Source organism: Mesorhizobium sp. M0998, assembly GCF_040318885.1.
Taxonomy (GTDB): domain Bacteria; phylum Pseudomonadota; class Alphaproteobacteria; order Rhizobiales; family Rhizobiaceae; genus Mesorhizobium.
In genome coordinates this window covers 115344-207482 of record NZ_JAMYND010000008.1, presented here as the reverse complement: position 1 = coordinate 207482, position 92139 = coordinate 115344, and the positions used below count along the sequence as shown (strand labels likewise).

At 63.2% G+C, this 92139-nt stretch carries 82 protein-coding genes and 2 pseudogenes (1 of these 84 cut by a window edge); 40 read left to right on the top strand and 44 right to left on the bottom strand.

Annotation, left to right across the window (positions count from 1 at the left end; genetic code table 11):
- Window positions 1–715, bottom strand: a 715-nt coding sequence (locus tag NKH59_RS10665; RefSeq protein ID WP_353021742.1) for an adenosine kinase, incomplete at its 3' end; no start/stop codon positions are given.
- A gap of 212 nt (window positions 716–927) precedes the next feature.
- On the opposite strand from NKH59_RS10665, the gene NKH59_RS10660 reads away from it, so the two are divergent.
- On the top strand, window positions 928–1623 hold the full coding sequence (locus NKH59_RS10660) for a sulfate transporter family protein (RefSeq protein WP_353021740.1): 696 nt from the start codon (window positions 928–930) through the stop codon (window positions 1621–1623).
- On the opposite strand, the gene NKH59_RS10655 is transcribed toward NKH59_RS10660, so the two are convergent.
- The 4 genes from NKH59_RS10655 to NKH59_RS10640 form a co-directional block, all read right to left on the bottom strand.
- Entirely contained in the window at window positions 1620–2618 is a 999-nt protein-coding gene (locus tag NKH59_RS10655; protein ID WP_352898966.1) for a proline racemase family protein, read from the bottom strand. The two genes, NKH59_RS10660 and NKH59_RS10655, sit on opposite strands and share 4 nt — an antisense overlap.
- Window positions 2619–2632: 14 nt before the next feature.
- On the bottom strand, window positions 2633–3436 hold the full coding sequence (locus NKH59_RS10650; protein WP_353021738.1) for an isocitrate lyase/PEP mutase family protein: 804 nt from the start codon (window positions 3434–3436) through the stop codon (window positions 2633–2635).
- 77 nt (window positions 3437–3513) lie between these two features.
- Window positions 3514–4371 (bottom strand): hypothetical protein, encoded by an 858-nt coding sequence (locus tag NKH59_RS10645; protein WP_353021736.1) that lies wholly within the window; start codon window positions 4369–4371, stop codon window positions 3514–3516.
- A 75-nt stretch (window positions 4372–4446) separates the two neighbouring features.
- Entirely contained in the window at window positions 4447–4857 is a 411-nt protein-coding gene (locus tag NKH59_RS10640; protein ID WP_352458654.1) for an SRPBCC family protein, read from the bottom strand.
- Between the two features lie 82 nt (window positions 4858–4939).
- Between NKH59_RS10640 and NKH59_RS10635 the strand changes: the two genes are divergently transcribed.
- Complete coding sequence (locus tag NKH59_RS10635; protein WP_353021734.1) at window positions 4940–5524, top strand: TetR/AcrR family transcriptional regulator; 585 nt, start codon at window positions 4940–4942, stop codon at window positions 5522–5524.
- A gap of 33 nt (window positions 5525–5557) precedes the next feature.
- On the opposite strand, the gene NKH59_RS10630 is transcribed toward NKH59_RS10635, so the two are convergent.
- The 3 genes from NKH59_RS10630 to NKH59_RS10620 all read right to left on the bottom strand — a co-directional run bounded on the left by NKH59_RS10630 (window position 5558) and on the right by NKH59_RS10620 (window position 7254).
- Complete coding sequence (locus NKH59_RS10630; RefSeq protein WP_353021732.1) at window positions 5558–6214, bottom strand: HAD family hydrolase; 657 nt, start codon at window positions 6212–6214, stop codon at window positions 5558–5560.
- The gene (gene dut / locus NKH59_RS10625) at window positions 6214–6699 is read right to left on the bottom strand and encodes a dUTP diphosphatase (protein WP_352464297.1); all 486 of its coding nucleotides are present in this window, start codon (window positions 6697–6699) and stop codon (window positions 6214–6216) included. The genes NKH59_RS10630 and dut overlap by 1 nt, the downstream gene beginning before the upstream one ends.
- An 84-nt stretch (window positions 6700–6783) precedes the next feature.
- Entirely contained in the window at window positions 6784–7254 is a 471-nt protein-coding gene (locus NKH59_RS10620; protein ID WP_023676368.1) for an Lrp/AsnC family transcriptional regulator, read from the bottom strand.
- Window positions 7255–7369: 115 nt separating this feature from the next.
- Between NKH59_RS10620 and NKH59_RS10615 the strand changes: the two genes are divergently transcribed.
- Window positions 7370–7585 carry a DUF6356 family protein gene (locus NKH59_RS10615; protein WP_352469961.1) on the top strand — a complete coding sequence of 72 codons (216 nt, stop codon included), beginning with the start codon at window positions 7370–7372 and terminating at the stop codon, window positions 7583–7585.
- Between the two features lie 170 nt (window positions 7586–7755).
- The gene (locus NKH59_RS10610; protein WP_352995432.1) at window positions 7756–9129 is read left to right on the top strand and encodes an amidase; all 1374 of its coding nucleotides are present in this window, start codon (window positions 7756–7758) and stop codon (window positions 9127–9129) included.
- On the opposite strand, the gene NKH59_RS10605 is transcribed toward NKH59_RS10610, so the two are convergent.
- Window positions 9123–10199 carry an NAD(P)/FAD-dependent oxidoreductase gene (locus tag NKH59_RS10605; protein ID WP_352540433.1) on the bottom strand — a complete coding sequence of 359 codons (1077 nt, stop codon included), beginning with the start codon at window positions 10197–10199 and terminating at the stop codon, window positions 9123–9125. The genes NKH59_RS10610 and NKH59_RS10605 overlap by 7 nt on opposite strands.
- A 118-nt stretch (window positions 10200–10317) precedes the next feature.
- On the opposite strand from NKH59_RS10605, the gene NKH59_RS10600 reads away from it, so the two are divergent.
- The 4 genes from NKH59_RS10600 to NKH59_RS10585 all read left to right on the top strand — a co-directional run bounded on the left by NKH59_RS10600 (window position 10318) and on the right by NKH59_RS10585 (window position 14145).
- Window positions 10318–10917 (top strand): TetR/AcrR family transcriptional regulator, encoded by a 600-nt coding sequence (locus NKH59_RS10600; protein ID WP_352614617.1) that lies wholly within the window; start codon window positions 10318–10320, stop codon window positions 10915–10917.
- Window positions 10914–11840 (top strand): haloalkane dehalogenase, encoded by a 927-nt coding sequence (locus NKH59_RS10595; RefSeq protein WP_352681389.1) that lies wholly within the window; start codon window positions 10914–10916, stop codon window positions 11838–11840. The genes NKH59_RS10600 and NKH59_RS10595 overlap by 4 nt, the downstream gene beginning before the upstream one ends.
- A 260-nt stretch (window positions 11841–12100) precedes the next feature.
- Window positions 12101–12463, top strand: a complete 363-nt coding sequence (locus NKH59_RS10590; RefSeq protein WP_352540430.1) for a hypothetical protein — start codon at window positions 12101–12103, stop codon at window positions 12461–12463.
- An 89-nt stretch (window positions 12464–12552) separates the two neighbouring features.
- A complete protein-coding gene (locus NKH59_RS10585) occupies window positions 12553–14145 on the top strand; it encodes a peptide chain release factor 3 (protein ID WP_023676361.1) in 1593 nt (530 codons plus the stop codon).
- A gap of 172 nt (window positions 14146–14317) precedes the next feature.
- On the opposite strand, the gene NKH59_RS10580 is transcribed toward NKH59_RS10585, so the two are convergent.
- Entirely contained in the window at window positions 14318–14791 is a 474-nt protein-coding gene (locus tag NKH59_RS10580) for a VOC family protein (protein WP_352743080.1), read from the bottom strand.
- A gap of 286 nt (window positions 14792–15077) precedes the next feature.
- Between NKH59_RS10580 and ilvD the strand changes: the two genes are divergently transcribed.
- From ilvD to NKH59_RS10565, 3 genes are all read left to right on the top strand, one after another.
- Window positions 15078–16922, top strand: a complete 1845-nt coding sequence (gene ilvD / locus NKH59_RS10575; protein WP_352614564.1) for a dihydroxy-acid dehydratase — start codon at window positions 15078–15080, stop codon at window positions 16920–16922.
- 230 nt (window positions 16923–17152) lie between these two features.
- Complete coding sequence (locus tag NKH59_RS10570) at window positions 17153–18427, top strand: amidohydrolase family protein (protein WP_352898960.1); 1275 nt, start codon at window positions 17153–17155, stop codon at window positions 18425–18427.
- 218 nt (window positions 18428–18645) lie between these two features.
- Window positions 18646–19566 (top strand): DMT family transporter, encoded by a 921-nt coding sequence (locus NKH59_RS10565; RefSeq protein WP_353021729.1) that lies wholly within the window; start codon window positions 18646–18648, stop codon window positions 19564–19566.
- Here NKH59_RS10565 and NKH59_RS10560 read toward each other — a convergent pair.
- On the bottom strand, window positions 19563–20465 hold the full coding sequence (locus tag NKH59_RS10560) for a phosphotransferase (protein WP_353021727.1): 903 nt from the start codon (window positions 20463–20465) through the stop codon (window positions 19563–19565). The two genes, NKH59_RS10565 and NKH59_RS10560, sit on opposite strands and share 4 nt — an antisense overlap.
- Window positions 20466–20568: 103 nt before the next feature.
- On the opposite strand from NKH59_RS10560, the gene NKH59_RS10555 reads away from it, so the two are divergent.
- A complete protein-coding gene (locus tag NKH59_RS10555; protein ID WP_352540424.1) occupies window positions 20569–21201 on the top strand; it encodes a class I SAM-dependent DNA methyltransferase in 633 nt (210 codons plus the stop codon).
- A gap of 18 nt (window positions 21202–21219) precedes the next feature.
- Here the strand turns inward: NKH59_RS10555 and NKH59_RS10550 are convergent, their stop codons facing one another.
- Both NKH59_RS10550 and NKH59_RS10545 read right to left on the bottom strand, forming a co-directional pair.
- On the bottom strand, window positions 21220–23673 hold the full coding sequence (locus tag NKH59_RS10550; RefSeq protein WP_353021725.1) for a GcvT family protein: 2454 nt from the start codon (window positions 23671–23673) through the stop codon (window positions 21220–21222).
- Window positions 23670–24554, bottom strand: a complete 885-nt coding sequence (locus NKH59_RS10545; protein ID WP_023676353.1) for a phosphotransferase family protein — start codon at window positions 24552–24554, stop codon at window positions 23670–23672. The genes NKH59_RS10550 and NKH59_RS10545 overlap by 4 nt, the downstream gene beginning before the upstream one ends.
- 435 nt (window positions 24555–24989) lie before the next feature.
- Between NKH59_RS10545 and NKH59_RS10540 the strand changes: the two genes are divergently transcribed.
- The 7 genes from NKH59_RS10540 to NKH59_RS10510 all read left to right on the top strand — a co-directional run bounded on the left by NKH59_RS10540 (window position 24990) and on the right by NKH59_RS10510 (window position 32642).
- A complete protein-coding gene (locus tag NKH59_RS10540; protein WP_353021722.1) occupies window positions 24990–25766 on the top strand; it encodes a DeoR/GlpR family DNA-binding transcription regulator in 777 nt (258 codons plus the stop codon).
- A gap of 78 nt (window positions 25767–25844) precedes the next feature.
- Entirely contained in the window at window positions 25845–26771 is a 927-nt protein-coding gene (locus NKH59_RS10535) for a LysR family transcriptional regulator (protein WP_023676350.1), read from the top strand.
- A 307-nt stretch (window positions 26772–27078) separates the two neighbouring features.
- The gene (locus NKH59_RS10530) at window positions 27079–28233 is read left to right on the top strand and encodes an ABC transporter substrate-binding protein (protein WP_352540421.1); all 1155 of its coding nucleotides are present in this window, start codon (window positions 27079–27081) and stop codon (window positions 28231–28233) included.
- Between the two features lie 190 nt (window positions 28234–28423).
- Window positions 28424–29419: an ABC transporter ATP-binding protein gene (locus tag NKH59_RS10525; protein WP_352995448.1), complete on the top strand. Its 996-nt coding sequence runs from the start codon at window positions 28424–28426 to the stop codon at window positions 29417–29419.
- Between the two features lie 14 nt (window positions 29420–29433).
- Window positions 29434–30384 carry an ABC transporter permease gene (locus NKH59_RS10520; protein ID WP_353021757.1) on the top strand — a complete coding sequence of 317 codons (951 nt, stop codon included), beginning with the start codon at window positions 29434–29436 and terminating at the stop codon, window positions 30382–30384.
- Window positions 30374–31189, top strand: a complete 816-nt coding sequence (locus tag NKH59_RS10515) for an ABC transporter permease (RefSeq protein ID WP_352469946.1) — start codon at window positions 30374–30376, stop codon at window positions 31187–31189. Before NKH59_RS10520 ends, NKH59_RS10515 begins: the two co-directional genes overlap by 11 nt.
- A gap of 25 nt (window positions 31190–31214) precedes the next feature.
- A complete protein-coding gene (locus NKH59_RS10510; RefSeq protein ID WP_352969941.1) occupies window positions 31215–32642 on the top strand; it encodes a gamma-aminobutyraldehyde dehydrogenase in 1428 nt (475 codons plus the stop codon).
- 40 nt (window positions 32643–32682) lie between these two features.
- Here NKH59_RS10510 and nhaA read toward each other — a convergent pair whose 3' ends face one another.
- The 5 genes from nhaA to NKH59_RS10485 form a co-directional block, all read right to left on the bottom strand.
- Window positions 32683–33876 carry a Na+/H+ antiporter NhaA gene (gene nhaA / locus NKH59_RS10505; RefSeq protein ID WP_353021720.1) on the bottom strand — a complete coding sequence of 398 codons (1194 nt, stop codon included), beginning with the start codon at window positions 33874–33876 and terminating at the stop codon, window positions 32683–32685.
- Between the two features lie 91 nt (window positions 33877–33967).
- On the bottom strand, window positions 33968–34531 hold the full coding sequence (locus tag NKH59_RS10500) for an ActR/PrrA/RegA family redox response regulator transcription factor (protein ID WP_023676342.1): 564 nt from the start codon (window positions 34529–34531) through the stop codon (window positions 33968–33970).
- Between the two features lie 63 nt (window positions 34532–34594).
- The gene (locus NKH59_RS10495; protein ID WP_352681411.1) at window positions 34595–35920 is read right to left on the bottom strand and encodes an ActS/PrrB/RegB family redox-sensitive histidine kinase; all 1326 of its coding nucleotides are present in this window, start codon (window positions 35918–35920) and stop codon (window positions 34595–34597) included.
- 89 nt (window positions 35921–36009) lie between these two features.
- Window positions 36010–38628, bottom strand: coding sequence for an ATP-dependent helicase HrpB (gene hrpB / locus NKH59_RS10490; RefSeq protein ID WP_352969943.1), 2619 nt, complete (start codon window positions 38626–38628; stop codon window positions 36010–36012).
- A 75-nt stretch (window positions 38629–38703) separates the two neighbouring features.
- Window positions 38704–39594, bottom strand: coding sequence for a DMT family transporter (locus tag NKH59_RS10485; RefSeq protein WP_353021718.1), 891 nt, complete (start codon window positions 39592–39594; stop codon window positions 38704–38706).
- A 27-nt stretch (window positions 39595–39621) separates the two neighbouring features.
- Between NKH59_RS10485 and NKH59_RS10480 the strand changes: the two are divergent.
- From NKH59_RS10480 to dhaK, 14 genes and pseudogenes are all read left to right on the top strand, one after another.
- A pseudogene (locus NKH59_RS10480) lies at window positions 39622–40181 on the top strand (PIG-L deacetylase family protein).
- Between the two features lie 212 nt (window positions 40182–40393).
- On the top strand, window positions 40394–41725 hold the full coding sequence (locus NKH59_RS10475; RefSeq protein ID WP_352469942.1) for an ABC transporter substrate-binding protein: 1332 nt from the start codon (window positions 40394–40396) through the stop codon (window positions 41723–41725).
- Between the two features lie 110 nt (window positions 41726–41835).
- Window positions 41836–42783, top strand: a complete 948-nt coding sequence (locus NKH59_RS10470; protein WP_031211681.1) for a carbohydrate ABC transporter permease — start codon at window positions 41836–41838, stop codon at window positions 42781–42783.
- Window positions 42780–43730, top strand: coding sequence for a carbohydrate ABC transporter permease (locus tag NKH59_RS10465; RefSeq protein ID WP_352448471.1), 951 nt, complete (start codon window positions 42780–42782; stop codon window positions 43728–43730). Before NKH59_RS10470 ends, NKH59_RS10465 begins: the two co-directional genes overlap by 4 nt.
- Complete coding sequence (locus NKH59_RS10460; RefSeq protein WP_353021716.1) at window positions 43727–43927, top strand: hypothetical protein; 201 nt, start codon at window positions 43727–43729, stop codon at window positions 43925–43927. Before NKH59_RS10465 ends, NKH59_RS10460 begins: the two co-directional genes overlap by 4 nt.
- Before the next feature lie 3 nt (window positions 43928–43930).
- Window positions 43931–45043 (top strand): ABC transporter ATP-binding protein, encoded by a 1113-nt coding sequence (locus NKH59_RS10455; protein WP_352448470.1) that lies wholly within the window; start codon window positions 43931–43933, stop codon window positions 45041–45043.
- The gene (locus tag NKH59_RS10450) at window positions 45036–46049 is read left to right on the top strand and encodes an ABC transporter ATP-binding protein (RefSeq protein ID WP_352448469.1); all 1014 of its coding nucleotides are present in this window, start codon (window positions 45036–45038) and stop codon (window positions 46047–46049) included. Before NKH59_RS10455 ends, NKH59_RS10450 begins: the two co-directional genes overlap by 8 nt.
- A 67-nt stretch (window positions 46050–46116) precedes the next feature.
- Window positions 46117–47760 carry a dihydroxyacetone kinase subunit DhaK gene (locus NKH59_RS10445; RefSeq protein ID WP_352469939.1) on the top strand — a complete coding sequence of 548 codons (1644 nt, stop codon included), beginning with the start codon at window positions 46117–46119 and terminating at the stop codon, window positions 47758–47760.
- An 81-nt stretch (window positions 47761–47841) separates the two neighbouring features.
- Entirely contained in the window at window positions 47842–48444 is a 603-nt protein-coding gene (gene dhaL, locus NKH59_RS10440; RefSeq protein ID WP_352469938.1) for a dihydroxyacetone kinase subunit DhaL, read from the top strand.
- Window positions 48441–48830, top strand: a complete 390-nt coding sequence (dhaM, locus tag NKH59_RS10435; RefSeq protein WP_352469937.1) for a dihydroxyacetone kinase phosphoryl donor subunit DhaM — start codon at window positions 48441–48443, stop codon at window positions 48828–48830. The genes dhaL and dhaM overlap by 4 nt, the downstream gene beginning before the upstream one ends.
- Window positions 48831–48852: 22 nt before the next feature.
- The gene (locus NKH59_RS10430; RefSeq protein WP_023676329.1) at window positions 48853–49155 is read left to right on the top strand and encodes an HPr family phosphocarrier protein; all 303 of its coding nucleotides are present in this window, start codon (window positions 48853–48855) and stop codon (window positions 49153–49155) included.
- On the top strand, window positions 49139–50755 hold the full coding sequence (ptsP, locus tag NKH59_RS10425) for a phosphoenolpyruvate--protein phosphotransferase (RefSeq protein ID WP_352469936.1): 1617 nt from the start codon (window positions 49139–49141) through the stop codon (window positions 50753–50755). Before NKH59_RS10430 ends, ptsP begins: the two co-directional genes overlap by 17 nt.
- Before the next feature lie 8 nt (window positions 50756–50763).
- Window positions 50764–51186 carry a hypothetical protein gene (locus tag NKH59_RS10420; RefSeq protein ID WP_023676327.1) on the top strand — a complete coding sequence of 141 codons (423 nt, stop codon included), beginning with the start codon at window positions 50764–50766 and terminating at the stop codon, window positions 51184–51186.
- A gap of 26 nt (window positions 51187–51212) precedes the next feature.
- Window positions 51213–52199 carry a dihydroxyacetone kinase subunit DhaK gene (dhaK, locus tag NKH59_RS10415; RefSeq protein WP_352454687.1) on the top strand — a complete coding sequence of 329 codons (987 nt, stop codon included), beginning with the start codon at window positions 51213–51215 and terminating at the stop codon, window positions 52197–52199.
- Between the two features lie 285 nt (window positions 52200–52484).
- On the opposite strand, the gene NKH59_RS10410 is transcribed toward dhaK, so the two are convergent.
- A complete protein-coding gene (locus NKH59_RS10410) occupies window positions 52485–53276 on the bottom strand; it encodes a DUF2259 domain-containing protein (protein WP_352995460.1) in 792 nt (263 codons plus the stop codon).
- A gap of 170 nt (window positions 53277–53446) precedes the next feature.
- On the opposite strand from NKH59_RS10410, the gene NKH59_RS10405 reads away from it, so the two are divergent.
- On the top strand, window positions 53447–55354 hold the full coding sequence (locus tag NKH59_RS10405; protein WP_353021714.1) for a propionyl-CoA synthetase: 1908 nt from the start codon (window positions 53447–53449) through the stop codon (window positions 55352–55354).
- A gap of 121 nt (window positions 55355–55475) precedes the next feature.
- A complete protein-coding gene (locus tag NKH59_RS10400; protein ID WP_353021712.1) occupies window positions 55476–56249 on the top strand; it encodes a metallophosphoesterase family protein in 774 nt (257 codons plus the stop codon).
- A 15-nt stretch (window positions 56250–56264) separates the two neighbouring features.
- Here NKH59_RS10400 and NKH59_RS10395 read toward each other — a convergent pair whose 3' ends face one another.
- From NKH59_RS10395 to NKH59_RS10370, 6 genes are all read right to left on the bottom strand, one after another.
- The gene (locus tag NKH59_RS10395; RefSeq protein WP_352969962.1) at window positions 56265–58685 is read right to left on the bottom strand and encodes a polysaccharide biosynthesis tyrosine autokinase; all 2421 of its coding nucleotides are present in this window, start codon (window positions 58683–58685) and stop codon (window positions 56265–56267) included.
- A gap of 149 nt (window positions 58686–58834) precedes the next feature.
- Window positions 58835–59731 (bottom strand): UTP--glucose-1-phosphate uridylyltransferase, encoded by an 897-nt coding sequence (locus NKH59_RS10390; RefSeq protein WP_352540412.1) that lies wholly within the window; start codon window positions 59729–59731, stop codon window positions 58835–58837.
- Between the two features lie 75 nt (window positions 59732–59806).
- Complete coding sequence (locus NKH59_RS10385) at window positions 59807–60757, bottom strand: glycosyltransferase family 2 protein (protein WP_352925161.1); 951 nt, start codon at window positions 60755–60757, stop codon at window positions 59807–59809.
- A complete protein-coding gene (locus NKH59_RS10380) occupies window positions 60747–61697 on the bottom strand; it encodes a glycosyltransferase family 2 protein (RefSeq protein ID WP_353021711.1) in 951 nt (316 codons plus the stop codon). Before NKH59_RS10380 ends, NKH59_RS10385 begins: the two co-directional genes overlap by 11 nt.
- On the bottom strand, window positions 61697–62689 hold the full coding sequence (locus NKH59_RS10375) for a glycosyltransferase family 2 protein (protein ID WP_353021709.1): 993 nt from the start codon (window positions 62687–62689) through the stop codon (window positions 61697–61699). The genes NKH59_RS10380 and NKH59_RS10375 overlap by 1 nt, the downstream gene beginning before the upstream one ends.
- An 11-nt stretch (window positions 62690–62700) precedes the next feature.
- The gene (locus NKH59_RS10370; RefSeq protein ID WP_352540408.1) at window positions 62701–63873 is read right to left on the bottom strand and encodes a glycosyltransferase family protein; all 1173 of its coding nucleotides are present in this window, start codon (window positions 63871–63873) and stop codon (window positions 62701–62703) included.
- Between the two features lie 301 nt (window positions 63874–64174).
- Between NKH59_RS10370 and NKH59_RS10365 the strand changes: the two are divergent.
- Window positions 64175–65227 (top strand): annotated as a pseudogene (locus NKH59_RS10365) (polysaccharide pyruvyl transferase family protein); the annotation flags it as partial.
- 222 nt (window positions 65228–65449) lie between these two features.
- On the opposite strand, the gene NKH59_RS10360 reads toward NKH59_RS10365, so the two are convergent.
- From NKH59_RS10360 to NKH59_RS10325, 8 genes are all read right to left on the bottom strand, one after another.
- A complete protein-coding gene (locus tag NKH59_RS10360) occupies window positions 65450–66913 on the bottom strand; it encodes a lipopolysaccharide biosynthesis protein (RefSeq protein ID WP_353021707.1) in 1464 nt (487 codons plus the stop codon).
- Complete coding sequence (locus NKH59_RS10355; protein WP_353021705.1) at window positions 66910–68196, bottom strand: glycosyltransferase; 1287 nt, start codon at window positions 68194–68196, stop codon at window positions 66910–66912. Before NKH59_RS10355 ends, NKH59_RS10360 begins: the two co-directional genes overlap by 4 nt.
- Before the next feature lie 70 nt (window positions 68197–68266).
- Window positions 68267–69346 carry a glycosyltransferase gene (locus NKH59_RS10350; RefSeq protein ID WP_352487965.1) on the bottom strand — a complete coding sequence of 360 codons (1080 nt, stop codon included), beginning with the start codon at window positions 69344–69346 and terminating at the stop codon, window positions 68267–68269.
- A gap of 31 nt (window positions 69347–69377) precedes the next feature.
- Complete coding sequence (locus tag NKH59_RS10345) at window positions 69378–70709, bottom strand: UDP-glucose dehydrogenase family protein (RefSeq protein ID WP_352469923.1); 1332 nt, start codon at window positions 70707–70709, stop codon at window positions 69378–69380.
- Window positions 70710–70794: 85 nt separating this feature from the next.
- Entirely contained in the window at window positions 70795–71661 is an 867-nt protein-coding gene (gene exoK, locus NKH59_RS10340) for an endo-1,3-1,4-beta-glycanase ExoK (protein WP_352681439.1), read from the bottom strand.
- Window positions 71662–71818: 157 nt separating this feature from the next.
- Window positions 71819–72193 (bottom strand): hypothetical protein, encoded by a 375-nt coding sequence (locus NKH59_RS10335; RefSeq protein WP_352540404.1) that lies wholly within the window; start codon window positions 72191–72193, stop codon window positions 71819–71821.
- A 269-nt stretch (window positions 72194–72462) separates the two neighbouring features.
- Window positions 72463–73485 (bottom strand): glycosyltransferase family 2 protein, encoded by a 1023-nt coding sequence (locus tag NKH59_RS10330; protein ID WP_353021703.1) that lies wholly within the window; start codon window positions 73483–73485, stop codon window positions 72463–72465.
- Between the two features lie 455 nt (window positions 73486–73940).
- A complete protein-coding gene (locus NKH59_RS10325; RefSeq protein ID WP_352469919.1) occupies window positions 73941–74261 on the bottom strand; it encodes an exopolysaccharide production repressor protein in 321 nt (106 codons plus the stop codon).
- A 558-nt stretch (window positions 74262–74819) separates the two neighbouring features.
- Between NKH59_RS10325 and NKH59_RS10320 the strand changes: the two genes are divergently transcribed.
- On the top strand, window positions 74820–75497 hold the full coding sequence (locus NKH59_RS10320; protein ID WP_023676307.1) for a sugar transferase: 678 nt from the start codon (window positions 74820–74822) through the stop codon (window positions 75495–75497).
- A gap of 204 nt (window positions 75498–75701) precedes the next feature.
- Window positions 75702–76913: a polysaccharide biosynthesis/export family protein gene (locus NKH59_RS10315; protein ID WP_352540403.1), complete on the top strand. Its 1212-nt coding sequence runs from the start codon at window positions 75702–75704 to the stop codon at window positions 76911–76913.
- A gap of 125 nt (window positions 76914–77038) precedes the next feature.
- Here NKH59_RS10315 and NKH59_RS10310 read toward each other — a convergent pair whose 3' ends face one another.
- Window positions 77039–78310, bottom strand: a complete 1272-nt coding sequence (locus NKH59_RS10310) for an O-antigen ligase family protein (protein WP_352454701.1) — start codon at window positions 78308–78310, stop codon at window positions 77039–77041.
- Window positions 78311–78650: 340 nt separating this feature from the next.
- On the opposite strand from NKH59_RS10310, the gene NKH59_RS10305 reads away from it, so the two are divergent.
- Window positions 78651–79403 (top strand): SDR family NAD(P)-dependent oxidoreductase, encoded by a 753-nt coding sequence (locus tag NKH59_RS10305; RefSeq protein WP_352872246.1) that lies wholly within the window; start codon window positions 78651–78653, stop codon window positions 79401–79403.
- A 40-nt stretch (window positions 79404–79443) separates the two neighbouring features.
- On the opposite strand, the gene NKH59_RS10300 is transcribed toward NKH59_RS10305, so the two are convergent.
- Both NKH59_RS10300 and NKH59_RS10295 read right to left on the bottom strand, forming a co-directional pair.
- Window positions 79444–80025: a DUF1349 domain-containing protein gene (locus tag NKH59_RS10300; RefSeq protein WP_352767256.1), complete on the bottom strand. Its 582-nt coding sequence runs from the start codon at window positions 80023–80025 to the stop codon at window positions 79444–79446.
- 37 nt (window positions 80026–80062) lie between these two features.
- Entirely contained in the window at window positions 80063–81499 is a 1437-nt protein-coding gene (locus NKH59_RS10295) for an aldehyde dehydrogenase family protein (protein WP_353021755.1), read from the bottom strand.
- A gap of 175 nt (window positions 81500–81674) precedes the next feature.
- Between NKH59_RS10295 and NKH59_RS10290 the strand changes: the two genes are divergently transcribed.
- On the top strand, window positions 81675–82706 hold the full coding sequence (locus NKH59_RS10290) for a hydroxyacid dehydrogenase (RefSeq protein WP_353021701.1): 1032 nt from the start codon (window positions 81675–81677) through the stop codon (window positions 82704–82706).
- Window positions 82707–82733: 27 nt separating this feature from the next.
- On the opposite strand, the gene NKH59_RS10285 is transcribed toward NKH59_RS10290, so the two are convergent.
- The 8 genes from NKH59_RS10285 to ntrB all read right to left on the bottom strand — a co-directional run.
- A complete protein-coding gene (locus NKH59_RS10285; RefSeq protein ID WP_352454703.1) occupies window positions 82734–83219 on the bottom strand; it encodes a hypothetical protein in 486 nt (161 codons plus the stop codon).
- A gap of 104 nt (window positions 83220–83323) precedes the next feature.
- A complete protein-coding gene (locus tag NKH59_RS10280) occupies window positions 83324–86155 on the bottom strand; it encodes a nitrate reductase (protein ID WP_353021699.1) in 2832 nt (943 codons plus the stop codon).
- A gap of 3 nt (window positions 86156–86158) precedes the next feature.
- Window positions 86159–86488 (bottom strand): nitrite reductase small subunit NirD, encoded by a 330-nt coding sequence (nirD, locus tag NKH59_RS10275; protein ID WP_353021696.1) that lies wholly within the window; start codon window positions 86486–86488, stop codon window positions 86159–86161.
- A gap of 66 nt (window positions 86489–86554) precedes the next feature.
- Complete coding sequence (nirB, locus tag NKH59_RS10270) at window positions 86555–89005, bottom strand: nitrite reductase large subunit NirB (protein ID WP_023676296.1); 2451 nt, start codon at window positions 89003–89005, stop codon at window positions 86555–86557.
- 19 nt (window positions 89006–89024) lie between these two features.
- Window positions 89025–90326 (bottom strand): MFS transporter, encoded by a 1302-nt coding sequence (locus tag NKH59_RS10265; protein ID WP_352448438.1) that lies wholly within the window; start codon window positions 90324–90326, stop codon window positions 89025–89027.
- A 58-nt stretch (window positions 90327–90384) separates the two neighbouring features.
- Window positions 90385–90582 carry a twin-arginine translocation signal domain-containing protein gene (locus NKH59_RS10260; protein ID WP_352469909.1) on the bottom strand — a complete coding sequence of 66 codons (198 nt, stop codon included), beginning with the start codon at window positions 90580–90582 and terminating at the stop codon, window positions 90385–90387.
- A 391-nt stretch (window positions 90583–90973) separates the two neighbouring features.
- The gene (locus NKH59_RS10255; protein ID WP_352681456.1) at window positions 90974–91771 is read right to left on the bottom strand and encodes an ABC transporter ATP-binding protein; all 798 of its coding nucleotides are present in this window, start codon (window positions 91769–91771) and stop codon (window positions 90974–90976) included.
- Between the two features lie 11 nt (window positions 91772–91782).
- On the bottom strand, window positions 91783–92139 hold the 3' portion of the coding sequence (gene ntrB, locus NKH59_RS10250) for a nitrate ABC transporter permease (protein ID WP_352681457.1). 540 nt of this gene lie beyond the right edge of the window; 357 of the gene's 897 nt are visible here — the last part of the coding sequence; its start codon lies off the right edge, out of view — the gene reads right to left on this strand; its stop codon occupies window positions 91783–91785.

Below are 92139 nucleotides of genomic sequence, written 5' to 3'. Positions count from 1 at the left end.
AGTCCTTGCGGATCCGCGCCAGCGCCTCGTCGAATGAAGCGGTCTGGTAGAGCGACTTGATCTCGTGGCTGTTGGCAAAGACGATATCGACGGTGCCGGAGCGCATCAGATCGAGGAATTCGTCGCGGTAGCGATCGACGCAGAACGAGTCCGACAATGTCATCGACACTTCGCGCCCGGCGGCGTGGGCGAGCTTAGCCGTCTGCCGGATCGCCTCCTTGGCGCGCGGCGGGTCCCACAGATAGCCCTCGAAATAGGTGACCGCGGCGCCCGAGGCCTTGTCGGCCTCGACGTCCTCCGGGCCGAGCTCGACGCAGGCGCCGAGATAGGTGTTCATCGAGCGCTCGCCGTCCGGCGTGACGAAGATCATCGAGCGCGCTGTCGGCGGTTCGCCGTTAAGCGGCCTGGTGTCGAAGGCGACACCCTGGGCATGGATGTCATGCGCGTAGATTTCGCCGAGCGCGTCGTTGGAGACCTTGCCGAAGAAAGCGGCGCGACCGCCGAAGGAGGCCACGCCCGCCGCCGTGTTGCCGGCGCTGCCGCCCGAGGCTTCAATGGCCGGGCCCATGCGGCTGTAGAGCAGTTCGGCGCGCCTCGTGTCGATCAAATTCATTGCGCCCTTGATGATGCCGTTGGTCTCCAGGAACGCCTCGTCGCACTGGGCGATGATGTCGACGATGGCATTTCCGATACAAAGCACGTCATAGTCCGGCATCAATTCATGTCTCCGCCAAAAGCCCACCGGCTTTCTGCCACGCCGGGCGCGGGCGGGTCTAGCGGTTTGATGCGGCTTTGCCTAGGCCGCGAGTTATAAATCCGGGCAGAGCGCATGCTTCGTATCGCGCGGTTTGCGCTTGTCTCGCGACCTGTCTCCGCCTATCCCGAAATATCGCCCATGGCCTCGTTTGACATGGAATTGGAAACGCCGTGATCCTCGACGCCGCCCGTGCCGCCTTGAGCCGGCAGTTCTCGCCCGCATTCCGTTCCGTGTTCCTGAAGACGCTGGGGCTGACCTTGCTGGCGCTGGCGGCGCTTTGGTTCGGGATCAAGAGCCTGTTCGAATGGCTGGCCTGGCCGTGGATCGATGCATGGCTGCCCGCCCTACCCTCCTGGGCCGGGTGGCTGGGCGCCGTCGTCGCCGGCGTCGGCCTTGCGCTGGGCTTGGCGCTGCTCATCGCGCCGGTGACGGCGATCATCGCCGGCCTGTTCCTCGACGACGTCGCCGAAGTGGTCGAGCGCACCGACTATCCAAACGATCCGCCCGGCCGCGCCGTGCCGGCGTTGCGCTCGCTGGTGCTAGCGATCCGGTTTTTCGGCGTCGTCATCCTCGGCAATATCGTCGCCCTGCTGCTTCTGCTGGTGCCAGGCATCAACATCGCCGCCTTTTTCGTCGTCAACGGCTATCTGCTCGGGCGCGAGTTCTTCGAGTTCGCCGCCATGCGCTTTCGCCCGGAGGCCGAGGCACGGGCGTTGCGCAGAAAGCACTCCATCACCGTGTTCCTGGCCGGGTTGGTGGTCGCCGCTTTCCTCGCCGTGCCGCTGCTCAACCTTCTGACGCCACTGTTCGCCGCCGCCATGATGGTGCACCTGCACAAGGCGATCTCGGCACGGGAAGGGAGCTAGCGCAGCAGAAAGCCGCGCCCCAGTTCATCATCGTCCTCGACGATGAATTCGGCCCGCCCTGAGTAATAGGCGCGGCCGCCGACGCGGGCGATGATGGCGTCATGCGGCCCGGCCGTGGCCGTGCGTACGACGGCGCCGGAAAAGCGCGAGCCGGCAATGCTCTCGAACAGCCGCGTCCGGCCAATTTCGATCTGACCCTTGGCGTGCATGGTCGCCAGCCGCGCGGTGACGCCGGAGCCGGTCGGCGAACGGTCGACCTCGGCTTCGGCGAAAACGCAGATGTTTTTGGTCGGCGTATCGGAGAACGCATCCTGTCCGTCGGTCAGGATGGTGCCGTAGAGAAAGGCGAGATCGGCATGGTCGGGATGCGACAGCGGCAATTCGGCCTTGAGCTTATTGGTCAGCGCGGTCGCCGCATCGACGAAATCGCGCACCCGATTCCTGCCGAATTCCAGCCCGAACTGGCGGCAGTCGGCGAGTGCATAGAAGGCGCCGCCATAGGCGATGTCAAAGCCGACCGGACCATAGCCCGGCAGCTCGATCCGCCGGTCGCGGGCAAACAGAAACGCCGGCACGCTTTCGAAGGACACCGCGCCGGCCTTGCCATCCCTTACCTCGACTGCAGCCGAAATCAGCCCGCATGGCGCCTCGATATTGACGGTCGTCAGCGGCTCGCGTGGCGCCACCAGCCGCTCGTCGACGGCGTAGCGGCCGAGCGCGACGATGGCGTGGCCGCACATCGTCGAATAGCCCTCATTGTGCATGAACAGCACCGCGAGGTCGGCGCCCGGCAGGTCGGGCTCCACCAGCAGCGCGCCATACATGTCGTAATGGCCGCGCGGCTCGAACATCAGGATCTTTCTGAGATGATCGAGATAGTCGCGCACGTAGGCACGCTTTTCGAGGATCGTGCCCTTGGGAATGTCGGGGTAGCCGCCGGTGACGATCCGCAGCGGCTCGCCGCCGGTGTGCATGTCGACGACGGTGAGCGTCATTCGCCGGGCCCGACCTAGGCTGAAGATTTGGCAAACAGCGCCTGCAGCTTGCCGAACGGCATGGCGGCGCGGGTGAAGCCGAAGGTGCCATCCTGCTGGATCTCGCGCGCCGCGGTCTCCAGCATGCCGAAAGCAAAATTGGTCAGCCATGGGCCGAGCGAGATGCGCTTTACCCCCGCCATGGCAAGATCGGCGATGGTGAAGCCGGGCCTGGCCATGACGTTCACGGGCTTGGTCAGCGCCGAGCAGACGGTTCGCACCATCTCGATGTCGCCCAGGCCCGGTGCATAGAGCACGTCGGCACCGGCTTTCTCGAAGGCCTGCAGCCGCTTGATCGTGTCGTCGAGATCGGGCTTGCCCCACAGGAAATTCTCGGCCCGCGCGGTGAAGACGAAATCGCGTTTCAGTGCCCGTGCCGCTTCCGCCGCCGCCGCGACGCGATCGACGGCATGCGAAAAATCATAGATCGGCTTGGCGGGCTCGCCGGTATGGTCCTCGATCGAGCAGCCGGCGAGGCCAGCCGCCTCGGCGGCGAAGATGGTCTCGCCGGCACTTGTCGCGCTGTCGCCCTTGCCCTTTTCGAGGTCGGCCGAAACCGGCAGCCCGGTCGCCGCTGACACTTCACGGCAATGATGGATCATCGCCTCGAACGTCACCGCGCCGTCGGGCAGGCCGCGCGAAAAGGCAAAGCCGGCGCTGGTCGTGGCCAGCGCCTTGAAGCCGAATGAGGCCAAGAGCTTGGTCGTGCCAACGTCCCAGGAATTGGCCATGACGAAGATCGAGTCATGCAGGTCGCGAAAAATCTTGCCCTTGTCCATGGATGCTCCCCTCCAGTGCAGAATGTGAGGCAAATTCTAGCCCGGCGGAAGGCGCCGGGCAAACAAATGCGGTTGGCTCAGAAGCGTTTGGCGTTCTCTCCTGCCAATCGGTCCAGCGCATCGGAATCCTTGACGTAACGCGAAGCGTTTTTGTCCCAATGATAGGTGACGGAAATGTCGCGCGAAGACGCCTCTGGCGGCGGCTGGCCGTCGCAGCTTTCATCGCCCGGCAGCGTCGCGTCGGTCACCGTAACCTTGATGGCTGCATAGGGCTGGCCGTCGGCAATCGCCTGGAAGGCCGCATTCTGCGTCCTTCGGTTGGTGCAGAGGTTTTCGTCGAACGTATAGATCATGTCGATCAGCTCGAACCTGTCGTTGCGGACCATGACCAGCGGCGCGATCACATAGCCCTGGCTCGAATTGAAATGCGTGCTCGTGGTGATGATGACGTCATCGCCGGGCCCGATCGACAGCTTGCCCGGATCGCGAAAGTAGGTGCTGCGGTCGACGGCAACATTGACCGCGTCGAGCAAGGCCGGCTTGCCGGTGATGTCGTAGAGTGCCAGCACGGCATAACCCTCAGCGCTGTCAGGCGAGTCGCCGAGGTCGAGCAGCATCGCCAGCCGGTCCTTGCCGCCGGCCTTGATGTCGAGCACGTCGCCGCTGGAAAGACCCGACGTCGCCGGCGGCGAGCCGTCGTAGTCCGGTCCAGCGATGTGGCGCATCTCGATCGGAATCGAACCCCGGAAAAAGCCGTCCTTGTCCGCGGCCAGATCGGGAATGACCATCCTGGCGAGATCGAGATAGGTGACATCGCCGTGGCCGGGGACGGCGCTGCCGAGCTCCGGGAAGCTGACGGCCTCCGCGCTGGCCGTCGTCCAAAGACAGGGCAGCAGCAGGCAGGCAAAGATGAAACGAAGCAGGGAGAAGGTCATGCGCGCGCTCGTTATGTCGGGCGCGCGCAAGCTAGAGCATTTTGCGACCAAGAGGAAACCCCTGGCGTTGCCTCACTATGTTGGCTTGGCTTGGCTCGCCAGGGTCTGCTGGAAAACCGGCACCAGCTGATCCATGGCGGCTGCGAGCCACGCGCCGAGTTCGTCGGGCAGAGTGTCGTGGATCCAGACCAGGCGGCTCCGGCCCTCGCCCTCGGCAAAGACCTGCATGGAGGTGTTATCGTGGGTGACCTCATCGCCGAGCCATCCCCACACGATCCGCCGGCTCTGCTCGTCGCGGGCGATGAGCCGCTCTCGCACGATCTTGCCGTCGGCGAAAGTAAGGGCCCGCACGTCGCCCTCATCCACCCGGCAGTCGACGAAAACGCCTGGGGCTATCCGTTGGGCGCCGCCGGCGAAGTCGCCCACCGTCGCCCATACGCTTTCCGGTGAAGCATCTACGATGATTTCCCTGACTATCGAAGCCATGTTCGCTGGTCCCTCTGTTAATAGGTAGACCTGTCTGTCTACATGTGGATGTATACAGACCTGTCTGCTATACGGTCAAGGCATGTCCGCAGCCCGAATCAACGATCGTCCCGAAAGTCTTGCGCGCCGTCGCATCGTCGATACGGCGACCGCGCTGTTTTCTCTGGAGGGGGTCCGTGCCGTAGGCATCGACCGCATCATCGCCGAGGCCGGCGTTGCCAAGGCGACGTTCTATCATCACTTCGCGGCCAAGGACGATCTCGTCCGCGCCTACATCGAGGAGCTCAGCAAGGGAGGACGGGCGGCAATCGCGAGCCTTGGCCGGCGGCCACCTCGCCAGATGATCCTTGCCGTATTCGATCTCATCGCCGACGCGGCGGATCAGCCGGGCTACCGCGGCTGCCCGTTCCAGAACGCCGCGGCCGAATACCCCGACCCGAGGAGCCCGGTTCGCCAGGCAATCGATAAGCATCGTCACTGGAAATGGGGCATCCTAAGGGATCTGCTGATCGCGGACGCAAATCCCGATCCGGACCGCACAGCGGACGCGCTAACAGTGGCGGCCGACGGCCTGCTTGTCGTCAGTCATCTCGACAGGCCGGCCAATCTGCGCAGTCTCATACGCGACACGGTCGACCGAGTACTTGGAGCGCCGCGCCCGGTCTGAGATCGGGCGCGCATGCAGCTTGCGCATAGGCGATCAGTGGATCGGCACCAGCCCGGCCAGTTCACGCATGTCGTCGAACAGGATGCCGCCGGCTTCGATCAGCCCGTCGCGGTCGGAAAGCGGGTCGCCATGGTAGGAATAGACGCGCATGCCGGCGGCGATGCCGGCTGTCGTGCCGGCGACGCTGTCCTCGATGACGATACAGTCGGCGGGCGCGAAGCCCATCGTCGCTGCCGCATGCAGGAAGAGGTCGGGGAACGGCTTGCCGCGCGAGACCATGGTCGAGCTGAACAGCGCATGGTCGAACAGCGGCAGCAGTCCGGTCTGGCCGAGCGTGATGTGCATTTTGGACACCCGTGCCGACGAGGCGACACAGGTGGCGATGCCGGCGGCGTGCACGGTTTCGATGAACTCGCGAACAAAGGGGATGGCCTCGACGCCATGCGCGAACAGGTCCGGCAGGCCGGCGTTCCAGCGCTCGACGAAATCGGCGCCGAGGCTGACGCCGGTCGCCTCGACTTCCTTCTGCACCGAGACCATGCTGCGGCCGGAGAAATTCTTGCGGCAATATTCGAAGCTGGCCGGAAAGCCGGCCGCGGTCAGCCATTCGGCGAGGCGCCGATTGGCCAGGTTCTCGGTGTCGACCAGAACCCCGTCGCAATCGAAGATGACGAGCTTGGGTATTTTCATCAGGCCGTGCCGGTCGATCCGAAGCCGCCCGAGCCGCGCGCCGTACCGCCAGCCAATGTGCGCTCCTCGACGGTCGCCTGCGTCACCGGGGCGAAGACGATCTGGGCGATCCGCATGCCGCGCGTCACCGCGAAATCCTCGTCACCGAGATTGATCAGCAGCACCTTGACCTCGCCGCGATAGTCGCTGTCGATGGTGCCCGGCGTGTTGAGGCAGGTGAGCCCGTGCTTGAAGGCGAGGCCGGAACGCGGCCGGACCTGGCCCTCGACGCCCTCCGGAATTTCCAGGATCAGCCCGGTCGGCACCAGCGCGCGCTTTCCCGGCAGGATCAAGAGCGGCCTGTCGTCCGGGACGGCTGCGCGCAGGTCCATGCCGGCGGCGCCCGAGCTTTCATAGGCGGGAAGCGGCAAGCCCTCGCCATGCGGCAGCCTGACGAAGCCGACAGCCGGACCGATGACGGAGGTAGGATAAAGTGCTGCGCGCATGAGGCTGATCCTATCGTCGCGAACGCCGGTCCAGTCAACTCGGCGGCAATGCTATCAACGGCTTTCTTTCAGCACAGTTCCGCTTCAGCGCAGTTCCATCGGAACGACCGTGGTCTCCTTGATCTCCTCCATGACGAAGGAGGCCGAAACGTCCGATAGTGCCACCTTGGCGATCAGCCGCTGGTAGAGCCGGTCATAGGCCTTCACATCGGCAACGCGGGCGCGCAAGACATAGTCGAGATCGCCGGACATGCGGTAGGCGCCGGTGATCTCGGCAAAGCCGGTCACCGCCGCTCGGAATCTTTGCAGCCAGTCCGGATCGTGGTTGGAGGTGCGGATCAGGATGAACACCGAAAGGCCGAGCCCAAGCTTGTCGGCATCGACCAGCGCCACCCGGCCGGTGATGACGCCGTCCTCCTCCAGCCGCTTCACCCGGCGCCAGCAGGCATTGCGCGACAGCGATATTCTTGCCGAGAGCTGGTCGACGGACAGCGTGCCGTCGCGTTGCAGCTCGGCCAGCAATCTCCGGTCTATTTCGTCGATTTCCGGCGCCATGTGGGATGTTTGTCCCAAAATTCAGCCTTTCACAAGGACAATTTGAGACCGATGAACCGAACACCCATGCCAGTATACTCATCGCCGGCTCTTCATGCCGGCAGGAGGGATCGACATGACCGCACGGCTCGCAAGACTTTTCACCTCTCACCCGGCCGCGGTCGGCGAGAGTTATTTCGGCCATATGGCTTTCGCCGCATGGTTCTCGTCGCGATTGTTCATGGCGGCCTTTGCCGCGCTCGTTCATGCTTTCTTGCCGTTTCTGTTCGAGACCACGGCAAGCGGCATCATCCGTGAGCTCTATGAGCGGACGCACAACAGAGGACGGTAAGCCGCAGAGGTACCGAGCGCAGCGAGGCCGCTGGACAGCGCCGACCCTCAACAGGCCCCGCAGCGCAATCCCGATCAAGCGCCGCCATCGTCGAATGCCGAGCCAGGCTTGTATCCACGCGCCAATCCGCCATTTTGAGGATCGCGGCGCGATAGCCCGGAGCATTCACCATGGATATCGTCTTTTCCTCGACCACCAAACTGGCCGCGGCCATCCGCGACCGTACGGTTTCCGCAATAGAGGTGCTGGACGAGCATCTGGCGCAGATCGACAGGCACAATAAGGCGGTCAATGCCGTCGTAACCCTCGATCGGGACGGTGCGCGGCAACGCGCCGTCAAAGCCGACGACGCGCAGGCGCGCGGCGAGGCCCTTGGGCCGCTGCATGGCGTGCCGTTCACACTGAAAGACACGCATGAAACCGCCGGCATGAGAACCGCCGTCGGCTTCCCGGCCTTCGCCGACTATGCTCCGAGGGCAGACAGTCCGGTCGTTGCCCGGCTGAAGGCGGCAGGCGGCGTGCTGGTGGGCAAGACGAACGTGGCGACGATGCTCGGTGACTGGCAGTCTGACAATCCACTGTTCGGCCGCACCGGCAACCCCTGGAACCTCCAGCGCACCGCCGGCGGCTCCAGCGGCGGTGCGGCGGCGGCGCTCGGCACTGGTATGACGCCGTTCGAGGTCGGCACCGACATGCAGGATTCGATCCGGCTGCCGGCCGCCTTTTGTGGCGTCTACGGCCTCAAGCCGACCGAGCACCGCGTCTCGCTCGCCGGCGCCTTCCCCGACCCGGGCGGGGCGCCGCGCAGCGTGCGGCTGATGTCCTGCCTCGGACCGCTGGCGCGCAGCGTCGAGGACCTGGCACTGATCTACGGCCTCATTGCCGGGCCGGATGGAAGCGATACCGACCTTGCGCCGGTACCGGTCGAAACCATGCCGGAGCTGGATCTCAGAAATTTGCGCATTGCCGTCGCGCCGTCCTTTCCGGGCTTTCCGGTGGCCGGCGAGATCAGCGCGGCGGTCGAAAGTCTGGCAAAGGAGCTTCAGTCGGCAGGCGCCATCGTCGAGGATGCCAAATTGCCGGAGCTCGACCTGCACGACGACCTAGCACAAGGCGGTGCGCTGATCGGCATGATGCTGGAGGCGGCGCAGCCCAAACCACCGGAGAAGCCGACGCCGGTCTCGCGCTGGTTCGAGGCGCTCGCCCGCCGCGACCGCTCCATCCTGGCGTGGGAACGGTTCTTCGACGGCTGCGACGCCTTGCTGTGCCCGGTCGCCATGGCCACTGCCTTCCCGCATTGCGAGCCGGGAACGCCGATCGAGGTCGACGGCAAGACGCAAAGCTACTGGATGCTGCCGGCCTATGGCGCGGTGTTCAACTACAGCGGCCATCCGGCACTGTCGCTGCCCTGCGGACAGGACAGCAATGGCCTGCCCATCGGACTACAGCTTGTTGGCAAACGCTGGTCGGAGCGGCGCCTGCTCGGGATCGCCAGGGCAATCGAGCCGCTGGCCGGCGGCTTTCGCCGTCCGCCCGGCTATTGAGTAAACCGCGCCAGTCCGTAGGGATCAAGCAGCGGATCGCGCTCGCCGTCGAGGATTTCGCGGGCGGCGAACAGGGCGACGGCCGGCGCCAGCGTGATGCCGGAATGCATGACCGCAACATAGACGCCGCTCGTGCCTTCGGCGCGGCCTATGATCGGAAAGCCATCGACCGGCGTCGGCCGATAGCCAACGGTGTGGAAATCGAGTTCCAGCCCATCCGCGCCGCGCAGCATCGCCTTCATCGCCGCAAACAGGTCGCGGGCGGTGGCCGGGGCATCCATGCCGGGATCGGCGCCACCGAAATCCGAGCCGGCGATGACGCGGCCTTCCGCCGTCTGGCGCATATGCAGGCGGTCGCCGATCACCAGGCCGTTGAGCAGCTTTTCGTAGGGGCGCGAATGCACGATCAGGCCGGGCGGCGTTTCGATCGGCAGTTCTATCCCGGCTGTGGCAGCGATTGCCGGAGAGCCGGCTCCGGCCGCGATCACCACCTCGTCGGCAGCAATCCGCCCGCCGGATGTATCGACGCCGGCAATCCTGCCGTTGGCTTGCACCAGAGCGGTGACGGTCGTCCCGGCTACAATTCGCGCGCCGCGCCGTTCGGCGTCGGCCAGCAGTGCTTGCGTGGCGGCGACCGGCTCGGCAACGCCTTCCTCGGCGACATAAAGGGCGAAATCGGGAAGCTCGGTCAGATTGGGCTCGATGCGGGCCGCTCCGGCACGGTCGACACGCTCGATGCCGTAGCCCCATGCGGAGTGCTCGGCCGCATAGGCTTCGAGTTCGGGACGTGGCAGGTCCCAGCACAGGCCGCCGCACCATTGCAACGGGATGCCGGGCACCTCGTTCGCCAGTCGCGTCCATTCGGCCATCGATCGAGTCCGTAGTCGGAAGTAAGGCTGCGGATTACCCCAGCTGGCATTGATCCAGGCAAAGGAATTCGGTGTCGCGACGCCGCCGGCGCCGCTGCCGGCAACGACCGTCACCTTTGCTCCAGCCCTGGTCAGGTGCCAGGCGATGGAGGCGCCGATGATACCGGCGCCGATGACGATCACTTCTTTCGCAGCTGTCATGCTTCACTCCTCGTTCCAACGCCACCACTGCGATGCCATTGCCCGTGGGTTCTGCCAAGAGCGAGCCGTATCAAATGTGCCTCTTGACTTTAATACGTACGTACGTATTTTACCTGGCATGGCTAGACATTCACTTCGCGAAAAACTTCTCGACGCCGGTTTCAAAACCATCTGGAGCTCCGGCTATTCGGCCGCCGGCGTACGCGACATCGTCGCCGCGGCCGATGCCCGTCCGGGGTCCTTCACCAATCATTTTGCCTCCAAGGAGGCGTTCACCGGCGAGGTGCTGGACCGCTATTTCGCCTATGTGAGCGGTTTGGCGGAGCAGGCCCTTGCCCGGGACGGCACACCCCCGGTCGGGCGCTTGCGCCGCTATCTCGAAATCATCACGTCGAAGCTGGAGGCGCATGATTGGGCACGGGGCTGCATGATCGGCAATCTCAGCCTCGAGACGGCTGCTCACAGTGAGGCGCTGAGGCTGCAACTCGTCGCCATCTTCGAACGCTGGCGCAAGCCCTTTGCCGAATGCATCGCCGAGGGCCAGGCGGCTGGCGACATCACCGACGCGTTCGATGCCGAGGACCTCGCCGATTTCCTGTTGAGTTCCTGGCAAGGCGCGATGCTGCGCATGAAGGTGGAGCGCAGTCCCGAACCGCTCGAGCGTTTCAAGAATATCGTCTTCAAAACAGTCTTCGTAAAAAAGGAGCTGATCCGATGAACCCGAAACTCGAAAAGCAGCAATCCCGCACAACGGTGCCGCGCTCGGAAGTCGCGGTACTCGATTCCACCATCTCCTATGTCGAGGCAGGTACTGCCGGTCCGACGGTGCTATTCCTGCACGGCAACCCGACGTCGTCCTACATCTGGCGCGACATCATCCCGCATGTGGCGCCGTTCGGCCGCTGCATTGCGCCCGACCTGATCGGCTATGGCCAATCCGGCAAGCCGGACATCGACTATCGCTTCTTCGACCACGTCCGCTATCTCGACGCCTTCATCGAGACGCTTGGCATCAGTGACGTGGTGGTCGTCGCGCAGGACTGGGGCACCGCGCTCGCCTTCCATCTCGCGGCCCGGCGGCCGCAGCGGATCCTCGGCCTCGCCTTCATGGAATTCATCCGCCCCTTCGAGAGTTGGGACGATTTTCACCAGCGTCCGCAGGCGCGCGAATTGTTCAAGGCAATGCGCACGCCTGGCGTCGGTGAGAAGCTTGTCCTGGAAGACAACGTCTTCGTCGAAAAGGTGCTTCCGGCTGCGGTGCTGCGCACGATGAGCGATGAGGAAATGGCCTCCTACCGGGCACCGTTCCCGACGCCCCAATCGCGCAAGCCGATCCTGCGGCTGCCGCGCGACCTGCCGATTGAAGGCCAGCCCGCCGATGTCGCTGCCATCAGCGAGTACGACCATCGGGCGCTCCGGCTCTCCTCCTACCCGAAGCTGCTTTTCTCAGGCGATCCGGGGGCCCTCGTCTCGCCGCATGCGGCACGGGAATTCGCGGCCGGCCTGAAGAACTGCCGGTTGATCGATCTCGGACCCGGCGCGCATTATCTACAGGAGGACCATGCCGACAGGATCGGCGCCACAATTGCCGAGTGGATTCCGGAGGTGGCCTTCGAGAGCCGAGCGACCGAATCGGCCTGACGTCGGGACGTGAACCGGCGGCAGCCGGAGAGGTCGACAGCTTAGCTCTGCCGGTGCCAAGCGATGGAGGCGCCAATGATGCCGGATCCAATGACGATGATGTTCTTGCTCACGGCCGTGTACCTTCAAACGCCCAGGACTTCTTGCCCTCATTGCCACCATGCTACAGACTTACCAAGGGCGTTGCCGGGACCGCTCTCGAAGCGGGTCGATGACGATCGCCTCACTGGAAACGTTCAGCTCAATCACATGAGGGTCATTTGCGCCGCTGGATAAAAGGGTTGGTTTTTGCTGCAGCCGGAGCCGCCATTGTCTATGCCGTCTTCTTTGGCCCGCTGCCGTTCGTTCGATCTTGGTGGCAGGACGACAACTGGCTGGATCCTTTGCATAAACGCCATCGCATCGCTGACGGTTTGGTGCTGACCGGGGCGTTGGTTGGGAAATCGCGGGCAGAAGTTGTTGCCATGCTCGGCGAGCCGCCGAAGACGGACTATTTCGAGGACTGGAGTCTGGTTTATATTCTTGGTTCGGAAAGAGGATTTTTTTCGATCGACTCTGAATGGCTGGTTATGCGCCTGGATGACGTTGGCTCGGTCACGCAGGCGGCTATCGTCAGAGACTGAACCTGCTGCCGGGGTATCAGCGGTGTTTCCGTTCGACACGCTGGAAAAGCGCTGCTAGAAGCCCGCGCCACAGACAGGATTCCATGAAATTGGCTGAAGACATCGAACAAGCGGTATCGCGCCGCCGCACTTTCGCGATCATTGCCCACCCCGACGCCGGCAAGACGACGCTCACCGAAAAACTGCTTTTGTTCGGCGGCGCCATCCAGCTTGCCGGCGAGGTCAAGGCCAAGAAGGACCGCATCCAGACCCGCTCGGACTGGATGAAGATCGAACGCGAGCGCGGCATTTCGGTGGTCACCTCGGTGATGACCTTCGAATACGAGGACACCGTCTTCAACCTGCTCGACACGCCCGGCCACGAGGATTTCGCCGACGACACCTATCGCACGCTGTCGGCGGTCGACAGCGCGGTCATGGTCATCGACGCCGCCAAGGGCATCGAGCCGCGCACGCTGAAACTGTTCGAGGTCTGCCGGCTGCGCGACATCCCGATCATCACCTTCGTCAACAAAATGGACCGCGAAAGCCGAGACCCATTCGACATCCTCGACGAGATCGAGCAGAAGCTGGCACTGGATACAGCGCCGATCACCTGGCCGATCGGCCGCGGCAAGACCTTTTCCGGGACCTACCATCTGGCGCTGAACGCGGTGCGCAAGGGCGACGCCGAAAAGGAGCGCACGCCGGTCAATGGACCCGATTCCAACCGCGTCGCCGGCCTGTTGCCGGAGAACGAGCGCGAGGCCTTCATCGAGGAGCTGGAGCTGGCGCGCGCGGCCTGTCGCCCGCTCGACCTCGATGCCTTCCGCGAGGGCCATCTGACCCCGGTCTATTTCGGCTCGGCGCTGCGCAATTACGGCGTGCGCGACCTGATCGAGGCGCTCGGCGCCTACGGGCCGCCGCCGCGCGCGCAGGAGGCCGACAGCCGCAAGGTCGAGGCGACCGAGGACAAGATGACCTCCTTCGTCTTCAAGATCCAGGCCAATATGGACCCCAATCACCGCGACCGCATCGCTTTCGTGCGCGTCTGCTCCGGCAAGCTCGAGCGCGGCATGAAGGCCAAGCTGGTGCGCACGGGGAAACCGATGAGCCTGTCGGCACCGCAATTCTTCTTCGCCCGCACCCGCGTCACGGCCGACGAGGCGTTCGCCGGCGATGTCGTCGGCATCCCCAACCACGGCACGCTGCGCATCGGCGACACGCTGACCGAGGGCGAGGAGATCCTGTTTCGCGGCGTGCCGAATTTCGCGCCTGAAATCCTGCGCCGCGTTCGCCTCGGCGATGCCATGAAAGCCAAGAAGCTCAAGGAAGCGCTGCACCAGATGGCCGAGGAAGGCGTCGTGCAATTGTTCTCGCCGGAGGACGGCTCGCCAGCCATCGTCGGCGTCGTCGGCGCCCTGCAGCTCGACGTCTTGAAGGAGCGGCTAAACTTCGAATACACACTGCCGGTCGATTTCGAAATGTCGCGCTTTTCCGTCTGCCGCTGGATATCGGCCGACGACAGGGCCGAGCTCCAGCGCTTCATCGAGGCGCATCGCGGCGACATTGCCCGCGACCTCGACAACGATCCGGTGTTCCTCGCCCAGCACGCCTTCTCGCTCAACTACGAGGCCGAGCGCTGGAAGGCGATCCGCTTCACCGCGGTCAAGGATTATCAGGTCCGCGACAGGGCGGCTTGAGCTGTTGGTTTTCCCTTCTCCCCTTGTGGGAGAAGGTGTCGCCGAAGGCGACGGATGAGGGGTGTTCCAGAAAACACCAACGTCTCATTCCGTCCCACACCCCTCAACCGTCTCGGCGCTTCGCGCCGATCCACCTTCTCCCACAGGGGGAGAAGGCAAGATCGCGTTCCATTCACCCCTTGGCTGCCTCTTCGATCTTGGCGATGTCGATCTTGCTCATCTGCATCATCGCCTGCATCACGCGGCCAGCCTTTTCCGTGTCGGGGTCCAGCAGCAGCCTGGGCAGCTGTTCGGGAACGACCTGCCAGGAGAGGCCGAATCTGTCCTTCAGCCAGCTGCACTGGCTGGGCTGGCCACCGCCCGCGATGAGCCTGTCCCAGAAATAGTCGACCTCTTCCTGCGTCTTGCAGTCGATGGAGAGCGAGACTGCCTGGGTGAACTTGAATTGCGGGCCGCCGTTGAGCGCCTGGAACTGAACGCCGTCGAGCTCGAATGAGACCATCAGCACCTTGCCCTCATTATCGCCGCTGCCCTTGGGCCAGCGCATCACGCTCAGCACCTTCGAATTCTTGAAGATGGAGATGTAATGGTTCATGGCCTCCTCGGCCTGGTCGTCGAACCACAGGCAGGGGGTGATCTTTTGCATTCGCTTGCTCCTCGGGCTGGTTTTGGCTTGTTTCGCTCGCAAACGGCCGGCTGGCAATTGATGCCCGGTCCGCCGTCTGCTCAAGGACGCTCGAGCAAACCACGATCCGACAGCGCTTCTGACTTTTTTACGGCCTGGACCGGCTGCGTCTTTGGCTGGCCGCTCGTTCCGCACCCTGGCGCAGCGCAAAATTGTGGCCAGACCAGAGTGTGCCGTCTATAAGGCCTGCGGCTCAATTCCGGTTTTCCGCACCTTTGGGCGCGACGCAGACAGCAAGGACAGTTCAATGCCCGCCTACCGTTCCCGCACCACCACCCATGGCCGCAACATGGCCGGCGCCCGCGGCCTGTGGCGCGCTACCGGCATGAAGGATTCGGATTTCGGCAAGCCGATCATTGCCGTGGTCAATTCCTTCACCCAATTCGTGCCGGGCCATGTCCATTTGAAGGATCTCGGCCAGCTGGTTGCCCGCGAGATCGAAAAAGCCGGCGGCGTCGCCAAGGAGTTCAACACCATTGCCGTCGATGACGGCATCGCCATGGGCCATGACGGCATGCTCTATTCGCTGCCGTCGCGCGAATTGATCGCCGACTCGGTCGAATACATGGTCAACGCGCACTGCGCCGACGCGATGGTCTGCATCTCGAATTGCGACAAGATCACGCCCGGCATGCTGATGGCGTCGCTGCGCCTCAACATCCCGACCGTCTTCGTCTCCGGCGGGCCGATGGAGGCCGGCAAGGTGGTGCTCGCCGGCAAGACCCAGGCGCTTGACCTGGTCGACGCCATGGTCGCAGCCGCCGACGACAAGGTGTCCGACGAGGACGTCAGGATCATCGAGCGCTCGGCCTGTCCGACCTGTGGCTCCTGCTCCGGCATGTTCACCGCCAATTCGATGAACTGCCTGACCGAGGCGCTCGGCCTCTCGCTGCCCGGCAACGGCTCGACGTTGGCCACGCACGCCGACCGCAAGCGGCTGTTTGTCGAGGCCGGTCATCTGATCGTCGATCTCGCCCAGCGCTATTACGAGCAGGACGATGACACCGCGCTGCCGCGCAGCATCGCCTCGAAGGGCGCCTTCGAGAATGCCATGACGCTCGACATCGCCATGGGCGGCTCGACCAACACGGTCCTGCACATCCTCGCCGCGGCACATGAGGGCGAGGTCGACTTCACCATGGAGGACATCGACCGGCTGTCGCGGCGGGTGCCGGTGCTGTGCAAGGTGGCTCCGGCCAAGGCTGACGTCCACATGGAGGATGTCCATCGCGCCGGCGGCATCATGGCCATCCTCGGCCAGTTGGATAGCGCCGGGCTGATCAACCGCGACCTGCCGACGGTGCACACCGCAAGCCTCGGCGAAGCGCTCGATCATTGGGACATTTCGCGCACCACCAGCCAGAATGTCCGGGATTTCTTCCTGGCGGCACCCGGCGGCGTGCCGACGCAAGTCGCGTTCAGCCAGGACCGCCGCTGGGACGATCTCGATCTCGACCGCGAGAAGGGCGTCATCCGCTCGGCCGAACATCCTTTCTCCAGGGATGGCGGCCTTGCCGTGCTGAAAGGCAATCTGGCAATCGATGGCTGCATCGTGAAGACGGCGGGCGTCGATGAATCGATCCTGAAATTCACCGGTCCGGCAAGAGTGTTCGAAAGCCAGGACGCCAGCGTCAAGGCGATCCTGTCGAACGAGATCAAGGCCGGCGATGTCGTCGTCATCCGCTATGAAGGGCCACGCGGCGGACCCGGCATGCAGGAAATGCTCTACCCGACCAGCTATTTGAAGTCGAAAGGTCTCGGCAAAGCCTGCGCACTGATCACCGACGGTCGTTTTTCCGGCGGCACCTCCGGCCTGTCGATCGGCCATGTCTCGCCGGAAGCCGCGGAAGGCGGTCTGATCGGGCTGGTCAGGGAAGGCGACACGATCGAGATCGATATCCCCAACCGCACCATCAGGCTTGCTGTCGACGACGCCGAACTCATCGCCCGTCGCGCCGCGATGGAGGCCAGGGGAACGGCTGCCTGGAAGCCCGAAGAAAAGCGCAAGCGCAAGGTGACGACAGCCTTGCGCGCCTATGCGGCGATGGCGACAAGTGCCGCCAAGGGGGCGGTGCGGTACGTGCCGGAATAGAGGCTTTCCTTCTCCCTTTGTGGGAGAAGGTGGATTGGCGCGCAACGCCAAGACGGTTGAGGGGTGCTGGACGGAGTGCCGCCGGCGCCAAGCTGGAACACCCCTCATCTGGCCGCTTCGCGGCCACCTTCTTCCACAAGGGAAGAAGGGAAGGGCCGCGCCTGAAGGTTCCGCCTTGCGGCAGCACGCTGCATGGAAAGAAACGGCTTTTTTGAACGAGGTGGCGCTAGATGGATTTTGACCTTGTGGTGCGCGGCGGGATGCTGCCCGACGGCAGGATCGCGGATATCGGCATCGTCGGCGAAACGATCGCAGCGATAGAGCCCGAGCTGAACGTCAGCGCCGGCACGGCGATCGATGCCCATGGCAATCTGGTCTCGCCGCCCTTCGTCGATCCGCATTTCCATATGGACGCCACGCTTTCGCTCGGCATTCCGCGCATCAATGTCTCGGGCACGCTGCTCGAAGGCATCTCGCTTTGGGGCGAGTTGAAGCCGCTTCTGACCCATGAAGCGGTGCGCGACCGTGCGCTCGCCTATTGCGACTGGGCGGTGTCGATGGGCCTGCTCGCCATCCGCACCCATGTCGATGTTTGCGACGACCGCCTGCTGGCGGTCGAAGCGCTGCTCGACGTGAAGAAGACGGTTGGCCCCTATATCGACCTGCAGCTGGTCGCCTTCCCGCAGGACGGGTTTTACCGCTCGCCGACGGCGCGCGACAACACCATCCGGGCGCTCGACATAGGCGTCGATGTCGTCGGCGGCATTCCGCATTTCGAGCGCACAATGGCCGACGGCACGCGCTCCGTCACCGAGCTCTGCGAAATCGCGGCGAAGCGCGGCCTGATGGTCGACTTGCATTGCGACGAGACCGACGATCCGCTGTCGCGCCACGTCGAGCAGCTTGCCTATGAGACGCAGCGGCTCGGGTTGCAGGGCAGAGTGGCCGGCTCGCACCTGACATCGATGCATTCGATGGATAATTACTACGTTTCGAAGCTATTGCCGCTGATTGCCGAGGCCGGCGTTTCGGCGATCCCCAATCCGCTGATCAACATCATGCTGCAGGGCCGCCACGACACCTTTCCCCAGCGCCGCGGACTGACGCGGGTCAAGGAGATGCTGGCGCAAGGCATCCGCGTCGGCTGGGGCCAGGATTGCGTGCTCGACCCCTGGTATTCGCTGGGCACCGCAGACATGCTCGACGTCGCCTTCATGGGCCTGCATGTCGCGCAGATGTCGAGCCCGGCCGAGATGGCGCGCTGCTTCGATATGGTCACCAACGTCAATGCCGCCATCATGGGCCTCGACCACCTTGGCCTGGCGGTCGGCAAGCGCGCCAGCCTGGTCGTTCTCGATGCCGGCAACCCAGTCGAGGCGCTGCGGCTGCGCCCAGAGCGTCTCTGCGTCATCGCCAGGGGCAAGGTGGTGGCCGAGCGCAGCCGGCAGGACACGCGGCTTTCGATCGCTGGAAGGCCGGGCACGGTGAACCGGCGCCACGCTTAAAGCGCGTCGCGTTTGAACGGACCCACGCGACGCGCTTTAAGGTCTTGTTTTTAAGCGTGTCGTTATCGCAAAACCGCTGCACACTTTTGCGCGACATGCATTAGTCCAGCCGATTTCCGGCGCTGGTCTTACCGAATTCTCGATTTTCGCCTCGTCATGGCCGCAGCTTGCGACTACGACGCGGGTCACCGTACCCCACGGCGAGGAACCGGTAACGGATGGTGCAGCCCGCAGCCCAGTACTCAACGATCATGAACGTGCTGCTGGCCGGCGTCCTGCTGATGCTCGCCGGCGACTTCCTGTTTGCGCTGAACGACGCGATGGGCAAGTGGCTGGTCGCCAGTTTTTCCGTCGGCCAGGTCGTGCTGATCCGCTCGATCGGCGCGTTTTTCATACTCGGGCCGATGATTGCACATCAGGGTGCGGCCAAGCTGTTTCGCATGGAGCGGCCGGAGCTGCAGCTGCTTCGCGTGGTGATGACGACGCTCGACACGGCGCTGTTCTACGCGGCGGTCGTCTATCTGCCGCTCGCCGATGTGATGAGTTTTTACATGGCCGGGCCGATCTATGTCGCGGCGCTGTCGCACTTCCTGCTCGGCGAAAGGGTCGGCTGGCGCCGCTGGGCGGCTATCCTGGTCGGTTTCTGCGGCGTGCTGATCATGCTGAAGCCGTCCTCGGCCGCGTTCTCGCTGTCGTCGATGTTCGCGCTCGCCGGCAGCATTTCCTTTGCCTTCGCCATCATCCTCAATCGGCGGCTGCGCGGCACCAGCGACACCTCGCTGGTCACCTGGCAAACCATCGGCACGCTGCTGGTCGGCGCTGCGTTGACCCTCGGCAGCTGGAAGACGCCGTCCTCGCTCGATTTCGGCGCCATGCTGCTTCTCGGCATCGTCTCCTGCGGCGCGCATCTGATGATAACCAGGGCGTTGAAGCTGGCGCCGGCCTCGACCTTGGCGCCGCTGCATTACAGCCTGCTGTTGTGGGCAGTGGTCTTCGGCCTCGCCTTCTTCGGCGATGTGCCTGGGCCGCGCATCCTGATCGGCTCGGCCATCGTCGTGCTGGCCGGCCTGTTCATCTTCCACCGCCAGAAGGTGGTCGACACGGTACCGCCCGAAAACGTGCCAAAGGGCGTGAATTAACCCCGGCGCGCTGCCGCGAGATGCCGCGAAAATTCCGGCATCTCCATCAGTGCCTTGCAGCGCGCAAACCGGCCGTCGGCATAGGCGCGAAAGTCGTCGGCCGGATTTTTGTTGGCAAGCTGGATCAAGCCCCAGAGCGTCCACAACAGGTCGCACATCGCCTTGTAGATGACGATGCGGCCGCGCTCCGCCGGTCTCGGCTCGCCGCCGAAATAGGCGCGCATCATTTCTTCATCCTGGGCCTCGTCGAATTGCCCTTCGACCGAGAGGTCGCCGAGATCCCAGAGCGGATCGTTCATGCCGGAATATTCCCAGTCGACGATCCACATCCTGTCGCCCGTATCGAGAAAGTTTTCGCAGAGCGGGTCGCAGTGGCAGGCGACGATCGGCAGAGGTTGAGCCGCAAGTGCTGAGCGCACTGCCTCCGCCTCGCGGACCACATCGTGGTAGCCGGCAGGCAGGGCGACGTCCTTGGTTGACAGCACTTTCAGATAATCGTCGATCATCGCAAACAGCTCGAAGCGGGAGGGGAACACCGCGCCGGATGTGTGCAGTTTGCGAAAGGCCTTGCCGGCGCGTGCCGGGCTGCCCGGCCGAGTCTTGAACTTTCCCGGTGACATCGTCTCGGCACCGGCAACGAAGCGGGTCACCAACACGCCGGTCTCGGCATCGACATGCAGCACATCGGGACTGACGCCGGCCTTCGCCGCTTCCCGCGCCGCCACTGCCTCGTTGGCACGGTTGATGTATTCCTCGGTACCCTTGCCGGGGATACGCAGGCAGAAATCCTTACCGCTGAAGACGAGGTTGGTGAGACCGCCGAGCCGTTCCAGAGGGCCGTCATAGCCGGCCAGCATCGGAATGGCCGCAAGTGCGGCGCGCGCCCGGTCGTCCGCCATGGATTTCGCTCCTTTCCCCGTATTATTGGGACGACGACGGTTCCACAGTTTTCGCCGTTTGGCTATGATCGCGTTGCGGATCGATACCAGGCGACGGAAAGCGATGACGGACAGCAAACATCAGAGCGCGCTCGCCGCAGCCTATGCGGCGAAGCGGCCGGAAGACGTCGCGGCTCTTTACGACAGGTGGGCAGGCACCTATGACGCCGACATGTCGGCGGCTGGCTATCGCCATCCCACCATCTGCCTTGCCTTGCTGGCCCGCCATCTGGCGCGCGGCGCCGCTCCTCTGCTCGATGCCGGCGCCGGCACCGGGCTCATCGGCGAATGGCTTGCCATTACCGGTTATCCGCAGGTCGAGGCGCTCGACATCTCGGAAGGCATGCTGGCGCAAGCCGCGCGCAAGGGCGTCTATTCAGCGCTGCACTGCCTGGCGCTTGGCGGACCGCTGCCCTTCGTGGACGACGCCTATGCCGGGATCATCTCAGCCGGCGTCTTCACGTCCGGCCATGTCGGGGCCGAGGGTCTGGACGAGTTGATCCGCATCTGCCGGCCGGGCGGGGTGATCGTGCTGACAGTGAAGAACACGCTGTGGGATGCCGGGTTTGCCGCGCGGATCGCCGAGCTCGAGGCGCAAGGCACCGTCACGCGCGCCGAAGAGACGCCGCCCTATGTTTCGATGCCAGGCGAGGCCGATACCGTGCCGAGCCGGGGGCTGGTGCTCATCGTGAACTGAGGCTGAAACCGGAAGGCTCTACGCCTTCACCTTTGCTCCTGCCGGATCGTAAAGCGGCTCGAGGTGTATCTTAGCCGGCGTCCGTTCCATTGCCACCACCAGCTCGTAGTTGCCGGAAGTGAGGAAATCATCGTTGACGCCATCGGCATTGCGCACATAGCCGTAGCCGATGTTCTTGCCGATGGTGTAGCCATAGCCGCCGCTGGTGAGATAACCGACCGCCTCGCCGTTGCGCAGGATGGTCTCGCGCCCGAGCAGCACGACGTCCGGATCATCGACAGTGAAGCCGGCAAAGCGTTTCCCGAGCGTCGAGCCATCGAGCTTTTCAAGCGCCCGCCGGCCGAGGAAATCGGTATTCTTCCTGAGCTTCACCGCCCAGCCGAGGCCGGCCTCCTGCGGCGTGTCGTTGGGTGTAATGTCGGCGCCCCAGGCGCGGTAGCCCTTTTCCAGCCGCAGCGATTCCAGCGCCCGATAGCCGACCGGGCGAATGTCGTGGACAGCGCCCGCCGTCATCAGCGCGTCGAAAACCTCGCCCGTCGCCGCGATCGGCGCATGCAGTTCCCAGCCGAGTTCGCCGACATAGGTGACGCGCAGTGACCGGACGGCGTGACCGGCAATGGCGATCTCGCGAACATGGCCGAATGGAAAGGCGGCATTCGAGACGTCGGCATCGGTCACCGCTGACAGCACGTCACGGGCGCGCGGCCCCATCAGCGACAATGTGCCGAAATCCTCCGTGACGTCGGTCAGCGTCACGTCGAACTCCCTGCCGATATGATCGGCAATCCAGGAGAAATCATGCGTGCGGAAACCGGTGCCGGTGACGATGTAGAATTTTTCCTCACCGAGCCTCGCCACGGTCAAATCGGCCTCGATGCCGCCGCGCGTGTTGAGAAGCTGCGTGTAGGTCAGCCGGCCGACCGGCTTGGCGACGTCGTTGGCGCAGATCCAGTCCAGCGCCTTCAGCGCGTCGGCTCCGGTCATTTCGTATTTGGCGAAAGACGACTGGTCGAAAATTCCGATCTTTTCGCGCACGTGGCGGTGCTCGTCGCCAACCGCCGGGAACCAGTTCTGCCGGCCCATCGAATAGACGTCCTTCGGCTCGATGCCTTCCGGCGCGAACCAGTTCGGCCGCTCCCAGCCAAGTTTCGAGCCGAACACGGCGCGATGTTTTTGCAGCCGCTCGTACAAAGGCGAGACGATGCGCGGCCGGCCGCTGACATATTCCTCATGCGGGAAGCCGATCGTGTAGTGCTTGCCATAGGCTTCCAGCGTGCGGTCGCGGACCCATTGCCGGTCGCGGTGGAGATCGGAGAAGCGGCGGATGTCGACCACCCACAGATCGAGCGGCGCCTCGCCGTCGACGACCCATTGCGCCAGCACCCAGCCGGCGCCGCCGCCGGACGCGATGCCGAAGGCATTGAAGCCGGCGCCGACGAACATATTGGCGCATTCCGGCGCCACACCGAGGATGAAATTGCCATCCGGCGTAAAGCTCTCCGGCCCGTTGATCATCTGCTTGACGCCGGCATTGGCGAGCGCCGGGACACGCTCGATCGCCTGGCTCATATGCTGCTCGAAATGATCGTAATCATCGTCGAACAGCCGGAACTCCCAATCGTCCGGCACATCGCCGCCCGGCAGACCGGTCGTCCACGCCTGCGGGTTCGGCTCGTAGCCGCCCATCACCAACCCGCCGACCTCCTCCTTGAAATAGGTGCGGCGATCGGGGTCGCGAATTGTCGGCGCGTCGGTCGGCAGGCCATCAATCTTTTCGGTGATGATGTACTGGTGCTTCACCGGCTGCAGCGGCACGTTTATCCCGGCGAGCGCACCCACCTGCCGCGCCCATTGCCCGGCGCAGTTCACCACCTTGTCGCAGGCGATATCGCCTTTGCTGGTCTTTACCGCGGTGATGCGGCCGTCTCTCATTTCGAAGCCGGTGACTCGCACCTCCTCGAACAATTTTGCGCCATGCATGCGCGCACCCTTGGCCAGCGACTGGGTGATGTCGGAAGGGCTTGCCTGACCGTCGGTCGGCAGCCAGGACGCGCCGACGAGGTCGCCGGTTTCCAGCAGCGGCCACATTTCCTTGACCTCGGCCGGCGACAGCAGATGCATGTCCATGCCGAAGCTCTTAGCCGTCGTTGCCAGCCGCTTATACTCGATCCAGCGGTCGCCATTGGTGGCGAGGCGCAGGCAGCCAGTCATCTTCCAGCCGGTGGCGAGGCCGGTTTCGGCTTCCAGCCCCTTGTAGAGATCGACCGAATATTTGAGCACGCGCGTGATCGACGCCGACGAGCGTAGCTGCCCGACCAGCCCGGCAGCATGCCAGGTCGAACCCGAGGTCAGTTTGCCCTGTTCGAGCAGCACGATTTCGGCCTTGTGGTCGCGCGCCAGATGATAGGCCGTCGAACAGCCGATGATGCCACCGCCGATGACGACGATCGCGGCCTGGGCGGGCAAGGTCATGTCCGCGTCCCGTATTTTGTCCTGTAGTTTTCCAGGGCGGCTTCGAGCCGCGCCAGGTTTTCGTCGGCGTAGGCGGCGTAGTCGACACCGGGCGCGTCGAGGTAAAGCTCGGAAACCATGCCCCACATCGCCTCACGCAGCAGCGACGCGCATTGCATGGCGGCGTGCGAGCGCCGTATCGCCGGGTCCGGCTCCTTCATGAAATAGGCGGTGAGGAAGGCGAAGGACTCCTCGTCGCTCATGCCTGCATTCGACGCCGCGCCGGCAAGGTCGAACATCGCGGTGTTGAAGCCTGCATATTCGAAATCGATGAGCCACAGCCTGTGACCGTCGTCGATTATGTTAGCCGGCAAGAGGTCATTATGGCCGAAGACGATCGGCAGCAGCTTTTGCGCGCGCTCGAGCTCGTCCGCCAGCGTCAGCAGGCGCGGCAGTTCGCCCAGCTTGCGGCTGCGGCCTTCCTCCAGCGTGCGCGCATAGTCGCGAATGACATGGAATACCCAGAACATGAAGCCGGCGCCGGAGACATGACCGGGCATCTCCCGGTGGAAACCGCGCAGCAACGCGGCAACGCGGCCGAGATCGGCGCGCACGTCCTGCGCGACATAGGCCTTGGCGCCGAGATACTCCGTCACCATGACGCCGGGTCCAGTGTAGTGGACGGCCGGAGCGAAGCCTGCCGCGTGCGCTGCCCGCGCCGTCATCATCTCGCGCTCGCGAAAGACATGGTGGAACGGATAGTCCTGGCCGAGCCGCACGACGTGCCGCCCGGCCGCGTCCTTGACCAGATAATTGGCATTGCTCAGCCCGCCCGGAAGCGGCGCGATGTCGATGCTGCCGGTCCAGCAAGGCAGCGCACGGATGCGGTCTTCGACAGTCACGATCTCGTCCAACATTGGGTCAATTTTCCACGCATGTCACGGCTGGCCAGCGATGACAATCGGACGGAGGAATGGAGGCATCGCGAAGATCTCGTCGGTGCAGATCTAGGGATCGGTATCCCGCACCGCACCGACGAGCCCCTTTGTGCCGGGTTCTTCGACGCCGGCATCCGCCCCCGCGGATCCTGAATTTCGGTACCCTTGCACCCGACGATCTCCCGGGCGTTCGGGCAAGCGATTTTTCGTGCGGCTCAGCCGTCGTCCTCCGTTCCGAGCCTGTCACAGCGATAATGTCGCGCCACGCTGGAGGCGTTGTCAACGCGAATTTGTGGCATTTTCTGGTTTTTTGCCCGAATTTTGCTAAATTCCTTGGAGTTAGTGGCATTTATGTCGTAGAAGCGGTCAGCGGTGCAACAATCCGACCGGATGGAACCGATGGTCCACTCGAAGCGGCATGGCGAAATCCTGCGCCTCCTCAAGGAGGAAGGCACGGTGACCATTGCGAGCCTGGCCGACCGGCTGGGCGTCTCGCTGGAGACAGTACGCCGCGACGTCAAGCCACTGACCAGCGACGGTTCCATCCTCAAGATGCACGGCGCCGTCGGCCTGCCGTCGATTGCCGGCGAAGCGCCGTTCGAGCGGCGCATGCGCGAGAACGCCGATGCCAAGCGGGCAATAGCGCGCATGGTCGCCGCCACCATCCGCGACGGCGAATCGATCATGCTCGACACCGGCACCACCACCTCTTTCCTGGCCCGGGAACTGCTCGGCCACCGGCGGCTGACGGTCGTCACCAACTCCTCCGACATCGCCCGCACACTGGCCACCGTCAACGGCAATAAGGTCTACATGGCCGGCGGCGAGCTGCGCAGCGATTCCGGTGCTGCCTTCGGCGTCTCGGCCATCGAATTCGTCAGCCGCTTTTCCGTCAGCCATGCAGTGATATCGACCGGTGCGGTCGATGCCATAACCGGCGTCATGGACTATGATCTGGAAGAGGCCGAATTCGCCCGCATGGTGCTGTCGCGCGGCCAGCGTTCGCTTATCGTCACCGACCATAGCAAATTCGGCCGCCAGGGCCTTGTTCAGGTCTGCGGCTTCGGCGGCTTTTCCGAACTCGCGACCGACCGTCCGCCGCCGCACGACATCGGCGCCGCCCTCGCCCAGGCCGGCGCACGGCTCAGCATTGCCGATGGCGGAAGCGAGGGCTGAGCTCTATCGTGAGCTCTGTCGGGAGATCTGCTCCAGCACCCACTTCCCAGCGCCGCGTCTGCCGTGTTTAGTCCGGCCATGGCTTTCACCATCCGCCAATTGCAGTTCTTCATCGCCGTCGCCGAGCAGGGCACGGTGTCGGGCGCCGCCCAGAACCTGTCGATCTCGCAATCGTCGGTCACCGAGGCGATCAAGGAGCTGGAGCACGATCTCGGCGTCGAGCTGTTCGAGCGCCACCCGCGCGGCTTGAACATCACCCACAAAGGCCACCAGTTCCTGCGCCATGCGAGAAAGATCCTGGCCGACGTTTCCGATGCGCGCCGCGCCTTCTTCGGCGAACAGGCCGCGGCAAGCGGGCGGCTGCAACTTGGCGTCACCTCGCTGGTCGCCGGCTATGTGCTTTCCGATCTTCTTGCCCGCTACCGCCGCGCCTATCCGGGTGTCGAGGTCTCGGCGATCGAGGACAATGGCGACTATCTCGAGCATCTGTTAATTGGCGGCAAGCTCGACATTGCCGTCATGGTCACCTCGAACCTGCGCGACCGCACGGCACTGCAGTCCGAAATCCTCGAAGTCTCGGCCTACCGGCTGTGGCTGCCGCTCGGCCACCCCTTGGCCGGTGCCGACATCATCGGCATCGGCGACATCGCCTCGGAACCGCTGATCATGCTGACCGTCGACGAGATCGAGGAGAATACCGGAAAGCTGCTGACGGCAATCGGCGCCAAGCCGCATGTCGCCTTCCGCACCCGCTCGGTCGAAGCGGTGCGCAGCCTCGTCGCTACCGGCGCCGGCGTGGCGCTGCTGCCCGACCTCGTCTACCGGCCATGGTCGCTGGAAGGCGACCGCATCGAATCGCGCGATATTTCGGGATCGTTGCCGGTCGTCCAGGTCGGCATGGTCTGGCGGCGCGGCTCCGGTCTGCCGCAGGCGGCGCGCGACTTCATCGGACTTGCCCAGTCGCAGCGCATGGTGCGCCAACGGCCCGAGAAGATTGGCCGCTGACGTATCGGAAAAATCGATATCGGCTTTCTGATAAATGAATTTGCGAAACCGGAAATTTCGCAGCACTTTTCGGTCAGGGAACAAAGCTGCCGTTAGAGCGCGACGTGCGTCCAATTGGACGCACATAGTACGCTCTAAGACTTTTAGTTTTCGCATCGGGCCTTCCGAAAATCGATTTCCGATTTTCGGGCCGATGCGAGGAGCACGGCCCTTCAGGGCCGCGCATCCAACGTTTTTGAACGGGCGCATGACCTTCTTCCGAAACCCGAAACCGGTTTCGAGGTCATGCAAAAATGGGAGATCGACGATGAATTCATTGCTGAAATCATGCACTGCCTTGACGGTCGCGCTGAGCTTCTCCGGCCAGGCCATCGCCCAGGTCAAGGAGCTCGGCAAAGGCGAAGGCGAGGTCAATATCGTCGCCTGGCCGGGCTATATCGAGCGCGGCGAAACCGACAAGGCCTATGATTGGGTCACTTCGTTCGAGAAGGAAACCGGCTGCAAGGTCAACGTCAAGACCGCCAACACCTCCGATGAGATGGTCTCGCTGATGAACGAGGGCGGCTTCGATCTCGTCACCGCCTCGGGCGACGCTTCGCTGCGCCTTGTCGCCGGCAAGCGCGTCCAGCCGATCAACACCGACCTCATACCGAGCTGGAAGACGGTCGACAACCGGCTGAAGGATGCGCCCTGGTTCACCGTCGGCGGAGTCCATTACGGCGTCCCCTATCAGTGGGGGCCGAACGTGCTGATGTACAACACCGAAGTGTTCAAGGAGGCGCCGAAGAGCTGGAACGTGGTCTTCGAGGAAATGAAGCTTCCCGACGGCAAGTCGAACAAGGGCCGCGTCCAGGCCTATGACGGGCCGATCCACATCGCCGACGCCGCCAATTACCTGATGGCTCACAAGCCGGAGCTCGGCATCAAGGATCCGTACGAACTGACCGAGGATCAGTACAAGGCGGCGCTCGACCTGCTGCGGGTCCAGCGTACGCTGGTCGGACGCTATTGGCACGACGCCGCCATCCAGGTCGACGATTTCCAGAACGAAGGCGTCGTCGCCTCCGGTTCCTGGCCCTATCAGGTCAACACGCTGATCGCGGCCAAGAAGCCGGTCGCCTCGACTATCCCCGAGGAGGGCGTCACCGGCTGGGCCGATACCACGATGATGGAGGCCGATGCTGCCCACCCGAACTGCGCCTACATGTGGATGGAGCATTCGCTGTCGCCAAAAGTGCAGGGCGACGTCTCCGCCTGGTTCGGCTCGCTGCCGGTGGTGCCCGCCGCCTGCAAGGGCAACGAACTGCTCGGGGAGGAAGGCTGCAAGACCAACGGCTACGACAATTTCGACAAGATCAAGTTCTGGAAGACACCGGTCTCGAAATGCGCCACCCAGAACGACCAGTGCGTGCCCTATTACCGCTGGGTGTCGGACTATATCGGCGTCATCGGCGGGCGGTGAGTTCGCCTCACCTACGAAGCTCGGCGCTGCCCCTCACCCTTACCCTCTCCCGGTGAAGAACCGGGGGGTCGCCAGCGTTGCAGCGCCTCCCTTCTCCCCGTCCACTATACGAGGAGAAGGTGCCGACAGGCGGATAAGAGGCAGCGCTATCGCCTGAAATTTGATGAGCCTGACAGATCAGGACAGCCCCATGACCTCCGCCGTTTCCTTCCAAAACGTCTCTCGCCATTTCGGCAGCGTGCGTGCCGTTGACGCGGTCGATCTCGACATCGTGCCGGGCGAGTTCTTTGCCATGCTCGGGCCTTCCGGCTCGGGCAAGACGACGTGCCTGCGCCTCATCGCCGGTTTCGAGCAGCCGACGGCGGGCTCGATCTCGATCTTCGGCGAACGCGCCGAGGGCGTGCCGCCCTATCGCCGCAACGTCAACACAGTGTTCCAGGATTATGCGCTGTTCCCGCATTTCAACGTGCTCGACAACGTCGCCTATGGGCTGATGGTCAAGGGCGTCGGCAGACCGGAGCGGCAACAGGCGGCGGAAGAAGCGCTGGCGCTGGTGCGGCTTCCCGGCTACGGCGCCCGTCGCCCTGGCCAGCTTTCCGGCGGCCAGCGCCAGCGCGTCGCGCTCGCCCGTGCGCTGGTCAACCAGCCCAAGGTGCTGTTGCTCGACGAGCCGCTCGGCGCCCTCGACCTCAAGCTTCGCGAAAACATGCAGGAGGAGTTGAAATCGCTGCAGAAGGCGCTCGGCATCACCTTCGTGTTCGTCACCCACGACCAGGGCGAAGCGCTGTCGATGGCCGACCGCGTGGCCGTCTTCAATGACGGCAAGATCATGCAGGTCGGCACGCCGGAAGACATCTACCAGCGCCCCAAGACCCGCTTCGTCGCCGATTTCGTCGGCTCGTCCAACGTGCTGCCGCCGGATTTCGTCCAGCGCTATGCCGGCCAGTATCGCTGGGGCAGCCTGCGGCCCGAATCCATCCGTATTGGCCGGGCCAACGGCGAAGGGGTTGCCGCCCGCCTGGTCTCGACCAACTATCTCGGCGCCACGACAAGACTGGCGCTCGATGCAGAGGGCTTGCGACTGCATGCCATCGTGCCGGCGGGTGCTGTGCTGCCGGGGGAAGGCGAGGCGGTGGTGCTCACCTTCAAGCGCGAGCATTTGCATTTGATGGACGAGCTCGGATGAGCCTCGACACCGTCATGCCGCGCGCCACGCCGCCCGCCTGCCGGCCGCGACGCGGCGGCCTGCGTGGCGCGGTGTCGGATATTTTTTGGCGACAGCCGAAGCTGCTGTTGCTCCTCATGCTGCTGCCGCCGGTTTTGTGGCTCGGCATCGTCTATATCGGCTCGCTCTTCGCATTGCTTTTGCAGAGCTTCTTTTCGATCGACGAGTTCTCCGGCCTGATCAACCGGCAATTCACGCTGAAGACCTATGGCGACCTGCTGCAGGCCGCCAATCTCGACATTATCCTGCGCACGGTGACAATGGCGGCGCTGGTGACGCTGGCGGCGGCGGTCATCGCCTTTCCCATCGCCTATTATGCGGCACGCTATGCGCGCGGCCGTTGGAAGGCGCTGTTTTATCTCGGCGTCATGCTGCCGCTGTGGTCGAGCTACCTGGTCAAGATCTATGCCTGGAAGCTGATTCTCGCCAAGGAAGGCATCCTGACCTGGCTGCTGGCCAAATTGCATCTTCTGTGGCTGCTTGATGCCTGGCTGTCGCTGCCGGTCGTCGGCGGCAACTCGCTGTCGGTCTCCTCAACCGGTACCTTCATCGTCTTCGTCTATGTCTGGCTGCCGTTCATGATCCTGCCGGTGCAGGCCGCACTCGAGCGCGTGCCGGGCAATTTGGTCGAGGCTTCGTCCGATCTCGGCGCCTCGCCCGGGCAGACCTTCGGCAACGTGCTGTTCCCGCTGGCGCTGCCCGGCATCGTCGCCGGCTCGATCTTCACCTTCTCGCTGACGCTCGGCGACTACATCATCCCACAGATCATCGGCACCTCGCGGCTGTTCATCGGCCAGGCCGTCTATTCGCAGCAAGGCACCGCCGGCAATATCCCGCTCGCCGCCGCCTTCACCGTGGTGCCCATCGTCATCATGGGCTTCTACCTCTGGGGCGCCAAGCGCATGGGGGCTTTCGATGCGCTCTGACCGTGGCCCATCCGCGCCGATCGGCCTGAAGCTCGCTGCCACCGGCGGCCTGCTTTTCCTGCATTTGCCGATCCTGCTGATCTTCGTCTATGCCTTCACCACCGAGGAGAAGAGCTTCGTCTGGCCGCCGCCGGGCCTGACCACGCAATGGTTCGCCGTCACCTGGAACCGCCCCGACGTCTGGCAGGCGCTGTCATTGTCTGTGCGGGTCGCGGCGATCTCGACTACCATCGCGCTGGTCCTGGGCACGCTGTGCGCCGCTGCCGTGTCCCGCACAAAATTCTTCGGCCGCGAAACCATCTCGCTGCTGGTCATCCTGCCGATCGCGCTGCCCGGCATCATCACCGGCATCGCGCTGCGCTCGGCCTTCGCGCTGGCCGAAATCCCGTTCTCGTTCTGGACGATCGTGCTCGGCCACGCCACTTTCTGCGTGGTCGTCGTCTACAACAATGCGGTCGCCCGCTTCCGCCGCACGTCCGGCTCGATGATCGAGGCGTCGATGGATCTCGGCGCCGATGGTTTCCAGACCTTTCGGCATGTCGTGCTGCCCAACATCGCAACCGCGCTGCTGGCCGGCGGCATGCTTGCCTTTGCGCTGTCCTTCGACGAGGTCATCGTCACCACCTTCACCGCCGGCCAGCAGCAGACGGTGCCGATCTGGATGCTCGAAGAATTGATCCGTCCGCGCCAGCGTCCGGTCACCAATGTCGTGGCGATGGTGGTAGTGCTGGTGACGCTGCTCCCCATCCTCGCTGCCTATTACCTGACCCGCGACGGCGACCAGATCGCCGGTTCGGGCAAATGATCTCGTTCACAAGGGAGAGACTTCCATGGACACGCAGATGCTGATCGGCTCGAAATTCGAAAAAGGCACCGAGACCGAGGAGCCGATCCTCAACCCGAAGACCGGGGCGACCATCCTCAATCTGCCGGAGGCCAGCCCAGCGCAGATCGAGGCGGCCGTGCTTGCTGCCGAAAAAGCCTTCGTCACCTGGTCCCGCACAACACCGGCGCAGCGCGCCGGCTATCTCCTGAAGATCGCCGATCGCATCGAGGCTGCTGCACAGGATTTCGCGGCGCTCGAGGCGCTGAACTGCGGCAAGCCGATCAATGCCGTGCTCAATGACGAAATCCCGGCGATCGTCGACTGCTACCGTTTCTTTGCCGGCGCGGTCCGCTCGATGCCCGGCCAGGTCGCCGGCGAATACATTCCCGGCCACACCTCGATGGTCCGCCGCGACGCCATCGGCGTTGTCGCGTCGATCGCGCCGTGGAACTATCCGCTGATGATGATGGCCTGGAAGCTGGCGCCGGCGATTGCCGGCGGCAACACCGTCGTCTTCAAGCCGTCGGAACAGACGCCGCTGACCGCGCTGAAGCTGGCGAAAATCCTTGCCGAGATCCTGCCGGAAGGCGTCGTCAACGTCGTGCTCGGTCGCGGCGACAGCGTCGGCAACACGCTGATCAACCACCCGAAGGTCAACATGATCTCGATCACCGGCGACGTCGCCACCGGCAAGAAGGTGCTGCAGGCTGCCGCCAAATCGGTCAAGCGCACGCATCTCGAGCTCGGCGGCAAGGCGCCGGTCATCGTCTTCGACGACGCCGATCTCGGCGCGGTGGTCAACGGCCTGCGCGCCTTCGGCTATTACAATGCCGGCCAGGACTGCACCGCGGCCTGCCGCATCTACGCCGGCAAGAAGATCTACGACAAGCTCGTCGCCGACCTCTCCACTGCGGTCTCGACCATCAAGTATGATCGCCCCGACGATACCGAGAACGAGATCGGCCCGCTGATCTCGCGTCGCCAGCGTGACCGCGTCTCGAGCTTCGTCGAGCGCGCCTCTGAGCTCAAGCACATCGAGATCACCACGGGCGGCAAGCCGGGCGAGGGCTCCGGCTTCTTCTACCAGCCGACCGTCGTCGCCGGCGCGCTGCAGGAGGACGAGATCGTGCGCCGCGAAGTGTTCGGTCCGGTGGTCTCGGTCACCCGCTTTTCCGAAGTTGACGAAGCGGTGAACTGGGCCAATGATTCTGACTACGGCCTGGCGTCGTCGGTGTGGACCAAGGATGTTTCGCGGGCCATGGCGACGGCCGCCCGGCTGCAATATGGCTGCACCTGGATCAACACCCATTTCATGCTGACCAATGAGATGCCGCATGGCGGGTTGAAACAATCCGGCTACGGCAAGGACATGTCGCTCTACGCGCTGGAGGACTATACCGCCGTCCGCCACGTCATGGTCGCGCACGGGTAGCGCGACACGGTGGCCTGAAAGGCCGAAAGAGACGGCGCGACTATTCTTCCGCCTCCTGCGCCCCGTCCGCAGCCGGCGCCACCAGCAGCACGGCGGCGCCTAGGAGCGCGGCGATGAAAGAGCCGGCGAGGATGCCGACCTTGACCGCGTCCTGCAGGGCGGCGTCGCCGGCGAAGGCGAGCAAGCCGATGAACAGGCTCATGGTGAAACCGATGCCGCAGAGCAGCGAAATGCCGACCATGTGCAGCCAGCCGGCATTGACCGGCAGATCGGCGAAGCCAAGCCGGATGGCAAGCGCGGAAGACCCGAACACCCCGACCAGCTTGCCGGCGACGAGGCCGGCGGCGACGCCGAGCGTCAGCGGCTCGGCCAGGGCGGCAGCGCTGAGACCGGCGAGCGAGACGCCGGCGTTGGCAAAGCCGAAAATCGGGATGACGAAAAAGGCGACGACTTTGTGCAGGCCGTGTTCGAGCCGGTGCAGCGGCGAATGGTCGAGATCATGGCCGCTGCCCGGCGATATCTTCAGCGGTATGGTGAGGGCCAGCGCGACGCCGGCGAGCGTCGCATGGACGCCCGATTTGAGCACCAAAACCCACAGAACGATGCCGAGCAAGATGTACGGCAGCAGCGTCAGCACCCGCATGCGGTTGAGCACCACCAGCAGCGCGATCACGGCGAAGGCGGCGCCGAGATAGGCGAGCGAGAGGCCGCTGGTATAGAACACCGCGATGATGAGCACCGCGCCGAGATCGTCGATGATGGCAAGCGCCGTGAGGAATATCTTCAGCGAACCCGGGACGCGGCTGCCGAGCAGCGACAGCACGCCGAGCGCAAAGGCGATATCGGTGGCGGTTGGGATCGCCCAGCCGGACAGAGCGGCTGGATTGTTGCGGTTGATGGCGACGTAGACCAGTGCCGGCGCTGCCATGCCGCCGGCGGCGGCGATGCCGGGCAGCACGCGGCGCGGCCAGGTCGACAGCTGGCCGTCAAGCATTTCGCGCTTGATCTCGAGACCGACCAGCAGGAAGAACACCGCCATCAGGCCGTCATTGATCCAGTGCGAGACGCTGAGCGGTCCGAGATAGGCATGGAGGGCGGAGAAATAAGCCTCGCCCAGCGGCGAATTGGCGACGATCAGGGCCAAGGCCGCCGCAGCCATCAGGATGAGGCCGCCGGCCGCCTCGCTGTCGAGGAATTCGCGCAGCATGGAGACCAGCCGCTTTTCGTCCTGCATGTCGCCTCCGTCGTATCAGCGGCAAGGTCCGACACCGCCAAGCGATGATGCGCAAACAGCGCTGGCCGGGCAAGCCTGTAATGAGAGCCCTTTAGCGCGGCGCGCGCTTGGCGAGGATGCGTTGCAGCGTGCGGCGATGCATGTTCAGGCGGCGTGCGGTTTCCGAGACGTTGCGGTCGCACATTTCGTAGACGCGCTGAATGTGTTCCCAGCGCACGCGATCGGCCGACATTGGATTTTCTGGCGGCGCTGCGCGTTCGCCCGCGGTGCGGGTCAGGGCGGCAAAAATATCGTCGGCATCGGCCGGCTTCGACAGATAGTCGATGGCGCCGAGCTTTACCGCTGTCACCGCAGTGGCGATGTTGCCGTAGCCGGTGAGGATGATGGCGCGGGCATCGTCGCGCTTCTCGCGAATCGCGGCGACGACGTCGAGGCCGTTGCCGTCGGCCAGCCGCATGTCGACCACCGCATAGGCCGGCGGATTGGCGCGCGCCTTGGCAACCGCCTCCTCGACGCTCTCCGCCGTCTCGACCACGAAACCCCTGGTTTCCATGGCGCGGGCAAGCCGCGTCAGGAACGGCTTGTCGTCGTCCACGATCAGCAGCGAGGTATCCTCGCCTTCGACCATTGCGCCAATCGTTTCGTCAGTACTCATCGTGCTGAAAATCCTGCTGCCTGATTTTTACGCAAATATAGTTTCGCAACGCTATTGTCCAATTTAGGCCGTGTCGAACATGGTGGCCGAAGCCTGCTCGGGATTGAGGAAGACGCTGCGCGGCCACGATATCTGCACGATAGCGCCCTCGCCGGGCTCGCTTGAATTGCGGAAATCGAGCGTCGCGCCGGAGCGTTCGAGCAAGGTCTTGGCGATGAATAGGCCGAGGCCGAGGCCGCCGCCGGCTTCGGTGCCTTGTCGCGTCGACATATAGGGTTCTCCGATACGGTCGATGATCTCCGGTGGAAAGCCCGGCCCGTCGTCGATGATCGAGAAGCTGACGGCGGCCTCATTCCAGTTCCAGCGCACTGTCACGCTGTTGCGGGCGAAGTCGACCGCGTTCTCGACCAGATTGCCGAGGCCGTAAATGACGCCGGGATTGCGCCGGCCCACCGGCTCCGGGCCGATGCGCTCGCCCGGCCGAAGCTTGATCGAAATGCCGAAATCGCGGTGCGGCGCCGTCACCTCCTCGACCAGCGAGGTCAGCGGCAGGCGCGAGAGGTGCACCTCGCTCTCGGAGGACAGGCTGGTCAGGCGCTTCAGGATTTCGCGGCAGCGCTCGCTCTGCGAACGCAGCAGCTTCACGTCCTCGCCGTATTTCGGATCTTCGCCAAGCGCCTTCTCCATCTCCTTGGCGACAAGCGTGATGGTGGCGAGCGGCGTGCCGAGTTCGTGCGCGGCGGCCGCGGCGAGGCCGTCGAGGGCCGAGAGATGCTGTTCTCGCTGCAGCACCAATTCCGTGGCGGCAAGCGCGTTGGCAAGCAGCCGCGCCTCCTCGGCCACCCGGAAGGCATAGATCGCGGTAAAGGCGATGGAGCAGAACACGGCCATCCACATGCCGGCGACATAGATGAACGGCATCGCCAATGGCGCCCCCTCATGCCAGGGCAGCGGCAGGTGGTAAAAGACCAGCAGCGTCGCCGCCACGATCACCAGCGCGCCGAGCATGGCGGTCAGCCGCAGCGGCAGCGACGTCGCCGAGACGACGACGGGTACCGTCATCAGCAGCGAAAACGGATTGGTAAGGCCGCCGGTCATGTAGAGCAGGCCGGCAAGCTGCAGGCTGTCGAAGGTCAGGATGGCGAAGGCCGAGAACGGGGTAAGCCGATGCGCCGCCGGATAGCGGAAGGTCAGCAAAAGGTTCATCCAGGCCGAACAGGCGATCAGCGCAAAACACATGCCGACCGGTAGCGGAAATTTCAGCCCGTAAGCGACCACAAGCACGGTCAGGCTCTGGCCGACGATGGCAAGCCAGCGCAACCTGATCAGCGTGTTGAGGCGCAGCCGCTGGCTTTGCTGGAAGTCGGGTGCGTGCAGGATGTTTATCATGGCCAGTGATTATAGAGGGGAAACAGCCGGAGGTCTTTTCCGAAAACCGTCGAAGCTGGGCCTCGGTTCGGGATGACAGTCTGGAAGCATCAGGTACCGCGCGGCTTGGCGCGGCTGGTGGCGGCGGCGAGAAGCGGGTTCTCCGGCCAGACATGCCTGGGATAGCGGCCGCGCATCTCTGCCCGCACATCGGCCCAGGAGCCGCGCCAGAAGCCGGGCAGGTCGCGCGTCGTCTGGATCGGCCGGTGCGCCGGCGACAGCAATTCGAGCGTCAGCGGCACAGTGCCGTTGGCGATCGCCGGATGCCGGTCGAGGCCGAACAGTTCCTGCACGCGGATCGCCAGCACCGGCCATTCGCCGTCATAGCGGATCGGCAGCCGGCTGCCCGACGGCGCGTCGAAATGGGTCGGCGCCAATGTGGCGATCTTGCGCTGCAATTCGTGCGGCACCAGCGTCATCAGGCCTTGCGAAAGCACGCTGGGATCGATTGCCGCAAAGGATGCCGCGCCGGAAAGGAACGGCAGCAGCCAGTCGTCGAGGCGCTCGAGGAGCGCGGCATCGGAGACATCGGGCCATGGCACGCCGAGGCCGCGATGCAGCCAGCCGAGCCGCTGCCGCAACGTCTCCGCCTCCCTGTTCCACGGCAACAGGGACAGGCCGTGTTCGCGCAAGGCGTCGAGGATGGCGCGATCCGCGTCGGCACCGGTCGGCGCCGGCAGCATGCGTTCGGACAGCGTGATGGCGCCGAGGCGAACCGTTTCGCGCACCCGCGCCGCGCGCCTGTCGCGGTCGAAGCTCACCTCGCGGCGGGCCTCGATCTTTTCCGCCAGCGCAGTGCGGATGTCGGCCTCATCGATGGCTGCCGCTGCGGTGATGCGGGCGTTCTGCGCCTTGCCCTGCAGGTCGGCGACGACGAGCCAGGTCTCGCCGGCCAGCGGATCGGAGGCGTCGAGCATGGCGCCCGAGCCGTTGGCAAGCACGAAGCGGCCACGCTCGCCGCGCGCTTTGGCGACCCGATCCGGCCAGGCATGGATGAGGAGAGCGCCGGCTGTGCTGCCCTCCCCCTTGAGGGGGTCGGAAGGACGGGCGAGACCCGTGGCTCGCCCCGGCGCGTCGATCCGCGTAGCGGATAGGGGTGGGGCCGCTTCGGGCACGCCATCGACGACCCCGCCCCGTCTCGCTCGTCTCGCTGCGCTCGGCTCGCTCGCCGACCCTCCCCTGGAGGGGAAGGGTGAAGCCTGCTTTGCCAGCCTCTCAGCCAGCTGCCGGGCGGCGGTGGCGCGCGGCGATCTTTCGGCGCGAAAGCGCAGCAGCCGCCGTTCGAGATCGGCACCATCGCCGCCAAGGCCACGCTCGGTCAATAATACGGCGAGCATCGCCGCCTCGAGCGCCTCTCCGGTCCTTGCCGCCTCGGCGACCATATGGGCGAGCCGCACCGGTAGCGCCAGCCTACGCATCGCGGCACCGGCATCCGTCAGGCGTCCTGCCGCATCGACAGCATCGAGCGCACGTAGCAGTACCCTCGCCTCGGTGAGCGCCGGAGCCGGCGGGGGGTCGAGGAAGGATAGACTGGTCGGATCGGCGACGCCGAACGCTGCGCTATCGAGCAACAGGCCGGAAAGATCGGCCTCGAGGATTTCCGGCGGCGTGAAGGCCGGCAGGGCCGCTGTCTGCTCGGCCCGCCACAACCGGATGGCGACGCCCGGCTGCGTGCGTCCGGCACGGCCGGCGCGCTGGTCGGCGGAAGCGCGGGAAGCACGCACCGTCTCCAGCCGCGTCAGGCCGCTCGCCGGTTCATAGCGCGGCAGCCGCGACAGGCCGGAATCGATGACGACGCGGACGCCGTCGATGGTGATGGAGGTTTCGGCGATCGACGTCGCCAGCACGACCTTGCGGCGGCCGAGCGGCGCCGGCTTGATCGCCGCGTCCTGCGCCTTGTTGTCGAGCATACCATAGAGCGGCACGATGTCGGTATCGGCGCCGACCTTGCCCGCCAGCCGCTCGGCGGTGCGCTCGATCTCGCGCTGGCCGGGCAGGAAAGCGAGCACGCTGCCCTCCTCCCCGGCAAGCGCCGAGCGGATCGCCTTGGCCATGGCGTCCTCGATCGTGACGCCGGCCGGCCGCTCGTCATAGCGGATGTCGACCGGGAAGGCGCGGCCTGCGCTCTCGATCACCGGCGCGCCGGACAGCAATTTTGCGACACGCGCGCCGTCGAGCGTTGCCGACATCACCAGCAATCTGAGTTCGGGCCTCAGCGCACCCTGCACGTCAAGCGCCAGCGCCAACCCGAAATCGCCGTCGAGCGAGCGTTCGTGGAACTCGTCGAATAGCACCGCCGCGACACCAGGCAGTTCCGGGTCGTCGAGGATCATGCGGGACAGCACGCCTTCGGTGACGACGAGAACCCTGGTCTTTGCGGAACTGCGGTTTTCCATGCGCATGGCATAGCCGACGGTTTCGCCGGGCTCTTGGCCGAGCAATTCGGCCATGCGGCGGGCGGCAGCGCGGGCGGCGAGGCGGCGCGGCTCGAGCAGGATGATCTTTCCGGCGCCGAGCCATTCAGCGTCGAGCAGCGCCAGTGGAACCAGCGTCGTCTTGCCGGCACCGGGTGGCGCCACCAGCACGGCGCTGTTACCATGGCTCAGCGTTTCATTGAGCGCCGGCAAGACAACGGAGACCGGCAGGTCCGGCAAGGGTTTTGTCGTCATTGTGCTATGCTGTGCAGCCAGTTGGCAGCAACCGCATATCAGCGGTGGCGGTCGCGGCGCAACCTCGGCGCCGACTCAAAGCCTGGTCCGCGAAAACGGGTTCCAGCGCACCGTGCCGAGCCGCACCTCCTCGCGCACCATGGTCAGCAGGCCGGAACCGCCGACCACGGCCAAGCCGACCAGCGACAGAAAATCCGGATATTCCCTGAAGAACAGCGCACCCAGAACCACCGCCCAGACGATCTGCGAGTAATGCGTCGGCGCGATGCGGTTGGCCGGTGCGTATTTGACCGCCAGCAGATGCAGCAGCTGGCCGCCGGCGGTAAAGCCGCCGGCCAGTACCAGCCAGGCCCATTGCCTGCCATCCGGCAGCGAGAACGAGGTAGCCGCCCCACCGGCGCCGTTGAAGAGCAGGCCGTAGCCGATCAGCACGCCGAGCATCGTCGTGCGCTTTTCCTGCGCGGCGAGCGAACGCATCAGGATCACATTGGTGGCGGCCAGGAAGGCGATGATGAACGCCGCCAGATGACCAAGATGCAATTCGCGAAACCCCGGCCTGACGACCAGCATGACCCCGGCAAAGCCGGCGACCACCGCCAGCCACCGCCACGGGCCGACCTTCTCCTTGAGGACCAGCGTGGCCAGGATAGTGACGAACAGCGGCGCCAGAAAGATGAGCGCATAGACTTCCGCCAGCGGAATGGTGGTGAAGGCATAGACGCTGAGCACGCCCGAGGCGATGCCGGCCCAGGCCCGGGCCTGTACCGCCCAGGGCCGGTTGGTGCGCCAGAAATCGAGCCAGCGCTCGCCTGCCGGCCTGGCAAAGAGCAGAAAGCAGCCGGCAAACAATGTCGAGAAGAAGCCGATCTCGAAGACGTTGAACTGCCCGCCCAGGCTTTTGACAACGGCGTCGCTGCACGAATAGCTTGCATAGGCGATGAGCGCGAGCAGAATTCCGTTGGGCACGTTTTTCCATTTCCGGGAGAGATGAGAGTGAAGATATTGGCGCTTGGCGCGCATCCGGACGACATCGAGATCTTCATGTTCGGTACGATGGCCGCCTATGCCGCGCAAGGCGCAGAACTCTTTTTTGCCATAGCCACGGATGGCGCCAGGGGCGGCTATGGCGATCCGGCCGCACTTGCCCGCACGCGCCGCAAGGAGGCGACGGCGGCGGCCGGCCTGCTTGGCGTGACGCCGCGCTTCCTCGACTTTCCCGATGGCGGGCTGGTCGCGGATGCCGCGCTGATCGGGGCGCTCAAAGCACTGATCGGCGAGATAGGGCCGGATCTGGTGATAACGCATGCGCCGAACGACTATCATGGCGACCACCGCGCGCTGTCAGGGCGCACCAGTCGCAGGATCCCGAGCGTTTCGTCGACGCGGCGCGCACGCAGAACGCCTTTCGCGCCGGCCAGTGCAACGGCCCGGCCGGATCGTTTGCCGAGGCCTTCCGCTTCGAGCCAGTCTTCCCCTTCGCCGATATCCGCGCGCTGCTGCCGCCGGCCCCAGTGATCCGTCCGGTGGCTGTCAGCAACAAGACGGTGACCTAGACAGGTCGCCGCAACTTCTCACGTTGCTTTCCTGTCCAGCATGCTGCGGTGCAGCAACGAATTCGCTTGCTTTGTTTAGTAAAAATTGCATCACTAAACAAATTACTAAACATCCGGTGCGCCGCCGCGTCGTTGTGTTTGGGCCCCGGAGGAGGGGTTTAGCGGGCTCTTGAAACCGTCATCCGGACGTGTTTCGCAAATGGGAGGAAGGCATGAAATCGACCTTGAAATTGGCGTTGGGACTGGCATCGACACTCTTTGCGTCGACAGCCGTTTCGAATGTCGCGCGGGCAGAAGATCTGACGCTTTGCTGGGCAGCCTGGGACCCGGCCAACGCGCTTGTGGAATTGTCCAAGGACTTCACCAAGGAAACCGGCATCGGCATGAAATTCGAATTCGTGCCGTGGACCAACTATGCCGATCGCTTTCTCAACGAGCTGAATTCGCACGGCAAGCTGTGCGACCTCATCATCGGCGACAGCCAGTGGATCGGCGGTGCCGCCGAGAACGGCCATTACGTCAAGCTGAACGACTTCTTCGACAAGGAGAAGATTAGCATGGATGATTTCGTGCCGGCGACCGTCGTCGGCTATTCGGAATGGCCGAAGAACTCGCCGAATTACTGGGCGCTGCCGGCCATGGGTGACGTCGTCGGTTGGACTTACCGCAAGGACTGGTTCTCCAAGCCGGAGCTGCGGAAGGAATTCAAGGAAAAGTACGGCTGGGATCTCGGCCCGCCGACGACCTTCGACCAATTGAAGCAGATCGCCGAATTCTTCCAGAAGCGCGACATCGACGGCAAGACCGTCTATGGCGCGTCGATCTACACCGAGCGCGGCTCGGAAGGCATCACCATGGGCGCCATGGACGTGCTCTACAGCTTTGGCTTCCAGTACGAAAACCCGAAAAAACCCTACGAGATGGAAGGCTTCGTCAACTCCGATAAATCGGTGAAGGGCCTGGAGTTCTACAAAGCCCTCTACGATTGCTGCACCCCTCCCGGCGCCTCGAACAGCTACATGGGCGAAGGCGTTGATGCCTTCAAATCCGGCCAGGTGGCGATGCACATGAACTTCGCCTTCACCTGGCCAGGCCTGCAGAAGGACGAGAATGTCGGCGGCGACAAGATCGGCTATTTCGTCAATCCCAAAGGTCCGGACGGGGACCAGTTCGCCCAGCTCGGCGGCCAGGGCATCTCGGTGGTCTCCTATTCCGACAAGCAGGAAGCCGCGCTCAAATACATCAAATGGTTCGCCAACAAGGACGTGCAGTCCAAATGGTGGTCGCTCGGCGGCTATTCCTGCCTCAACGCGGTCGTCAAGGACCCCGCCTTCCCGGCCAGCCAGCCCTATGCGCAGACCTTCCTCGACTCGATGGCCATCGTGAAGGACTTCTGGGCCGAGCCGAGCTATGCCCCGCTGTTGCAGGCATCGCAGAAGCGCTTCCACGACTATGTCGTTGCCGGGCAAGGCTCGGCCAAGGATGCGCTCGACGGCCTCGTCAAGGACTGGACCGAGGTCTTCCAGGACGATGGCAAGATGTAAACGGCTCCTCCCGAGCCCATGACCGAACCGTCCCGTGCCACTTGGCACGGGACACAGTTCAGATAAATTCCATTGTCGAGACGAGCCAAGTGACCGAAGCAGGACTGACCATGCTCAATCGGACGGCGGACAGCGTTGCCCGGGCTACGCCCGAGCCGTTGGCCCGCAAGGTCCGGGGCATCAGCGACAAGGGCCTCGCCTGGCTGTTCATCTCGCCGACGATCCTGTTGCTGTTAGCTATCAACATCTTTCCGCTGTTCTGGGCAATCTATCTGTCCTTCACCAATTTTCGCGCCAATCGGCCCAACGAGGTTGTGAAGAACCTCGGGCTGGCCAACTACAAGCGCATCCTCGCCGACCAGGACATCTGGATCGCCATGCAGACGACGGCGCATTTCGTGTTCTGGACCATCCTGCTGCAGACGCTGATCGGCTTCACTCTGGCCTGGCTGATCGACCGCAAGTTCCGCGGCCACGCCTTCTGGACGACCATCATCCTGGTGCCGATGATGCTATCGCCGGCGGTGGTCGGCAATTTCTGGCGCTTTCTCTACGAGCCGCAGATCGGGCTGTTCGCCTACGCCGTTTCGTTCGTCACCGGCATTCCGGCAACCGAGATCAGCATGCTCTCCAACGTGTCACTGGCGCCATGGTCGATCATCATCGTCGACACCTGGATGTGGACGCCTTACGTAATGCTGATCTGCCTCGCCGGCCTGCGCTCGATCCCCGAATACATCTACGAAGCGGCCGAGGTCGACCGCGCCTCCAACTGGCGGCAGTTCTGGTCGATCACGCTGCCGATGGCGCTGCCCTTCATCATGCTGGCGGTGCTGTTTCGCGGCATCGAGAACTTCAAGATGTTCGACATGGTCAATTTGCTCACCGGCGGCGGGCCGGGATCGACCACCGAAGTGGCCTCGATCACGCTGAAGCGGCAGGCCTTCGAAAGCTGGCGGACGGGCTATTCCTCGGCTTTCGCCATCATCCTGTTCGTCGCAGTGTTTGGCCTCGCAAACATCTACGTCAAGGCGCTCAACAAGGTGAAGCAGAGATGAGCCTGACGTCAGCCCATTCCGTTGTCGCGCCGTCGGCCACGTCGAAGCGCGTCGCCGGCGCCATCATCGTCGCCTACGCGCTGATCTCGATCGTGCCGCTGCTGTGGATCTTCGCCACCAGCTTCAAGACGCCGCCGGATTCGATCGCCTATCCGCCGAAGATCCTGTTCCAGCCCAGCCTCGAGGGCTACTGCAATTTGTTCTCGACCCGGACTCGGCAAACACCGGAATACATCAACTCGCTGGGACCGGCGACGGGCCTGTGCGACGAGACGGTGCGCAAGCGCAATATGGTGATCGCCGGCCCGTCCAACTTCATGCCGCGCTTCGTCAATTCGCTGATTATCGCGTTCGGCTCGACGTTTTGCGCGGTTTTCCTCGGCACGCTGTCGGCCTATGGTTTTTCGCGCTTCAAGGTGCCGCTCGCCGACGACCTTCTGTTCTTCATCCTGTCGACGCGGATGATGCCGCCGATCGCGGTCGCCATCCCGATCTACCTGATGTACCGGGAGCTTGGCCTGTCGGACACGGCTCTCGGCATGATCCTGCTTTATACGGCGGTCAACGTGTCCTTGGCGGTGTGGCTGCTGAAAGGCTTCATCGACGAGATCCCGCGCGAATATGAAGAAGCGGCGATGATCGACGGCTACACCAGGCTGCAGGCGTTCTGGCGCACGGTGCTGCCGCAGGCGACCACCGGTATTGCCGCAACCGCCATCTTCTGCCTGATCTTTGCCTGGAACGAATATGCCTTCGCTGCGCTGCTGACCTCGGGCACGGCGCAGACCGCGCCGCCCTTCATTCCGACCATCATCGGCGAAGGCGGTCAGGACTGGCCGGCGGTCGCGGCCGGCACGACGATCTTTCTGGTGCCGATCCTGGTCTTCACCATCCTGCTTCGCAAGCAATTGCTGCGCGGCATCACCTTTGGCGCGGTGCGTAAATGAGCATGACCGCAAAACGCAAATCGCGCTGGCCCGTCTGGGCCAGGCGCGGGCTGATGGAAAACGTCGCCACCGCGATCATCGCCATCGGCTTCCTGATGCTGCTCCAGCCCTTCGCACTGGTGCTCTACACCTATTCCTTCATCACCATGCTTGCGGGCACGGCGATGTTCATCATCGTCTCGAAATTTCCGGAGTAGACGATGGCCGAGATCAGGGTCGAACATCTGAGGAAGGCATTCGGCGATTTCGTCGCCGTGCAGGATTCCAACTTCGTCGTCGAGGACGGCGAATTCTTCGTCATGCTGGGGCCGTCCGGCTGCGGCAAGACGACGACGTTGCGCATGATCGCCGGGCTCGAACTGCCAACCGGCGGCAAGATCCTGCTTGGCGGCGAGGACGTCACCATGCGGCGTGCCCGCGAGCGCGACATCGCCTTCGTCTTCCAGCTGTTCGCGCTCTATCCGCACATGAATGTGCGGAAGAACATCGGCTTTCCACTGCTGGCGCAAGGCGTGCCAGGCGCTGAAATCCGGAGCCGAGTGGAGGAGACGGCGAAGCTTTTGCGGATCGACCATCTGCTCAACAAATCGGTCTCCGGGCTTGCCGGCGGCGATCGCCAGCGCGTGGCGCTCGGCCGCGCCATCGTACGGCGGCCAAAATGCTTCCTGATGGATGAGCCGCTCGGCACGCTCGACACCGAATTCCGCGACCTGATGGTCCATGAATTGCGAGAACTGCACAACCGCATTCACGCCACCACCGTCTATGTCACGCATGACCAGATGGAAGCGATGTCGATGGCCGACAAGATCGCGGTGATGAACCACGGCGTCATCGAGCAGTTCGGCACGCCGCGCGAGATCTACGACCGGCCGGCGACGATGTTCGTCGCCGACTTCATCGGCTCGCCGCCGATGAATTTCCTCGGCTTCGGCGGCGGGCTTTCAAAGGGCGCCAGGGAAATTGTTGTGCAAGGCGCGAAGGTGGCCGTGCCGGAGATCCGCGAGGACGTCGCGCCGGCCGAGATGGCGCTTGGCATCCGACCGGAGCACATCCGCTTCGATGACGCTTCGAAGCTGCGCGGTGCTATTTACGGCACGGAATATCTCGGCACCACTCAGATCGTCGCGGTGGAGACAGCGGACGGCATCATCAAGGCCAGGGTGCCGGCCGAAATCCGGCTCAATCCGGGCGATCATGTGGGCCTGGCGCTGAGCAGCGCGCGGCTGTCGCTGTTCGCAAAAGGATCCGGGCGTGCGGTGCGCACCGAAATCCATGACTCGGCCTCCCAGGGGAGAGCACATCATGGCTGACGTTCACATCAAAAGCGTGACCAAGGCTTTTGGCGAGCATGTCGCCGTCGACAATCTCGACCTGCATATCGCCGACGGGGAATTCGTCGTGCTGCTCGGGCCGACCGGCGCCGGCAAGACGACGACGCTCAGGCTGATCGCCGGGTTGGAGCGTCCGGAAGCGGGCTCGATCCATATTGCCGGCCACGACACGACGACGCTGTCGCCGGCCGAGCGCGACACCGCTTTCGTATTCCAGCAATATTCGCTCTATCCGCATCTGTCGGTTTACGACAACCTCGCCTTTCCGCTGCGCTCGCCAGCACGGAAAATGCCGGAGGATCAGATCCGCCGCCGCGTCGAGGACGTGGCCAAGATGGTGCGCATCCACCACAAGCTGAATAATCGCTCGACCAAACTCTCTGGCGGCGAGATGCAGCGCGTCGCCATCGGCCGCGCCTTGGTGCGCAAGCCGTCGATCTACCTGATGGACGAGCCGCTGTCGTCGCTCGACGCCAAGCTGCGCGCCGATCTCAGGCTAGAGCTGAAGCGCATCCAGGCGGAACTCGGCGCCACAATGCTCTACGTCACGCACGACCAGATCGAAGCGATGACCATGGCCGACCGCATCGGCATTCTCGCCGACGGCGTGCTGGTGCAGATCGGTTCCCCGCGCGCGATCTATTCTGAGCCGGCAAACCTACACGTCGCCGCACGGCTCGGCCAACCGGCAATCAATTTGTTGCCGGTCGGACTGCTGCCGGATGGCGGCGCGCCGGCGGGAACAAAGACGATCGGTGCTCGCACCGAACATCTTTCGATCGAGAAGGCGGCGAACGGCCATGCCGACGGCGTCGTCGATTGGGTCGAGCATCTCGGCGACCAGAACCATCTGCATGTGACGGTGGGGACCAGGAAGCTGGTGACGCTAACCGACCCCGACACCGACCTGGCTCAGGGCGACAAGATCATGATCCGCTATCGCTCGCCGCTGTATTTCGGCCCCGATGGGCGACGGCTGATGTGAGCGCTGCGCGAGTGTTTTCCTGGCACCTTTCAACCGGCAATTTCGGGCACCGGACTGGACCAATTCGATGAAGCATTTTTTCAATCGCAGGGATACGATCGTAACTGAGGCCCTGGACGGCTTCCTCGATACTACCGGCGCCGGCGATCTCGCTCGCCTCGACGGCTATCCCGAGATCAAGGTCATTCTCCGCGCGGACTGGGATAAGACCAAGGTTGCGGTCATTTCCGGCGGCGGGGCCGGGCACGAACCTGCCCATGCCGGCTTTGTTGGCATTGGCATGCTGACGGCGGCGGTTTCGGGCGAGATCTTTGCTTCGCCGAGCGTGGAAGCGGTATTGGCCGCCATCCGCGCGGTGACCGGTCCCGCCGGGTGTCTGCTGATCGTCAAGAACTATACCGGCGATCGCCTCAACTTCGGCCTGGCAGCCGAGAAGGCGCGCGCCGAAGGCTTCCGGGTCGAGATGGTGATTGTCGCCGACGATATCGCCCTGCCGGACATTGCCCAGCCGCGTGGCCTGGCCGGCACCTTGTTCGTGCACAAGATCGCCGGCCACCAGTCGGAAGCCGGCATTGACCTGGCGGCGATTGCCGGGGCGGCGCGGGCAGTGGCGGCGGATATCGTTTCGCTCGGCATATCGCTGTCATCCTGCTCGATCCCCGGCCAGAGCCATGAAGAAAGATTCGGGGCGGACGATGCCGAACTCGGCCTCGGCATCCATGGCGAACCGGGCGTTGAGCGGATTGCGGTGCAAAGTGCCGAAAGGCTGGTTGCGATCATGTCGGAGCGCCTTGCCGCGCGGCTTGATCCGGTCAGCCACTACGCCTTGCTGATCAATAATCTCGGTTCGGTGCCACCGCTGGAAATGTTGCTTGTCGCCAATGCGGTACTGGCTTCACCGCTGGCGCAAAAGGTGACGCTGACAATCGGGCCCGGGCAGCTTATGACCGCGCTCAACATGAACGGCTTTTCCCTGTCGCTGATCCGGCTCGATGCGTCGCGCGAAGCGGCGTTGCGGGCGCCGGTAGGCCCCCACGCCTGGCTGCCGGCAAGAGCCGTTCGCCAAGCCAGCGTCGTGCCGATGGCCAAAGCCGCCGGCCCGAACAACGCGTCGAAAGCCAGCCAGGACGCACGCACCGACCGGTTGGTTGTCGCGGTCTGCGAACGGCTGATCTCGCTTGAAGGCTCGTTGAACGGACTGGATGCCAAGGCGGGAGACGGTGACACCGGATCGACAGTGGCGGCCGGTGCGCGCAGTGTGCTTGGCCGCATTGCAACACTGCCGCTCGCTGACCCTGCCGCAACGCTCGCCGTCGTCGGCGACATCCTGAGCGCCAGCATGGGCGGCTCTAGCGGCGTGCTGTTGTCGATCTTCTTCACCGCCGCCGCGCAGGCGCTGGAGTCTGGCGAAACGCTTCCCAAGGCGCTTCTCGCCGGCCTCGATCGGATGTCCTTCTATGGTGGAGCGAGGGTCGGCGATCGCACGATGATCGATGCCCTGGAACCCGCCTTGAGGGCGCTGGATAGGGGGAGTCTGGAAGATGCGGCGGTCGCGGCGCAACGCGGCGCCGAGGCCACCGCTGCCATGCGCAAGGCCAAGGCCGGGCGGTCCGCTTATATTGGCAGCCAGCTCGACGGCGTGGTCGACCCCGGCGCCTTTGCCGTCGCCGAGGTCTTCACTGCCCTCGCTGCGTTGCTCGAACCCGCTTGACTGGGGAAAAGAATGCTTCAATTGCCGGATATGCAATTTTCTCGTACTGCCGGCAGCGCAGGGGCCAGGAGCATGGGTGATATGGCGGCAGCGGATATTTCCAGGCTGATCGAGGCGGCGGCAAACACGATCGCCGCACATGCCGACGAGCTGACCAGTCTCGACCAGGCCATCGGCGACGGCGACCATGGGCTCAACATGAGACGCGGCTTCGAGGCAGTGCGGGCCGAGGCCGGCGCGTTTGCGACAAAGCCGTTGCCCGAGGCGCTGAAGGCGATCGGCACCAAACTGGTGATGACCGTCGGCGGAGCCTCCGGTCCGTTGTTCGGCACGCTGTTCATGGCGCTCGGCAAGGAGATTTCCGCCGCGCCGGGTCGCGCCGACCTGGCGGCGGCCTTCGGCAAGGCGATCGAAGCGGTTGCCGCCAGAGGCAAGTCGCAGGCCGGGCAAAAAACCATGTTAGATGTGCTGCAGCCGGTGCATGAGGCCCTGCTGCAGGGAAAGACGGCAGCGGACATCGTCGAGATCGCCGACAACGCGGCCGACGCGACCGTGCCGATGAAGGCGCTGCGTGGGCGCGCCTCGTTCCTTGGCGACCGTTCGATCGGTCATATGGATGCCGGCGCACGCTCGACTGCGCTTCTGGTGCGGGCCGTAGCCGAGGCAATCGAGAGGCGCGCATGAGCAATGTCGGCATCGTCATCGTATCGCATTCGCCGCTGGTCGCCGAAGGCACCGCCGACATGGTGCGGCAGATGGTCGGCAACGAAGTGCCGCTTGCATGGTGCGGGGGAAACGGCCATGGCGGGCTGGGAACCAATGTCGAGGCGATCATGGACGCCATCGACAAGGCCTGGTCGGAGGCGGGGGTCGCGATCCTCGTCGATCTCGGCGGTGCCGAGACCAATAGCGAGATGGCGGTCGAGATGATCGGCGAACCACGCGCCCAGAAGATCATTGTCTGCAATGCGCCGATCGTCGAAGGCGCGGTGATGGCGGCGACCGAGGCTTCCGGCGGCGCCTCGCTCAGGGAAGTGGTGGCGACGGCGCACGAATTGTCGCCGTCGTGAACGAACGGGAATTTTGACAAGCATGTCCGCAGCAGCCGAAGCCAGCGTCCTGATCACCCATGAGGTGGGACTGCATGCGCGTCCTTCGGTGAAGTTCACCAAGCTTGCCAAGACGTTTTCGGCCGACGTCGAGATTGCGCTCGCCGCCAACGGGCCATGGTTCGACGCCAAGAGCATCGTCAAGGTGATGGCGGCGAAAGCGCCGAAAGGCACTGTCCTGCATATCAGAGCCAAAGGGGACGGCGCCGGCGAGGCGGTCGGCGCACTGGTCGAGCTGGTGCGGCGCGATTTCGACGAAGGCAAGGACCATGCCCGAACCGCTTAGGCTGCAGGGCATTTCGGCATCGGCCGGCTATGCCGAGGGGCCGCTGTTCAATCTGGACCAGGCTGCTGTGCGTTATGTCCGCAAGGCGACTGCCGCGGACGAGAAGGCGGCGCTTGAGGCCGCCATCTCCATTGCCGCAGGCCGGCTCGCGACATTGATGGAAACCAGCGACAGCGAGGCGGCCGGTATCCTCGAATTCCAGCTCGCCATGCTGGAGGACGACGCGCTGACCGGCCCGGCCTTTGAGCGAATTGCCGAGGGCATGGCTGCTGATGTGGCTTGGCGAAAAGCGCTCGACGCCGAGATAGCCGGCTATGAAACATCCGAGCAGGACTATTTCCGGGCGCGCGCGGCCGACATGCGCGACATACGCGACCAGGTGCTACGCGCGCTTGCCGGGGGCGGCGACATTGCCGCGCCGGCAGGTGCGATCTTCTACGGCGAGGATATCGCACCGACGCGCTTCCTCGAAACCGACTGGAGTGCCGGCGGCGGCATAGCACTTACGGCCGGAAGTGCCGCAAGTCATGTCGCAATGCTGGCACGCTCACGCGGCGTGCCAATGGTGGTGGGGTTGGGGCTCGTAGCGCGTGGGGTAGCCGGGCCCGGTGCTTCGCCGGCTCACCTTGCCGGAATCGCACTGCTCGATGCCGAACATGGCGGCATCGTGTTGGCGCCTTCGAAAGTGGAGATCGACGCATTCCGGCGATCGTCGTCGTCTTTCGCGGCGCATCGCGACAAAGCGGCAGCCTATTTGACAAGGCCGGCAGCAACGAAGACCGGCATAGCGGTCCACGTGCAGGTGAATATTGCCGATCCGTCCGATGTCGACCGCATCGATGCTGCGGCGTGCGACGGTGTCGGGCTGATGCGGACCGAATTCCTGTTCGGCAAGACGCTGCCGGACGAGGAGACGCAATATCGCGCCTACCGTAGAGTGCTGGAATGGGCAGGCGACAGGCCGGTGACGATCCGTACTGTCGATGCGGGCGGCGATAAACCTGTGCCGGGCCTGACCGTCGAGGAAGGTAATCCATTCCTTGGCCTGCGCGGGATCAGGCTGTCGCTGATGCGTCCGGAGGTCTTTGGTGTGCAGATCCGCGCCTTGCTACGTGCCGCCATGCACGGCAATCTGAAGGTGATGTTCCCGATGATCGCCGTTCCGGAAGAGTATGAACACGCCACCGCGCTGTTCGCTGAGGAGCAGGCTGACCTTTTGGCGCGCGGCATCGCGCACAAAATGCCGCCGCTTGGCATCATGGTCGAGGTGCCGTCGGTGGCCATCGCACCGGAGGCATTCGCCAAGGCCGCTTTCTTCTCGATCGGTTCGAATGATTTGACCCAATACGTGATGGCCGCCGCGCGCGACAATGCGTCGGTCGCACATTTGAATTCCGTCAGGCATCCGGCCGTGCTCCGGCTGATCGCCTCGGTTGCCGCCTTCGGCCGCGAGCATAATATCCCGGTCAGCCTGTGTGGCGATGCCGGCGGCGACCCCGCCTCGATCCCGGCGCTGCTCGAAACCGGCCTGCGTGACCTCTCCGTCGCTCCCGCCCAACTCGCGATGGCCAAGGCGGCCATCGCGGACGTTTCGATCTAGGCCCCGGTATGGCAGACAAGGCGTCGCAATCCGGCCCCGAAGAGGCGATCCGCGCCTACAAGACGATCCTGTCGCAGGTGATCGACCAGCGCCCGTCCGGCATGCGCCAGCGCCTCGCTGATGCGCTGGGCAAGCATCGCAGCTTCGTCACGCAGATTTCCAGCCCGGCCTATTCGACGCCGATCCCGTCGAAGCATTTGCCGGCTATCTTCTCCGTCTGCCATTTCAGCCCGGCCGAACGCGATCATTTCCTTGAGGCCTACCATCGGGCGCATCCGGGAAAGATGTCGCTGGCCGCAGGCTTGCGCAAGACACGCCATGTCTCGCTGATCGTTCCCGATTTCGGCGACGACAAGCAGAACGCGGCGCTCGACCGGGCGGTCAACGATTTCATCCAGAAGATCACCAGCATCGCCGGCAAGGGCAGCTGACGCTGGGCTATTTCGGGAGGACGGCCATGAAGAAATTTTTGAATTCGGTCGATACGGTGCTGACCGAGAGCCTCGACGGCTTCGTTGCCGCGCATGCCGATATCCTGGCGCTTGGCGAGGAACACAAATTTGTCCGCCGCAAGCTGCTCACACCGGGCAAGGTGGCGCTGATCTCCGGCGGTGGCTCGGGTCACGAGCCGCTACATGGCGGGTTCGTCGGGCACGGCATGCTGGATGCGGCCTGCCCCGGCCAGGTATTCACCTCGCCAACGCCTGACCAGATGATGGCGGCGGCCGAAGTCGTCAATACGGGCGCCGGCTGCCTGTTCATCGTCAAGAACTACGAGGGCGACGTGATGAATTTCGACATGGCCGCTGAAATGTCGGAAGGCGTGATGCAAATCGTGACCAATGACGACGTTGCGGTCGAAAACTCGTCCTACACCACCGGCCGGCGCGGCGTCGCCGGCACGCTGGTGGTCGAGAAAATCGTCGGCGCGGCGGCCGAACAAGGCATGGCACTGGAGCCGTTGAAGGCGCTCGGCGAGCGCGTCAACGGCGCGACGCGCTCGATGGGCGTGGCGCTGACCAGTTGCACCGTGCCGGCGGCGGGCAAGCCGACCTTCGATATCGGCGACGGCGAGATGGAGTTCGGGGTCGGCATCCACGGCGAGCCTGGGAGGCGGCGCGACACATTGAAAAGCGCCGATGCTATCGCCGAGGAGATCTGTACCGCAATCCTGGGTGACCTGGGCGACGGTGCCAGAGGCCAGGCGCTACTCTTCGTCAACGGCTTTGGCGGCACACCGTTGATGGAGCTTTATCTGATGTACAACAGCGCCCGCAAAATCTTCGAGAAGCACGGCGTGACGGTGATCCGGTCGCTGGTCGGGTCCTATGTGACCTCGCTCGATATGGCCGGCTGTTCGATCACGCTGAGCATGCTCGACGACGAGGCGGCTGTTTGGTGGGATGCACCGGTACATACGGCCGCGCTGCGCTGGGGCATGTAGCGGCGGAGAATGCCCCAGAAATAGTCGGTGACAAGACCGGTATCGGCAACGCCGCGCATCGCCAGACAGGTTGCCCTCCTCACCCTGCGTAAGATAAAGAATCTGCGGGTTTGGGGAGTTCGAGCATGCGTTACAATTGGGATCGGGCGCCGACGGGTTTCGAGCGCCATGGAAAGGTGCTGGCAGCCGCCTTGCTGATCGTCGGCGGGGTCGGACTTATGCTCGCTGCCCTCCCGCTTTAGGGACAACAAACTCGGGTAGCGGACTACGTCTCAGCGCGTTGCCTCAGTGCGCCTGGCCAGTCACGGCGATGAAACGGCGGTCGCGCCCTTCAAATCCCTGGCTGAAGCGCTGCACGAGCACCGCAAGCACGCCCGGTTTTCCATCCGGGGTGAATGCGTAAGATTCCGACAGGCTGTAGGAAGTCGGGCAATTCCTCGAACCGGGCACCGCCTTGTCCTCATGCAGCAACTTGATCGGCTTGCCGTCCTGACCCTGCAGCGTCAGGCGAAAGCCGAGCGCCTTGCCGGTCGTTTCGCCTTGCAGCGTCGCGTCGAAACTCGCTGAACAATCCGCCGTGCTGTCGGCACGGATCTGCTCGAGCTGGATGGTGCCAAGCTCGTCATAGGCCGGCGAAAGCCATTTTTGCGAAACCTGCTCGAGGCGCGCAATGTCATTGTAGGCGACCATGTCGTCGGGAAAGGTGAACCTGTCCAAGGCAGTCCGCTCGCCGCGCGGCGCGATGGCATATTTGGCCAGCAAGGGCGCCGCCAGTTCGGCGGCCTGTGCCCTCGCCTGCGCAAGCGTCAATGTCGAATCCTCCGTCTCGTCGGCGATGACGATCGGCTTGCCGCCGACGAACTCATCGGTCCGCGTGTCGATGATGTCGATCTCCGACCAGCCCGAATCCGAAGCACCGGCATCGAGCGTGCCGTACTGTTCGAAGGCGAAGTAGTTGCCGTCTGGCGAAAAGCCGATGATGCGCCTTGCCGCCGCATCGCCGGCCTGCGCAGCTGAAGCGAGCACCACCGCCAGCGTCGCAACCGCGGCAAACCCAAGCTCATATCGCAATTTCATCGCGCCCTGCCCCTAATGCCGAAAATTCGAACGATACCGGCCCCCAGACCACCATGACCCGCACTTGCGGCCAAGTTAGAACGACAGCAAACGAAACGCACAAATACATGGTTACACAAACCAGCATACGCTATTTCAAGGACAGCAAACATTCCTGGGGAGGAAGCTGGATGGCGTCACGCTACCACGAGGTCTATGACGACTGGAAACGCGACCCGGAAAAATTCTGGGCCGATGCCGCCGGCGCAATCGACTGGTTCTCGCCCTTCAAGACGGTGTTCGACGCCAATGCCGGCGTCTATGGCAGGTGGTTCATTGGCGCCTCGTGCAACACCTGCTTCAATGCCGTCGATCGTCATGTGGCGGGCGGCCGTGCCGACCAGATCGCGTTGATCCATGACAGCGCGATTTCGGGCACAATCAGGAAATTCACGTATGCCGAGTTGAAGCGCGAGGTGGTCGCGCTGACCTCGGTGCTCAAGAATCGTGGCATCCAAAAAGGCGATCGCGTCATCATCTACATGCCGATGGTACCGGAAGCAGCCTTCGCCATGCTTGCCTGTGCGCGGATCGGCGCCGTGCATTCGGTGGTCTTCGGCGGCTTTGCCTCGCATGAGCTCGCCACCCGTATCGACGACGCCAAGCCGAAGCTGATCATCTCCGCTTCCTGCGGCCTGGAGCCAGGGCGCGTCGTTGCCTATAAGCCGCTGCTCGACAAGGCGATCGAGATGTCGCGGCACAAGCCGGAAAGCTGCCTTATCCTGCAGCGCGACCAACTGCGCTGCGAACTCAGGGAAAACCACGATATCGACTATGCCGACGCCGTGGCGCGGGAGCGGGCCGCGGGTGCCAACGTCGACTGTGTTCCGGTGCTTGCCACCGATCCGCTCTACATCATCTACACGTCGGGCACGACCGGCCAGCCGAAGGGAATCGTGCGTGACAATGGCGGCCATATGGTCGCGCTGAAATGGTCGATGGAAAACGAGTTCGGCGTCAAACCGGGCGAAGTGTTCTGGGCGGCTTCCGATGTCGGCTGGGTGGTCGGCCATTCCTATATCGTCTACGGCCCGCTGCTGCATGGCTGCACAACGATCCTGTTCGAGGGCAAGCCGGTCGGCACGCCCGATGCCGGCACCTATTGGCGTGTGATCGCCGAGCATGGCGTCGTCGCGCTGTTCACCGCGCCAACCGCCTTTCGCGCCATCAAGGGACAGGACCCGAAGGGCGAATTCGTCCCGAAATACGACCTGTCCAAATTCCGGACGCTGTTCCTCGCCGGCGAGCGCGCCGATCCGGAAACCATCAAATGGGCGGAGCAGAAATTGACCGTGCCGGTGATCGACCATTGGTGGCAGACCGAGACCGGCTCGCCGATGACCATCAACCCCGCCGGACTGGGCCTGCTGCCGGTCAAATACGGCTCGCCCGGCGTGCCGATGCCCGGTTATGACATCCGCGTGCTCGACGATGCCGGGCATGAGGTCAAGCGTGGTACGCTTGGCAATGTCGTGGTGAGATTGCCGTTGCCCCCCGGCTGCCTGCCGACGCTGTGGAATGCCGACGAGCGGTTTCGCCAAGCCTATCTCGACCAGTTCCCCGGCTTCTACAAAACCGCGGATGCCGGCATGATGGACGAGGATGGCTATCTCTATGTCATGGCTCGCACCGACGACATCATCAATGTCGCCGGTCACCGGCTATCGACCGGCGCCATGGAGGAGGTTCTGGCCGCGCATCCCGACGTCGCCGAATGCGCCGTCGTCGGTATTGCCGATGCTATGAAAGGCCAGGTTCCACTCGGCTTCGTCGTGCTGAATGCCGGCGTCGACCGCGACGCCGGCATCATCGAAAATGAGGTTGTCACCCTGGTGCGCGAACGGATCGGCCCGGTCGCTGCCTTCAAGACGGTGGTGACGATCAAGCGCCTGCCGAAGACGCGCTCCGGCAAGATCCTGCGCGGCACCATGCAGAAGATCGCCGACAAGGAGGAATGGGCCATGCCGGCAACGATCGACGACCCGGCCATCCTCGACGAGATCACCGCCGCGCTGAACCGGCGCGGCATCGGCCTGTAAGGGGCGCCGAAGCCGAGTTGCGTCCGAAGCTCCGGTATGGAACGACCGGCGCCGGACGTGGTATCCACGCGCGGTGTCGTCATGTTGTTTCGGAATCGAGACGCACCCACAGCCATGCGAGATGCCATACGTGACCCTGTTCCAGCGATCGAGAAAGCCCCAGGCCGCGGCACGCCAGCGGCTGGAGATCGATACGCGGGGCGCAGTCGTCTATGCGATCGGCGACGTGCATGGCTGCTACAAGGAACTCCGCGCCCTGGAGCAGAAGATCCTGCTCGATTCGGCGCCCTTCGAAGGGCGCAAGCTCATCATCATGCTTGGCGACTACGTCGATCGTGGCCCCCAGTCGGCGCGCGTGCTCGATCATCTGCTGGCGCCGCCACTCCAAGGCTTCCAGCGCATCTGCCTTGCCGGTAACCACGAAGTCGTGATGCTGAACTATCTCGACGGGATCATTTCGAGAGAGTCGTGGCTGGCAATAGGCGGCCTGCAAACGCTGTTTTCCTACGGCGTCGACCCGTCGCGCATGGCCGATCTCTATGGGTCAAGCGAGGAGGTCGACAAGCGCATTCGGGAAGTCATTCCAGCCGACCACATTAGCTTCATGCGCGCGCTGCCGGTCATGGTCTGTTCGGCGAAATTCGTGTTCGTCCATGCCGGCATCAGGCCCGGCATCGAGCTGGCCGCGCAGGACGAGGACGACCTGCTGAATATCCGTTCGGACTTCTTCGACGCTGCGCATCTTCTCGACCGCTATGTCGTGCACGGACATACGCCGGTCGACACTCCGAAGCTCGAGGGACGCCGGCTTGGCATAGACACCGGCGCCTTCCAAACCGGCCAGCTGACCGCCCTCAGGATCGTCGACAACCGCGCCAGGTTGATATTTTCCTGAACGCGATGTCGTCGCTCAGGCGGCTGCCTTGGTGCGCGCTTCCGATTTTTCCAGATAGTAGCTCGAATATTTGTCGAAGAATTTTTCCGAGCCGCCGATCGCGCCATATTTGGCCAGCTTCTTCAGTTCGACCTTGTTCAGCACCGCGCCAATGATCTTCTTGGCGATGTAGGGCTCCGAGCTGAGCATGGATTGCACCATCGCACGCGGCGTGCGTCCCCACTCGGTGACCAGCACGAAGCCGTCGACAAGCGGAGCGAAGGCCTTGGCGTCGACGACAGGCCCGAGCGGCGGCAGATCGACGATGATGTATTCGAAGGTTTCCTTGGCGTTATCGATGAAACGCCGCATGCCGACTGAAGACAGAAGCTCGCTGGTATGCGAAAACTGGCCACGCAGGACGGCCGGAATGATAGCCAGCTTGGTCTGCCGGTCGATCTTGCCGACCGATTGCCATGTCTGCCCGCTCACCACAGCTTCCATCAGGCCCTGCTCGGCCTCCATACCGAGGCTGCGGCTGAGGCCGGGATTGCGCAGGTCGCCATCGATCAGCAGCGTTTTCGATCCGTTGACGGCAAGCAGCCCGGCAAGATTGGCCGCCACCGTCGACTTGCCCTCGCCGGGAAGCACCGAGACCACGCCGATGACCCGGCTGCCCTGGCCCTCCAGCACGACGTCGAAGGCGATCTTGGCGTTGCGCAGCGTCTCGGAGAACATCGATGCCGGGGCATCGACGGTTACCCGCATCCGCGCACGTTTTTCGGCTGCCGACAATGTTTTGGAGGGCTGGGATTTGGAGGACTTGGCGGTCTTGGATTCAACGACTTTGACGTCAGGCTGACCGCCATTGCGCTGGTCATCCTTGCCAGCCTTGCCGATGACCGGCAAGTAGCCGAGGAATTTGAGGCCGACACGGTCGCGGACATCCTCGCCGGTCCTGAAGAAGCGTTCCCTGAATTCATTCAGGCCACCAACCCCTGCCCCCAGCATCATGCCAAGCGCCAGCGAAAGCCCCAGCACGATGGCTGTGCGGGGGGTTGCGGCCGACTGCGGCATCGTCGCGTCCGAGATGACCCGGATCTTGCCGACCGGGAAGGATTGCTGCTGGGCGGCCTCCTCATAGCGGTTCAGGAACGTCTGGTAGAGCGTCGACAGCGCCGTCGCCTTTTGGTCCAGCTCACGCAGCTTGACCTGCGACTGGTTGTCGATGGAGCTCTTGCCAGCCGCCAAGGCGACATTTGCGCGGAGCGCGGTTTCGCGCGCCAGAGCGACCTCGTATTCGTTGCGGTAGCTTTCGGTCAGTTGCTTCAGCTCGCCGAAAATCTGCGCCGATATGTCGGCCTTCTCCTTGGCGAGCGCGACGGCCTGCGGATGTTGCGGGCCGAAATTGGCTTCGACATCCTGCTGTCGCTTGGATACGGTGAGATAGCGGTTCTTCAGCGTCGTGATGACCGAGCTGCTCGGCTGATCGTTCGATATCGCAGCGTCCTTGAACGCGTTGTCCGAGCCGCTTTCGACGATCGACTTGTACTGCTGATAGCGGGCGCCGGCACGTGCTGTATCGGCCTGCGCGACGATCAGCTGGGTGTTGAGATCGGACAATTGCTTGTCGCTGATCAGCTGGCCGTCATTGACGGCCAATCCGTGTTCGGCCCTGAACTTTTCGACCGCCAGTGCAGCCGCCTGGGAGCTCTCACGAAGCTCGGTCAGCCGGCCTTGCAGCCAGACCGCCGCCCGCTCGGTCGCGTCGAAGCTGGCATCGAGTTGATCGGCTAGATAGGCATCGGCATAGGCCTTGGTGATGGCGGTCGCAAGCGCCGGATCCGTCGCCTGGAAGGAGATGCTGATGACAAAGCTCCGGCCGATCCGCTCGGCATCGAGTTGGGTCTGCAGTTTGAAGATTGCGTAGTCACGGGGCGATGAGGATGCGGTGATCGCGTCACGCGTCGCAGCATCAAGCTGAGTGACATCGGTTGTGCTAGCGGCGCGCTTGGGGCGGACAGACTGGACGATACCGCGCACAAAGCCAGCAACCTTCGACAGGGCCGACGTCGGAGGGTTCATGAAAGCGTCGTTCTGATCGAGCTTCAGCTTGTCGACGACCACCCCAGCCAGCCTGGCCGACTGTAGTATTTCGATCTGGCTCAGAACGGCGGAGTCGGTCTGCATGCTGACCGACGCCGCCGAAATGTCGTCGACGACCTTGTTCAATCCTTCGTCGATCAGCACGCTGCTCGTCGCCACATAGGTAGGAGGCGTCGTCTGCAAATAGAGCACGCCGAGAAAGAGACCGATGACGGCGCAGGCGGCAACCACTTTCGCCTGCCGCGCGGCCATGCCAAGCAGGCGCTCGATGTCGATGAAGTCTTCGGCGTTTGCCGCATTAGAAGCCGGCAATGGCGTCCTCTTGTCGACAGGAAAATTGGCATAGTTCATCTTCGGTCCAATTCTAGTTTGCAGGCGCTACCGCCTCGAAGGTCGGGACATAGGGTGCAAACCTTGCGCCGGACAGTGCGCGTTACGCGCGGCGCAACGGCCTGTCCTGCGTCATCAGCCGCACCCACAATGCCTCGAAAAAATGGACATTATGCGGCTTCTTCCCGACGCTGATGCGACCGGACGAATTCCTGCAGCATCTCGAAGATCGGGCCCTTCATGTCCTCCCGCGCCAGCGCGAAAGCGATATTGGCCTGGATGAACCCCTCCTTCGAACCGCAGTCGAACATGCGGCCGTCGAAAGGCTGGGCGAAGAAGGCCTGGGTCTGTGCGAGACGCACCATTGCGTCGGTCAGCTGGATCTCGTTTCCGGCGCCGCGTTGCTGGCTGGCAAGCAACGAGAATATCTCGGGCTGCAGGATGTAGCGGCCGTTGATGTAGAAGTTCGACGGCGCGTTGGCAGGAGCCGGCTTTTCGACCATGGCCGTTACCTCGAAGCCCGTGCCGACATCAGCGCCGCGCCCGACAATGCCGTATTTGCTGGTCTCGGTCGGATCGCAACGCTCGACGGCGATGACGTTTGCGCCAGTCCGTGCGTAAAGATCAGCGACTTCGGCGAGACAGCCACGCCCGCCGAAGGACACCATGTCCGGCAAAAGCAATGCGAAGGGCTCGTCACCGATGACTTCGCGCGCGCACCAGACGGCATGGCCGAGGCCTTGCGGCGACTGCTGGCGGATGAAGCTCGTCGCGCCGGCGACGGGAAGCAGGCTTTCAAGCGATTCGAGTTGCGCCTTCTTGCCGCTCTGCTCCAGGGTTCCGATCAGTTCAGGATGCAGGTCGAAATAGTCCTCGATCACCGCCTTGTTGCGGCCGGTGACGAAGACGATGTGCTCGATGCCGGCCTCGAACGCCTCGTCAACCGCATATTGCACGACAGGCCTGTCGACCACCGGCAGCATTTCCTTCGGCATGGACTTGGTCGCCGGCAGGAACCGCGTTCCGAGCCCCGCCACCGGTATGACTGCCTTCCTGACTTTTTTCATTGCATGTTCCTTCTGAGGAGATCGATTTCAACCCTGTCGCAGGCGGCGAAACTGTCTTCATTCACCTGCAGCCCTTCACCTCCCCGCCACTACGGCAAACTGTGCCGCTACCCTTCGCAGCCGGACGGCGATCGGCATGCTCATATGCCGAACCGCCGCCGGATCGCTGAGCGCCGTCCATATCGCCTTGAGCGGCGACCGCGCCTTGATGTGCTGAACCAGCGACAGGAATGATGCCGCCCGCCGCAGGCTGCGAGCGCGCCTGGCGAACGCCGCCTCGGCCGCAGCATCCATGGAATGGGTCGCGGCGAAGGTGGCATCGGCCCTGCGCATCGCCTCGACGTGATGAAGTTCGAGCACCCGGGAGATGGAACCGGTGCGAATGTGGTAGATATAGCCCGTCGTCGGCTCGACCATGCATTTGCCGCCTTTAGCCAGAGCACTGGCCAGGAGGATATAGTCTTCGCCAATGATCAGGCTTTCATCGTAACGAAGCCCGTTCTCGTTCAGGAACCGGCGCTGGAAGATCGGCTTGAGGTAGCCGAGATTGAACCTCGATTCGAAGAGGACATTGCCGCTGATGAAATCTACCAGCGAGATTTCACCGAGGCCTTCCAGATAGTCAGCCGGGAACATCGTCTCTTCGGCAACGCCATCCTCGCGAACGACCTGCAGATTGTCGACCGCGATCTCGGCGCCCGCTTTCTCCGCGCGCTCGATCATGGTGCAGAGTCGCCCGGGATAGACCGCGTCGTCGGAATCGAGGACCGCGACCCACCTGCCGCGTGCAAGCTCAAGGCCGGCATTCCTGGCGCCGCCGGGGCCACGGTTTTGCTCAAGCGCGACAACGCGTACGATGTCTTCGGGGTAGGATCTTGCCAGGTCGAGCGTCCGGTCGCGCGACTTGTCGTCGACGACGATGACCTCGACGCTGATATTGCGCTGGGCGACGGCGCTGGCAATCGCCCGATCGATGGTCGCCTCGGCATTGTAGGCGGCAATCACGAAGCTCACGTCAGGCTGCACGCTTGCCCCCTTGCTGCGGCGAAGACAGGCCGTATTGGCGGATTTCACGAACCCCGACGAGGCCGCTGACGACGCCGACATGCATAATGCCGCGAAGCACGCTGCGGTTCCGACGTACGGGGTCGATGGCGACCGGAATTGCCGACAGGAAACTGTAGGCGGCCTTTGCCGCGGCAATGCCGACCTGCTTGAGCCGGGCAAGGCCGTGTGCGTTGCGCCCCAGAAGATGACCATGCGTCTGCCCAACGCGGAACCGGCGGCGGCCGAGCCAGTCGAATGCCGCCCTGGCAGGTGGCACCGCTTCGTCGACCCAAGCCTCCGGCGAAAAGGCGATGCGGCCGCCGGCCTTGATCATCTGGTCGAAGAATTCCGTATCTTCGCCGCCGGTCTGGCCACGCGCCAGGCTGAAGCGCCGGCCGCGCAGGCTCTCAGCGCCAATCCTGAGCAGGACGTTGCAGGTGTAGCCGGTGCGGATTTCGCCGCTCACCCAGACCGGCAAGGTCGAGTGGAAATCGCCTTTGCGCATCCAGGCGGGCGCATCCGGCAGGTAACGGGCTTGCACCGGCCCAAGCACCGTCGCAGCACCTGTTGCTTCCGCCGTCGCCACCAGTTCGGCAAGCCAGCCAGCGGTGGCCGTCTCGTCATCGTCGATAAAGGCGACGAAATCCGCCGCACTGGTATCGAGGCAAGCGTTGCGCGCGATCGAGATGTTTCGGGCCGGGGCGTGCCGGTAGGTCATTGGCAGCTTCAACTCCGCAGCCAGCGTCGTCACCATCTGTTCGGCCGTCGGCGTATCGTCGTTGTCCGCGATGATAACACCGACGTCGAATCCCGCGGGCATATCCATGGCCGCTATGGAGCGAAGCGTGTCGGCAAGCTCCGGCCGGCGGAATGTGCAGACGCAGATATCGATGCTTCGATTTTTCCTGACCGGGTCCATCACGCTACCCCGCGCTGCGGTCGCGGTGCGAGCAGTTGCAGCCAGAAACCGACCGACCAGCCGAAATGCATGACCATTGCCGAGACCCCGGCAAGCGCAATGTCGGCTTTGCGCTGGCTGACGGCGGTCCAAAAGCCGTAGCCGAGGCAGACCGACGCCCATAGCAAAAGCGGCACGGCCGCCAGCCAGTGGACGAAGGAAAAGGCGGCGAGAAGAACCACGGGGAACACCAGAAGCGGCACCATCTGCCGGATCTTCGGGATCATGCGGTGCTTGAGAACGTTCTTCGCCCGGCCACGGCCATAGCCGAGATATTGAAAATAGAGGCCCTTCAGCGAGGAACGCGGATAGTAGACCATTTGCGTCTTGCCGGTCATCCAGATGCGGTAACCGGCCTGGCGGAGCCGATAGTCGAGTTCGGCATCCTCATTGTGGCTGAACGTTTCGTCATAGCCGCCGACCGCGGTGAAGGCCGATATCCGTATCAGTGCGTGGTGGCCATGATCGACCCATTCTCCCGCCGAAAGATGCCGGTGCTTGGAGCCGCCGGTGCCGAGCCTGGAGTTCTGCGCCGCTGCCGCTGCTTTCTGAACCATGCCGCTGCCACTGGTCAGCATCGAGACGACGACCGAATCCGCACCGGTGGCCTGCGCTTCTTCGACCAGCCGGTCGCAATAATCCGCAGGATAGCCGCCATGCGCGTCGATGCGAATGAGATAGTCGACGCCTTCCCCGAACCTGGCGACGGCGAGATTGATTGCCGCGCTCTGCAAGCGCTTTTCATTGTGCAGCAGGGTCACCCGCTGATCTTTTGCGGCGATGTCCGCGACGATCGTCCTGGTGCCGTCCGTGCTGCCGCCATCGGCAACGATGATCACGGCGCCCAGCCTCTCGGCCGCAGGGCGGAGCTCTCGAAGCAACGCGCCGATATGGGCCGCCTCGTTCAGGCACGGAACCACGATCGTGCAGGATGGAATTTCGGTTTGCGTCATCGGCAGTCCTTCTATGCCAATGCTTCGGCAGCATATGGACCGGGAGCCGCAGTCAGCCCGCGGAGCTTTTCGACGAGCGCCCGACAATCGGCGCGGTCGTAGCTCCAGGTGCGCGGATTGCGGGCGAGAACACGCGCCCTCAATGTCCCGAACCGATGCTGCTCCATCGTGCCGACGGCGACTTCGAGCGCCTCGGGCGTGGCTTCTGGCAAAAGAACCCCTATGCCTTGCCGGTCGAGGAACCGGCCGGTTTCGGTGGCTCCCATCGAAATCGGCACGGCTCCGAAGCGGCAGCCCTCATAGAGCCGGTTGGGCAGCAGCCATTCGGAGTTCAGGCCCTGCTCAAAAAAGTCGATGGCCCAGGAAAAGTGGACCTCGCGATAGATCGCCGCCATATCCTCGGGATTGCGGTAGGGCCCGCCAAACGAGAGCCAGGGTTCCGATTCGACGAAACCGTGGAAATCGGGAAATTCGGACAGCGCCGGGCGGCCCCTGAGGACGATTTCAAAGCGGCCGTCGAGGCGGCGCGAAAATTCGGCCAGAAGCTCCAGGGAACGGCGGCAGCGGAGCGCCCCGAACCAGCCGATCCGCCAAGGCGGCGCTACGGGGTTCTCCGGCGCCGCGCGGTCATCCAGCGAGGCCGCGGCTGGCTCGAAATACTTGTTTTCGAGCAGTTCGACTGGGGCGGCAATCTGCCCGAACGGCTTGAAATAGTTGGCGATGAAGGCCGGAGAGCTGGTCACCAGAAGCTTCACATCCCTAGCCAGGAAGCGTTCTGCGCCGCGCATCGCCCATCCCAGCGGATCGTCGCGAAGCAGCAGGCGATGGATATCCAGGCACTCGTAGACGATCGGCACCGTTGCCTGGAAAGCCGATCTGGCGCGGCGGGCAAGCGCCAGCATTTCCAGATTGCGCGCGACAATGAGGTCGGGCCGTGGCATTGAGCCCAGCTTCGAGCCGGTCGAGACAACTGCCTTCATGATCGCGGCCAGACGTTGGGCGAATCGGCCATCACGAGTCGGGCCGAGATCGATCGGCTGCAAGCCCTCGACATCAGCAACTGCGCTTGCCGTACGACGAAAGCCCGCCAGCGTAACCTGGGCGCCGCCTGCCTTGAGCATTATGATCCGCCGGCGCACTGCCGGGTCGGAGACGTCGTGTACCAAGTACAAGACATGCAGCATGAAAACTCGACCGCTGTTGGCCCGCCCGCGACAATGCTAGTACAGCTCTTGCTGCATCGCAACATTTTTGGTTGCAGCGTAGCAAAGATCCCCGTTTTTTGTTGCGCTGCAAAATCGATGGGTTAATCTCGCTCTGCTTGGGCCACATGGACCGCGCGTTGGCCTGCCATCGGGCTGCGCGCCAATAATCACGACGCGAGGACCATCCTTGGCGTGCAGCATTTTCGGCCAACCCGCCTGCAATCCGCCCTTCGCACCCGTCGATGGAAGCACGGGACTACTCACGAAATGAGGTCATTCCATGAAGATCGCGGTTGAAAACACCGTCTGCCTGAATACCGGGGATGCAGCGATTCTCCTGGCGATCCGCCATGTTTTCAAGACGATCGTGCAAGACGATATCCAGTTCTACGTCTTCGACAGCCAGCCGGAGGTGGCGGCGAGGCTCTACACGAAGAAAGAGTATCCTGATCTCGAATTTCACAAGCTGCTGTCGGAATCTCTGTTCCGCTACAAATACGGCAGCGGGCTGAAGAACCTGTTCAAGCCGATCTACAATCGGCTCGTCCTCAATGCCCTGCGGCGGTTCGGCACCCGCGGCGTTCTCGGGCGTTTGTTCAGCTCAAGCAATCGCCGTGGTCTCGATATCTACAAAGACGCCGACCTCGTGGTCACGACAGGCGGAACCTATCTTGTCGAGACTTACAATCTGGAACGGCGACTTAATCAATTCCGGATCGACGCGATTCTGGGCAAGGACCCCGTCTTCTTCACGCAATCGCTCGGCCCGTTCAACAAAAGTTACAATCGCCAGGAGTTGAGCCCGATCTTCGACCGGAGCCCGCTCATCCTGCTGCGCGACGAACGTTCGCGAGGCCACATTGTGGACATGGTGAAAGACCCCGGCAAATGCCACGTCGTGGCCGACGCCGTCTTTGCCCTGGCCGATACTGACAGGATCGGAAAAATTCTGGCCTCCTGCCAGTCGGCGACCGTCACCGGCCGCGTCGCCATTTCCGTCCGTCACTGGAACTATGTCAGCGACGGCGAGGGCGGCATGCGCCGCTACATCGACTCGATCCGCGCGATCGCGACCATCCTGGTCAGGGACCACGCCAAGGAGGTCACCTTCGTCTCCACCTGCCAGGGCGTGCCGGAATACGCCCATGATGATTCCAAGACGGCGCGGGCTATCGTTGCCGAACTAGATCCGGAGATCGCCAAGCATGTCAGCGTGGACGCTTCGTTCCACACGCCGGAGCAACTGATGGCACTGGTGAAAGGCTTCGACTTCGTCGTCGCAACGCGCATGCACATGATGATCATGTCGCTCTGCGTCGGCACGCCGGTGCTGCCGATTGCCTATGAATTCAAGACCAAGGAACTTGCCAAGCGGATCGGCGTCGCCGACCTGCTGCTCGACATCGACACGGTGACGCCCGAGGAAGCGAGCGCGAAGCTCGGCAGACTTACCGCCAATCTCGACCTCTATCGCAGGACGAGCCTTCAGGCAGTGCTTGAGGAGCATGCGTCGGCGATGTCGGCAGGTGAGCTTTTGAGGCCGGTGATTGCCGGCCTAGCGGGCGTTGCGCATGGCGCTGGAAAGCGTGGTGAACAGGGCGCTGCGCGACTGGCGAAGGGCGAGCATGAGGACCAGGCCGATCGAATAATTGAGGGCACCCGCCAGGACCACCGCGAGCAGGTCTGACTGGCTGGTCAGCGATGCCGGCAACTCGCGGTACACGGACCAGGCAAGCAGCGACGACGCGATGAATAGTCCCTGCATGACCAGGAAGTCGGCTGCGGTCACCGGGCCGACCCGGTGGACAAGAACGGCAAGTACCGGGACGCGCAGCACATAACCGCTGATCGCGTAGGCCGCCGCGACACCGACGGCGCCCCAGTGCAGGCCGATGATGAAGGCGGCGACCGTCGTCAGCGACGAGTAGATGCCCCAGTGGAACATGGTCTTGGTCTTGCCCTGGCAGATGAAGATCCAGCCGGTGGTGCTCGAGACGGACTGGATCAGGCTGGCGATGCCCAGCCAGGCGAAGATCGGCGCCACCGCCGTCCAGCGCTCGCCGAAGAGAAGCCCGACGACCTGGTCCGACGTCAGCGTCAGCGCCGCGATGCCGGGCATAGTGATGGCCGCCAGCATCCAATTGGTTCGCACATAGATGTCGCGAAACCGCGCCTTGTCCTCATGGATGCGACTCAGCAGCGGCACCATCACGCGTGTCAGCGGCTGGTTGATGTTCTGCAGCGGAAACAGCAGGAGCTTGTAGGCGCGGTCATAATAGCCGAGCTCGATCGCGCCCGAATATTTTCCGATCAGGATGTTGTCGAGATTGCGCGAGAAGAAGTTGGCCAGATTGAAGCCGGTCAGATTGGCGCCGAAAGACAATATGTCGGTATCGACCTTCAGGTCCGGCCGTGACGGCGTCCAGCGCGCCACCTGCCATGCCGCGGCCAGCGCGACAACAGCCGAAACCGCCGGGCCGATGACCAGCGACCAGTAGCCCAGTCCCGCATAGGCGGTGATTGCGGTAGTCGCAAGTCCGGCAGCAGCGGTTATCACGTCGTTCAGCGCGAGTTGGCCAAAGCGCAAGTGACGGTTCATCAGCGCCAGCGGCACCGCGGCGAGGCTGCCAAGCAGCAGCGGCAAGGCAGAGCCGATGGTGATCCCGACCATGCGTTGATCGCCATAGAAGGCAGCGATGGCGGGCGCCAGGCATGCAACCACCACGGCACTGCCCATCCCCACCAGCGCACTGATCCAGAATACCTGGTTGAGCTGCTCGGTGCTGATATCCTTGCGCTGGACCACAGCCTGTTGCAGGCCAAGATTTTGAAGCAGCCCGACAAAGGCCACGATCGGCCCGACGGAAGCCACCAGGCCGAAATCCTCGGGCACGAGCAGACGGGCAAGCACGATGACCGAGAGAAACTGGATCGCCATCTTGAAGCCTTGCGCGCCGATCGTCACCATGCCGCCGCGCAGGGCGACGCGACCGAACTGGGGGGGCGGGTTGGCGTTCATGCCGGCTGCCTGGCTTCGGCCAGTTGAGCAACGATCTGCGCAAAACGTTCGTTGAGTACGTCCGCGTTGAAATCCTGCTCGATCTTGCGGCGCGCCGCATATGCGATGCGCTCGCATTTGTCCGGGTTCTCTGCCACCCAGACAAGCTTGCGGGCCAACGCCGCAACGTCTCGCTCCGGTGCGAGGAAGCCTGTCTCCTGATCCTCGATCAGTTCGGGGATGCCCGAGTGATAGGTGCTGACGACGATCAGCCCGGCGGCCATAGCTTCCATCAGCGCCACCGGAATACCCTCGAGATCGCCGTCTCGCGCGGCTACGCTAGGCAGCAGGAATACGTGGGCATTGCGCAGGCGCTGCTTGACCTCGGCATGCGGACGCGGCCCGAGGAAAGTCACCCGGTCGGCAATGCCGAGATTTGCGGCGAGCTTCTTCAACTCTTCTAGCAATTCGCCGCCGCCAATCACCGAATAGACCCAGTCGCGCCGCGGCAGGCTGGCGAGCGCCCGAAGGGCGAATTCGATGCCCTTCTTTTCGGTCAGCCGGCAGACCGAGATGAAGGACAGCGTGTCCCGGTCCCAGGAACGCCAATGGTAGCCGATCTCACCGGGCCGCACGCCCATATGGTGAACCATGACTTGCGCCGGGGGTGCGCCGACGCCGATCAGGGCATCGCGGAAAAACGCGTTCACCGGGAGCTGGAGAACGCCCTTGTCGAAGACAACCTTGTAGCGCGTGAGCGTGTTGTCATGCAGCGGTTCGCCGACATCGCGGCCGTGGAATATGGTCACCAGCGGAGCGGAAATCCGGCCTCGTTTCATGGCGCGGGCGACGCGCATGCCGTTATTGCCGAAATGCGCGACGATCACATCGGCGTTCTGCAACTTGCGCGCAAAAGCGATGTCGACAGCGGTCGAGAGCTTATCCCAGAACCTGCCCGACCATCTCCTGAGCGTCGGGCGAAAGCGCCCCAGCCCGCCCCACCAGCAAACGACCTTGCCAGGGAGACCCTGCCAGCGGCGATCGTCGATGTTGCTGTCCTTGCCGAAGGACGTCTCGTTGCAGACGACGCCGACTTGCATGCCGCGCTCGAGGCACCCTTCTATCTGGTCGAGGACGAAGGTCTCCGACAAAGAGGGGAACTTATCAACTACGAAGCAAATCTTCATCGAATGGACGATCTTTCGAGGCCGGTCGGCGATCTGCTCGCGCGGATGAGGGATGACGCCCATCGCCGCCGTGCGAGGCGCCTCAAGCGTCTGGTGTTGTGCGTGTCGTTGTCCCAAAGCAGCTCCCACCCTGGTCAGGCGCGAGAGCCGGCTTTTAGGCGACATGCATGGCTTTGGACGAAATACATCAGGCGGCACGCTCCAGCGCGCCTTGCCTGGCGCGGTCGAGAACGCCGAGAAAAGTCGCGAACTGGCTGTCGGGGTTCATTTGCGGCCGCTCCGAAAACAGCTGCGCCGCCGCCGACAGACGGTCGTACTCGGCCTTGTCGCTCCATAGTCGCCTGACCGCGGCGACCCAGTCGTCGAGCGGTGCGTCATAGTCGAGCACCACGCCGCCGGCGCCAATCGCTTCCGGCAGGCCGCCGCGACGGGACCCGACGACTGGAATGCCGCTGCAATGGGCCTCGGATGCCACCCGCCCCCAGGCCTCTTCCCATTTGCTGGGCGCCAGCAGAATCTTGGTGCGGCCATAGACGGTCTTCATGTCGCTGGTGCGGCTTTCCAGCCTGACGTTGCGCAGCGGGGCGATGATCTGTTCGATCTGCGCCCGATGGTCGTCGTCGAGCTTCCAGCTTTCGACGAACAGGAACGGAATTTCGGGGCATTGGCCGGCGATGCGCACGGCGAGTTCGAACCCTTTTTCATTGTAAGGATTGATCAGCGTGACGAATTCACCGGTGGTCGGCGTGCTGTAGAGCCCGGGATTGATGGTCGGCGGGATTACCGTCGAGTCGATGCCGAACTTTTCCTTATAGGTGCGCGCGGTGAATTCGGAGTTGGCGATATAAAGCGCCGAATGCAATTCGCGCAGGTCGCCGGCCAATTCGTGGAACTCGACGTTCCGCAGATAGACCACCAGCGGCACGCCGAGCGCCTGCAGCGCCTTTCCGATCGGCACCGATTTATGGCACTGCACGACGGCGACATCGGGATCGAGCCGTTCGACCGCGAAGCGCGCCGCCTCCCAGGGAAACCATGCCCGCACGACCGGATAGCCGGGATAGCTGTCGATGACCGCTCGTTGGCGAAGCAGCTTCATCTTGGCGCGCGCCTTGAAGCCGAACATGCCGTCACCGAACAGCGCCGCCAGAACCGAGGCGTCATGACCGTGCTCGCGCAGCTGCTCGACCAGATGATGCGTGCTCGACTGAACGCCACCGCTGAACTGCGGCGTGTAGCCGTTGCCGCCCGCAAACAGAACTTTCATGGACCTGGCTCCTTGCTGGACCGCCCTAGCGTCACGCCGCCATTCTGCCGATGCTGTGGTATTCGATGCCGTGGCGGGCGATGACCTTGGGGTCGTAGAGATTGCGTCCGTCGAAGATAACGGGCGTGGTCAGCGCGTTCTTCAGCGCATCGAAAGACGGCGCGCTGAAACTTTTCCACTCGGTCACGATCAAGAGCGCATCAGCGCCTCGCAGCGCGGCCTCCTTGGTGCCGCACAGTTGCAGGTCGTCGCGCAGCCCGTAGATCGCCTGGCATTCCTGCATCGCCTCGGGATCGTAGGCCTGGACATTGGCACCGGCGGCCCAGAGCGCTTCCATCAGCGTGCGGGCCGGGGCCTCGCGCATGTCGTCGGTATTGGGTTTGAAGGCCAAGCCCCACAGCGCAAATGTCTTGCCTTTGAGATTGCCCTTGAAATAGCGGTCCACCTTCTCGAACAGGACCGACTTCTGCTGGTTGTTGCGCTCCTCGACGGCACGCAGCAGCTTGGCGTCGAACTTGACGGCCTCGGCGGTCTTGATCAGGGCACGCACATCCTTCGGGAAACACGAGCCGCCATAGCCGAGGCCCGGATAGATGAAGTGGTAGCCGATCCGCGGGTCGCTGCCGATGCCCTTGCGGACTTCCTCGATGTCGGCGCCCAGTTGCTCGGCCAGGTTGGCCATTTCATTCATGAAGCTGATCTTGGTCGCCAGCATGCAATTGGCCGCGTATTTGGTGAACTCGGCACTGCGCACATCCATGACGATCATCTTTTCGTGGTTGCGGTTGAACGGCGCGTAGAGCTCGCGCATCACCGCCTCGGTGTCCTCGTTGCTGGTGCCGACGATGATGCGGTCGGGCTTCATACAGTCGCTCACAGCGGACCCTTCCTTGAGGAATTCCGGATTGGAGGCGACGTCGAAAGCCAGATCCTCGCGCCCGCGCGCCTTCAGCGTTGCGGCGATCCTGGCCTTTATCCTTTCGCAGGTGCCGACGGGCACGGTCGACTTGCCGACGACGATCTTGGGCTCGTCCATCTCACGACCGATGGCCTCGGCGACGGCCAGCACATATTTGAGGTCGGCCGAACCATCCTCGCCCGGCGGCGTGCCGACGGCGATCATCTGGATCTGGCCATGCTTGATCGCCGCGGCGGCGTCGGTGGTGAACTTGATGCGGCCGGCGGCATGGTTCTCCTTGACGATGTTTTCGAGCCCAGGCTCGAAGATCGGGACATGACCCTGGTTGAGCCGCTCGACCTTTTTTGCATCGATGTCGACGCAGACCACCTGATGGCCGACTTCGGCAAGCACCGCCGCCTGTACAAGACCGACATAGCCGATTCCAAAGACAGTCAAATTCATTCGGTTTCATCCCTGTTCAAGGCTTCGGGCCTGTTCTAGCTTCGGTTTTCCGACCACCTTCGGCCCGGCCGGTTCAGATGCGCTTCTAGTTTGTGTTGCATGCCAGCGATTCGGGGAATTGGCAGGGCTGGCCAAGTGCGGTGAATGCAACACGATCCACCTGCATGGTGAGCTTGCGGCCCGGATCCGAGAACGGCCCCATCCAGCCCTTCATCGTATCGCTGCCCCACAGGCTGAAATAGATCCTTTGCGAATGGGTGGGCAGCTTCGCCGGATCGGTGATCTCGTGGACAAGCTTGCCGTTGACGTACCAGCGCAGCCGGTCCTTTTCCCAGACGAAGGCGTAGTCGTTGAAGGCCTTGTCGGTGCCGCCGGCGACGTCGACCAGTTTCTCGTTCTTGCCTTTGCCGGCTATGTAGGCGTTGACCTGAACCTTGGACGTGTCCTTGGTCAGCACCTCGAAGTCGATTTCATCATGCGGCTGCTTGTCGGCATCGCCGACGAAGCTGAAGAATGCCGCGTTGACGCCAGAGCCCGTGTCGGTCTTCATCCGCGCCTCGTAGGTGCCGTAGCCGAAGCGCTGCTTGGTCTGGATCTCGGCGCAGGCGAATTCGCGATCCTTCAGCTTGCGCTTCTCGAAACCGAGCGTCAGCATGCCGTCGGAAAGCCCGATCAGGTTTTTGGACCAGGTGCAGTTCTGATGCTTGCCGTTCGTCCAGCCGTCGGAAATGTACCAGCGCGCGCGACTGAGGCTGGTGAAATCATCGACAAAGGACGGCGCGGTTGGGAGATCCTGCGCGCCGGCGGGCACCAGGCCCGCAACCAGACTGCCGAGAACGACCAGCAGAAACGCGCCGTCTGAACGGAGCCGCCGCAGCTTGCCTGGGATCGGGCGCGTGAACGGGGTGCCTCCGGTTGCCGGGGCGGGCGTGCTTTTAAGATCTGCGTTCATATCAAACTCACCTTGTGCTGTGCGCCCCCAAAGCGATCGTTCGAACCGTGACGAAACAACCTGATCTTGACCTCTGTCGCTCCCAAGCTCCGTGTTGTGCCTAAAACCATTGCGCCGACCCGGGTGTTCGCTCAGCCTGTGCCGGAATCGGCGGGCTTCACAAATCGGTCCTTATGTCGGGACCGTTCTGCCGCTTCTCTTCGAAGATTTCATCCAGCGAATGACGGAGATCCTTCATCTTCTGCATCTGGCGCGACAGCGCTGCGATGCGCCGCTCGCAATTCAGAATCGACCTGGTCAGTTCGCCGACTTCGGAAGACCTGCGAGAGGAGACCGCTCCGTTCTCCATCGCCTCAACCAGAAAGGCGGCATTGGTAGCCGTTGTCCTGTAGCGGTTCTCAAGGCCGCTCTTCTCCGCCTCGACTTCGGCCGAGATCTGGTCCAGCAGCTTTGCCAACCGATCAAGGCGCGAGGTGTCGGTCTGCGTGTCGCGCGCGGGATCTCTCGACCGGAAGCGAAAGATCGAGGCCATGCAGTCAGCGCCCCATCATCGTCGAGCTGGTGAACGGCCTTAGTGCCCGTCCACATTCAAAAGACATTTCTTGCATCGTCCAGCTCCTCCGACAGGGTATGTCTCGGGCCAGTTCGGTTGGCCGTCCAAAATTGCTGCACCGCAACATAGATTGCCATTCCCTGCGCGCATAGGCAACCACCTAGATCGTAAACTCATGAATCTCGTTGAAATGGTGCGAGCCGACCGAAGGGTAAGGGAGTGGCTACCGCCATCGCACGTTGACGTGCCTAGCTTTCGTTGGCCGTGCTGGTTCCGGCCATTAGGAAGCGTAGCGGCGGCACATGCTGACGCTTCGCAGCGAGACCAGCGCGGCGAAACAGCGCATCCAGCTTGTCGGAGGCAACGCCGCGGACGACGGCTGTGAGGTTGGACGAGCCGGCCAAGGCGTAGGCCGCGGCCGGTGCCAACCCGCGCTCAGCCTTCACGTCTAGAAACTTCCGCAACCGGTATTTGTCGCGGATGTGCCGCTCGTGCCTTCTCAGCGCAGCCTTCGATGCCTCCGGCAAACTGTCGATCGCAAGCAGTGCCAGGTCGGCATCGGCCAGATGCTTCAGGTCCTGAGTCTCGTGCCGTCCGCTCAGCGAATCGGCGCGCACGATCGCGCCGTAGCCACAGGATTTGATGACCTTGAAGCGCGCGCCAAGGGCAACCGCGCGCGCATAGAGTTCATAGTCTTCACCCAGGCGCAGCTTCTCTTCGTAGCGCAGCCCATGCCGATCGAGGAAGGCGCGGCTGATCACGGGTTTGAGGAACCCCAGCTCCCCTCGTTGCACACGGCGACTGGAGATGTTGGCGTCGATGAAACCCTCGAAATCGAGGAATTCCGGCTCGGGCGAGAACGGTGGAGCCACGATTTTCGAAACGTCGGTTGCCGCGTCATCCCTGACAAGCATGATGTTGTCTGCGGCGAAATCCCAATCGGTGCCGGCGAACAGTCTGTGAAACCTGCCTTCGAAAAAGAAATCATCAGCGTCCAGAATGCTGATGAACGGCGACCTGGAACCGGCAATCGCGGCGTTGCGTGCAAAGGATGGGCCGCGATTGACGTCGAAGCGGATGACGGAAAGACGGCCCGTGCCGTCACCGGCCGCGTGGGCGACTTTCGCGGTATCGTCGGTGGACGCGTCGTCGACGACGACAACCTCCGCAACCTCAGGCTCGCGTAATGCCGATGCAATGGCAGCCGGGATTGTCCGCGCCGCATTGCGGGCGGCGATGATCACGCAGACCTGGAATGATGTCATGGACATGCCTCTCGGTTGCAGAAGCCGTCGCGGATTTCCTCGCCCCGTCCGCTCAATGCCCCACCGCCCATTCTGAAATGCATCGGCCCAAACGCCTATGCTGCAATTGCGAAGCAAGCATCGCCAAAATCATCGGCGCCGTCCAGTTTTTCATTTTGCTGGGTGTCATGGCCCGGTTGGGCAGGCGGCGAGCCTCAATCGGGACGGCTCCAGAAATGCGCCGCTTGGCAGAGCCGTTCCTACACGCTCCATCAGAGCGCTCAACTGGCAGAAACCAGTTGCTGATCCTCGCCGACCCGACGGCGGCGGGGCGGAGCGAGCGCGTCGAGGCCCGCAGTGTCAAGGAATTGAAAGAACAGGAATGCCGACTGCCGGTGTCGTTGAGGCGAGCAATTCGTCAGGGGACCGGCGAGCTTAACCACAGGTCACATGGACATCGCAGACCGCGGCCAGGCCCGAAATCAGTGAAGGCCTCTCCTGGCGCTGAGTTTCTCGGCTTCGGCCGCTTCGTTCGAACTCAGCTTTCGTTCAGCGTCGCGGATTTTGTCGGCCGGGGTCGGGGCATTTCTGGCAACCATGGCAAAGACCAGCAGAAAATAACCCAGTTGGATGACTATAGCGCAGCCGATGACACGAAACAGCGTCGTACCGAGCGACGCGCCGCCTAAATAGGACCAGACGATCACGATCGCCAGCGCAAAACACATTCCGATAATGAACTTTGGCAGTGACATACCCGATAGCCCATCAACCGGCTCGGGAAAAAATGTCGACAAGCCCACCCCGAGCACCTCCCTTAAACTCTGCGAGCTTATTTAGGTTGCCCGCTTCTGGCCGGTTGCTTCCGGCCTAGCCCAATCTGTCCATAGTCCGACAGAAACAATTTGCAACTCTATTGAGCCGCGCAATAGGCGGCAAGGGCAGCTGCGCAATAAATTTTAAACGAATCCTCGGGATCGACTCTGCCATGGTGCAACGCACACGTCGGCATCACCACTGATTGCCGGATATCGACTCGCTCCAGTAAGATTTATAATATTGAATAGTATTTTAGCATAACATCAGTCATTATCTTGAAATTCTAAATGACGGCAAAGCTCCACAGGAGGGTATAAAGAGCGATTCGCCTAAAATCAGCCCCAAAATTGGACTAGTTTTTCCAAAATTGCCCATAATCTGTCTCTTTTGCGACATAAAGGCGAAATTTTGTGCAGGACGAGTTTATTATTTAGTCAGTTCATGACGCGACTATTACAGCCGTCTGGGAAATTGTGTGTTGCGCTGCAACATTTTTTTGGTATCGTGCGGTAAACCATCCGTTCAACGTATGGAGTTTACGCATGAGGGACGTAGCCAAGCCGGCCGATGCGGATTTTTCGCAGGCCGGCGTCGATTTTCCGCCACCGATTGGCGGCCTGCTCAAACGCAGCTTCGATATTGTCGGTTCGCTGATCGGCCTGGTCGCTCTCAGCCCGCTGTTCGTGATGATAGCGCTGCTTGTCAGGTTTTCCGATGGCGGGCCGATTTTCTATGGTCACAGCCGGATCGGCCGCGGAGGACGGATTTTTCCGTGCCTCAAGTTCCGCACCATGGTTCCAGACGGCGAGCGGGTGCTTGCTGCCTATCTCGCCGCGAATCCGGAGGCCAACGCCGAATGGATAGCGACCCGCAAGTTGAAGAACGACCCGCGGATCACGCGCGTCGGAGCGGTGCTGAGGAAGCTCAGCCTCGATGAGTTGCCGCAGATCATCAACATCCTGCAGGGGGATATGAGCCTGGTCGGGCCTCGTCCCGTGGTGCGCGATGAGCTGGAGATTTATGGCAATTCGGCCGTCTATTATCTTAAATCGCGCCCCGGCCTGACAGGGCTGTGGCAGGTCAGCGGACGCAACGATGTTTCGTATGACAGCCGCGTCGCATTCGACAGGCACTATGTCGAGAACTGGTCGATGTTCGAAGACATCCGCATCATCATCAAGACCGTACCCGCGGTCTGGATGTCGCGAGGCTGCTACTGACGGCCGCTTGCTGGCCGTGCATCGAGCGACTGTCCAGAATTCGGGCCTGGAACTCAGGCCCCTAACTCAGGCATCGGCAGCTCATCGGGCGGGGCAAACCAGATCGGAAACGCTCAGTTGAAAGCAGATATAATCGATATTTTTTGCACCGGTATTCTCTCCAGACGCATGCGGCGAGTACGGCTTTTGACGACTTGCCTTACAATGGCGACCGGCCTGACGCTGTCGCTAGCCTTGCCACAGTTTGCCTTCGCCGACGACTATCGCCTAGGAGCACAGGACAAGCTGACCATTCGCGTGGCGGAATGGCAGACCGTCGAAGGCACGTTCCGTGACTGGTCGGCCATCAATGGAGAATACACGGTCGGGCCCGCTGGAACCTTGTCGGTTCCCTTCGTCGGCGAGATGCCCGCATCCGGCAAGACGACTTCGGAGATCGCCGCATCGCTCGGCGAGGCGCTGCAGCGCAAGCTCGCTCTGGCCGACAAGCCGGAGGCTTCCGTCGAAATGGCACAGTACCGGCCATTCTACATCTCCGGCGAGGTGCAATCGCCCGGCCAGTATCCTTGTGTGCCTGGGTTGTCCGTGCTGAAAGCGATGAGCATTGCCGGCGGAGCCCGGCGGAACCCGGAGAGCGGGCAGCGCTACGACCGCGACCTGATCAATGCGAAGGGCAATTTCGACGTATTACAAGACCAATTGGTCAGGCTGACCGTCAAGCGCGCCCGCATCGAAGCGGAACTGGCGGACAAGCCGGCATTCGCGGTGCCGAAAGAGGTGGCCGACGATCCGAAGCTGCCCAGCATCGTTGCCGATGAGACGGCGATCCTGGCGGCCGACCAGAAGAAACTCAAGCTGCGCTTGCAGGCGCTCGACGATTTGAAGGCGCTGCTGCAGAGCGAGATCGATTCGCTGCAGAAGAAGATCGTCAACCAGCAGAAGCAGGTTGATCTGGCGAAGGAGCAGCTCAACGGCATCGGCTCGCTGGCGCAAAAGGGCCTGGTCGTCAACACGCGGGTTTTGAACTCGCAGCAAACCATCGCCGACCTCGAGGGCCAGATCCTGGATTACGAAACGGCGATTCTCACGGCCAAGCAGTCGATCAGCAAGGCCACCCAGGACGCCATCGATCTCGAGAATACCCAGAACTCCAGCCTCGCGACCGACCGGCAACAGACGGAAGCCGATCTCAACGAGGTGACGCTGAAGCTGAATATGGAAAAGGCCTTGATGTCCGAAGCCTTGTCGGGCAGCCCCATGCCGCAATTCTACGGCAACAACGAACCAGCGGCCTTATCATTTTCCCTGGTGCGGGTGGTCGACGGCAAGACCAGCGAAATCACCGCCGATGAAGACACGCCGGTGCTGCCAGGGGACGTGATCAAGGTCAAACCGGCGCCCCTGGCCATCCAGTAGCTTCTTTCCACCGGAGCAAAGCACCAACCCCGCAGGCAGCGGTCTGCGGGGTTTTTGCGTTTGGGATCTTATGGATCAGAAAACAAGCCGGCCTTCGGGCAACGAACCGCCTGGATCCGCCCGCTCTAGCCTCGCACGGCGTCCGGTTCCTCTAGATGGTTCACGGCGCTCCACCGGGAAGGAGCGACGGCCGGCACCCTCACCAGCTTGAAGTAGCTGTAGTACAGCAGGAACGATCCCATGATGTAGGGATTGAGGGTCTCGACCTCGACGAAGGATCGGATGAACAGAAGCACCATGACGCCGGCAAGAATCACGGACTCGGCTTGCCATGTCCTGAATATCAGCGCCGAGACATGACCCCAGAGCGTGCGCAGGATGATCAGCGAAAGCAGTGTCGCGCCGACGAAGCCGAGTTCCACCAAGGTCTCGATGTAGGTGTTGTGGAAGTGGAAGCCGCTTCGCGCGGCGATATAGAATTCGTTCCACAGCCGCTCGGCCTCGGAGAAGCCCTGCACCCAATAAGCCGCGTAGCCGACGCCGAGGATGGGCGATTGCTGCGCGGCATTCCAGCCCTGTTGCCAGAGGTAGGTTCGTCCGGTGAGCGTCGAATCCTTGCCGAAAAGGCCAAGGACAAAGTCCATCAGCCCGAGATTCAGCGCAATCACGGTGCAGGCGACCAGCCCGCCCGCACCGATCATGAAAATCACCCGGCGATGGCGGAGCGAAAGCAGCTTGCCGATGGAAAGCAGGGCGACCAGAGCGAGAACCGCGGGGGTAGATGCCATCGAAGTGGCGGAATGCGACACCACCAGCAGATAGCCCGATAGAAGGACAATCGGTACGATCAACAAACAGCTTATCCGGCCGCGCCTGAGAAAGGCGAGGTAGACAACGCAGAAATAGATGCCAAGCGATGCGACAAAGCCGATCTGGTTCTTGGAGCTGAACGCGCCGACGAAATTATACGTCCCATCGAGAACGTCGTAGGAATAGCTCGCGACCTTGAGCGAGTAGAGCAGGACGACGAAAATCCCGATCAGGGCACCTATGGTCAAGGTCCGGACGCTGACGGTGCGCGCGGCAATGTAGGCGCAGGCGATATGGGAGCAATATTGGACGGCCGTCCTTGCCGTGGTGCCGGGAGCTGCCGACCAGAACACCGAGAAGCAGACATAGGTTGCGAAGGCCAGCGGAAGCCAGGCGCTGGAAGCGTGCCTTAATATCTTGCGGTAGTCGACCAGGATGAGCGGTAGCCAGACCGCATAGTAGGCCAGGATCATGGCCTGGCCGAAAATGGTCGAGTAGGAAAACGCCCAGATCGAGACGGCAACGGCAAAGCTGCCGTAGACCGTGTTCTTGTCCGGATCGATCAACAGAGATTTTGGAATCTTCATCTCGATAGCGGTTTTCCGTCCTTGCAGCTCAATGCCGATTTCATGGGCCGCTCGTGGGCCGATTCGTCGGATCGATGGGAGCCTCGCCTGCAGGCGCTCGCATTGTGCAGTGCAATATAACCCATCCGGCGCAGCCTGTCACCCGGATGCCAACCGGGTGCGTCGTTCCAGCCGTTCTCTCCGTATCGGGCTCTCCATACGGGCGAGACGATTTGGCCAGAAGGCAGTGCCGTACAATTGACCGGTGCTGGCCCATCATAAGCTGTTCTGAGGTTGCAAGTCCGCGCTTGAACTTGTCCGCCGTTGACTTCACATTCGCCGCCCATTGGGAGGAAGACACATGCCGATGAGTTTCGCGGGACGATTTGCCGGACGATCTGCCGTTATCACCGGCGGCGCCTCAGGCATCGGCCTGGCCGTCGCGCAAAGGATCACCGACGAAGACGGGCGTGTTTCGGTATGGGATCGCGATGCCGCCCAGATCGAGCAGGCCAAGGCCATTGTTCCAGGCCTGCACAGCGTGACCCTCGACGTTGCCGACCCCCTAGCGGTCGAAGCCGCCGCCGGAGAGACGATCGAAGCGCTTGGCGCGGTCGATGTCCTTGTCACCAGTGCTGCCATCACCGGACCGAACATGACGACCTGGGAGTATTCCGTAGAGGATTGGCGCCGGGTCATCGACATCAACATCAACGGCGTCTTCTTCTGCAACAAGGCGCTGGTCTCGCATATGCTCGAACGCAATTACGGCAGGATCGTCAACATCGCCTCGATTGCCGGCAAGGAAGGTAACCCGAACGCCTCGGCCTACAGCACCTCCAAGGCGGCGGTGATCGGCATGACCAAGTCGCTCGGCAAGGAACTGGCCAAGACCGGGGTGACGGTGAACTGCGTCACGCCGGCGGCCGTGCGCACCGCGATCTTCCAGCAGATGAGCCAGCAGCACATCGACTTCATGCTGTCCAAAATACCAATGGCGCGGTTCGGCGAGGTCGATGAGGTGGCGGCGCTGATTTGCTGGATCGCGTCCGAGGAATGCTCGTTCACGACGGCTGCCGTCTTCGACGTCTCCGGCGGCCGGGCGACCTACTGAGGCAGGCCGGACGCAAACCGCGCGACCGGATCGCGGCGCCTTAGTCGTGAAGCTCTCGCGAGATCGGCGGGCCGATCGAAAAATCGCTGAATGTCACCTCGAAGCCCTCGCGCTGCGGCGAACAGCACATCATGCCGACATCGACCGTTTTCGACGGGGGGAAATAGGCAAGCCGCACCGGTTTCCAGTGCTTGTCGGATGCGTCGCGATACTGGACGCGGATCGTCTCGGCATGGCGAGTCAGGCGGATCCTGACCCCGTCCGGATCGGCCGGAATGCTGGCCAGCGACCAGTCGGAGGCATCGTTGGTGACGACGACGGAAAAATACATCAGCCCGTCAGTGTATTCGATGCCGGCCTTGATCCAGTGCGTCTCGCTCAGGCGGACCATAAGCCCGGCCTGATCGTAAAGCACCTCATAGTGCCCCTTGACCGTGACTTCGGCGCTGAAATCGCCCTCGACCTCACGATAGAGGAAATGGCCATTGTCGCGCCAGAAGCCGTAGAACGTCTCGCGCCAGAAGTCGGTCTCCTCGCCGGTCCGTACATGCACCGTATTGTTGCCGAAGGCGTGGTGCGGCGGCGGATTGAGCCAGGTCAGGTCCGTATTCTCAGATGCCATCGACTTGCTCGCTGCCTGGCTGGTCTGCCGCCTTTTCTTAGCCGGAAAACGTGTAAGCGGTCTTCACCGTGGTGTAGAACTCTGCGGCATAGCGGCCCTGCTCGCGCGGGCCGTAGCTCGATCCCTTGCGCCCGCCGAAAGGCACGTGGAAGTCGACGCCCGCCGTCGGCAGATTGACCATGACCATGCCGGCTTCCGAATTGCGCTTGAAGTGCGTGGCATGCTTGAGGCTCGAGGTGCAGATGCCGGAGGTCAGGCCGAACGGCGTGTCGTTGGCCACCGCCAGCGCCTCGTCATAATCCTTGACGCGGATGACGTTGGCGACCGGTCCGAAAATCTCCTCGCGCGAGATGCGCATGGCGTTGGTGGTTTCGGTGAACAGCGCCGGCTGCAAATAGAAGCCGCGGGTTTCACGATCGAGCCGCTCGCCGCCGAAGGCGAGATCGGCACCTTCCTGACGTCCGATGGCGATATAGTCCTCGTCCTGTTTCAACTGGCTCTGGTCGACAACCGGCCCGATCTGGGTCTTGGCATCGAGAGCGTCGCCGACGACCAACTTGGCCATGCGGTCCTTGAGCGCCTCGACGAAGCGGTCGTGAATGCCGTCCGTCACCACCAGCCGTGACGACGCCGTGCAGCGCTGGCCGGTCGAGAAGTAGGCACCGTTGATGGCGCAGTCGACAGCGACGGCAAGGTCGGCATCGTCGAGCACGACAAGCGGGTTCTTGCCGCCCATTTCGAGCTGAAACTTGCGCATGTGCTCGACGCTGGCGGCGGCGACGCGCTTGCCGGTGCCGACCGATCCGGTGAAGGTGATCGCGTTGAGGTCAGGACTGTCGAGCATGGCCTGGCCGACCACCGAACCTTTGCCCATCACCAGGTTAAGCACACCCTTGGGCAGCCCGGCGCGGTGCAGGATGTCGACAATAGTCCAGGCGCTCTCCGGAACGAGTTCCGCCGGCTTGAAGACGATGGTGTTGCCGTAGGCCAGCGCCGGAGCGATTTTCCAAGCCGGAATGGCGATCGGAAAATTCCACGGCGTGATGATGCCGACGACGCCGACCGCTTCACGGGTGATCTCGACGCCGACGCCGGGCCGCACGCTCGGCACCAGCTCGCCCAACAGGCGCAGCGTCTCGCCGGCGAAGAAGTCGAATATCTGGGCGGCGCGGACAGTCTCGCCGATGCCCTCGACCAGCGTCTTGCCTTCCTCGCGCGCCAACGCCCGGCCGATTTCATCTTTCCGCGCGGTGATCTCGTCCGACGCCTTCCTCAGCACCGCATGGCGGGCCAGCAGGCCCGATCGGGACCACGCCGGAAATGCCGCCTTCGCCGCCGCGATGGCCTGCCGGGCGTGCTCGGCGCCTCCCGATGCATATTCGCCGACCACGTCGTCGAGATTGGACGGGTTGATGTTACGGGAGCCGGCATCGCCTACCCACTCTCCATCGATGAGGTTCTTTCGAAACGGGATCATGTCGCTGTCTTCCTTGTCGTCCTTCGATCGCCGTCTATCTGGACCACCGACCGCCGCACCGCAAGGCCGAAGCCAGGCAAACTTCTCCTCCTCGACAGGCATGTGATAGGTGTCGGGGCGGGAAAGACGATTCCAGTGTGGTGCGACGCCGATCGCACGGGAGGAAAGCATCATGTCCGACAGCGCCTTGCCGCTGGTGATCAGCGCACCCGAACCGCGCACGCTCGACCTGATCTTCACGCCGGCTGCGCTGGCGAAATTTCGATCGAAATACCGCATCGTCGAAATATCGCCCGAAGCGGTGGCGGCGCTGCCGGCCGATATCCTTGGCGAGGCGCGCTACATCGTCGGCCAGCCACCTATCACGCCGGAGACGCTGGAAAAAATGAAGGCGCTGCGCTGCATCTTCAATGTCGAGAGCAACCTCATCAACAACATGCCCTACGAGACGCTGTTTTCGCGCGGCATCCATGTCGTCACCACCGGGCTGGTGTTTGCCGAACCGGTGGCCGAGCTCGGCCTTGCCATGGCGCTCAACCTCGCCCGCGGCATCGTCGACGCCGACCTCGCCTTTCGTCAGGGCAAGGAGCTGTGGGGCGGCGACGGCAACCGGGCGGCGCGGCTTCTTTCCGGCGCGGATGTCGGCATTATCGGCTTCGGCGATCTTGGCCGTGCGCTCAACCGGCTGCTGTCAGGCTTTCGCACGCGGACAAAAGTCTTCGACCCGTGGCTGCCGCCGTCGATCCTGATCGAAAACGGCGTCGAGCCCGCCTCTCTCGACGACGTTCTGTCGAACAGCGATTTCGTCTTCGTCGTCGCTTCGGTGACTAGCGAAAACCAGGGCTTCCTCGGCGCCGAGGCGTTTGCCAGGATGCGCAAGGGAGCCGCTTTCATCCTGCTCAGCCGAGCCGGCGTGGTCGATTTCCCGGCACTGATTGACGTCGTCCGCAGCGGCCATATCGTCGCCGCCAGCGATGTTTTTCCTGAGGAGCCGCTTGCCCAGGATCACCCGGTCCGCACATTGCCGGGGTTCCTGCGCTCCGCCCACCGGGCGGGTGCGCTCGACATCGCTTTCAAGCGGATGGGCGACATGGTGCTGGAAGACATGGACCTGGTCGACCGCGGCCTGCCGCCGATGCGTTCGAAGCGGGCCGAGCGTGAGACCGTTTCGCGAATGCGTTCGAAGCCGGTCGACAAGAATTAGGCCGTCTGCCCGACGGGTCGCACATGCTCAGATGGTGAAGGACCAAAACAGGCAGGCCAGTGTCGCTGCGGCGAAGACGACGAAGAACAGGCTTCGCAACAGGATGTTCCGGCGCAGCTCGTTGATGAAGAGATGGCATCCGACGACGGCTGCGACAAACAGGAACCGCCAGTTCAGCAGTGCCGGGAGCACATCGCGCTGACCGAAAGCAAATCTCGCGGCGAGACATCCAACGATGACCGCAAACAACAAGATGACCGTCCAGAAGATCGCATCGGCGGCATGTGTCAGGACGATGCCAGCGAGCCTGATCGGCAGAACCATCATCAGCAGTGCGCTGAAAAAATACATCGCCGCGAGCGGAATGAACGTCCCCGCATCGGCGATGTCGCTCAAGCGCTTGGCGCCGATCGCGCCATAGGGATAGCCATGCCTGGCCACCATCAGGCAGAGCGCCATCAGCAAGGCCGCCAGCGCGGCGGCAAGCGCGAATGAGGTCAGGGCTTTGCTCATGAGGCTCCCGTTCCGAGCGAATCGAAGTCAGAACGTTGGTAGCCCGTGGTTTGTAAATTGCTAGTAAGCATCATGCGGCGGCACGGCAGAGTTTCTCGGCGCATTCACTCCGCAGCTTGCAGACGCCGCCCGTCGATAATGGTCTTGATCTCGGCGCGGCAAGAGCCGCAATTGGTGCCGGCGTGAAGGACGGCGCCGATTGCCGCGACGCTGGTACAGCCGCCGCGTACCGCTTCCGCGATCTGGTTGGCACCAACCCCGAAACAGGCGCAGACGATGGCACCGCGGTCGACGCTGTTGCCGCCCGGCCGCCCGGCGACAATCGCCAGCCGCGCCTGCCGATTGGCATGGTCAGCGCCAAGTTGTTCGACTGCCCAGCCGCGCGACACCGCCACCGGGGTTGGCGCAAGATAGAGCGCGCCGACCAGCCTATTGCCTGCGAAACGGGCGAAGCGATGGTGCCCGCTGGCGATGTCGTGATAGGCGAGCGTCTCCCCTTCCATGCCTAACAGGGAGGCGGCAAACCCGGTCCAGTCGCGGCTGTCCTGCAGCGCAATTTCAAGCCGCCAGCCGGCGGGGCCGCGGGCGAGGCTCCAGTAATCGGCGTCGATCGATGCGGGCCGTTCGGCAAGCACGGCGAAGCCGAAGGCTGTGGCGGCGAACCGCTCGATGCGGGCGGCAACATTCTTCGAGGCCGGTTGGCCTGAAATCGCATCGGTCGTCGGCGCGACCAGTGCATCGACGCGCGCGCGGCCCGAGAACTGATCGGTCCAGTGCATCGGAACGAATACAGAGCCTTGGCGTTGGCGCACCGTCACCAGGGCGCGGACCAGCACCTCGCCATGGGCAGTCGAGACGCGGACGATCTCGGCATCGCCGATGCCGAAGTGCTGCGCATCCGACGGGTGGATTTCGACGAACGGTTCGGCCATGTGCTGCGACAAGCGCGGGCTCTTGCCGGTCCGCGTCATGGTGTGCCAATGGTCGCGCACGCGCCCGGTGTTGAGCACCAGCGGGAAGTCCGGGCTGGTGCGGGTTTGTGCGGCTGGGCGGATGGCAATGAAGCGTGCCTTGCCGTCGGGTGTGTAGAAATTGCCGTTGGCGAAGAAGCGGGTGCTTTTGTCCTCCAGCTGGCGCCGCGCGCGCCCCTCTGGCCTGCCGGCCACCTCCCCCTCAAGGGGGGAGATTGACAGTTTTGCCGGCACCGCCTTTTCAGCAATGGCAACGATTGGCGAAACCGGTGGCGACATCCAATCTCCCCCCTTGAGAGGGAGATGGCCGCCAGGCCAGAGGGGGGTGCCCTGGCTCGGCGCTGGCCATTGGAATGGCGCCAACTCCTCATACGTCCCTGCATCGATCCCGGCGTAGGCGCCGATGTCGAAATCGCGTGCCCCGTCATTCTCGAATGTCGACAACGCGGCATGCTCGGCGAAGATGTCGGCCGGCGACACATGCGAAAAAGCCTCGCCGAAGCCCATCCGCTTGGCGACTTCAGCGATGATCCACCAATCTGGCCTTGCCTCACCAGGCGTGGCCAAAAAGGCTCGCTGGCGCGAGATGCGGCGCTCCGAATTGGTGACGGTGCCATCCTTTTCGCCCCATGCGGTGGCCGTCAGCCGGACATGGGCGTGGCGGACCGTGTCGGTCTTGGCCAGCACGTCCGAGACCACGACAAAAGGGCAGGCCTTGATCGCCGCCTCGACGGCATCGGCGTCCGGCATCGAATCGACGGGGTTGGTGGCCATGATCCACAGCGCCTTGATGCGTCCGTCGGCCACCGCTTGGAACATCTCGACCGCTTTCAGGCCGGGTTTTTCGGCGACGGTTGGGGCATTCCAGAAGCGCTGCACGCGTTCGCGGTGCTCGGGGTTTTCGATCTCCATGTGGGCGGCCAGCATGTTGGCCATGCCGCCGACCTCACGGCCGCCCATGGCGTTGGGCTGGCCGGTCACCGAGAACGGCCCGGCGCCGGGCTTGCCTATGCGGCCGGTGGCCAGATGGCAGTTGATGATGGCGTTGACCTTGTCGGTGCCCGCAGACGACTGGTTCACGCCTTGGCTGTAGACGGTCACCGTCTTCGCCGTCGCGGCAAACAGGCTGTAGAAGCGGGCCAGTTCGTCCTCACTGAGACCCGTGGCAGCCGCGATGCCGGCAAGATCGAGCGCCGAGGCGGCGAAAAGCGCTTGCCCGAAGCCGGTCGTGTGCGACGTGATATAGGTGCGGTCCAGCGCGTTGTGCTGGCCGAGATAGGCGAGCAGCCCGGTGAACAAAGCGACGTCGCCATCAGGCGCGATCGCCAGATGCATGTCGGCGATGTCTGAGGTCATGGTGCGGCGAGGGTCGATCAGCACCACCTTCATCTCGGGCCGCTTTTCCCGGGCGGCGGCTATGCGCTGGTAGAGTACCGGATGGCACCAGGCGAGATTGGAGCCGACCAGCACGATCAGGTCGGCAAGTTCCAGATCCTCGTAATTTCCCGGAACGGTGTCCGAGCCAAAGGCGCGGCGGTGGCCGGCGACCGACGAGGCCATGCACAGGCGCGAATTGGTGTCGATATTGGCCGAGCCGATAAAGCCTTTCATCAGCTTGTTGGCGACGTAATAGTCCTCGGTCAGCAACTGGCCGGAAACATAAAAGGCGACCGAACCAGGGCCGTGTTCGGCAATGGTTTGCGAGAAGGTCGAAGCGACAAGGTCGAGCGCTTCGTCCCAGTCGGTGCGGCGACCGTAGATCTCCGGGTATAGCAACCTGCCGTCGAGATCGATGGTCTCAGCCAGCGCCGAGCCTTTGGAGCAGAGCCGGCCGAAATTCGCCGGGTGGTCCGGGTCGCCGCGAACGGTTATTTCACCGTCCGCGGCGACCTTCGCCAGCACGCCGCAACCCACCCCGCAATAGGGGCAGGTGGTCCTCACCTCGCGCGCTTCATCAATCTGCATGGTTCACGCCGCGCGGCTGGCCAGCGCTTCCAGCGCAATGAACAGCCGCTCGCCGTCGATCCGCACCGCAATGGTGCGCACCGCGCCCTCGTCCGCGCCGAGCGCCTTGCCTGTCTCCAGCGAGATCACCCAATTGTGCAAGGGACAGGTCACCGCCGTGCCATGGACGATGCCCTGGCTGAGCGGCCCACCTTTGTGCGGGCAATGGTCGTCGATGGCAAAGACCTGATCGTCGGCCGTGCGAAAGACGGCGATCGTTCCTTCCGGCGTGGCGACGCAGCGCGCGCCGCGACGCGGAATGTCCGAGAGCGTGCCGATCGATACCCAATTCATCTGGCCATTCCTCTTTTGCGCGTGTTCTTGTCCGAAAACCGCATTCCACTTTTCGGGAACACGCGCCTACTCCGCCGCCTGGGCAAAGCCGACCGAAGCCATCGGCCGGAATTCATGCTTGTCCTTGCCGGAAGCACGTTCCGACCATGGGTCGACCTGGGCGAATTTCTGCGAAAAGACGAAGCGGTCGAAATAGGCTTTGCGCTTCTCGCCATCGTCCATGATCTGACGCTTGATCTCAGCTATGCCGACGCGCTTGGCCCATTTGTAGATACGCTCAAGATAGCGACCCTGCTCGCGATACATCTGCGTCAACGCCACGATATGCTCCAGCGCCTCGTCCTCGGTCTTGACCAGGCCGAGCACTTCGGTGCCCTTGATGTCGAGACCGGCGGCGCCGGCGAAATGGATCTCATAGCCGCTATCGACGCAGATCACGCCGACATCCTTGCAGGTCGCCTCGGCACAGTTTCGCGGACAGCCCGACACCGCCATCTTGACCTTGGCCGGGGTCCACGAGCCCCACATGAATTTTTCGATACGGATGCCCAAGCCGGTCGAATCCTGCGTGCCGAAGCGGCACCAGTCCGAGCCGACACAGGTCTTCACCGTGCGCAGTCCTTTGGCATAGGCGTGGCCCGAGACGAAGCCGGCCTGACCGAGATCGGCCCATACCGCCGGCAGGTCTTCCTTGCGGATGCCGAGCATGTCAATGCGCTGGCCGCCGGTGACCTTGACCATCGGGATCTCGAACTTGTCGACGACGTCGGCGATGGCGCGCAATTCGGCGGCGTTGGTGACGCCGCCCCACATGCGCGGCACTACCGAATAGGTGCCGTCCTTTTGGATGTTGGCGTGGACGCGCTCGTTGATGAAGCGCGACTGGTAATCGTCGGCGTATTCGTCGGGCCAGTCGCAGACGAGATAATAGTTGAGCGCCGGCCGGCATTTGGCGCAGCCGCAGGAGGTCTTCCACTCCAGTTCCTGCATGACGGCGGGAATGGTCTTCAGGCCCTTGGCCTTGATCAGCCGGCGGACCTCGTCATGGCCAAGCGCGGTGCAGCTGCACATCGGCTGGACCGCCGCGGGGTTGTATTTGTCGCCGATGGTCAGCACCATCAGCTTTTCGACCAGCCCGGTGCAGGAGCCGCAGGAGGCCGACGCCTTGGTGTGGGCGCGCACATCGTCGAGCGAGGTCAAGCCCCTGGCCGTGATCGCGCCGGTGATCTTTCCCTTGCATACGCCGTTGCAACCGCAGATTTCCGCATCATCCGGCAAGGCTGCAACGGCCGCCATAGGGTCCAGGGGGGCGCCTCCCTGGTAGGACTGGCCGAAGATGAGCGTATCGCGCATCTCGGATATGTCGGTCTGCTTCTTCTTGAGGTCGTTGAACCAGGCGCCGTCCGCCGTCTCGCCATAGAGCACAGTGCCGATGATGCGGTCGTCCTTGAGTACGAGGCGCTTGTAGACGCCGGCCGCGGCATCGCGCAGCACGATCTCCTGACGGTCATCGCCCTCGGCGAAGTCGCCGAGAGAGAACAGCTCGATGCCGGTGACCTTGAGCTTAGTCGGCGTGTCCATGTGGACGAAAGCCGCCGCCTCATTGCCGGCCAGATGGCTGGCGGCGACGCGCGCCATCTCGTAGAGCGGCGCGACCAGCCCGTAGACCTGGCCGTTGACCTCGGCGCATTCGCCGATTGCGTAGATATCGGGATCGTTGCTGCGCATGCCGGCGTCGACGACGATGCCGCGATTGACCGCAATGCCGGCTTCCTTCGCCAGCGCCGCATTCGGCCTGATGCCCACCGCCATGACGACGAGCGTTGCGGGAATGACTGTGCCGTCGGCAAGCTCCACCCGCTCGACCTTGCCGTTGCCGGTGATCGCCTGGGTGTTGGCTTTGGTGATGACCTTGATGCCGCGCTGCTCGACGGCGCGCTGCAGGAGATATCCGGCGGCCGGATCGAGCTGACGCTCCATCAGCGTCGGCATGACGTGCAGCACGGTGACGTCCATGCCCTGCGCGTTCAGACCCGCAGCCGCTTCCAGGCCGAGCAGGCCGCCGCCGATGACGACAGCCTTGGCCCGCGACTGGGCGGCAAGCATCATCGCCCGGACGTCGTCGAGATCGCGATAGGTGAGCACGCCCGGCAGGTCATGGCCTGGCACCGGAATGATAAACGGCACCGAGCCGGTGGCGATGACGAGCTTGTCGTAGGGCTCGGTCACGCCATGATCGGAGGTGACGGTCTTTGCCTGCCGGTCGATGGCGACGATCTTGTGGCCCTTGTAGAGGGTGATGCCGTGCTTGATGTACCAACCGTCGCCATGGATGATGATCTCCTCATAGGCCTTTTCTCCCGACAGAACCGGCGACAGCATGATGCGGTCGTAGTTCACGCGCGGCTCGGCGTTGAAGATGGTGACCTGGTAGCGCCCAGGCGCCTTTTCCAGGAGATGCTCCAGCATGCGCCCGGGGGCCATGCCGTTGCCGATGATGACGAGTTTCTCGGTCATGTCCTGATCCACTCCGCTCTCACTCAGCCGCGTAGGAAAGGCCTGAAGCTTCGTCAGACGCCGTGCGCTCCATCCGCCGGATGGAAAAATGCATCCAGGCAAAACAGGTGGCGACAATGACGAAGAGCAGCATGAAGCAGCTCGACCAGACGCCGGTGAGGTCGTTGAGCACGCCGAAGGCGATTGGCAGGATAAAGCCGCCGAGCCCGCCAATCATGCCGACAACGCCGCCGACCGCGCCGACACTCTGCGGATAGTAAGCCGGGATGTGCTTGTAGACGGCGGCCTTGCCAAGGCTCATGAAGAAGCCGAGCACACAGGCAACGGCTATGAAGGCAAGCGGGCCGATCTCGAAATGGAAGGCGATCGGCCCGCTGATACCGCGCACGACGTAGTCTGCCGAGGGGAGAGACAGAACGAGAGTCGCGACGGCACTGACAGCGAAGGTGCAGTAGAGCACGGTGCGGGCGCCGATCCGGTCGGAAAGCACGCCGCCATAGGCGCGGAAAATACTTGCCGGAATTGAATAGGCCGCGCCAATCATGCCGGCGGTCGCAAGCCCGAAGCCGTAGACGCCGATCAGGTAGCGGGGCAGCCACAGCGAGAGCGCCACGAATGCACCGAAGGCGAAGAAATAATAGAAGGCGAAGCGCCAGACCTGCAGGTTCTTGAGCGGCGCGAATTCCTGCAAGAAGCTTCTCTTGGGCGCTGCCTTGCCGGCGCGGCGCTCGCGGATGACCGGATCGTCGCCAGTCGTGAACCAGAAGACGGCGGCCATGACGACTAGTGCTGCCGCCCAGATCAGCGCGACCGACTGCCAGCCCCAGGAAAGAAGCACGAACGGTGCCAGGAACTTGGTGACCGCGGCGCCGACATTGCCGACACCGAAAATGCCAAGCGCCGTACCCTGCTTGCCGGCCGGGAAGAAGCGCGAGACATAGGCGACACCGACGGCGAAGGAACCGCCGGCGAGCCCAACGCCTAATGCGGCGACCAGCATCTGCCCGTAGGTGTGCGCAAAAGCGAGCAGAAAGGTCGCGACCGCCGCCGCAAGCATGGTCGCGGTGTATACCAGCCGTCCGCCAAAACGGTCGGTCCAGACACCGAGCACCATACGCACGAGCGAGCCGGTGAGGATCGGCGTGCCGACGAGCAGGCCGAACTCCGTCTCGTTCAGCCCCAACTCCTGCTTTATGCGCACGCCGATGATTGAAAAGATCGTCCACACCGCGAAGCAGACGGTGAAGGCGATGGTGGACATGGCAAGCGCCTGCCGGGGAGCGCTGTCCTGGCTGGGCGCGGCTGGGAGATTTGCGGTCATTTTCTGGCTCCGGTTTGCGGCGTGGGAGGCACCGCCCTTGTCTGTTCGTTCGCGACTGTCAGCGGCGCAGCATCGGCGAACTGGTTGAAACCGACCTTTGCGCGGTCACTTCAAGACCCTTGCCGTCAGTCTTGGCGCCGGCGGGAAAGAGGAGGAGCGCGGCGGTGAACAGCGCCGCCGTCAGCGCGCTGGCGGCCAGAAAATCGCGGCGCGTGAAGTCCGCGAGGGACGCGCCAGTTCCGATCCGTTTCGTCATCGTCGTCTCCGGTTGGCGCCGCTTGGGACCAGCGTGTCGATTGCGTCAAAACAAAAAAGCCGCCGGCCAGGTCTTCGCGTCCGGGATTTCGGGAGCGCGTGTGGACCTGAGCGGCAGCTTTGCCTGTGGCGCCCGCCATTGGACGCCGTGTCACTTGGCCCTTGCGGACCCTACATTTTGGAAAGCAGGAAGCGTGCCAATTCGACAGCGCTCTTAATTATAGAATGAAATCAATATGAACCGCAGCCGCGCGACTTTTGACCAAGCTCGGCAGCGGATCAAAGATTAGTCAAAATGCCTTGCACAGCAGCATAATATTTGTGCAATGCGGTAGATTGCCCATTGCCGATGCAGATTTGCCGATGATGATGACGAGTTTCCAATTATGGCCTTACTCCGCGGCTTCGACGAAGCGGTGGCGTTCGTAGAGGAATTTCAGCACCGCCTCGCGGCAGCGCAGGAAGGTGCGGTCGGAGGAAAGCTCAATGCGCCGACGCGGCCGGGCCAGCGGCACGGGAAGAACCTCGCCGATGGTGGCCGCCGGCCCGTTGGTCATCATGACGATGCGGTCGGACAGCAGCACCGCCTCGTCGACATCGTGAGTGATCATGATCGTCGTCGAGCCGAGCCTCGAATGGATATCCATCACCGCGTCCTGAAGATGCGCGCGGGTCAGCGCGTCGAGCGCGCCGAAGGGCTCGTCGAGCAGCAGGATCTTCGGCTCCATGGCCAGCGCCCGGGCGATGCCGACGCGCTGCTTCATGCCGCCCGAAATCTCGGCCGGACGTTTGTCCTTGGCATGCGCCATCTGCACGAGATCGAGATTGCGCATGATCCATTCATGCCGCTCGGCCCGGCTCTTTTTGCCGCCGAAGACCTTTGATACCGCGAGGTTGATGTTTTCGTAGACGGTGAGCCAAGGCAGCAGGCTGTGGTTCTGGAACACCACGGCGCGTTCCGGGCCGGGGCTGTCGACCTCCTTGTCTTCGAGCAGGACGGCGCCGGCCGAGACCTTGGTCAGGCCGGCGATCAGGTTGAGCAAGGTCGACTTGCCGCAGCCGGAATGGCCGATGATCGAGACGAATTCGCCCTTGTCGATAGTCAGCCGGATGTCCTTCAGCACGTCGCTGACCTGGCTGCCGCGGGCGAAGGATTTGTTGATGTGGTCGAGTTTCAGATAGGCCGTCATCGTCCCTCTCCTCACTTTGCCGTTGTGCCGCGGGTGACGAAGACGCCGACCGCCGCGACCAGGCGGTCGAGGCAAAAGCCGGTGATGCCGATATAGGCGAGCGCGACAATGATGTCGGGCAGGCGCGACGAGTTCCACGCGTCCCAGATGAAGAAGCCGATGCCGACGCCGCCGGTCAGCATTTCGGCGGCGACGATGGCGAGCCAGGACAGGCCGATGCCGATCCGCAAGCCGGTGAAGATGTAGGGCGCGGCCGCCGGCACCATGATCTTCACAAAGAACTCGAACTGGTTGAGCCGGAGGATACGGGCGACGTTGCGGTAGTCCTCGGGGATGTTGCGGACACCGACCGCGGTGTTGATGATGAT

Coding starts and splice junctions, on each gene's coding strand:
- NKH59_RS10655 (WP_352898966.1), bottom strand. CDS start 2,618: ATGACGCTCACCGTCGTCGACATGCACACCGGCGGCGAGCCGCTGCGG.
- NKH59_RS10650 (WP_353021738.1), bottom strand. CDS start 3,436: ATGGACAAGGGCAAGATTTTTCGCGACCTGCATGACTCGATCTTCGTC.
- NKH59_RS10645 (WP_353021736.1), bottom strand. CDS start 4,371: ATGACCTTCTCCCTGCTTCGTTTCATCTTTGCCTGCCTGCTGCTGCCC.
- NKH59_RS10640 (WP_352458654.1), bottom strand. CDS start 4,857: ATGGCTTCGATAGTCAGGGAAATCATCGTAGATGCTTCACCGGAAAGC.
- NKH59_RS10635 (WP_353021734.1), top strand. CDS start 4,940: ATGTCCGCAGCCCGAATCAACGATCGTCCCGAAAGTCTTGCGCGCCGT.
- NKH59_RS10630 (WP_353021732.1), bottom strand. CDS start 6,214: ATGAAAATACCCAAGCTCGTCATCTTCGATTGCGACGGGGTTCTGGTC.
- dut (WP_352464297.1), bottom strand. CDS start 6,699: ATGCGCGCAGCACTTTATCCTACCTCCGTCATCGGTCCGGCTGTCGGC.
- NKH59_RS10620 (WP_023676368.1), bottom strand. CDS start 7,254: ATGGCGCCGGAAATCGACGAAATAGACCGGAGATTGCTGGCCGAGCTG.
- NKH59_RS10615 (WP_352469961.1), top strand. CDS start 7,370: ATGACCGCACGGCTCGCAAGACTTTTCACCTCTCACCCGGCCGCGGTC.
- NKH59_RS10610 (WP_352995432.1), top strand. CDS start 7,756: ATGGATATCGTCTTTTCCTCGACCACCAAACTGGCCGCGGCCATCCGC.
- NKH59_RS10605 (WP_352540433.1), bottom strand. CDS start 10,199: ATGACAGCTGCGAAAGAAGTGATCGTCATCGGCGCCGGTATCATCGGC.
- NKH59_RS10600 (WP_352614617.1), top strand. CDS start 10,318: ATGGCTAGACATTCACTTCGCGAAAAACTTCTCGACGCCGGTTTCAAA.
- NKH59_RS10595 (WP_352681389.1), top strand. CDS start 10,914: ATGAACCCGAAACTCGAAAAGCAGCAATCCCGCACAACGGTGCCGCGC.
- NKH59_RS10580 (WP_352743080.1), bottom strand. CDS start 14,791: ATGCAAAAGATCACCCCCTGCCTGTGGTTCGACGACCAGGCCGAGGAG.
- ilvD (WP_352614564.1), top strand. CDS start 15,078: ATGCCCGCCTACCGTTCCCGCACCACCACCCATGGCCGCAACATGGCC.
- NKH59_RS10570 (WP_352898960.1), top strand. CDS start 17,153: ATGGATTTTGACCTTGTGGTGCGCGGCGGGATGCTGCCCGACGGCAGG.
- NKH59_RS10565 (WP_353021729.1), top strand. CDS start 18,646: ATGGTGCAGCCCGCAGCCCAGTACTCAACGATCATGAACGTGCTGCTG.
- NKH59_RS10560 (WP_353021727.1), bottom strand. CDS start 20,465: ATGGCGGACGACCGGGCGCGCGCCGCACTTGCGGCCATTCCGATGCTG.
- NKH59_RS10555 (WP_352540424.1), top strand. CDS start 20,569: ATGACGGACAGCAAACATCAGAGCGCGCTCGCCGCAGCCTATGCGGCG.
- NKH59_RS10550 (WP_353021725.1), bottom strand. CDS start 23,673: ATGACCTTGCCCGCCCAGGCCGCGATCGTCGTCATCGGCGGTGGCATC.
- NKH59_RS10540 (WP_353021722.1), top strand. CDS start 24,990: ATGGTCCACTCGAAGCGGCATGGCGAAATCCTGCGCCTCCTCAAGGAG.
- NKH59_RS10535 (WP_023676350.1), top strand. CDS start 25,845: ATGGCTTTCACCATCCGCCAATTGCAGTTCTTCATCGCCGTCGCCGAG.
- NKH59_RS10530 (WP_352540421.1), top strand. CDS start 27,079: ATGAATTCATTGCTGAAATCATGCACTGCCTTGACGGTCGCGCTGAGC.
- NKH59_RS10525 (WP_352995448.1), top strand. CDS start 28,424: ATGACCTCCGCCGTTTCCTTCCAAAACGTCTCTCGCCATTTCGGCAGC.
- NKH59_RS10520 (WP_353021757.1), top strand. CDS start 29,434: ATGCCGCGCGCCACGCCGCCCGCCTGCCGGCCGCGACGCGGCGGCCTG.
- NKH59_RS10515 (WP_352469946.1), top strand. CDS start 30,374: ATGCGCTCTGACCGTGGCCCATCCGCGCCGATCGGCCTGAAGCTCGCT.
- NKH59_RS10510 (WP_352969941.1), top strand. CDS start 31,215: ATGGACACGCAGATGCTGATCGGCTCGAAATTCGAAAAAGGCACCGAG.
- nhaA (WP_353021720.1), bottom strand. CDS start 33,876: ATGCAGGACGAAAAGCGGCTGGTCTCCATGCTGCGCGAATTCCTCGAC.
- NKH59_RS10500 (WP_023676342.1), bottom strand. CDS start 34,531: ATGAGTACTGACGAAACGATTGGCGCAATGGTCGAAGGCGAGGATACC.
- NKH59_RS10495 (WP_352681411.1), bottom strand. CDS start 35,920: ATGATAAACATCCTGCACGCACCCGACTTCCAGCAAAGCCAGCGGCTG.
- hrpB (WP_352969943.1), bottom strand. CDS start 38,628: ATGACGACAAAACCCTTGCCGGACCTGCCGGTCTCCGTTGTCTTGCCG.
- NKH59_RS10475 (WP_352469942.1), top strand. CDS start 40,394: ATGAAATCGACCTTGAAATTGGCGTTGGGACTGGCATCGACACTCTTT.
- NKH59_RS10470 (WP_031211681.1), top strand. CDS start 41,836: ATGCTCAATCGGACGGCGGACAGCGTTGCCCGGGCTACGCCCGAGCCG.
- NKH59_RS10465 (WP_352448471.1), top strand. CDS start 42,780: ATGAGCCTGACGTCAGCCCATTCCGTTGTCGCGCCGTCGGCCACGTCG.
- NKH59_RS10460 (WP_353021716.1), top strand. CDS start 43,727: ATGAGCATGACCGCAAAACGCAAATCGCGCTGGCCCGTCTGGGCCAGG.
- NKH59_RS10455 (WP_352448470.1), top strand. CDS start 43,931: ATGGCCGAGATCAGGGTCGAACATCTGAGGAAGGCATTCGGCGATTTC.
- NKH59_RS10450 (WP_352448469.1), top strand. CDS start 45,036: ATGGCTGACGTTCACATCAAAAGCGTGACCAAGGCTTTTGGCGAGCAT.
- NKH59_RS10445 (WP_352469939.1), top strand. CDS start 46,117: ATGAAGCATTTTTTCAATCGCAGGGATACGATCGTAACTGAGGCCCTG.
- dhaL (WP_352469938.1), top strand. CDS start 47,842: ATGGCGGCAGCGGATATTTCCAGGCTGATCGAGGCGGCGGCAAACACG.
- dhaM (WP_352469937.1), top strand. CDS start 48,441: ATGAGCAATGTCGGCATCGTCATCGTATCGCATTCGCCGCTGGTCGCC.
- NKH59_RS10430 (WP_023676329.1), top strand. CDS start 48,853: ATGTCCGCAGCAGCCGAAGCCAGCGTCCTGATCACCCATGAGGTGGGA.
- ptsP (WP_352469936.1), top strand. CDS start 49,139: ATGCCCGAACCGCTTAGGCTGCAGGGCATTTCGGCATCGGCCGGCTAT.
- NKH59_RS10420 (WP_023676327.1), top strand. CDS start 50,764: ATGGCAGACAAGGCGTCGCAATCCGGCCCCGAAGAGGCGATCCGCGCC.
- dhaK (WP_352454687.1), top strand. CDS start 51,213: ATGAAGAAATTTTTGAATTCGGTCGATACGGTGCTGACCGAGAGCCTC.
- NKH59_RS10410 (WP_352995460.1), bottom strand. CDS start 53,276: ATGAAATTGCGATATGAGCTTGGGTTTGCCGCGGTTGCGACGCTGGCG.
- NKH59_RS10405 (WP_353021714.1), top strand. CDS start 53,447: ATGGCGTCACGCTACCACGAGGTCTATGACGACTGGAAACGCGACCCG.
- NKH59_RS10400 (WP_353021712.1), top strand. CDS start 55,476: ATGCCATACGTGACCCTGTTCCAGCGATCGAGAAAGCCCCAGGCCGCG.
- NKH59_RS10395 (WP_352969962.1), bottom strand. CDS start 58,685: ATGAACTATGCCAATTTTCCTGTCGACAAGAGGACGCCATTGCCGGCT.
- NKH59_RS10390 (WP_352540412.1), bottom strand. CDS start 59,731: ATGAAAAAAGTCAGGAAGGCAGTCATACCGGTGGCGGGGCTCGGAACG.
- NKH59_RS10380 (WP_353021711.1), bottom strand. CDS start 61,697: ATGGACCCGGTCAGGAAAAATCGAAGCATCGATATCTGCGTCTGCACA.
- NKH59_RS10375 (WP_353021709.1), bottom strand. CDS start 62,689: ATGACGCAAACCGAAATTCCATCCTGCACGATCGTGGTTCCGTGCCTG.
- NKH59_RS10370 (WP_352540408.1), bottom strand. CDS start 63,873: ATGCTGCATGTCTTGTACTTGGTACACGACGTCTCCGACCCGGCAGTG.
- NKH59_RS10360 (WP_353021707.1), bottom strand. CDS start 66,913: ATGAACGCCAACCCGCCCCCCCAGTTCGGTCGCGTCGCCCTGCGCGGC.
- NKH59_RS10350 (WP_352487965.1), bottom strand. CDS start 69,346: ATGAAAGTTCTGTTTGCGGGCGGCAACGGCTACACGCCGCAGTTCAGC.
- NKH59_RS10345 (WP_352469923.1), bottom strand. CDS start 70,709: ATGAATTTGACTGTCTTTGGAATCGGCTATGTCGGTCTTGTACAGGCG.
- exoK (WP_352681439.1), bottom strand. CDS start 71,661: ATGAACGCAGATCTTAAAAGCACGCCCGCCCCGGCAACCGGAGGCACC.
- NKH59_RS10335 (WP_352540404.1), bottom strand. CDS start 72,193: ATGGCCTCGATCTTTCGCTTCCGGTCGAGAGATCCCGCGCGCGACACG.
- NKH59_RS10330 (WP_353021703.1), bottom strand. CDS start 73,485: ATGTCCATGACATCATTCCAGGTCTGCGTGATCATCGCCGCCCGCAAT.
- NKH59_RS10320 (WP_023676307.1), top strand. CDS start 74,820: ATGAGGGACGTAGCCAAGCCGGCCGATGCGGATTTTTCGCAGGCCGGC.
- NKH59_RS10315 (WP_352540403.1), top strand. CDS start 75,702: ATGGCGACCGGCCTGACGCTGTCGCTAGCCTTGCCACAGTTTGCCTTC.
- NKH59_RS10310 (WP_352454701.1), bottom strand. CDS start 78,310: ATGAAGATTCCAAAATCTCTGTTGATCGATCCGGACAAGAACACGGTC.
- NKH59_RS10305 (WP_352872246.1), top strand. CDS start 78,651: ATGCCGATGAGTTTCGCGGGACGATTTGCCGGACGATCTGCCGTTATC.
- NKH59_RS10300 (WP_352767256.1), bottom strand. CDS start 80,025: ATGGCATCTGAGAATACGGACCTGACCTGGCTCAATCCGCCGCCGCAC.
- NKH59_RS10290 (WP_353021701.1), top strand. CDS start 81,675: ATGTCCGACAGCGCCTTGCCGCTGGTGATCAGCGCACCCGAACCGCGC.
- NKH59_RS10285 (WP_352454703.1), bottom strand. CDS start 83,219: ATGAGCAAAGCCCTGACCTCATTCGCGCTTGCCGCCGCGCTGGCGGCC.
- NKH59_RS10280 (WP_353021699.1), bottom strand. CDS start 86,155: ATGCAGATTGATGAAGCGCGCGAGGTGAGGACCACCTGCCCCTATTGC.
- nirD (WP_353021696.1), bottom strand. CDS start 86,488: ATGAATTGGGTATCGATCGGCACGCTCTCGGACATTCCGCGTCGCGGC.
- nirB (WP_023676296.1), bottom strand. CDS start 89,005: ATGACCGAGAAACTCGTCATCATCGGCAACGGCATGGCCCCCGGGCGC.
- NKH59_RS10265 (WP_352448438.1), bottom strand. CDS start 90,326: ATGACCGCAAATCTCCCAGCCGCGCCCAGCCAGGACAGCGCTCCCCGG.
- NKH59_RS10260 (WP_352469909.1), bottom strand. CDS start 90,582: ATGACGAAACGGATCGGAACTGGCGCGTCCCTCGCGGACTTCACGCGC.
- NKH59_RS10255 (WP_352681456.1), bottom strand. CDS start 91,771: ATGACGGCCTATCTGAAACTCGACCACATCAACAAATCCTTCGCCCGC.